General features: G+C 42.0%; 101 protein-coding genes, 2 tRNA genes and 3 pseudogenes. 50 read left to right on the top strand and 56 right to left on the bottom strand.

Annotated features, from left to right (window positions below; all coding sequences use genetic code 11):
- Positions 1-17: 17 nt before the first annotated feature.
- A complete protein-coding gene (locus ACE01T_RS00005) occupies positions 18-467 on the top strand; it encodes a hypothetical protein (RefSeq protein ID WP_395518508.1) in 450 nt (149 codons plus the stop codon).
- Here the strand turns inward: ACE01T_RS00005 and ACE01T_RS00010 are convergent.
- A pseudogene (locus ACE01T_RS00010) lies at positions 464-1,085 on the bottom strand (CatB-related O-acetyltransferase). The gene ACE01T_RS00005 and the pseudogene ACE01T_RS00010 sit on opposite strands and share 4 nt — an antisense overlap.
- A gap of 94 nt (positions 1,086-1,179) precedes the next feature.
- A complete protein-coding gene (locus ACE01T_RS00015) occupies positions 1,180-1,554 on the bottom strand; it encodes a RidA family protein (protein ID WP_395518509.1) in 375 nt (124 codons plus the stop codon).
- Between ACE01T_RS00015 and ACE01T_RS00020 the strand changes: the two are divergent.
- Positions 1,505-1,654: pseudogene (locus ACE01T_RS00020) on the top strand (TetR/AcrR family transcriptional regulator); the annotation flags it as partial. The gene ACE01T_RS00015 and the pseudogene ACE01T_RS00020 sit on opposite strands and share 50 nt — an antisense overlap.
- A gap of 89 nt (positions 1,655-1,743) precedes the next feature.
- On the opposite strand, the gene greA reads toward ACE01T_RS00020, so the two are convergent.
- From greA to carA, 3 genes are all read right to left on the bottom strand, one after another.
- Positions 1,744-2,220, bottom strand: a complete 477-nt coding sequence (gene greA / locus ACE01T_RS00025) for a transcription elongation factor GreA (protein WP_086196278.1) — start codon at positions 2,218-2,220, stop codon at positions 1,744-1,746.
- A gap of 95 nt (positions 2,221-2,315) precedes the next feature.
- Positions 2,316-5,546: a carbamoyl-phosphate synthase large subunit gene (gene carB / locus ACE01T_RS00030; RefSeq protein ID WP_395518510.1), complete on the bottom strand. Its 3,231-nt coding sequence runs from the start codon at positions 5,544-5,546 to the stop codon at positions 2,316-2,318.
- Positions 5,547-5,559: 13 nt separating this feature from the next.
- On the bottom strand, positions 5,560-6,699 hold the full coding sequence (gene carA / locus ACE01T_RS00035; protein WP_180082474.1) for a glutamine-hydrolyzing carbamoyl-phosphate synthase small subunit: 1,140 nt from the start codon (positions 6,697-6,699) through the stop codon (positions 5,560-5,562).
- Between the two features lie 310 nt (positions 6,700-7,009).
- On the opposite strand from carA, the gene ACE01T_RS00040 reads away from it, so the two are divergent.
- Positions 7,010-7,483 (top strand): hypothetical protein, encoded by a 474-nt coding sequence (locus ACE01T_RS00040; RefSeq protein WP_180082470.1) that lies wholly within the window; start codon positions 7,010-7,012, stop codon positions 7,481-7,483.
- Between the two features lie 134 nt (positions 7,484-7,617).
- Here the strand turns inward: ACE01T_RS00040 and ACE01T_RS00045 are convergent, their stop codons facing one another.
- Both ACE01T_RS00045 and yhbY read right to left on the bottom strand, forming a co-directional pair.
- Entirely contained in the window at positions 7,618-8,157 is a 540-nt protein-coding gene (locus ACE01T_RS00045) for a DOMON-like domain-containing protein (protein ID WP_180082469.1), read from the bottom strand.
- Positions 8,158-8,166: 9 nt separating this feature from the next.
- A complete protein-coding gene (gene yhbY, locus ACE01T_RS00050) occupies positions 8,167-8,490 on the bottom strand; it encodes a ribosome assembly RNA-binding protein YhbY (protein ID WP_086199214.1) in 324 nt (107 codons plus the stop codon).
- A 195-nt stretch (positions 8,491-8,685) separates the two neighbouring features.
- Here yhbY and rlmE point away from each other — a divergent pair, with 195 nt between their 5' ends.
- The 4 genes from rlmE to ACE01T_RS00070 all read left to right on the top strand — a co-directional run bounded on the left by rlmE (position 8,686) and on the right by ACE01T_RS00070 (position 12,859).
- Positions 8,686-9,336 (top strand): 23S rRNA (uridine(2552)-2'-O)-methyltransferase RlmE, encoded by a 651-nt coding sequence (gene rlmE, locus ACE01T_RS00055; RefSeq protein ID WP_086196272.1) that lies wholly within the window; start codon positions 8,686-8,688, stop codon positions 9,334-9,336.
- A 132-nt stretch (positions 9,337-9,468) separates the two neighbouring features.
- The gene (gene ftsH, locus ACE01T_RS00060) at positions 9,469-11,358 is read left to right on the top strand and encodes an ATP-dependent zinc metalloprotease FtsH (protein WP_180082467.1); all 1,890 of its coding nucleotides are present in this window, start codon (positions 9,469-9,471) and stop codon (positions 11,356-11,358) included.
- 133 nt (positions 11,359-11,491) lie between these two features.
- Entirely contained in the window at positions 11,492-12,349 is an 858-nt protein-coding gene (gene folP, locus ACE01T_RS00065; RefSeq protein ID WP_395518512.1) for a dihydropteroate synthase, read from the top strand.
- A 195-nt stretch (positions 12,350-12,544) separates the two neighbouring features.
- Complete coding sequence (locus ACE01T_RS00070; RefSeq protein ID WP_180043175.1) at positions 12,545-12,859, top strand: DUF5713 family protein; 315 nt, start codon at positions 12,545-12,547, stop codon at positions 12,857-12,859.
- 26 nt (positions 12,860-12,885) lie between these two features.
- On the opposite strand, the gene ACE01T_RS00075 is transcribed toward ACE01T_RS00070, so the two are convergent.
- The 3 genes from ACE01T_RS00075 to ACE01T_RS00085 all read right to left on the bottom strand — a co-directional run bounded on the left by ACE01T_RS00075 (position 12,886) and on the right by ACE01T_RS00085 (position 14,341).
- Positions 12,886-13,227, bottom strand: a complete 342-nt coding sequence (locus tag ACE01T_RS00075; protein WP_395518514.1) for a hypothetical protein — start codon at positions 13,225-13,227, stop codon at positions 12,886-12,888.
- Between the two features lie 157 nt (positions 13,228-13,384).
- A tRNA-Leu gene (locus ACE01T_RS00080) sits at positions 13,385-13,470 on the bottom strand.
- Between the two features lie 139 nt (positions 13,471-13,609).
- The gene (locus ACE01T_RS00085; protein WP_395518515.1) at positions 13,610-14,341 is read right to left on the bottom strand and encodes a hypothetical protein; all 732 of its coding nucleotides are present in this window, start codon (positions 14,339-14,341) and stop codon (positions 13,610-13,612) included.
- 299 nt (positions 14,342-14,640) lie between these two features.
- On the opposite strand from ACE01T_RS00085, the gene ACE01T_RS00090 reads away from it, so the two are divergent.
- A complete protein-coding gene (locus tag ACE01T_RS00090) occupies positions 14,641-15,147 on the top strand; it encodes a hypothetical protein (RefSeq protein ID WP_086196266.1) in 507 nt (168 codons plus the stop codon).
- A gap of 59 nt (positions 15,148-15,206) precedes the next feature.
- Here the strand turns inward: ACE01T_RS00090 and ACE01T_RS00095 are convergent, their stop codons facing one another.
- The 3 genes from ACE01T_RS00095 to ACE01T_RS00105 all read right to left on the bottom strand — a co-directional run bounded on the left by ACE01T_RS00095 (position 15,207) and on the right by ACE01T_RS00105 (position 17,984).
- Positions 15,207-15,482: a hypothetical protein gene (locus tag ACE01T_RS00095; protein WP_395518553.1), complete on the bottom strand. Its 276-nt coding sequence runs from the start codon at positions 15,480-15,482 to the stop codon at positions 15,207-15,209.
- Between the two features lie 56 nt (positions 15,483-15,538).
- Complete coding sequence (gene paeA / locus ACE01T_RS00100; RefSeq protein WP_200222935.1) at positions 15,539-16,867, bottom strand: polyamine export protein PaeA; 1,329 nt, start codon at positions 16,865-16,867, stop codon at positions 15,539-15,541.
- Between the two features lie 127 nt (positions 16,868-16,994).
- Positions 16,995-17,984 (bottom strand): LysR family transcriptional regulator, encoded by a 990-nt coding sequence (locus tag ACE01T_RS00105; protein WP_086196263.1) that lies wholly within the window; start codon positions 17,982-17,984, stop codon positions 16,995-16,997.
- A gap of 663 nt (positions 17,985-18,647) precedes the next feature.
- On the opposite strand from ACE01T_RS00105, the gene ACE01T_RS00110 reads away from it, so the two are divergent.
- Positions 18,648-20,252, top strand: coding sequence for an isocitrate lyase (locus ACE01T_RS00110; protein ID WP_086196262.1), 1,605 nt, complete (start codon positions 18,648-18,650; stop codon positions 20,250-20,252).
- 136 nt (positions 20,253-20,388) lie between these two features.
- On the opposite strand, the gene ACE01T_RS00115 is transcribed toward ACE01T_RS00110, so the two are convergent.
- Positions 20,389-20,763, bottom strand: a complete 375-nt coding sequence (locus tag ACE01T_RS00115; RefSeq protein WP_300042888.1) for a diacylglycerol kinase — start codon at positions 20,761-20,763, stop codon at positions 20,389-20,391.
- Positions 20,764-21,077: 314 nt separating this feature from the next.
- Here ACE01T_RS00115 and ACE01T_RS00120 point away from each other — a divergent pair, with 314 nt between their 5' ends.
- Together ACE01T_RS00120 and ACE01T_RS00125 are read left to right on the top strand one after the other, a co-directional pair.
- Complete coding sequence (locus ACE01T_RS00120; RefSeq protein WP_395518516.1) at positions 21,078-24,173, top strand: multidrug efflux RND transporter permease subunit; 3,096 nt, start codon at positions 21,078-21,080, stop codon at positions 24,171-24,173.
- Positions 24,174-24,409: 236 nt separating this feature from the next.
- On the top strand, positions 24,410-24,997 hold the full coding sequence (locus ACE01T_RS00125; RefSeq protein ID WP_395518518.1) for a DUF4112 domain-containing protein: 588 nt from the start codon (positions 24,410-24,412) through the stop codon (positions 24,995-24,997).
- Positions 24,998-25,164: 167 nt separating this feature from the next.
- Here the strand turns inward: ACE01T_RS00125 and htpX are convergent, their stop codons facing one another.
- Positions 25,165-26,070, bottom strand: a complete 906-nt coding sequence (gene htpX, locus ACE01T_RS00130; protein WP_086196259.1) for a protease HtpX — start codon at positions 26,068-26,070, stop codon at positions 25,165-25,167.
- Positions 26,071-26,205: 135 nt separating this feature from the next.
- Positions 26,206-27,072 (bottom strand): lytic transglycosylase domain-containing protein, encoded by an 867-nt coding sequence (locus ACE01T_RS00135; RefSeq protein WP_395518519.1) that lies wholly within the window; start codon positions 27,070-27,072, stop codon positions 26,206-26,208.
- 499 nt (positions 27,073-27,571) lie between these two features.
- Here ACE01T_RS00135 and ttcA point away from each other — a divergent pair, with 499 nt between their 5' ends.
- Together ttcA and ACE01T_RS00145 are read left to right on the top strand one after the other, a co-directional pair.
- The gene (ttcA, locus tag ACE01T_RS00140; protein ID WP_395518520.1) at positions 27,572-28,492 is read left to right on the top strand and encodes a tRNA 2-thiocytidine(32) synthetase TtcA; all 921 of its coding nucleotides are present in this window, start codon (positions 27,572-27,574) and stop codon (positions 28,490-28,492) included.
- 226 nt (positions 28,493-28,718) lie between these two features.
- Positions 28,719-29,102, top strand: coding sequence for an SCP2 sterol-binding domain-containing protein (locus tag ACE01T_RS00145; protein ID WP_092818690.1), 384 nt, complete (start codon positions 28,719-28,721; stop codon positions 29,100-29,102).
- Between the two features lie 96 nt (positions 29,103-29,198).
- Here the strand turns inward: ACE01T_RS00145 and ACE01T_RS00150 are convergent, their stop codons facing one another.
- Positions 29,199-30,308 (bottom strand): MltF family protein, encoded by a 1,110-nt coding sequence (locus ACE01T_RS00150; RefSeq protein WP_395518521.1) that lies wholly within the window; start codon positions 30,306-30,308, stop codon positions 29,199-29,201.
- A gap of 363 nt (positions 30,309-30,671) precedes the next feature.
- Here ACE01T_RS00150 and greB point away from each other — a divergent pair, with 363 nt between their 5' ends.
- From greB to epmA, 5 genes and pseudogenes are all read left to right on the top strand, one after another.
- Positions 30,672-31,166 (top strand): transcription elongation factor GreB, encoded by a 495-nt coding sequence (greB, locus tag ACE01T_RS00155; RefSeq protein WP_395518523.1) that lies wholly within the window; start codon positions 30,672-30,674, stop codon positions 31,164-31,166.
- 90 nt (positions 31,167-31,256) lie between these two features.
- A tRNA-Ser gene (locus ACE01T_RS00160) sits at positions 31,257-31,346 on the top strand.
- A gap of 275 nt (positions 31,347-31,621) precedes the next feature.
- Positions 31,622-32,248 (top strand): annotated as a pseudogene (locus ACE01T_RS00165) (CaiB/BaiF CoA transferase family protein); the annotation flags it as partial.
- A 212-nt stretch (positions 32,249-32,460) separates the two neighbouring features.
- Positions 32,461-33,528: a 4-phosphoerythronate dehydrogenase gene (locus tag ACE01T_RS00170; RefSeq protein WP_180081888.1), complete on the top strand. Its 1,068-nt coding sequence runs from the start codon at positions 32,461-32,463 to the stop codon at positions 33,526-33,528.
- On the top strand, positions 33,525-34,505 hold the full coding sequence (epmA, locus tag ACE01T_RS00175) for an EF-P lysine aminoacylase EpmA (RefSeq protein WP_180174892.1): 981 nt from the start codon (positions 33,525-33,527) through the stop codon (positions 34,503-34,505). The genes ACE01T_RS00170 and epmA overlap by 4 nt, the downstream gene beginning before the upstream one ends.
- Before the next feature lie 139 nt (positions 34,506-34,644).
- On the opposite strand, the gene ACE01T_RS00180 is transcribed toward epmA, so the two are convergent.
- The 6 genes from ACE01T_RS00180 to ahcY all read right to left on the bottom strand — a co-directional run bounded on the left by ACE01T_RS00180 (position 34,645) and on the right by ahcY (position 44,608).
- Entirely contained in the window at positions 34,645-35,877 is a 1,233-nt protein-coding gene (locus tag ACE01T_RS00180; RefSeq protein ID WP_180081892.1) for a multifunctional CCA addition/repair protein, read from the bottom strand.
- Positions 35,878-35,958: 81 nt separating this feature from the next.
- Positions 35,959-38,238: an NADP-dependent malic enzyme gene (locus tag ACE01T_RS00185; RefSeq protein ID WP_086196232.1), complete on the bottom strand. Its 2,280-nt coding sequence runs from the start codon at positions 38,236-38,238 to the stop codon at positions 35,959-35,961.
- Positions 38,239-38,383: 145 nt separating this feature from the next.
- Positions 38,384-41,245, bottom strand: coding sequence for a bifunctional diguanylate cyclase/phosphodiesterase (locus ACE01T_RS00190; RefSeq protein WP_395518525.1), 2,862 nt, complete (start codon positions 41,243-41,245; stop codon positions 38,384-38,386).
- Positions 41,246-41,416: 171 nt separating this feature from the next.
- Positions 41,417-42,133, bottom strand: a complete 717-nt coding sequence (locus ACE01T_RS00195) for a 16S rRNA (uracil(1498)-N(3))-methyltransferase (RefSeq protein WP_180174893.1) — start codon at positions 42,131-42,133, stop codon at positions 41,417-41,419.
- Positions 42,134-42,162: 29 nt separating this feature from the next.
- Complete coding sequence (gene metF, locus ACE01T_RS00200) at positions 42,163-42,999, bottom strand: methylenetetrahydrofolate reductase [NAD(P)H] (RefSeq protein WP_180043186.1); 837 nt, start codon at positions 42,997-42,999, stop codon at positions 42,163-42,165.
- Positions 43,000-43,225: 226 nt separating this feature from the next.
- Entirely contained in the window at positions 43,226-44,608 is a 1,383-nt protein-coding gene (gene ahcY, locus ACE01T_RS00205) for an adenosylhomocysteinase (RefSeq protein WP_166167372.1), read from the bottom strand.
- A gap of 221 nt (positions 44,609-44,829) precedes the next feature.
- On the opposite strand from ahcY, the gene ACE01T_RS00210 reads away from it, so the two are divergent.
- Positions 44,830-45,354, top strand: coding sequence for a cysteine peptidase family C39 domain-containing protein (locus tag ACE01T_RS00210; RefSeq protein WP_395518526.1), 525 nt, complete (start codon positions 44,830-44,832; stop codon positions 45,352-45,354).
- 57 nt (positions 45,355-45,411) lie between these two features.
- Here ACE01T_RS00210 and ACE01T_RS00215 read toward each other — a convergent pair whose 3' ends face one another.
- From ACE01T_RS00215 to radA, 3 genes are all read right to left on the bottom strand, one after another.
- Positions 45,412-45,927 (bottom strand): tetratricopeptide repeat protein, encoded by a 516-nt coding sequence (locus ACE01T_RS00215; protein ID WP_395518527.1) that lies wholly within the window; start codon positions 45,925-45,927, stop codon positions 45,412-45,414.
- Positions 45,928-46,065: 138 nt separating this feature from the next.
- Positions 46,066-47,028, bottom strand: a complete 963-nt coding sequence (locus ACE01T_RS00220) for a Tim44 domain-containing protein (protein ID WP_395518528.1) — start codon at positions 47,026-47,028, stop codon at positions 46,066-46,068.
- 113 nt (positions 47,029-47,141) lie between these two features.
- Positions 47,142-48,533, bottom strand: a complete 1,392-nt coding sequence (gene radA / locus ACE01T_RS00225) for a DNA repair protein RadA (RefSeq protein WP_166167359.1) — start codon at positions 48,531-48,533, stop codon at positions 47,142-47,144.
- 284 nt (positions 48,534-48,817) lie between these two features.
- Here radA and ACE01T_RS00230 point away from each other — a divergent pair, with 284 nt between their 5' ends.
- The 7 genes from ACE01T_RS00230 to ACE01T_RS00260 all read left to right on the top strand — a co-directional run bounded on the left by ACE01T_RS00230 (position 48,818) and on the right by ACE01T_RS00260 (position 55,033).
- A complete protein-coding gene (locus ACE01T_RS00230; protein WP_200222857.1) occupies positions 48,818-50,221 on the top strand; it encodes an amino acid permease in 1,404 nt (467 codons plus the stop codon).
- Between the two features lie 134 nt (positions 50,222-50,355).
- A complete protein-coding gene (gene lptM / locus ACE01T_RS00235) occupies positions 50,356-50,577 on the top strand; it encodes an LPS translocon maturation chaperone LptM (RefSeq protein ID WP_180043191.1) in 222 nt (73 codons plus the stop codon).
- Positions 50,578-50,615: 38 nt separating this feature from the next.
- Positions 50,616-51,860 (top strand): diaminopimelate decarboxylase, encoded by a 1,245-nt coding sequence (lysA, locus tag ACE01T_RS00240; protein WP_180043192.1) that lies wholly within the window; start codon positions 50,616-50,618, stop codon positions 51,858-51,860.
- A 14-nt stretch (positions 51,861-51,874) separates the two neighbouring features.
- Positions 51,875-52,717 carry a diaminopimelate epimerase gene (dapF, locus tag ACE01T_RS00245; protein WP_086196219.1) on the top strand — a complete coding sequence of 281 codons (843 nt, stop codon included), beginning with the start codon at positions 51,875-51,877 and terminating at the stop codon, positions 52,715-52,717.
- A 105-nt stretch (positions 52,718-52,822) separates the two neighbouring features.
- On the top strand, positions 52,823-53,446 hold the full coding sequence (locus ACE01T_RS00250; protein ID WP_180081911.1) for an alpha/beta fold hydrolase: 624 nt from the start codon (positions 52,823-52,825) through the stop codon (positions 53,444-53,446).
- Between the two features lie 35 nt (positions 53,447-53,481).
- The gene (xerA, locus tag ACE01T_RS00255) at positions 53,482-54,375 is read left to right on the top strand and encodes a site-specific tyrosine recombinase/integron integrase (protein ID WP_180081927.1); all 894 of its coding nucleotides are present in this window, start codon (positions 53,482-53,484) and stop codon (positions 54,373-54,375) included.
- A 271-nt stretch (positions 54,376-54,646) separates the two neighbouring features.
- A complete protein-coding gene (locus ACE01T_RS00260) occupies positions 54,647-55,033 on the top strand; it encodes a hypothetical protein (protein ID WP_180081913.1) in 387 nt (128 codons plus the stop codon).
- 196 nt (positions 55,034-55,229) lie between these two features.
- On the opposite strand, the gene ACE01T_RS00265 is transcribed toward ACE01T_RS00260, so the two are convergent.
- Positions 55,230-55,724, bottom strand: coding sequence for an Lrp/AsnC family transcriptional regulator (locus tag ACE01T_RS00265; protein WP_180081915.1), 495 nt, complete (start codon positions 55,722-55,724; stop codon positions 55,230-55,232).
- A 113-nt stretch (positions 55,725-55,837) separates the two neighbouring features.
- Between ACE01T_RS00265 and ACE01T_RS00270 the strand changes: the two genes are divergently transcribed.
- The 4 genes from ACE01T_RS00270 (at position 55,838) to gyrA (ending at position 62,191) form a co-directional block, all read left to right on the top strand.
- Entirely contained in the window at positions 55,838-56,443 is a 606-nt protein-coding gene (locus ACE01T_RS00270; RefSeq protein WP_300042832.1) for a LysE family translocator, read from the top strand.
- A 501-nt stretch (positions 56,444-56,944) separates the two neighbouring features.
- Positions 56,945-57,697, top strand: a complete 753-nt coding sequence (locus tag ACE01T_RS00275) for an electron transfer flavoprotein subunit beta/FixA family protein (protein WP_166167339.1) — start codon at positions 56,945-56,947, stop codon at positions 57,695-57,697.
- A gap of 18 nt (positions 57,698-57,715) precedes the next feature.
- Positions 57,716-58,648: an electron transfer flavoprotein subunit alpha/FixB family protein gene (locus ACE01T_RS00280; RefSeq protein ID WP_180081921.1), complete on the top strand. Its 933-nt coding sequence runs from the start codon at positions 57,716-57,718 to the stop codon at positions 58,646-58,648.
- A 537-nt stretch (positions 58,649-59,185) separates the two neighbouring features.
- Positions 59,186-62,191, top strand: coding sequence for a DNA gyrase subunit A (gene gyrA, locus ACE01T_RS00285; RefSeq protein ID WP_300042835.1), 3,006 nt, complete (start codon positions 59,186-59,188; stop codon positions 62,189-62,191).
- A 579-nt stretch (positions 62,192-62,770) separates the two neighbouring features.
- On the opposite strand, the gene gltP is transcribed toward gyrA, so the two are convergent.
- The 5 genes from gltP to ACE01T_RS00310 all read right to left on the bottom strand — a co-directional run bounded on the left by gltP (position 62,771) and on the right by ACE01T_RS00310 (position 69,258).
- A complete protein-coding gene (gltP, locus tag ACE01T_RS00290; RefSeq protein ID WP_395518529.1) occupies positions 62,771-64,066 on the bottom strand; it encodes a glutamate/aspartate:proton symporter GltP in 1,296 nt (431 codons plus the stop codon).
- Positions 64,067-64,334: 268 nt separating this feature from the next.
- The gene (locus ACE01T_RS00295; RefSeq protein ID WP_395518530.1) at positions 64,335-65,441 is read right to left on the bottom strand and encodes an ABC transporter permease; all 1,107 of its coding nucleotides are present in this window, start codon (positions 65,439-65,441) and stop codon (positions 64,335-64,337) included.
- A complete protein-coding gene (locus ACE01T_RS00300; RefSeq protein ID WP_180081511.1) occupies positions 65,438-66,568 on the bottom strand; it encodes an ABC transporter permease in 1,131 nt (376 codons plus the stop codon). Before ACE01T_RS00300 ends, ACE01T_RS00295 begins: the two co-directional genes overlap by 4 nt.
- 2 nt (positions 66,569-66,570) lie before the next feature.
- A complete protein-coding gene (locus tag ACE01T_RS00305; protein WP_395518531.1) occupies positions 66,571-67,749 on the bottom strand; it encodes an HlyD family secretion protein in 1,179 nt (392 codons plus the stop codon).
- 18 nt (positions 67,750-67,767) lie between these two features.
- Positions 67,768-69,258, bottom strand: coding sequence for a TolC family protein (locus tag ACE01T_RS00310; RefSeq protein WP_180081507.1), 1,491 nt, complete (start codon positions 69,256-69,258; stop codon positions 67,768-67,770).
- Positions 69,259-69,609: 351 nt separating this feature from the next.
- On the opposite strand from ACE01T_RS00310, the gene serC reads away from it, so the two are divergent.
- The gene (serC, locus tag ACE01T_RS00315; protein WP_086196205.1) at positions 69,610-70,689 is read left to right on the top strand and encodes a 3-phosphoserine/phosphohydroxythreonine transaminase; all 1,080 of its coding nucleotides are present in this window, start codon (positions 69,610-69,612) and stop codon (positions 70,687-70,689) included.
- 83 nt (positions 70,690-70,772) lie between these two features.
- Here the strand turns inward: serC and ACE01T_RS00320 are convergent, their stop codons facing one another.
- Together ACE01T_RS00320 and ACE01T_RS00325 are read right to left on the bottom strand one after the other, a co-directional pair.
- Complete coding sequence (locus ACE01T_RS00320) at positions 70,773-70,913, bottom strand: hypothetical protein (RefSeq protein ID WP_180081505.1); 141 nt, start codon at positions 70,911-70,913, stop codon at positions 70,773-70,775.
- Positions 70,914-71,409: 496 nt separating this feature from the next.
- Positions 71,410-72,339 (bottom strand): hypothetical protein, encoded by a 930-nt coding sequence (locus tag ACE01T_RS00325; RefSeq protein ID WP_395518532.1) that lies wholly within the window; start codon positions 72,337-72,339, stop codon positions 71,410-71,412.
- A gap of 270 nt (positions 72,340-72,609) precedes the next feature.
- Here ACE01T_RS00325 and ACE01T_RS00330 point away from each other — a divergent pair, with 270 nt between their 5' ends.
- Together ACE01T_RS00330 and ACE01T_RS00335 are read left to right on the top strand one after the other, a co-directional pair.
- Positions 72,610-73,080, top strand: a complete 471-nt coding sequence (locus tag ACE01T_RS00330) for a YaiI/YqxD family protein (protein ID WP_180042180.1) — start codon at positions 72,610-72,612, stop codon at positions 73,078-73,080.
- A 12-nt stretch (positions 73,081-73,092) separates the two neighbouring features.
- Positions 73,093-74,004, top strand: a complete 912-nt coding sequence (locus ACE01T_RS00335) for a DMT family transporter (protein ID WP_395518533.1) — start codon at positions 73,093-73,095, stop codon at positions 74,002-74,004.
- A 4-nt stretch (positions 74,005-74,008) separates the two neighbouring features.
- On the opposite strand, the gene ACE01T_RS00340 is transcribed toward ACE01T_RS00335, so the two are convergent.
- On the bottom strand, positions 74,009-74,578 hold the full coding sequence (locus ACE01T_RS00340) for a PilZ domain-containing protein (protein ID WP_395518534.1): 570 nt from the start codon (positions 74,576-74,578) through the stop codon (positions 74,009-74,011).
- Positions 74,579-74,601: 23 nt separating this feature from the next.
- On the opposite strand from ACE01T_RS00340, the gene ACE01T_RS00345 reads away from it, so the two are divergent.
- The 3 genes from ACE01T_RS00345 (at position 74,602) to ACE01T_RS00355 (ending at position 79,163) form a co-directional block, all read left to right on the top strand.
- Complete coding sequence (locus tag ACE01T_RS00345) at positions 74,602-75,837, top strand: lipoprotein-releasing ABC transporter permease subunit (RefSeq protein ID WP_086196200.1); 1,236 nt, start codon at positions 74,602-74,604, stop codon at positions 75,835-75,837.
- Positions 75,830-76,513 (top strand): lipoprotein-releasing ABC transporter ATP-binding protein LolD, encoded by a 684-nt coding sequence (gene lolD, locus ACE01T_RS00350; protein ID WP_086196199.1) that lies wholly within the window; start codon positions 75,830-75,832, stop codon positions 76,511-76,513. Before ACE01T_RS00345 ends, lolD begins: the two co-directional genes overlap by 8 nt.
- A 202-nt stretch (positions 76,514-76,715) precedes the next feature.
- Positions 76,716-79,163 (top strand): DNA internalization-related competence protein ComEC/Rec2, encoded by a 2,448-nt coding sequence (locus tag ACE01T_RS00355; protein WP_395518535.1) that lies wholly within the window; start codon positions 76,716-76,718, stop codon positions 79,161-79,163.
- 7 nt (positions 79,164-79,170) lie between these two features.
- Here ACE01T_RS00355 and ACE01T_RS00360 read toward each other — a convergent pair whose 3' ends face one another.
- Positions 79,171-80,154 (bottom strand): lysophospholipid acyltransferase family protein, encoded by a 984-nt coding sequence (locus ACE01T_RS00360; RefSeq protein ID WP_395518536.1) that lies wholly within the window; start codon positions 80,152-80,154, stop codon positions 79,171-79,173.
- Positions 80,155-80,285: 131 nt separating this feature from the next.
- Between ACE01T_RS00360 and sppA the strand changes: the two genes are divergently transcribed.
- Positions 80,286-81,311: a signal peptide peptidase SppA gene (gene sppA, locus ACE01T_RS00365; RefSeq protein WP_166167299.1), complete on the top strand. Its 1,026-nt coding sequence runs from the start codon at positions 80,286-80,288 to the stop codon at positions 81,309-81,311.
- Positions 81,308-82,111 carry an alpha/beta fold hydrolase gene (locus ACE01T_RS00370; RefSeq protein ID WP_180081495.1) on the top strand — a complete coding sequence of 268 codons (804 nt, stop codon included), beginning with the start codon at positions 81,308-81,310 and terminating at the stop codon, positions 82,109-82,111. Before sppA ends, ACE01T_RS00370 begins: the two co-directional genes overlap by 4 nt.
- A gap of 79 nt (positions 82,112-82,190) precedes the next feature.
- On the opposite strand, the gene purN is transcribed toward ACE01T_RS00370, so the two are convergent.
- Complete coding sequence (purN, locus tag ACE01T_RS00375) at positions 82,191-82,820, bottom strand: phosphoribosylglycinamide formyltransferase (RefSeq protein ID WP_086196194.1); 630 nt, start codon at positions 82,818-82,820, stop codon at positions 82,191-82,193.
- 9 nt (positions 82,821-82,829) lie between these two features.
- A complete protein-coding gene (gene purM / locus ACE01T_RS00380) occupies positions 82,830-83,897 on the bottom strand; it encodes a phosphoribosylformylglycinamidine cyclo-ligase (protein WP_086196193.1) in 1,068 nt (355 codons plus the stop codon).
- Positions 83,898-84,031: 134 nt separating this feature from the next.
- Here purM and cxpE point away from each other — a divergent pair, with 134 nt between their 5' ends.
- The 4 genes from cxpE (at position 84,032) to ACE01T_RS00400 (ending at position 90,328) form a co-directional block, all read left to right on the top strand.
- Positions 84,032-85,252, top strand: a complete 1,221-nt coding sequence (cxpE, locus tag ACE01T_RS00385) for a chloramphenicol efflux transporter CxpE (protein WP_395518537.1) — start codon at positions 84,032-84,034, stop codon at positions 85,250-85,252.
- 15 nt (positions 85,253-85,267) lie between these two features.
- Positions 85,268-85,972: a DnaA regulatory inactivator Hda gene (hda, locus tag ACE01T_RS00390; protein WP_086196191.1), complete on the top strand. Its 705-nt coding sequence runs from the start codon at positions 85,268-85,270 to the stop codon at positions 85,970-85,972.
- Between the two features lie 118 nt (positions 85,973-86,090).
- The gene (rbtA, locus tag ACE01T_RS00395) at positions 86,091-87,893 is read left to right on the top strand and encodes a rhombotarget A (protein ID WP_300042868.1); all 1,803 of its coding nucleotides are present in this window, start codon (positions 86,091-86,093) and stop codon (positions 87,891-87,893) included.
- A gap of 17 nt (positions 87,894-87,910) precedes the next feature.
- Positions 87,911-90,328: a CSLREA domain-containing protein gene (locus tag ACE01T_RS00400; protein ID WP_395518538.1), complete on the top strand. Its 2,418-nt coding sequence runs from the start codon at positions 87,911-87,913 to the stop codon at positions 90,326-90,328.
- Between the two features lie 61 nt (positions 90,329-90,389).
- On the opposite strand, the gene ACE01T_RS00405 is transcribed toward ACE01T_RS00400, so the two are convergent.
- The 5 genes from ACE01T_RS00405 to ACE01T_RS00425 all read right to left on the bottom strand — a co-directional run bounded on the left by ACE01T_RS00405 (position 90,390) and on the right by ACE01T_RS00425 (position 93,689).
- Positions 90,390-90,794 (bottom strand): DUF3106 domain-containing protein, encoded by a 405-nt coding sequence (locus tag ACE01T_RS00405; RefSeq protein WP_086196188.1) that lies wholly within the window; start codon positions 90,792-90,794, stop codon positions 90,390-90,392.
- Positions 90,784-91,104 (bottom strand): hypothetical protein, encoded by a 321-nt coding sequence (locus ACE01T_RS00410; RefSeq protein WP_086196187.1) that lies wholly within the window; start codon positions 91,102-91,104, stop codon positions 90,784-90,786. Before ACE01T_RS00410 ends, ACE01T_RS00405 begins: the two co-directional genes overlap by 11 nt.
- Positions 91,101-91,715, bottom strand: coding sequence for an RNA polymerase sigma factor (locus ACE01T_RS00415; RefSeq protein WP_086196186.1), 615 nt, complete (start codon positions 91,713-91,715; stop codon positions 91,101-91,103). The genes ACE01T_RS00410 and ACE01T_RS00415 overlap by 4 nt, the downstream gene beginning before the upstream one ends.
- A gap of 166 nt (positions 91,716-91,881) precedes the next feature.
- Positions 91,882-92,658 (bottom strand): TrmH family RNA methyltransferase, encoded by a 777-nt coding sequence (locus ACE01T_RS00420; protein ID WP_166167274.1) that lies wholly within the window; start codon positions 92,656-92,658, stop codon positions 91,882-91,884.
- 56 nt (positions 92,659-92,714) lie between these two features.
- On the bottom strand, positions 92,715-93,689 hold the full coding sequence (locus ACE01T_RS00425; RefSeq protein ID WP_166167271.1) for a class 1 fructose-bisphosphatase: 975 nt from the start codon (positions 93,687-93,689) through the stop codon (positions 92,715-92,717).
- 186 nt (positions 93,690-93,875) lie between these two features.
- Here ACE01T_RS00425 and ACE01T_RS00430 point away from each other — a divergent pair, with 186 nt between their 5' ends.
- Positions 93,876-94,070, top strand: a complete 195-nt coding sequence (locus ACE01T_RS00430; protein WP_086196183.1) for an NF038105 family protein — start codon at positions 93,876-93,878, stop codon at positions 94,068-94,070.
- A gap of 39 nt (positions 94,071-94,109) precedes the next feature.
- Here the strand turns inward: ACE01T_RS00430 and pal are convergent, their stop codons facing one another.
- The 7 genes from pal to ACE01T_RS00465 form a co-directional block, all read right to left on the bottom strand.
- Positions 94,110-94,679, bottom strand: coding sequence for a peptidoglycan-associated lipoprotein Pal (pal, locus tag ACE01T_RS00435; RefSeq protein ID WP_200222825.1), 570 nt, complete (start codon positions 94,677-94,679; stop codon positions 94,110-94,112).
- Positions 94,680-94,735: 56 nt separating this feature from the next.
- Positions 94,736-96,019: a Tol-Pal system beta propeller repeat protein TolB gene (gene tolB, locus ACE01T_RS00440; protein ID WP_180042297.1), complete on the bottom strand. Its 1,284-nt coding sequence runs from the start codon at positions 96,017-96,019 to the stop codon at positions 94,736-94,738.
- A gap of 206 nt (positions 96,020-96,225) precedes the next feature.
- Entirely contained in the window at positions 96,226-97,545 is a 1,320-nt protein-coding gene (gene tolA / locus ACE01T_RS00445; RefSeq protein ID WP_395518539.1) for a cell envelope integrity protein TolA, read from the bottom strand.
- Between the two features lie 3 nt (positions 97,546-97,548).
- On the bottom strand, positions 97,549-97,998 hold the full coding sequence (gene tolR, locus ACE01T_RS00450) for a protein TolR (protein ID WP_086196179.1): 450 nt from the start codon (positions 97,996-97,998) through the stop codon (positions 97,549-97,551).
- Positions 97,998-98,696 (bottom strand): protein TolQ, encoded by a 699-nt coding sequence (tolQ, locus tag ACE01T_RS00455; protein ID WP_300046101.1) that lies wholly within the window; start codon positions 98,694-98,696, stop codon positions 97,998-98,000. Before tolQ ends, tolR begins: the two co-directional genes overlap by 1 nt.
- Before the next feature lie 25 nt (positions 98,697-98,721).
- Positions 98,722-99,132 (bottom strand): tol-pal system-associated acyl-CoA thioesterase, encoded by a 411-nt coding sequence (gene ybgC, locus ACE01T_RS00460; protein WP_086196177.1) that lies wholly within the window; start codon positions 99,130-99,132, stop codon positions 98,722-98,724.
- Between the two features lie 240 nt (positions 99,133-99,372).
- The gene (locus ACE01T_RS00465; RefSeq protein ID WP_395518540.1) at positions 99,373-100,728 is read right to left on the bottom strand and encodes an amidohydrolase; all 1,356 of its coding nucleotides are present in this window, start codon (positions 100,726-100,728) and stop codon (positions 99,373-99,375) included.
- Between the two features lie 304 nt (positions 100,729-101,032).
- Between ACE01T_RS00465 and ACE01T_RS00470 the strand changes: the two genes are divergently transcribed.
- Positions 101,033-101,614 (top strand): hypothetical protein, encoded by a 582-nt coding sequence (locus tag ACE01T_RS00470; protein WP_180042209.1) that lies wholly within the window; start codon positions 101,033-101,035, stop codon positions 101,612-101,614.
- 352 nt (positions 101,615-101,966) lie between these two features.
- Complete coding sequence (locus tag ACE01T_RS00475) at positions 101,967-102,614, top strand: hypothetical protein (protein ID WP_166167256.1); 648 nt, start codon at positions 101,967-101,969, stop codon at positions 102,612-102,614.
- 11 nt (positions 102,615-102,625) lie between these two features.
- Here ACE01T_RS00475 and ruvB read toward each other — a convergent pair whose 3' ends face one another.
- The 3 genes from ruvB to ACE01T_RS00490 all read right to left on the bottom strand — a co-directional run bounded on the left by ruvB (position 102,626) and on the right by ACE01T_RS00490 (position 105,910).
- Positions 102,626-103,633 (bottom strand): Holliday junction branch migration DNA helicase RuvB, encoded by a 1,008-nt coding sequence (gene ruvB / locus ACE01T_RS00480; protein WP_086196174.1) that lies wholly within the window; start codon positions 103,631-103,633, stop codon positions 102,626-102,628.
- A gap of 215 nt (positions 103,634-103,848) precedes the next feature.
- On the bottom strand, positions 103,849-104,451 hold the full coding sequence (gene ruvA / locus ACE01T_RS00485; protein WP_180176247.1) for a Holliday junction branch migration protein RuvA: 603 nt from the start codon (positions 104,449-104,451) through the stop codon (positions 103,849-103,851).
- A gap of 121 nt (positions 104,452-104,572) precedes the next feature.
- Positions 104,573-105,910, bottom strand: coding sequence for a deoxyguanosinetriphosphate triphosphohydrolase (locus tag ACE01T_RS00490; protein WP_395518541.1), 1,338 nt, complete (start codon positions 105,908-105,910; stop codon positions 104,573-104,575).
- Positions 105,911-106,444: 534 nt separating this feature from the next.
- On the opposite strand from ACE01T_RS00490, the gene purL reads away from it, so the two are divergent.
- Together purL and ACE01T_RS00500 are read left to right on the top strand one after the other, a co-directional pair.
- A complete protein-coding gene (purL, locus tag ACE01T_RS00495; protein ID WP_300046110.1) occupies positions 106,445-110,281 on the top strand; it encodes a phosphoribosylformylglycinamidine synthase in 3,837 nt (1,278 codons plus the stop codon).
- A gap of 221 nt (positions 110,282-110,502) precedes the next feature.
- Positions 110,503-110,634, top strand: a complete 132-nt coding sequence (locus ACE01T_RS00500; RefSeq protein ID WP_251992217.1) for a KGW motif small protein — start codon at positions 110,503-110,505, stop codon at positions 110,632-110,634.
- Between the two features lie 221 nt (positions 110,635-110,855).
- Here the strand turns inward: ACE01T_RS00500 and ACE01T_RS00505 are convergent, their stop codons facing one another.
- Positions 110,856-111,470 (bottom strand): hypothetical protein, encoded by a 615-nt coding sequence (locus ACE01T_RS00505; protein WP_300046112.1) that lies wholly within the window; start codon positions 111,468-111,470, stop codon positions 110,856-110,858.
- A 369-nt stretch (positions 111,471-111,839) separates the two neighbouring features.
- Between ACE01T_RS00505 and ACE01T_RS00510 the strand changes: the two genes are divergently transcribed.
- Positions 111,840-112,157, top strand: coding sequence for a YqfO family protein (locus tag ACE01T_RS00510; RefSeq protein ID WP_300046114.1), 318 nt, complete (start codon positions 111,840-111,842; stop codon positions 112,155-112,157).
- 196 nt (positions 112,158-112,353) lie between these two features.
- On the opposite strand, the gene ACE01T_RS00515 is transcribed toward ACE01T_RS00510, so the two are convergent.
- Together ACE01T_RS00515 and ACE01T_RS00520 are read right to left on the bottom strand one after the other, a co-directional pair.
- Positions 112,354-113,115, bottom strand: coding sequence for a nitroreductase family protein (locus ACE01T_RS00515; RefSeq protein WP_395518542.1), 762 nt, complete (start codon positions 113,113-113,115; stop codon positions 112,354-112,356).
- A gap of 98 nt (positions 113,116-113,213) precedes the next feature.
- Positions 113,214-114,014, bottom strand: a complete 801-nt coding sequence (locus tag ACE01T_RS00520) for an enoyl-CoA hydratase-related protein (RefSeq protein WP_300046118.1) — start codon at positions 114,012-114,014, stop codon at positions 113,214-113,216.
- A 104-nt stretch (positions 114,015-114,118) separates the two neighbouring features.
- Between ACE01T_RS00520 and ACE01T_RS00525 the strand changes: the two genes are divergently transcribed.
- Both ACE01T_RS00525 and ACE01T_RS00530 read left to right on the top strand, forming a co-directional pair.
- Positions 114,119-114,706: a nicotinate-nicotinamide nucleotide adenylyltransferase gene (locus tag ACE01T_RS00525; protein WP_300046120.1), complete on the top strand. Its 588-nt coding sequence runs from the start codon at positions 114,119-114,121 to the stop codon at positions 114,704-114,706.
- A 39-nt stretch (positions 114,707-114,745) separates the two neighbouring features.
- Complete coding sequence (locus ACE01T_RS00530) at positions 114,746-115,315, top strand: YceI family protein (protein WP_395518543.1); 570 nt, start codon at positions 114,746-114,748, stop codon at positions 115,313-115,315.
- Positions 115,316-115,343 lie beyond the last annotated feature (28 nt).

Raw genomic sequence — 115,343 nt, forward strand, 5'->3', positions numbered from 1 at the left:
ATCGGTGAGAAGAGTACGTGCCATTGAAAAAATATAGAAATGAAAAGAGCTTAAAGGAGGATTTTAAGTATTTAAAACCAATTCTTCAAATGAGGACACGCCCTAATAAAAAACGTATAGATATGCTTAGAGATATGGAGGGAATAGCTGTAAAAATACAAAAAATGCAAAGTGGCTCCGAAAATTTAGCGGGAATAAATATGGCTCATTTTAATATTGATGAGTTTATAGAAATTATTGAACAAAAATTAAACGTTAAACCTTTATTAATTAATGATTACTTTAAGGAGCTGAGTCGTATTGAACAATTAAGAGTTAAATATAATAATGAAAGATATATGCTTGAGTTTAATGAATTTTTAAACAAGTATGCTCTACAACCGAAAATAGACATGGAATATCAAATATTTGTAATGCAATATCAAAATTATTTAAAAGATAATGTATGGTTAGATAGTGATAATTAAATAGAGTTTAAATATTTTGCTAAAAATAGAACATCATCAGTCTGCAACTGCTCGCGCATCTTTAAAAACTGCTTTTCATCTAAATTATAGAGTTTAAGTGAAAGCAGTTTTTCTATATCAGCTTCGGGAAAACGGTATTTAATAATTTTTGCAGGTACGCCACCAACTACTGCATAAGGCGGCACGTCTTTTGTGACCACTGCACCTGTTGCAACTACTGCACCTTCGCCCAGCTTTACGCCTTGCATAATCATGGCACGTGAGCCAATCCAGCAACCATCACCAATCACGGTGTCACCCGCAGGCACAAAACTACGGGTATCAAATGGAAATGCTGAAATCCAGTCAGTACGGTGTAATTGGTTGCCACCCATCATGATCACGCACTCTGCGCCAAAACAGACAAAGTTGCCGATATAAAGCTGATCGATAGGCTTCTCTGGCGTAGCGGGCTTGTCATGCAGGTAACGCACCACACAACGCTCAAATCCCTGATCCCAATTTTGAGTAATAGCTGTAATTGCCCTTGATATGAATGTTTGGATTCTTCACTGTTTTCGAGATGAATTCGAATTCGCACCAGTGATTCACAGGAGAATTAATTAACTTTTCAGACATACAAGAATCATGGGTTGAAAGGACAAGGAATTATACCCAATTGGACTGCAATCGGGCAGGGTTGTAGTCGTGTTAAAAGTCAGGAGATAAAAGCTTAGAGGTTAATTTTAATGGCTTGTGAAGGAATACGAGCGATCACTTTGATTTCGAAGTCAAAGCCAGCGAGCCAAGTCACGCCCACAGCTGTCCAGTTGGGATAAGGCTTTTGTGTAAAAATCTGGTGTTTAACTTTCATAATGGTTTCAAATTGCTGTTCAGGATCGGTATGAAAGGTGGTGACATCCACGATGTCATCGAAAGTACAACCTGCCGCTGCCAGTGTCTGGCTGAGATTGCTAAAAGCTAACTCTACCTGTTTTTCGAAATTAGGTTCAGGGCTGCCATTTTCGCGGCTACCGACTTGTCCAGAGACAAAGAATAAATCTTCCGATTTAATTGCAGCGGCAGTATTGCTTAATGGTGCTGCCATGAATGCGGCACTGTGGGTCGCCTCAAGTGAGCATCCTGAGAAGGTCCTGCATGAGGCTTTACATGCATTTCAGTTATTTGCATTGGGACTTTTAAAATAAACTGGAACTCAGCTTTCTGTAGCAGAAGGCTGAATATAAAAAACCCCTCATCAGAGGGGTTCTTACAGCCTAAAATATCTATTTAAAACTTAGATATATTCAACTTTCACAATTTCGTATTCAACTTCGCCTTGCGGAGTAACGATTTTCACTTCGTCGCCTTCGTTTTTACCCAACAGGCCACGTGCGATCGGAGAGTTTACTGAGATCTTGTTGATCTTAAAGTCCGCTTCGTCATCGCCAACAATTTTGTAAGTCTTCTGTTCTTCTGTGTCGATATTTTCAATCGTTACCGTTACACCAAAAACCACACGGCCATTTTGCTCAAGCGTTTTTACATCAATGACTTGGCACGCACCGAGTTTACCTTCGATGTCCTGAATACGACCTTCACAAAAGCCTTGCTGTTCACGCGCTGCGTGGTACTCTGCATTTTCTTTCAAGTCCCCATGTTCACGTGCTTCAGCAATCGCTGCAGTAATACGTGGACGGTCAATACTTTTTAGTTGGTGTAATTCTTTCTCTAGGGCAATTTTGCCTTCAGGAGTCATAGGATAACGTTGCATTGTTGTCCCTCTAAGTTAAATTAAAAAAATACAGCTGGTTTATAAATAAAAAAAAGCCCGCCACCGAGAGGTGGCGGGACTTCTCGGTAACTTAATTAACCTTTGGTAAGGTCTTGCAAGCGGTAAACATCCATCGGCAATTTAATTGCTAAAGCTTGACATACAGCATCTGCGCCATTCAAAGTTGTTGTGTGATACACCTTACCTTGAAGAGCAGAGCGGCGGATCGAGAATGAATCCTGCTGAGCTTGTTTGCCTTCAGTTGTATTGATAATGAGGTGAATCTCGCCATTTTTCAAGCGGTCCACAATATTTGGACGGCCTTCAGTTACTTTATTCACACGTTCACATTCAATACCTGCTGCTTTTATCACGTCATACGTGCCGCCAGTCGCAAGAATTTTGAAGCCGAAACCAGCTAGCTGCTTCGCAATACCAACAGCACGAGGCTTGTCAGAATCACGTACAGAGATGAATGCATGCTTCACTTCACCTTCGGTTGGAAGGCCAGGTAAGCGTTCATTCGCGCCTAGTACAGCTTTGTAGAATGCTTCGCCGAATGTTTTACCTACACCCATCACTTCGCCAGTCGATTTCATCTCAGGGCCAAGGATTGGGTCAACACCCGGGAATTTGTTGAATGGGAACACCGCTTCTTTTACAGAGAAGTGTTCAGGAATAATCTCTGAAGTGAATCCTTGAGATTCTAGAGATTGACCCGCCATACAACGTGCAGCAACTTTCGCTAAAGATTCACCGATACACTTAGAAACGAACGGTACAGTACGAGACGCACGTGGGTTCACTTCAAGAATGTAAACATCAGTGCCTTTAACCGCAAACTGAACGTTCATCAAACCGATTACGCCAAGCTCTTTCGCCATGGCAATCGTTTGACGACGCATTTCGTCCTGTACTTCTTGAGATAAAGAGTAAGGAGGAATCGAACATGCAGAGTCACCTGAGTGAATACCGGCTTGTTCAATGTGCTGCATGATACCGCCGATCACAACGTCTTTACCGTCAGATACGCAGTCCACGTCAACTTCGATGGCATCATCAAGGAAGTGGTCAAGAAGAACAGGCGCTTCGTTCGATGCCTGAACCGCATCACGTAGGTAGCGTTTCAATTCGTCATCATTGTAGACGATTTCCATCGCACGACCACCAAGAACGTAAGAAGGACGCACCACCAGTGGGTAGCCAACTTTCGCCGCTTCAGCCATACCTTCTTCAGCAGATTTTACGATGCTGTTGTTCGGCTGACGAAGTTGCAGACGTTGAATCATTTGCTGGAAACGTTCACGGTCTTCTGCACGGTCAATCGCATCAGGTGATGTACCAATAATTGGCGCACCAGCTTCTTCCAAAGCACGAGCCAATTTCAAAGGTGTTTGACCACCGTATTGTACGATAATGCCTTTAGGCTTCTCGACACGCACGATTTCAAGTACATCTTCCAACGTAATTGGTTCGAAGTACAAACGATCAGAAGTGTCGTAATCTGTAGAAACCGTTTCAGGGTTACAGTTCACCATGATGGTTTCATAACCGTCTTCACGCATGGCAAGGGCAGCGTGTACACAGCAGTAATCGAACTCGATACCTTGACCAATACGGTTAGGGCCGCCACCGATGACCATGATCTTGTCGCGAGTTGAAGGATTCGCTTCACATTCTTCATCGTAAGTTGAGTACATGTACGCTGTATCAGATTCGAATTCAGCGGCACAGGTATCTACACGTTTGTAAACTGGAGTCACACCCAGGTTCCAACGGTGTTTACGGAATTGTTTTTGTGAAATGCCCATCAAGCCAGCGATACGAAGATCTGACAAACCTTTACGTTTAAATGCACGGATATTGTCGGCATTTAAGTCACCAAAACCTAAAGTTTTGATTTGGTTTTCAGTTTTGATGATGTCTTCGATCTGGATCAAGAACCAGCGGTCAATATTTGTTGCAGCAAATACTTCGTCTAGGGTGAAACCGTGACGGAATGCATCGCCTACGTACCAGATACGCTCAGGACCTGGAACTTTAAGTTCTTGCAGGATCTTTTCTTTCGCGCCTTCAGTACCCACTTCGATTTTTTCATCAAAGCCGCAAGTACCCACTTCAAGACCACGAAGCGCTTTTTGCATAGACTCTTGGAAGTTACGACCAATCGCCATCACTTCACCTACAGATTTCATCTGCGTGGTTAAAGTTGCGTCCGCTTGTGGGAATTTCTCGAAGTTGAAACGAGGAATCTTGGTAACAACGTAGTCAATTGCAGGTTCGAATGATGCTGGTGTTGTACCGCCAGTGATGTCGTTTTTCAACTCATCAAGGGTGTAACCCACAGCCAGTTTCGCAGCAATTTTCGCAATCGGGAAACCAGTTGCTTTAGATGCCAATGCAGATGAACGAGAAACACGTGGGTTCATCTCGATGACAACCATACGGCCGTCTTTCGGGTTAATACCGAACTGAACGTTCGAACCACCAGTTTCAACACCAATTTCACGAAGTACAGCTAAAGAAGCATTACGCAGTAACTGGAATTCTTTGTCTGTAAGCGTTTGAGCAGGAGCAACAGTGATGGAGTCACCTGTGTGCACGCCCATTGGGTCAAAGTTTTCGATTGTACATACGATGATACAGTTGTCGTTTTTGTCACGAACAACTTCCATCTCGTACTCTTTCCAGCCAATGAGTGATTCATCAATCAATAACTGTTTAGTTGGAGAAAGATCGAAACCGCGTTCACAGATTTCAATGAATTCTTCACGGTTATACGCGATACCGCCACCAGAACCACCCATGGTGAATGATGGACGGATAATCACTGGGAAGCCGAAACGTGCTTGAATTTCAAGCGCGTGTTCCATTGATTCAGCAACGTCAGCTTTTGGACATTCAAGACCAATTTTACGCATTGCCTGGTCGAAGAGTTTACGGTCTTCAGCTTTTTCGATCGCTTCTTTGGTCGCACCGATCAATTCAACATTGTATTTTTCTAAAATGCCGTGCTCGTCTAGGGCAAGGGCACAGTTCAATGCAGTTTGACCGCCCATGGTTGGAAGAACTGCATCTGGGCGTTCTTTCTCAATGATGGCTGCAACAGTTTGCCAGGTGATTGGCTCGATGTAAGTTGCATCTGCCATAGCAGGGTCAGTCATGATGGTCGCTGGGTTAGAGTTGACCAAAATAACACGGTAGCCTTCTTCACGAAGTGCTTTACACGCTTGAGCACCTGAGTAGTCAAACTCACATGCCTGACCGATCACAATCGGACCTGCACCGATAATTAAGATGCTTTTAATGTCTGTACGTTTAGCCATGATGCTTCCTTAATTACTTCTTAGATGCTTCGATAAGTTCGATGAAATGATCGAACAATGGTGCGCAGTCATGTGGACCAGGGCTTGCTTCAGGGTGACCCTGGAAGCTGAACGCAGGTTTATCTGTGCGATGCATACCTTGCAAGGTTTGGTCGAACAGTGATTTGTGCGTTGCTTTCAAGTTAGCCGGTAGCGTATCTGTATCTACTGCGAAGCCGTGGTTTTGAGAAGTAATCATCACTGTACCATCTTCAAGATTTTGTACAGGATGGTTGGCACCGTGGTGACCGTGAGGCATTTTCACAGTTTTTGCACCTGAGGCAAGTGCAAGAATCTGGTGGCCTAAACAAATACCAAATACTGGAATTTCAGTCGTTTCTACAATTGTTTTTACAGCTTCAATTGCGTAGTCACATGCTGCTGGATCGCCGGGACCATTTGACAGGAACACGCCATCCGGATTCAAAGCAAGGACTTTTTCTGCAGGAGTTTCAGCAGGTACAACAGTCAATTTACAACCGCGATCCGCAAGCATACGTAAGATGTTGGTTTTGACACCGTAATCGTATGCAACAATATGGAATTTAAGTTCAGGTTGAGAGAACCCTTTGCCTAGAGTCCAAGAGCCTTCTGTCCATTCAAAACCTTCAGGGTCGCAGCATTCTTTAGCAAGGTCTAAACCATTTAAACCGCCAAAAGCACGGGCTTTAGCTAAAGCTTCTTCCTCTGTAGCGTTTTCGCCAGCAAGGATACAACCGTTTTGTGCACCTTTAGATCGCAGAATACGCGTTAGTTTACGCGTATCAATGTCTGCGATAGCCACAACGTTGTGTTGTTTAAGATAATCACCAAGTGATTGCTCAGCACGGAAGTTACTATGCAATAAAGGAAGGTCACGAATGATCAATCCGTTGGCCCAAACTTTATGAATTCGACCTGACTCAGCGTCTTCATCATTACAACCTGTATTACCAATATGAGGATAAGTCAGGGTGACAAGTTGTTGTGCATAACTAGGGTCAGTCAAAATTTCTTGATAGCCAGTCATGGCAGTGTTGAAAACGACTTCACCAGTCGTACTACCCGATGCGCCAATTGAAGTACCTTTAAAAATAGTACCATCGGCAAGGGCTAAAATTGCTGGGGTGCTCAAACCAAAGCTCCTGAAATTTAGGCTGTAAAAAAGCGAGTAGACGAAAAAAAAGGAAGGCTATTATAAAACCTATCCTCCTTGTCTGCTCGCTTGAACTTAACACGGCATTATACGCAGAAATAGCCTTTAAGTCCAACGGCTTTACAGTAAAAGTATGAGATAAATCCCTTGCTTTTTGGCTTAAAGTCTGTTTCTGCATCTATGTATGTAAAATGTAAGCAAATTAGAATTGTCTAACAAATCAAAACTTAAATTTTATCAAAACGGAATACGCTAGAGCTCTCATGTAATAACTATAGGAAAAAAGATCATGACCTTAGAACACAAGCCAACAAAAGCAAAAACTACCTTAAAGGAAGTGGTTGCAGAAGGTGCGGACAAGTTGGAACAGGCATCTAAAGAAGCACAGCAAAAAGTGACAGAAGCGGTGACAGAATCTACTGAGAATGTAAAAGCAGAAGCAAAGGAGGTACAGGCAAATGTTCAAGAGCAGATTCAAAGTTTAAAACAAGACCTTTTTCAGCGTATTGAAACCATTAAAAAGCAACTCAATTTTTCACAGAAAGATTTGGCAGAATTGAAAGAGTTCGTAAAAGCTGAATTTAATGCGGTGATTGAAGACTTATCGAAACTTGGCAAAGAGTTAAAAGACGATGTCGGCCAAATTTCAGTGAAACATAAAGATCATCTGGCTGAAACTTTAAAACGTTCTAAAGAACATACTTTAGATGTGTGGAAAAAGGTGTCAGTGAAGTCGGATGAGGAACCTACTTTAAAAAGCTGACATATAAGTAGACATGTCTACTTATACTGGCGAGGAAGGACCCTATGCTAGTTTTCTTCAGGTACACATTGAAGACATAAAAAAGTGAGGTATTTTGCCTCACTTTTTTACTGTTTGAATATTGCTGCTATGCTCTAGAACTGATGTAGCCAATCACGCTTGTTGTGAAAGTCCGCATTTGGACTGCTGTGTTGCATGGCATAATATTGTTCGCCTTGCGAGGTTTTGAGTACAGCGCTTAAGCCCAGAAACAAATCCGACCATTGCAATTTGTGCTTTAACATAAACTCGGTTAAATCAAGGCTCACATTTAAACCATAATGTGTGCGTTTAAGCTGGTTCAGTTCGATGTCATCGGCGGCTTGAGGCGGCATATCTTCCGGATAGCGATATTCCTCAAACTGATAGGCCTGCCACGCCTGGGAGGGCGACAGATTGATTTCACGATAGAAATCCTCACCCTGTACACCAATAAAAATTTCAAAACAGGTGTGTTCCCATAGGAAATCTTGACGAGGGTAGTCTTGAACCAGTTCAGGCCATTGTATGAGCTGGTTGGGGTCGCGTAACCAGTAGCCCACATTTAAGCTATATGGGCTTTGTTGTTCAATCGCAGCAACCAGGGAGATCGATTGAAAGCGACGATCAAAGGCGCTAAGTTCGTAACTTGCCATAAAATCTGCTTAGTTAGACAAATGAGCGTGACGAACCAAGTTGGATAATTTGGCATTCTGTTTTGCTGCTTTTTTATAAATCAGCGCAATTTTACCAATTTTTTGAACAACTTCAGCACCAGTTTGAGCTGAAAGATCTTCGATTAAAGATGCGCGTTCTTCACGATCTTCCGCTACGATTTTCACTTTAATCAATTCGTGATCGTTTAAAGCGCGGTTTAATTCTTCGACTACAGCTTCAGTCAAACCTTTATCGCCTAGCATAACCACCGGGTTTAATGCATGTCCGATTTGACGTAAACGTTTACGTTCCTGAATAGATAAAGCCGCCATAAAGATAACCTAATTTTAAAAACGGCTCAGTATAACAAATGCCAAGTTTAAACGCTTTATATTCTGTTGAAATAATCGATTTCAATTATTGAAAAAAACCTTTCAAAGATTGGATTTAGATACAGATGTATACTGCAAGGCCTATGTTTTTCACGTACAATCACCTATTAGAAGTTTTTTATTATTTAGAGAGTTATGGCGACACGCATTACCAACCAGAAGTTGTCAAAAAGTAGTCGAGAGTGGATGCGCGAGCATTTGGATGATCCTTTTGTAAAGAGAGCACAAAAGGAAGGTTATCGTGCGCGTGCTGCTTATAAGCTTCTTGAAATTCAAGAAAAATACAAAATTATTAAACCAGGCATGACTGTGGTTGACCTGGGTGCGGCACCCGGCAGTTGGTCACAAATTGCCGGTAAATTAGTCGGTGACAAAGGCTTGTTGATTGCCTCCGACATTTTACCTATGGATGCCTTGCCGGATGTGACCTTCCTGCAAGGTGACTTCCGTGAGGAAGAAGTTTTTGAAAAATTGTTAAATATTTTAAACGGAAGGACTGTAGACGTTGTAATTTCGGATATGGCCCCCAATACATCAGGTAATAAGGCTGTAGATCAACCGCGTCAAATTTACTTGTGTGAACTGGCTTTAGATTTTGCCAACAAGGTTTTAGGACCGAAAGGCCAATTTATCGTCAAGGTTTTCCAGGGCACCGGATTTGACGAATTCCGTAAACAAGTTGTAGATAGCTTTGATGTATTGAAGACGGCAAAACCTGCCGCTTCACGTGCCCGTTCTAAAGAAGTATTTTTAATCGGGCAAGGTCGTAAGAAGGCCTCTACATAAAGTTTACTTGCCAAGACGTTAAAAATTGTGCATTTTGTACATTTTTAAAATATTGCAAAGCTGATCTTCAGCTTAAATTAGGGTCACCCATTTTTGGGCATGATCAAATTAGATTGATATGGGAATAAAGCTTTGAGCGATCTCTTCAAGAATGCCGTATTGTGGCTGGTTATACTGGGTGTGCTGATTCTGATTTTCAGTAACATCAGTGACCGCAATCAACCGACTGCAATGAATTATTCAGAGTTTGTTTCAGCGGTGAATGCTGGTCAAATTAAGCAAGTCACCATTGATGGCGAAAGAATTCGTGGTGAAAAAACAAACGGTTCAGAGTTTGAAAGCATTCGTCCCGCGGTTCAAGACCCGGAACTGATGCCAAATCTCATTAAACATAATGTTGTTGTAGAAGGGACTGCACCGCAACGTCAAGGTTTGTTGATGCAACTTCTTATCGCTAGCTTCCCTGTACTTTTAATCATTTTGTTATTCATGTTCTTTATGCGCAACATGGGTGGTGGTGCAGGTGGCAAAAGCGGTCCGATGAGCTTTGGTAAATCGAAAGCCAAAATGCTGTCTGAAGACCAAATTAAAGTCACCTTTAGCGATGTTGCTGGCTGTGATGAAGCTAAACAAGAAGTTGTTGAAATTGTAGATTTCTTGAAAGATCCATCTAAATTTAAACGTCTGGGCGCAAGTATTCCTAAAGGCGTATTGATGGTTGGTCCTCCGGGTACCGGTAAAACCTTGCTTGCCAAAGCGATTGCAGGTGAAGCAAAAGTTCCGTTCTTCAGTATTTCAGGTTCTGACTTTGTCGAAATGTTCGTGGGTGTTGGTGCATCACGTGTACGTGACATGTTTGAACAGGCAAAACGCCATGCCCCATGCATTATCTTTATTGATGAGATTGATGCAGTCGGTCGTCACCGTGGTTCAGGTACTGGCGGTGGTCACGATGAACGTGAACAGACACTCAACCAGATGCTGGTAGAAATGGATGGTTTTGAAGGTAATGAAGGCATTATCGTCATTGCTGCAACCAACCGTGCCGATGTTCTTGATAAAGCACTCCTTCGTCCTGGTCGTTTTGACCGTCAGGTGATGGTAGGCCTTCCAGACATTAAAGGCCGTGAACAGATTCTGAATGTACACTTGAAAAAATTGCCTTCACACACGGGTGTGGATGTCAGAGTGCTGGCACGTGGTACTCCAGGTTTCTCTGGTGCACAATTGGCGAACCTTGTAAACGAAGCAGCGTTATTTGCTGCCCGTCGTAACAAGAACACAGTCGACATGCATGACTTTGAAGATGCTAAAGACAAGATCTATATGGGTCCTGAACGTAAATCGATGGTGATTCGTGAAGAAGAACGTCGTGCTACTGCTTACCATGAAGCCGGTCATGCGATTGTGGCTGAAATTTTGCCGGGTACTGACCCTGTACATAAAGTGACCATTATGCCGCGTGGTTGGGCTTTGGGTGTGACCTGGCAGTTGCCGGAACAAGATGCAATTAGTCATTACAAAGACAAAATGCTGAATGAAATTTCGATTTTGTTTGGTGGCCGTATTGCTGAAGAAGTCTTCATTAACCAAATGTCGACCGGTGCTTCAAATGACTTTGAACGTGCAACCAAAATGGCACGTGCAATGGTCACTAAATACGGTATGTCTGACAAGATGGGCGTGATGGTTTATGAAGATGAAAACCAAAACGGCTTCTTTGGAAATGTCGGTAGTCGTACCATTTCTGAAGCAACGCAACAGCAGGTAGATGCCGAAGTTCGCCGCATTCTGGATGAACAGTATAAAGTTGCTCGTGAGGTTCTGGAAAACCACAAAGAGATCGCGCATGCCATGGTGAAAGCTTTGATGGAATGGGAAACCATTGATCGTGACCAAATCCGTGACATCATGGAAGGTCGTGAACCACAACCACCTAAAGTATATGTTGCTGAAAATCCGGTGATTGATGTAACACCAACAGATGGTCCTGCAACTCCTCCACCATTACCAGCGAGCTAAGTTGGATGGTTAGAAAAAAGAGTCTCAAATGAGGCTCTTTTTTTTATGGATAAGGCAGTTGTGTCTGAAAAGATTTCAGACTGTAAAATTGTAGAGTTGTTAGAATAGCCGGATTGCTTGAAGGAGAAATATAATGCAATTGATGCCATTACCTAATCGAATGCTGCAATGTGGTCAAATGAAGTTGGACTTGTCTCAACCACATGTTATGGGAATTCTGAATGTGACTCCAGACTCTTTCAGTGATGGCGGAAAGCATAATGCCAAAGATCAGGCCATAGCGTATGCCTTGCAGATGATAGAGGGTGGTGCAAGCGTAATAGATGTTGGGGGCGAATCAACCCGTCCCGGAGCTTCTGTGGTAGAGGTGGATGAAGAAATACGCCGTGTGGTGCCTGTAGTTGAAGAATTGGCCAAGCATGATGTCATTATTTCAATTGATACCTCACAACCCGAAGTGATTAAAGCTGCCGTTCAAGCAGGGGCACATATCTGGAATGATGTGCGTGCATTAACCCGTCCTCATGCCTTGCTAACTGCTGCTGAGCTGAATATTCCTGTGATTATTATGCATATGCGTGGCGAACCCACCACCATGAATAATTTAGACCAGTATGATGATGTAACCACTGATGTGATTAAAGAGCTACAGCAGAGAGTAGATGATGCGATAGAGGCTGGGATAAAACCTGAAAATATTGTGATTGATCCGGGCTTTGGTTTTGCTAAAAATGCACAGCAAAATTTGAAGCTGTTAAATGAACTTTATAAATTAAATGATATGGGTTATCCAATTTTATCGGCACTTTCCCGGAAGCGTTTTATTGGTGAAGCTCTGGGTGGGGCTGATGCTCAAAATCGTGCGATGGGTTCTGTTGCTGCTCATTTATTTAGTATTCAACAGGGGGCCTGCATGGTACGAGCACATGACGTCAAGGCAATGAGTGATGCCATTAAAGTATGGCAGGCGATGAATAATCTGGGTGTATAACCTAGGTATATAAAAAAGCTCGATAAGGTATCGAGCTTTTTTAGTTTAAGGTGTAATTGTTGACTGATATTTAATTACTTCAAAGACATGTAAATAAAAATGGGGGGAAATCACCTTTTTTATTGTAGCGTTTGGTAATTTTGTTGCTTTGTGTTATACAAGCTCGCTTTAATGCATGTCTTTTTTGAGTGTTGTATGTTTGAAGATTTACTTCTCCCGATGTTTGATGATGAATATTATCCCGATATTCTTGTGGCTGAAGTCAAGCAGGCCATAAAACAGTTTGCAAAGAAGGTGGCTAAGCCTGATTTATCTGAAGTAGAAATTTATCATTTTGCTGCTGAAACTGTGGTTCTAATCAATAAGATGAAACCGCAATTTGAGGATTTGGATTCTTCCTTGGATGATACGGCAGCCGATTATATTGCTGAAGCCATGATGATGGTGGTGCAAGATAACGGTTATATGGATATTGAAATGGAAGAGCTGGTATCGAATAGAGAGTGGTAAGTCACTCTCTGTTTGTCCTTTTATATTTAAGGCTTAGCCGGAGGAGGAAAAAGATCGCTTAGATGGCAACTTGCCTGTATATGAATTTCTGCTATCTCGTCTACTATCAAATGAAATTTCTCGGTTTCACTATAGGCTCTTGTTCTGAGATTAAGCCAGAAGTACGGCTCTTGTCGCAGTAAGCTTCTAATCTGCTTTTCATCTTCCGGGTGATTAAAATGTAGGGGATAGGAATATTTAGCTAAAGTACAATCATTTAAAACAAGCTGTCCCTGATTTTCCTCAACGGTACCAAAAAATAAATCATAAACCTTTTGGCTCTGTGAGTTTTCAACCGCTACTATTGCGTGAGTCAAACTTGCGTTCATCAATATGAACAGGCTGATATACAGTAGGTAATACATTTTATTTCGCTTCATTTTTATTTTGTCTTTTTTATTGGTTTACGATAATTAAATTATTCAGGCATAAAAAAACCAGCTTATCGCTGGATCTTTTATCGCACCACTTTAATACATATTAAAATGGTGCCCGAGGCCAGACTCGAACTGGCACGCTTTGTGGGCGGGGGATTTTAAATCCCCTGTGTCTACCGATTTCACCACTCGGGCATGTGCGCCATAATAGTGGAGGAAATAAAACTTGGCAAGTGTCTTTCCATGTATTTGCTTTCTTTTCAATCAATTCATGTGCTTATCGCTATAAAATAGGGCTTTGACTAAACTTTTCCTCTTAAAATGGTTATGTCATCTACATCAAGCTATCCAGATAGGTTTCGACATCTATATGCTTGTGTGTTTTGCACAGTTCATTTTCATAACGAATCAGCTGTATATGCAAATCGATAAACTGTTTTTCTTGTTGTTGTAGTCTATGAAGGGCAGCTGAGTTTTTTCTCATGAATAGGCTTTTTAACTGAATCTTTAACACCTGCTTATAGGCCCAAAAACAAATGCGGCGGGTTTCTTGCAGATAAAAATATTGCTCGTTTTGTGTACTTTCACGGAACATATTTTCTTTATAAAAACGAACAAAACCAAAACTCAAGGCAAAGAAAAAAAGAATAATTTGTAAAACCGTACTTTCAATATAAGCGATATTGATGGCTTGTAGCACAATGAGTACCGCAAGTTTAACCGGAGTATGGCGAAGTTGCTGATATAAAGAAGTAGAGCTATGTTTGATCTGTTTGATGACCACGGGCGTATAAAGCATAAACAACAACATAATGGCTAACACAGCAATGCCTTGGGCACGAAAAGCATTCAATTGCGGAAATTGGCTAGCAATGAAATGACCCAAACTCATCGAAAGCGAGATAAAAATCATTGCGGCCAGAACCCAGGGAATTAGCTCCTTCAGTTCATCTAAAATTCCTTTAGTTTTGATCATGCTGTAAAACAAATAATTTCTTTTAAATGCTGCCGGGTACTGTTCCCGCAATTGATTTAAAAAAATTGCCGTTTGTTTATTACTGATCATAAGAATTAAAGAAACATAAAAATTAGAGCTAATATAAAGGATTTGAAAGCATTTAACAGAGTAAAATCAGAAAATTACAGATTCCTTATTTCAAGGCTAAGCTCTATTTATTTCACATGCAGGCATGAGTTTTTAGCATATTCATAATGGCTGAGATGTATTGCGCCAATTTACTTAATCTTAGGGTCATGTTTTAAACCGCTAAATGATGAATCGACTCGGGAGCTTAATTTTATTCCTGTATTCAGTGAGGAATTATGCGAAAATAGCCCTTTCTTATTTTTGTCCAAGGACAGTTCATGACTGATCAATCTCCTGAATCTTTAAGCGATATCGAAATTTTAGACATTTTACAGTCCATGAAAAGCGATGTGCTAAATACTGAAGCGAATGAGATGATCCGTAATGGGGGTAAAGCTGGTCGTCAAGAGGCACATAAAAATGCCCTAGTTGCTTTAAATGCCAGTTTTGAAAGCAAGTTTGTTGAAGCTGTCACTTTGGCCCTACATTTAAATGAAGCACAAAGTAAAAAAATTCGTTATAAAAAAGACCGTATTCGTATTTTAAAAGCGCACGGCATTGATTACTTAGCTATTGATGGGGCCGAAACAGCACAGGTTTTATCACAAATTGCACAGGCCATTACCCGTGAAGATGCGACTGTGACTCACGACTTGCATAATATTTTCCCGTTCTGGAAAGAAGGCTGGCCAATGGTGCAGTTCGACAATGCTTACAAGATTCTGGAAGATGACATTACTATTCACTATCAGGCTGTACTGGATGAACTGATCAGCAAGTACTAAGTATTTCGTTAAAAAAGCACCTTGTGGTGCTTTTTTGTGCATGAATAAGCAGAAAAAATTTATGTATAAAGCCAAGCCAGTAATATGCTGATGGGCCAAATAAAAAGTCGCCACCAGCTGATCAAGGGATACCAGAAAAACTCACCGATCCGCATGGTTGAATCATAATTTTTTCTTGAGCGTTCATAACTATAGGGCGTGATCCAGCACGCTAAAATAAGCAATACAATTGCTAAAATCAGAATCACAGGCTGGGTTTGCCGGGTGAAAAAATAATAAATCATATAAAGACCTGAATAGAAACTCAGGCAGGCGAGCAGGGCGGTCACTGAAATATTCATGGTTTTTATCTATCTAATTTTTATTTTAAGTTAAGGTGAGAAGAATCAGATTAATCTGATTCTTCTTTATTTTCATCGGTTTCGACCTGTTTTAAAAGACGCGTAACTAAGAGTTGGTCAATTTTAAAATGGTCAACATCCACTACTTCAAATTTATAGTTACCATAGATCACTGTATCGGCAGGGCGTGGAATCTTGCGTAGACGGTACATCATGAAACCGGCAAGTGTTTCATAATTTTCTTCATCCGGCATTTCATCAATTTCAAGGGCATGTTTCAGGTCCTCAATTGGCGTGCTACCATCAATCAGCCAGGAATTGTTATCGCGCTTGATAATTTGCTGATCAGCTTCAATTGGCGTGACCCAGTCGCCCATGACGGTAATCATAATATCAGACAAGGTAATTACGCCAACCACCAAGGCATATTCGTTAATTACCACCGCAAACTTTTCTTTGGTGGAACGGAAACGGTCCAGTAATTCAGATAAAGTCAAAGTATCTGGAATGGTCAATACATTACGAATGGTACTTTCATTGAGTTGCAGTAAAGACTGGTTATTCAGAATACGCACCAGAATATCTTTAGCATCAACATAACCAATCACATCATCAATATTTTCACTACACACCAGAAACTTGGAATAAGGATATTCAGCCAGTTTTTGCCGGATACTGGCTTCAGATTCTTTCAAAGTAAAATAGATGACATTTTCACGAGTTGTCATACTCGAAGGAACATTACGTTCTTCAAGCTCAAACACGTTTTCAATAAAGTGATGTTCCTGTTTCTGTAATACACCTGCCTGCGCACCTGCATCCATGACAGCAGAAATATCATCAAAGGTGATGTTGTCTTCACGGGTGGTATTGACCTTGAACAGGCGAAATAACAGATTGGCAATGGCATTAATGAACCAGGCCAGTGGACGACATACGCTAATAAAAATTTGAATCGGGTTGATCACAGACACAGCAATTTTTTCCGGTGCAATCATGGCCAGACGTTTTGGCATCAAGTCTGCAAACAGAATGAATAATGACGTGACTAAAGTAAAAGACAAGGCAAAACCGATCGTTTCAGCCCACGCACCCGTATAGAAACGTGAAACTAGCTCGAGAAAATAAGGACGGAAAGCACCTTCACCTAAAATACCGCCAAGAATAGCAACAGCATTTAAACCGATTTGTGAAGCTGCAAAAAAGTCTGCTGAATTTTCCTGTAAATCCAACACTTGCTGAGCACGTTCATCCCCTGATTCAGCCAGTATTTTTAGTTTAACTTTACGTGCACCCGCCAGGGCAATTTCGGTGAGCGATAAGAATCCCGCACCCGCAATGAGGATGATGATGATGACGATATTTTGAAAGAGGCTCACAAATCCACCTGTGGATCATCATTATTATGAATATTTTTAACATAAAAGAAGGTCAGGTAGTAATGAAATGACTACCCGACTAAATACAGTATAAGCTTAAAAAAGAAGAATTTAAGAAAAATTGTGCTTAATAATGTGAAAATTGCGAATTATTCATTAAAAATTCACGATTTTCTTCTTCGATCATTTGGCGAGCCACATATAGAATGAGCTGGCGCAACCAGCGATGTGCTGGGTGATGATGCAATAACGGACACCATGCCATCTTCAATTCAAACTCGGGAATATAGAAGGGTGGATCTTTCATCAGCAGGTTCTGGTTTTTAGCCTGTAAACGTGCAATGCGTGTTGGCAAAGTCGCAACGAGGTCAACATTGGCAGCCAATAATCCGGGCATTTGATAGTGACGGGTAAAGACCGAAATTTTACGCTTTTGACCAATACGTTCCAAAGCCTGATCAATCCAGCCCAAACCGGCCTGTTTTTCAGGATTGACCCCAAAGCCAACACCCATCCCTGTTTTAGAGACCCAAATATGCTGTGCATCTAAATAACTTTTAAGGTTTAAATTTCCTGCAGCAGGATGCTTGCTATTGAGCAAACAGGAAAAACTGTCTCGCCAGACCAGGACCTGGTGGAAACTTTGCGGAATTTCATTGAAACGGTTAATCGCCAGATCGACTTTGCCTTGTTCCATGTCACGGTAGGACACGTCACTGGGGGTTAAAAAGTCCAGTACCACATTGGGTGCTTCGGAGCGTAAGGCTTTAACCAAACGTGGTACTAAAGTCGCTTCAGCATAGTCCGAGGTCATAATGCGGAAAACACGATTCGATGTATAAGGACGGAACTCGGTACGCGGTTCCAGAATCATTGAAAGATCAGACAAGGCATCACGGATACGCGGCTGTAATTCCAAAGCACGTTCTGTGGGGGTCATTCCTTCAGAAGAACGAATTAACAGCGGATCATTAAATAAATTGCGTAAACGACGCAAAATGTTACTCATGGCAGGTTGGGTTACACCCAATTGTTCTGCAGCACGCGTGACATTTTTTTCGCGAAGCAGTACATCGAGATATATTAATAGATTGAGATCGACCCGCTCCAGATTCATACAAGAAATACCGAAAATAAGCTCATGAAATTATTTCGATTATGCCATAAGCGACAAGGCTTGTGTAGGAATATTGATGAAAAAAGAGACGGGATAATCGTGGAATTTTATATAGATAAAATGAATTAATGAATGAATTAACGAGGGTAAACGCCATGCTTATTGAAGTAAAGTTAAATGAATCAGAGAGAAAAATTCGCAGATTTTAATAGCAAATAAAGGCCTTTATTGAGTGAGCTATAAAAAGAAAATAGAAGAAATAAAATACAGTCATATTTTGATGATTTTGATGATTTTGATTAAAAATTTACATAAATGACTAAAAAAGTAGCTGGTCAAGCTTTTTCATTTCAAAGCACGACTTAAGTCTAATGAAGAAAAAAACGGCATTGTGAACACTTTGTAAGCAAAAAATGATTTTGAGTAATTAAAATAAAGTTAATTAAAACAATAATTTAAAATTTTGAAACATAAATATAATAAGACTTTGATCTACATATTTTTTAAATAAATACTGGGAATTAATCGAGAATATTGGATTAATTTTTTAACTCAATCTAATCTGTGTTCATCTTAACGAAGCGCTCTAAATCTGAACAAATAATATGAGTGTGATTTTAGCCTTCGCTTGATGAAATCCTAATATTATTACAGGAAAATATCATGACTACATACCAAACAGCGATTGATGCAATCCGCGAATTAAAAGCGAAATTCGGCAACACTTGGGCAGACATCAGTGCTGAAGACGCTGCACGTATGCAAATGCAAAACCGTTTCAAAACTGGTTTAGACATTGCTAAATATACAGCTGCGATTATGCGTCGTGATATGGCTGCTTATGATGCTGACTCTAGCAAATATACTCAATCATTAGGTTGCTGGCACGGTTTCATCGCACAACAAAAAATGATTGCGAACAAAAAATACTTCGGTACGACTGAACGCCGTTATATCTACCTTTCTGGCTGGATGGTTGCAGCTCTTCGTTCAGAATTCGGTCCACTTCCTGACCAATCTATGCACGAAAAAACTTCTGTTCCTGCATTGATCGAAGAAATCTATACATTCTTGCGTCAAGCTGATGCGAAAGAATTAAACGATTTGTTCCGCGCACTTAAAAAAGCTCAAGATGCTGGTGACACTGCTAAAGCTGCTGAAATCACTGCTCAAATCGACGGTTTCCAAACTCACGTTGTGCCAATTATTGCGGACATCGATGCTGGTTTCGGTAACGAAGAAGCGACTTACTTACTTGCTAAGAAAATGATCGAAGCGGGTGCTTGTGCACTACAAATCGAAAACCAGGTTTCTGATGCTAAACAATGTGGTCACCAAGCTGGTAAAGTAACAGTTCCACACGAAGACTTCATCGCGAAAATCCACGCACTTCGCTATGCATTCTTAGAAATGGGTCTTGACGACGGTATCATCGTTGCACGTACTGACTCTGAAGGCGCTGACTTGACTCAAAAAATCCCAGTGGTTAAAGAGCCAGGCGACATCGCTTCTCAATACATCAGCTACTTAGACACAACTGAAATTGACATTTCAGAAGCGCAAGAAGACGAAATCCTGATCAAACGTGATGGTAAACTTCACCGTCCTAAACGTTTAGCATCTGGTTTGTACCAGTTCCGCGAAGGCACTCAAATCGACCGCGTTGTACTTGACTGTGTAACTAGCCTACAAAACGGTGCTGACCTGCTTTGGATCGAAACTGCAACTCCAAACGTTGACGAAATCGCTCACATGGTGAACCGTGTTAAAGAAGTTGTTCCAAATGCGAAACTTGTTTATAACAACTCACCATCGTTCAACTGGACTTTAAACTTCCGTCAACAAGCTTACGACCGTTGGGTTGCTGAAGGTAAAGACGTTTCTGCTTACGACCGTGCTAAATTAATGAGCGCTGAGTACGATGCTACTGAATTAGCTGCTGAAGCTGACGAAAAAGTTCGTACATTCCAGGCAGATGCTTCTCGTGAAGCAGGTGTGTTCCACCACTTGATCACACTTCCGACTTACCACACAGCTGCTCTTTCTACTCACGAGCTTGCTCAAGGTTACTTCGGTTCTGAAGGTATGTTGGCTTATGTTGCTGGCGTACAACGTAAAGAAATCCGCGGTACCATCGCTTGTGTGAAACACCAAGCAATGGCGGGTTCTGACATCGGTGACGACCACAAAGAAATCTTCGCTGGTGACAATGCCCTTAAAGCTGGTGATGACTCTAAAAACACTATGAACCAATTCTCTGCTCACTAAGCACTGAACTGATTCAAAAAACCCGGCGCAAGCCGGGTTTTTTTATGTCTTAAAGAAAGTTTAGATTGAGATATAAAAAAAGCACCTGATAAAAGGTGCTTTTTGAAAATTGATAAAGATGAAAGCCGTAAAATGATTACTTGATTAAAATAATCAGCCAGACAAAGAAGATGATGCCAAGGGCTACAAACTGTGCAGCACTGCCCATGTCTTTGGCATTTTTTGAAAGTGGATGTTTGTCTAGGGAAATACGATCGACCACTGCTTCAATCGCTGAATTCAATAATTCCACAATCAAAGCCAGTAAGCAGACAGCAACCATGAGCGCTTGTTCAACCGCGCTCACATCAAGAAAAAAACTGCCCGGAATGAGTATGACATTGATCAGGACGATTTGACGAAAAGCGGCTTCATGGATAAATGCAGATTTAAAACCAGCAAGAGAATACTGGGTTGCATTCAATACACGCTTAACACCGGTTTTACCTTTAAAGGGGGAATAAGAGTTCATTGCACTTAAATATTCAATAATTTGCACCATCATATTTGGTTTTGCTTAAGCAAAAATTAATTACATTAACTTAATTAAAATATTGAAATGCAATAGTAAAAAATATGTCCTAAGCTTGCTTTAAAAGCCGTGGTAATTTAATAAAGAAAATTCCTTCACATTTTCTCCTTATTTAAGGCAAAGTCTTATTTTTCTGTTAAATATGATTGGCTTTTATAGTTTTGTCATTGATGATCAAGATCAGATCAATCATTTTAGTTATTCAATGATCGAGTTGAATTTTTTATCCCTTAGCACTTAAGTGACCAGGATATATGCTGTCTAGATTTTTTATTCATCGACCGATTTTTGCAGGTGTTTTAGCCATTATCCTGATGGCTTTTGGGGTTTTTGCAACGCTGAATTTACCGGTAGAGCGCTTTCCTGACATCGCCCCGCCACGGATTAGCGTCAGTGCCAGCTACAATGGTGCTTCAGCAGAAACGGTGGAAGAAAGTGTCACCCAGGTGCTGGAACAGCAAATAAAAGGCATTGATCATTTGCTGTATTTTAGTTCCAGCAGTGATTCATCCGGGCGCAGTCGCATTAACATCAGTTTTGAAAATGGCACTGATCCCGATACTGCACAAGTCCAGGTACAAAATGCAATTAATGGCGTGCTGAACCGTTTACCGGATGAAGTGCAACGTCAGGGAGTGAATGTATTCAAGTCACTGGGTGACACGCACATGGTCATTGGCCTATATGATGCTTCGGGAAAAAGTGACAGCATTGCCTTATCCGACTACATGCAGACCCACCTGGAAGAAGATCTGGCACGTATAGATGGTGTGGGGGAGGTTGATGTCTTTGGTTCGCAATATGCCATGCGCATCTGGCTAAACCCGTTAAAATTAAAACAATACAATTTAATGCCGAGTGATATCCGCGCCGCTATTGAAGCGCAAAATACCCAGGTTGCAGCAGGGGCGGTGGGTGATTTACCGACAGTAGCAGACCAGTATTTAAATGCCAAAGTCACTTCTGGTTCACGTTTAAAAACGGTGCCGGAATTTGAAAATATCATTGTCAAATCTGCGCGTGATGGCAGCTTTATTTATTTAAAAGATGTCGCCCGGGTTGAACTGGGTGCAGAAAATTATCAATCCATGAACACCATTAACGGCTTTTCTTCTGCCGGGATGGGGATTTCGCTGGCTTCAGGTGCCAATGCCTTGGCGACTTCAGCCCTGATTCAGGCTGAAGTGGACCAGATTTCAAAGCAGCTTCCTGAAGGCTATAAGCTGGTTTATCCGCGTGACAACACGCCATTTGTAAAAGAATCCATCAAGGAAGTGGTGAAAACCCTGGTGGAAGCCGTGTTGCTGGTGATTGTGGTAATGTTCCTGTTTTTGCAAAACTGGCGCGCAACCCTGATTCCTGCGGTTACTGTACCTGTAGTATTGCTGGGTACGATGGCAGTCTTGTATGTACTCGGATTGAGTATTAATACGTTGACCTTGTTTGCTTTGGTTCTGGCCATCGGCTTGCTGGTAGATGATGCCATTGTGGTGGTGGAAAATATTGAGCGGCTGATGCATGAGAAAAATTTGACGGCTCAAGAAGCATCACTTGAATCCATGCAGGAAATTAGCGGGGCATTGGTAGGTATTACCTTGGTACTCACAGCCGTGTTTATTCCCATGGCATTTTTTGGCGGTTCCACGGGTGTGATTTATCGCCAGTTTTCCATTACCCTGGTTGTTGCCATGGCTTTATCGCTGGCTGTTGCCCTGATTTTAACTCCAGCTTTATGTGCCCTGATTTTAAAGCCGAATCCACAGCCTGCCCGATGGGCGGTCTGGTTTAACCAAAAACTGGATGGCTTAAAACATGGTTATTTAAAATTATCCAATCTTAGCCTGCAGCATAAGGCAATTTGCCTCGTCATTTTTGCGGCACTGATCAGTGTTTTTGCGCTGTTCTATCGGGCTTTACCGACCAGTTTTATTCCCAGTGAAGATCAGGGCATTTTAAACGTGCAGTTTAAACTGGCAGATGGCGCGCCGATGTCGAAAAGTTCCGAAATTGGGGAGCAAATCAGACAGTATTTCCTGAAAAATGAAAAAGATAATGTCAATCTGGTGATGGTTCGTTATGGCCGTAATATGGCCGGAACGGGACAAAACTTAGGTCAGGGTTTTATTGCCTTAAAGCCTTGGGATGAACGCTCCGGCAAAGAAAATTCGGCTCAAGCCATTCGTGAGCGCGCCTTAAAGCATTTTAAAAACAATCCGAATGCACAAATTAATGTGACGATGCCCGCTTCAGTCAGTGGTTTAGGCCAAACTGACGGGCTGGATTTCTGGATTCGTGACATCAATGGCCAAGGTCGTGCCTATCTGGATAGCCAGTTAAAGCAATTGCAGCAGCAGGCAAAACAATACAGCAGTTTTGAAAATCTGGACAAGCGTTCAAATCCAGATAAAGCAGGCTTAAAGGTGAATATTGACCAGAAACTGGCGATGGCCAATGGTCTGTCGCAAGCAGCCATTAACAGTACCCTGGCAAGCGCCTGGGGCGGCAGCTATATCAATGATTTTATTGATCGTGGCCGGATTAAACGGGTGATGATGCAGGGCGATGCGGAATTTCGTTCCAAACCTGAAGACCTGCAATACTGGTATGTGCGCAATGACTTGAACCAGATGGTGTCCTTTAGCAATTTTGCCACGGTCAGCTGGAGTGGCGGGCCGGATGTGGTGAACCGTTATATGGGCTACACTGCATTGCAAATGGAAGCAGATACCGCCAAAGATGTCAGCTCGGGCGTGGCAATGCGTGATGTTGAACAGCTAGTTGCACAGCACCCGGGGATAGACGTGGCGTGGAGCGGTTTGTCCTATGAAGAAAAACGCTCGAGTAATCAGGCTATATTGCTGTATATATTGTCGATTGGCTTTATTTTTCTGTGTTTGGCTGCACTGTACGAAAGCTGGTCTATCCCTACGGCAGTATTAACTGCCATTCCTTTGGGGATTAGCGGCAATATCCTGTTCAGTTATTTTGCCGGTTTTCCAAATGACATTTATTTCCAGATTGCCTTACTCACCACCATTGGCCTGTCCTGTAAAAATGCCATTTTAATTGTCGAGTTTGCCGCACTTGCCGAGCAGCAAGGCCGCAGTGTGATTGAGGCTGCACTGGAAGGGGCCAGTCTGCGTTTACGCCCGATTCTGATGACTTCTCTGGCCTTTGGTGCAGGGGTAATTCCGCTGGTATTTGCCTTTGGTGCGGGTGCTGTCAGCCGTCAGGAAATTGGGGTGAGTGTGTTGGGTGGGGTAATTTTTGCCACCGTTTTGGTGCTGATTTTTATTCCCTTTATGTATGTGCTGATTCGTACGCTGTTGAAAACCAAACCGAAAACATAATCTGATTAGTTCTATCCTTCAATATTCCTTTAGCGAAAAGAGAATATTGAAGGATTTTCTTATTATATAAGACTGTTCAATAGTTAAGATATCTTTGTAAATGTCTCAGTCAAATTAGGCTGAGGTAGCTTGATTTCAGCCGGCTTTCACTACATTAATCATATCGATACACAGCATGTAGAAAAGACATGATGTAATCTCGATTATTTAGATCATTATTTTTTTGGAATGTGGCAATGCCAGAGCAACAACAAAAAAAATTGAGCCAACAGGAAGTCGTACGTTTGGAACGCGATTTAGCCAAGTTCGCGAATATGATGGATTCGGTGGTACGGATTCCATTCACCAAACAAGGTGTCGGGGCAGATGCTGCCTTAAGTACCATTCCTGTGGCTGGCGATGTTGCCGGTTTTGCATTGACCTGTTATGCCATCTATAAGGCCAAGCAAATTGGTGTACCGCAAAACAAGCTGACTCCAGTGCTGAGATTGGCCATGATGGATGCTGTGGTTGGTTTTATCTCTGTAGCGGGAACGATTTTTGACGTTTTTATTCGTCCTAGTCGCAAAGCCTTAACCATTGTTCATGATCATATTCGTGAGGAATATCAGATTCGCAGTGAGTCACATGTCACCCATCCCTTTTTGCATGAACGTCTGGAACAGAAGCAGCAGTCTTCTGCATTTTGGCGTAACCCTGTCGTGGCCTGGGTCTGGCTGCACCTTCCTGACTTATTGGGTGTTATTGTTATCATTTTATTGGCTATTGCCATGTGGCTGGGATTGAGCTGGTTATGGCAATGGTGGCAAACACTGAATATTTAAGGTTATGCAAGATCAATCAATTGATGATTTTCTCTCGATATCGTGTGTATGAGTGGTGTGCATAATTGATTTCAATGACCGTCTATTAGCGGATTTAGCCACAAAAAAGCCTCCATCGTGGAGGCTTTTTATATCCCGTCTATCTAAACAGATTCAGTCTAAACAGATTATGGGCAATTTAACTGTTGTAATGCAGCTACACGTTGTTCAATACTAGGGTGGGTCTGGAACAAGGCAGCCAAGCTGAAACCTTGTTCTTTGCCTTCTGCAATAGAGAAAGCTTTCATTTCTTTCGGCATTTGATCTGGCAATTCTGATTCTGCCTGTAAACGCAGTAAGGCGGAAATCATCGCCTGTTTACCGGCTAAACGTGCACCCGCTTCATCGGCACGGTATTCACGGTGACGCGAGAACCACATGACGATGGCTGAGGCCAGAATACCAAACACGATATCCAGTACCATGGTAATGGCAAAATAAGCCAGGCCTGGTGCTTCGCCATCTTCACGACCAAATACATTACGGTCAATAAAGTCACCGACCACACGTGCAAAGAACATGACAAAGGCGTTGACTACACCTTGAATCAGGGCAAGCGTGACCATATCACCATTGGCAACGTGACCAATTTCGTGCGCAAGCACCGCACGAAGTTCGTCTTTATTCATGCGTTCGAGCAAGCCTGTTGAAACGGCAACCAATGCATCGTTTTTATTCCAGCCTGTAGCGAAAGCATTCGACTGATAAGATGGGAAAATACCCACTTCTGGCATGTTAATGCCGGCACGTTGCGATAATTGCGCAATTTCTTGTAATAACCATGCTTCAGCCTGGTTACGAGGCGCATTGGGGTCAATTAACTCTGTCCCGGTAGATTTTTTTGCCATCCATTTCGACATAAACAACGAAATGAGAGAGCCAACCATACCAAAGACAAAACAGATCACTAGTAGGTTGCCTAGATTTAAGCCACCCGCGCCATGGTAACTACCGACACCGAAGAGTGACAAGATAATGCCAGCTACTACCAGTACCGCGAGGTTGGTTAGCAAGAACAAACCAATCCGCATCATTGAGAAAATCCTCTTATAATAAAAAAATAATCTGATTTATAAATCAAAAATCATCTTTCTAAATATGAGGTGTAAGTCTTAAAAATTCAAGGAAAAATTAAGAAAACTCGATAATGGCGCAGTTTCTAAAACAATTTAATTGTCAACAATTGAAATTCTTGCGGAAGCTGTCGCATGTGCCGTGGCATACGAGCCGGGGGCATCGGTGAAACTGCCATCGGATGCCATGATAATTTGACGTTGTGAACTATAACGACGGGCTGCATGTGATGAAGCGGATTTATCATTGTCGGACTGGGCAACAATTTTGCCGCTATCGGAAGCAGATTTTGTTGAGTTGGAACTATGCCTCAAGCCATTGGCATATAAGTTGCTGAAACGGCTGCTCACACGTCTGACATAGTCCTGGGTTTCTCTGAAAGGTGGAATGCCGCCGTATTTGGCGACATTGCCTTCACCTGCATTGTAACTAGCCAGAACCAGTGAGGTATTGCCGTTAAAGCGTTTCATTAACCAGGATAAATATTTTGCTCCACCCATAATATTTTGATAGGGATCAAAGGCATTTGAAACATTAAAACGTCTTGCCGTCGCAGGCATAAGCTGCATCAGGCCTTGGGCACCGACAGGTGAGCGCGCATTGACATTAAAGCCTGATTCAGTATGCATGACTGCTTTAATCAGACCTTCAGATATGCCATGTTGAGACGCGGCCTGTTTAATAATGGAATCGAAAGCATTTTTATTGCGGCTATAACTCGGCAGTACCGAAGCTTCGGATGAACCCCAGTTACTATAACTATGGATATTGCTGTCTGGGTAATACGTTTTTTTCTCGACTTTAAGATGGTTGTAACGATTTTTCTTATTGGTGAGCAAGGTCGTACCATTCGAATCTTTTAATTGATAAATGGTCTGGCCGGCATGACTGGTCGTTGCAACAGATTGAACTGCTACACACCCCAAAAAATAAAGTCCAATTTTTACAAAGTTATTTTTCATTTTTATAAATAGAAAACATGTGTTCCAAACAGTACAAGTGGAGTTTAACAAAAAAAAACAAGATGGAAAGTATTACTCCATTAATTTTACCAATAGTTTGTAAAAATCAAGTACCGTTTGTTGAGATAGTAATCAAAAAAAATATTAATTTTTTTTTAACCAGGATAACTTGACACATATAAATAATTGATTTTAATTAATATTTAAATTGATCAAAAAATGATCAATTTAAATAGAAGCCTTAAATAACAGGTCTGACACCTTGTCAAGTGTTTTAAAATCCACAAAGTTATCCACAGGTTTTGTGGACAACTGTGGAAAAGTACAAATGGCAAGCATTGTGGCTAAAAACTGAACTCGTCAGGTCAAAATAAACCTGAGAGTTTTAGATGAAAAGGGTAGTAATAAACAATTTGCAGAAATTACATTCTTTTGGTGCGTGTTCAGACTGAATCGGATAAAATTGCGCGGTATTTTTATTTATGGGTAAATCTCGTCTATGTACTCGCCAGTTGAGTCCGAACAAGGATTTAATTTCAAACCAGAACTGCCCACTAGTTCGGCATATTACCGTTTGTTGAAAAAGCTTCGCCGTCAAGTCGGTCATGCCATTCGTGATTTTAAAATGATCGAAGATGGCGACAAGGTAATGGTCTGTATTTCTGGGGGTAAAGACAGTTATACCTTGCTGGATATTTTGTTGCAGTTTAAACGGATTGCACCGATCAATTTTGATGTGGTGGCTGTGAACCTGGACCAAAAGCAGCCCGGTTTTCCGGAAGATGTCTTGCCGCGTTATTTAGAGGAAAATAAAATTCCTTATTATATTCTGGAAAAAGACACGTACAGCATTACCAAAAAACTGACGCCTGAAGGCAAAACCTACTGTGCAGTGTGTTCACGTTTACGTCGTGGTTCATTGTATGGCTTCGCGCAGGAAATTGGCGCGACCAAAGTCGCTTTAGGTCATCACCGTGATGACATTATGGCCACGTTCTTCCTGAACCTGTTTCATGGCGGTAGCCTGAAGGCCATGCCACCGAAACTGCTGTCATCCGACAAGAAAAATATCCTGATTCGTCCACTGGCTTATGTGGAAGAAAAAGACATCATCAAATATGCAGAAATGCGCCAGTTCCCGATTATTCCGTGTAACCTGTGCGGTTCACAGGAAAACTTACAGCGTGCCATGATTAATGACATGCTGCGTGAATGGGATAAACAGTATCCAAAACGCTTGCACAGTATTTTTGGTGCCATGCAGAATGTATCGCCTTCGCAATTGGCCGACCGTGAACTGTTTGACTTTGAAGCTTTAGACGCACAGCGTGAAATTGATTTTACGGGCAGCTGTTCAACGGAAGAAGAAGGGCAAAGCAAACGGATCAACATGGTCAACCTGGGTTTTGCAGCAGACTAAGATGAGATTCTAGACACCAATTTTAGGGTTGGTGTCTATTTTATATAACTTTATATATCTGATTTATCTAATAAATGTATTAAAAACATAAAAATTGAACGCATCGTACAAAAAACGTTAAGCAGAAAACAGTTTTACATGCTATAACAAGCTTCAAGCAAAATAGCTTCACAAAGATGTTGTCTGGATAGGCGACACAAATGAACAAATAAATTGAGGAAAGATCATGCCTGCCTTTTTAACTGATGATTGGTTTTCAACTGTAGAAACATTAACTGCGCAAGCGGGTGATTTGAACTTGCCACCGGCACTTGCAAATTTAGCAATCAACCTGGTGGTGTCTGATGCTCAGGGTAATACAGAATTATCTCTGGATGGTGGGGTAATCAAAAAAGGTCTATCCTCAAATGCGAAAACCACGTTGAACATGGATGGTGAAACTTTGCGTAAAGTGTTCCTGGAATTCGATATGGCTGCTGCAATGCAGGCATTCATGACCGGTAAAATCAAGGTTCAAGGCGATATGTCACAATTGATGGCTTTACAGACAGCCAAGCCAAGCCAAGAGCAAAAAGATTTATTCAAAAAAGTACTTGAGCAAACAGCTTAAGGTTTTTTTCTTAAGAACAATCGCTTAAGTCATTTTAAGCAAAAAAAAGCTTACCCTGGGGTAAGCTTTTTCGTATCTGGAGAATATTAAGAGAGATTAAATATTCACTAGCTCTGAAGTTTTAATATGCTCTAAATAGGCACGAATACGGGTGACATACTGTACCGCTTGGCGGTAACGGCCATTGCTGGCCTTGTTACGCTCTAGATAACTATACAGGTTAACCCAGTTGTTCGGATTTTTACCTTGGGCACGAATACGCTTTTGAATCTGATCGACTGCACCCGGTCCCATATTATAAGCCACCAGCGCATACCAGTTACGGTCTGGGAAAGGAACATCTGAAAATCGAGTTAACATCTGGTCGTAATATTTCGCGCCACCTTCAATACTTTGGGTCGGATCGGTTCGGTTACTGACCCCCATGGCTTTGGCTGTGCTGTTGGTCAGCATCATTAAACCGCGAACACCGGTAGGGGAAACAGAATTCGGTTTTAAATACGATTCCTGATAGCCGATTGCTGCCAGTAAATGCCAATCTAAATCATATTTAGCGGCGGTATTTTTAAAGCTGGCTTTATAAATCGGCATACGTTGATTTAAATCACGCTGGATACTATCCCATGAATGTTCTTGCACCACATTTTGATTATAGAACGATGCCAACTGGCGAATTGCACCCGACTGTTTGCCCTGACAGACAAAGCCACTTGCAGTTTGGGCAAGTGGATCATTTGCATGTTTAAAGACCCAGTTCAGGCTGGTATTTAGACCATTCTGTTGCAGGCTGCTTATATCGCCACAGGTTGCTGAAAAAGAAGTCAGGCGCTTTTGTTCAATTTCACTGAGATTGGCAGTGGTCATGGCAAAGTTGGCTTTACCTTGCGAAACCCATTTCAGTGCCGTAGCGTTATCAGGTACGGTTTTAAACACCAGTTTGACATTTAAGCTGTTGGCATAGTTACGCGCCAGGTCATAACCGAAACCATGCTGGTGCGAACCATCTTTAAAAATAGTCGTAGGATTTTCTACCGAAACGACGGTGAGCTGTTTGCCATTGACCACAGCATCGTACTGGAATGATTTACTTGCATTGATACTATGGAACGGAAATAACACTGTGCTAAATGCAAGAATTTTTAACGAGAGAGAAGAAGTTAAAGGTTTAAGGCAAAGCCTCGCCCCAGAAGTTGAACTACTGTGCATGTTGTCTCCGCTACAAGTAATTTATGCCCTAAAAGCAAAGGCAAACAGGCCTCAGACTTTTACAAGTTTGATAAATTCAATAAGGGTTGGGCAGTCATGACGTCATTCAAAATGACATAGGATTAAAAGGAGAATCATGTAGAATTTCTACATAGATTAAAAAGCAAGCAAACTAAAAACATGGGCGCATAATAAGGCTGAAAAATATACTTGTCAAATTTTGTACGAAAATTTTTGGAAAAATGTAGCATAACAAATTAATTTTATTGAAGAATTAATTTTATAAACTTTAGTTGTGTGTAAATACGGGATAGAATAGCCGATTCTTGTAAGTAAAATGTAAACATAACTGCAAAAATCATCATGAAATCTAACTTAATTACACGTGCTGGACATGACAAATTAGTCGCAGAATTACAACACTTGTGGCACGAAGAACGACCGGAAATTACCCGGAAAGTGAACTGGGCAGCCAGTCTCGGCGATCGATCGGAAAACGCTGATTACCAATACAACAAGCAAATTTTACGCAAGATTGACCGCCGTGTCCGTTATCTGGGTAAACGCCTGGAAGAGCTGCGCATCATTGATTTTTCCCCGGAGCAAGAAGGCAAAGTATATTTTGGTGCCTGGGTGGATATTGAAAATGATGAGGGTGAGAAAAAAACCTTGCGTATTGTCGGGGTAGATGAAATTTATGATCATCATCCACAGCATATTTCCATTGATTCACCTATGGCACGAGCGTTACTAGGCAAGCAGATCGATGATGAAGTTGAGGTACTGACACCATCAGGTAAAAAACTGTGGTACGTGAATGAAATTCGTTATGAAAAGCCTGAAAATTCAGCAAATTAATGCATTTTGTTTTTATTTTAAGCGGTTGACAAGAAAAACATGGAAAAGTATTTGCCAAGATAGAATTTTATTTATATTATAGCCGCCATTGGAAGCGTGGCAGAGCGGTTTAATGCACCGGTCTTGAAAACCGACGAGGGTGTGAGTCCTCCGTGAGTTCGAATCTCACCGCTTCCGCCAAATATCTAAATAAGCCCTTGTTTTTATAAGGGCTTATTTTTTATCTGTAATTTTACCCCTCAACCTACCCCACATCAAAATTTGGATTGAATTGGCTTCATTAAGTTGTATTCGGAAGATAAAGGAATACAGTTTAAAAAACGCTGTCTAAAGCAAACTATATTTATAATGTTACTACAAGGGGAATTGGGCCGTTTAAGATGGCATGATTTAAATCGTGTGTACTTAAAGACTGGCGTACGGATTGTTCTCGCATAATATTCTCGCTTTATAAACGGGGGCAGTATATCGATATGTCTTTACTGGATGTACAAGTTGCCACGTTGGCCAATCAGGGTATGAACTATTTAAGCACTGGAATTTCGCCAAAACGGATGGGCAATAGTCATCGCAATATTGTGCCATATCAAACCTTTAAGGCCAAAGATAAGGAATTTATTATTGCCTATTGTAATGACAAAAAATTTAAAGATCTATGTCTTGCGATTGGACTTCCTGAATTATTGCAAGAAGTGAAATTCCAGCATAATCAGGATCGGGTCAAGCATCGTGATGAGCTGATTGCCTTACTGTCTGAATATTTCCTTGGTAAAAATGCTAAAGATTGGGTTGATGCCATTCACGCCATGAAAGTGCCGGTGGGGGTGATCAATTCAGTGGAAGATGCCTTGGCTGAACCGCAAATTCAGCATCGAGACATGGTGGTGAACATTCCACATGCCTTGAATGAAAATTTCAAAGTGATTGCTTCGCCAATCAAACTTTCAGATACGCCGGTAGAATATCGCAATGCACCACCGCAGTTGGGTGAACATACCAGGCAGATTCTGTCACGTCTTAAAACGGCAGATGAGCTGCATGCCTTAAAATTGCAAGGCATTATTGATGGAGAGGTAGCTTAAGCAGCATTCTTGTGATGCATATTGGTTTTGCCTCTGTTTGACCGGAATGTTAAAGCATTCGGTCCTTTTTTCTGCCAGGAAAGATGACATCCATTTTATGCATCACGGTGTTTGTGAAATTATCCAATGCAAGAAAGCGATACCTACAAGGTGCTTGGTCAGATGCCGTGCTAAGCGTTATCATAATCAGCATAAGATCATTGGATTGCATTATGAAAATTGTCGCAGATGAAAATCTGGCATTTACTGAATATTTCTTTGCCGATTTTGGAGAAATTCAGCAGGTTGCAGGACGAACCTTAACCCATGCGGATGTGAAAGATGCAGAAGCGTTACTGGTGCGTTCTGTGACCCAAGTCAATGCCGGGCTGGTTCAGGACACAAGATTAAAATTTGTCGGCAGTGCGACCATTGGCACCGATCATCTGGATATAGTTGCTTTAGAACAATGCAACATTGCCTGGTCGAATGCTGCAGGCTGTAATGCGCAGGCCGTTGCGGAATATGTGATTACCGCTTTACTGCATTTAAAACCTGAACTGATCGATGCCAATGACAGCTTTACTTTGGGTATTATCGGTCTGGGCAATGTCGGTTCACGTCTAGCTATTATGGCCAAATTTCTGGGCTGGAAGGTGATTGGTCATGATCCCTTCGTACAGCGTGAACAAATTGAGCAAGTAGATTTAAATACCCTATTAAAAACAGCCGATGCGATTTCCACCCATGTGCCTTTAACCAAAACAGGCAATCATCCAACTTACCATCTCATCAACGCTGAAGCTTTAGCACAGATGAAGCCTGCAGCGATTTTAATTAATTCGGCACGTGGCCCAGTAATAGAAGAATCGGCTTTAATTGTCGATATTCAACAGAACCAGCGTCCAGTAGTTCTCGATGTATTTGAACATGAACCTGAAATATCAGAACAGCTGTTAAATTTAATTCGTTTGGTTACACCGCATATTGCCGGGTATAGCTTGGAAGGAAAGGCACGTGGTACACAAATGATCTACGATGCATTCTGCAGTACCTTTCATTACCCAGCGACAAAGCAATTTGAAACGCAATTGCCTGTCTGTGAACCATATTTTAAAGAGCGTGATTTAAAGGCTGTGTTAAAGCAATATTTAACCCAAATCTATGATATTGCCCGTGATGATGCCAACTTAAGGGCCTGCCTGAAAGATGGCAAGGTTGAGCAAAAAGCCTTTGATTATTTGCGTAAAACCTATCCCTTGCGCCGTGAATGGGCAGCACATGGAGGCCCGAAGGCATGAGTCAATCTATTGCTTATCAGCCGACTTGTGACTTAAAGGCCATGCAGGCACGTGCCAAAATGTATGCACAGATCCGCCAGTTTTTTGCCGGACGGGATGTACTGGAAGTTGAAACGCCAGTCTTGTCGCAGGCCGGAGTGACCGATGTACATCTGGCCTCTATACAGGCACAGCGTCATTTACAAGGTAAATTACACACCCACTATTTGCAAACCTCGCCCGAATTTGCCATGAAACGCTTGCTGGCCAGTGGCAGTGGTCCAATCTATCAAATCTGCAAAGTCTTTCGTGATGATGAACATGGGCGTAAACACAATAGCGAGTTCACCATGCTGGAGTGGTATCGTCCCGGATTTAGCTTGAAAGATTTGATGTTTGAAGTAACCGATTTGCTCAATGTGACTTTAAAACAGCGTTTTGGTGATGTTCGTCCAACGATCCTCAGCTATAAACACGCTTTTATGGATCGTCTGAATATCAATCCATTGCAAGCCAGTTTAAAAGAGCTGAAAGACTGCTGTAACCGGGTCGGCTTGAATCTGGACCTAGGTGATGATCGCCTGGGTTATATCGATTTGCTTTTTTCGCACTTTGTCGAACCGAGCCTGGGTTTTGATACGCCAGTATTTTTAACCGATTTTCCCGCTGAACTGGCCTCCTTGGCCAAAACCCGAATCGATGAGGATGGGGAACTGGTGGCTGCCCGCTTCGAGCTGTATATCGAAGGTCTGGAATTGGCCAATGCTTATGATGAATTGATTGATGCCGATGTACTGCGTTCCCGCTTTGAAGCAGATAATGCCGAACGTGCAAAACTGGGCTTACATGTCATGCCGATTGATGAATATCTGCTTGCTGCATTGCCGCACATGACAGAGTGTTCCGGTATTGCTTTAGGCATTGACCGGTTATTGATGGTCGCTACAGAGCAAATGAAACTTGAAAAAGTAGTTACTTTTCCGGCGGATATTTCCTGATTTCAGCTATTGCTCATATTTGTTGATCAGCCAAAATTCGTCCTGACTCCCTTGGTGAAAATGGAGAAGTTCCTTTTTGGGAAAAGAGGGATTTAGGGAGATTGTTAAAGATTTAAAAGCCCCACTCGGGGCTTTTTATTTATGCAATTTCAGCATATTGATGCTTAAGTTCAGCAAGTGCTTCGATTCGTTTTTGAATCAACATCTCACCAATTTCTTGACCTTTCACATCGGCAGGTAAGTCTTGCGCTTTAATATTGCGGACCACTTCCATTGCCTTAAGTATATAAGCAGCCTGAGGATACTCACGATCTTCTAGCCCTAAACGACCACGGGAGTCGCATTCACAGGCCTGTATAAACGCCTCCACTCGTTCAGGGCGACGTAACACATCCAGACGTTGCAACAAACGCCATAAAGTACCCGGTTTCAGGCTTAAGGCCTGATGGCATTTTAAATGTTCTTTACAGACTGCAATGGCCAGCTGTTTGGTATTGGTTGGGACTTTCAGACGGTCACAGAGTTCAGTCACCGGTTTGACCCCGCGTTCTTCGTGCATGATATGGCGCGGTAATTCATTTGCTGGTGTCAAGGCCTTGCCCAAGTCGTGAACCAGCACTGCGAAGCGGACATCTAAAGAATAGTCGGCTTTACAGGCCTGTTGTAATGACATCATGGTATGAATGCCACTGTCAATTTCCGGATGATATTCAGGGCGCTGTGGAATACCGTATAAAGCATCCAGCTCCGGGAACAGGACTTTTAACGCACCACAGGTACGTAAAACGGTAAAATATTCATCGGCATAATCTTCCATCAGCGCACGGGAAGTTTCTTTCCAGACACGTTCCTTAATTAGCGCATTGAGTTCACCTGATTCCACCAATTGTTTCATTAAGGTGAGGGTTTCTTCTGCCACGCTAAAGCCTAAACTTTTATAACGTGCAGCAAAGCGCGCAATGCGCAGAACACGTAGCGGATCTTCAACAAAGGCATCGGATACATGGCGTAAAATGCGTTGTTCCAAGTCCTGCTGACCCGCATAAGGATCATAAATATTGCCTTCGTTATCCATGGCCATGGCATTGATGGTCAGGTCACGACGAATCAGATCATCTTCAAGACTAACGCTCGGATCGGTATAAAATTCAAAGCCATGATAGCCACGACCTGATTTACGTTCAGTGCGTGCCAGTGCATATTCTTCTTTTGTTTCTGGATGTAAAAAAACAGGGAAATCCTTACCCACAGGCTGATAGCCCTGAGCAAGAAGTTGTTCCGGTGTTGCACCGACCACAACATAATCTTTCTCGTGATAGGGGTGCCCGAGCAAGTGATCTCGAACCGCACCGCCTACTAAATAAACTTGCATGAAAAAACCTCTATTCTTCAAGCAATCATGCTACAGAATAGAGGTTTTCTCAAGTCACAAAATGTGATCTAGCTGACTAAATCAAAGTGCTAATTTTTCATTTTCCTGAATTTCAGCAACGGTTAATGCAGTCATGTTCACCAAGCGACGTGTAGTCGTAGTTGGTGTCAGGATGTGGACAGGTTTAGATACACCTAACAGGATAGGACCAATGGTAACGTTATTCCCTGAAGTCGATTTCAACAGGTTAAACGAAATGTTGGCTGCATCCAGGTTTGGCATAATCAGCAAGTTTGCAGAACCTTTGAAACGTGAGTTCGGGAAAGCAAAGTGACGGATGTTTTCGTCAAGTGCCGCATCACCGTGCATTTCACCTTCAACTTCCAGTTCAGGCGCAGTTTCAGACAAGATGTCATACACTTTACGCATTTTTTGCGCGCTTAAGTCATCTTGGTCGCTACCGAAGCTTGAGTGAGAAAGAAGTGCGATACGTGGTGTTACACCAAAACGACGTACTTCTTCAGCAGCCAAAATGGTCATTTCAGCAAGCTGTTCAGCTGTCGGGTTACGGTTAATGTATGTATCCGCGATGAACAGGTTACGGTCTTCAAGCATTAATGCATTGAGCGTAAAGAATGTGTTATGACCTTCTTTCTTACCAATGATGTTGCTTACGAAGTCCAGATGAATGTCATAACTTGAGTAGGTACCACACAGCATACCATCTGCAAGACCGTGTTTCACCAGCATAGATGCAATTAAGGTAGAACGGCGACGTGCTTCACGTTGCGCATACTCAGGTGTCACACCTTTACGTTGCATGATGCTGTAGTAGTCATCAGCAAACATTTCGTAATGTGGGTTCTTTTCTTGATCGATAATGGTGATGTTCACTCCATCTTCAAGACGTAGACCTAATTTCTTGATATTTGCTTCAATCACTGCAGGGCGACCGACAAGGATTGGTTTAGCCAGACCTTCATCGACTGCAATTTGTACTGCACGAAGTACACGCAGGTCTTCACCTTCAGCATAGGCAATACGCTTAGGATCAGTTTTCGCCTGGGCGAAAATTGGTTTCATCATGAATGCAGAGTTGTAAACAAACTCAGACAGACGTTGACGGTAAGCAGAGAAGTCCTGAATCGGGCGAGTGGCTACGCCAGAGTCCATCGCTGCCTGTGCAATTGCCGGGGCAATTTCAAGAATCAAACGCTGATCGAGTGGACGCGGAATTAAATAGTCACGGCCAAATGATGCTGATTTTTCACCATACGATGCTGCATCTGCTTCAACATGTGCCATGCGCGCAATGGCATGTACACAGGCAATCTTCATTTCTTCATTGATGGTGGTTGCGCCAACGTCAAGCGCGCCACGGAAGATATACGGGAAGCACAGTGCATTATTTACCTGGTTTGGATAGTCTGAACGACCAGTTGCCATGATCACGTCATCACGAACTTCATGTGCATGTTCAGGCAGAATTTCTGGATCCGGGTTTGCCAAGGCAAAGATAATCGGATTTGCAGCCATGGTTTTCACCATTTCTTTGGTGAGAATACCGGCAGCTGACAGACCCAGGAACATATCAGCACCTTCAAGTACTTCACCGAGCTGAGTAGCGGTGATGTCTTGTACGTATGCTTTTTTAGATTCATCCAGACCTTCACGCTGAGTGGTTAATAGACCACGTGAATCGGCAACGATAATATTCTCTTTCTTAGCACCCAGGGCACAAAGAAGATTTAAGCAAGACAGTGCTGCTGCACCTGCACCTGAAGCGACAATCTTGATTTCTTCAATTTTTTTGCCGTTGAATTGCAATGCATTCAGAAGAGCTGCACCCACAATAATAGAGGTACCGTGCTGGTCATCGTGGAACACAGGAATGTTCATGCGTTCACGAAGTTTTTGCTCGATATAGAAACATTCTGGTGCCTTGATATCCTCAAGGTTAATCCCACCAAAAGTAGGTTCTAGCGCGGCCACGATGTCGACAATTTTGTCAGGGTCGTTTTCATCAATTTCAATATCGAATACATCGACACCGGCAAATTTTTTGAACAGTACGCCTTTACCTTCCATTACCGGTTTAGATGCCAAAGGACCGATATTTCCTAAACCCAGTACTGCAGTACCATTACTCACCACTGCTACAAGGTTACCGCGTGCAGTATAAAGGGCAGCAGTTGAAGGGTCACGTTCAATCTCAAGACATGGTGCAGCAACACCTGGTGAGTAGGCAAGCGCTAAGTCACGTTGATTGACCAGTTGCTTGCTAGGCGTGACGCTGATTTTTCCTGGTGTTGGGAATTCGTGATAATACAATGCCTGTTGTTTTAAAGATTGATCTTCCATCTGTATCTCGTTTGTTACTGGAGTAATTCAGCAAAGCTGCTGGTTTTCTGCTTGGTTGCATCGAATATAACATTTGTTGCGACCTTATCACAGTCGCGTATGTGTCTTTTTCAGGCAAAGTTGGGGGATGAAAGGTTGACTTATATCAAGAAGGTATAAGTCGATGTTGTTCTAGGTATGTGGTGGCTTCTTTTTCAGGAAGAGGCTTGGAAAAAAAGAAACCTTGAGCAATATCGCATTCCAGATCTTGCAGGTACTGTAGCTGTTGCTTGGTTTCAATACCTTCTGCAACCACCATCATTCCCATGGCTTTGCCCATGGCGATCATAGCACTGACAATTGCTTCCTGCTTATTTTTTCCGATTTTAGATATAAAACTGCGATCTATTTTAAGTATATCAATCGGGAAATCGGCAAGATAAGACAGGGACGAGTAGCCTGTGCCAAAATCATCGAGCGAGATATGAATTTTCCGTTTTTTAATTTCATTCAACAGGTTTTTCACCGTGACTGAATTTTCCAGTAACGATGATTCGGTAATTTCAAGTTCCAGGCTGGAACCACAAATGTTATAGGTCTGGATGGCATGATCCAGATCTTCCAGCAATTGTCCGCGTTGTAATTGCTGGGCCACCACATTGACGGATATGCAAATATTGTCAAACCCGATATTGTTCCAGTAGCGGATCTGTTTGGCTGTTTGTTGAATCACAATCCGGCCAATATCCGAGATCAGGCTGGTTTGTTCTGCCAAGGGAATAAACAGGTTGGGTGGAATAATGCCCTTGCTTGGATGATTCCAGCGCACCAGTGCTTCAAAACCGTAAATATTCTGATCACTGAAATTTATTTTCGGCTGATAGTAAACAATGAGCTCGTTATTATTGATGGCATGGCGCAAATCGCGTTCCAGATAAATGCCTTGTTCAAGTAAAGCGCTACTGTTATTGGAGTAGAAACGACAGGCATTGCCGCCTAGGTTTTTTGCTTCAGTCAAGGCCTGCTCAGCGCAATTATTCAGATAATCCAGCTGACGTCCATTTTCCGGATAGAATGCAACGCCCATGGACAGGGTGATAATATGGTCCTGATCGAAAATGTTAAAGGGTAAGGAAAAAGCTTTACTTATACGTTCACAATGATGTTGAATTGACGGGTGAGTAGGTGAAATCTCATACACAATTGCAAAATCATCGCCATTCAGATGCGCTACAAATAATGCTTCGGTATTGGTCAGTCGCAGTCTTTGTGCAACTTGGCGTAACAGTTCGTCACCACCACTATTACTTAAAAATTCATTTAAAGGCCTGAAACGATCGATATTTAAACGAATAACGGCCAGCTGTTTAATGGAATCTTTTTGACTAATTAAATATTGATGTAACTGGTAGTTGTAATAAAAACGGTTCGGCAAATCGGTTAAAGGATCGTAATTTTCTAAATAAGACAACCGTTGTTCTTGCAGTTTACGTTCAGTTAAATCGGAGACGATACCGATATAGTGAGTGACACGGTTCTGCTCATCGCTAATGGCATTAATGCGCATCCAGATGGTTGCTTCTTCACCTGAAAGGAATGTTTCCTGCAGTTCACCATCAAACTCACCGATTTTTCCCAGCTGCTGAAGAATCGAGTAGTGGCTGTTTCTTTGTTGTGACTGATAATTTTCCGTAATATCAAATAAATTTTTGCCAATAATATGTCGGTGAGTAAAACCGGTGAGTTGTTCATAAAATGGATTGACATCAATGTAGCATAGCTTATCATCGAGAATAAAAATGCCTTCAGTTGCTTGCTGAAGTACACTGGCAGCTAATTTTAAGCGTTCCTGATCGGTACGTTCCTGATGAATGTCACGACGGATACCCACCATGCGCAGGGGCTTTTTATTGACCGGATCACGAGCAATGACCCGACCAATATCATGGACCCATTTCCACTTGCCATTGCTGTTCTGAATTCGATAGCTGGCTTCATAAAGTGGTGACTGACCACGTAAATGTTGTTTCATTGCATGCTTGAACTGCTCAATATCATCCAGATGAATAATATTTTGCAGTTGATGATGATGCAGTTTAGAGGGCTTCAGGGTTTTTTGCTGTTTTGCGTCCGTCACCAGAATTTCACGATCTTTGATATTCCAGTCCCAGGGGCGTAGTCCGGCAATTTCATGTGCCAAAACCAGATTCTGTTGCTGATTTTCCAGATCAGCATTCATTTTGGCAATATCAACAGTTCGTTCTTTAACTTTTTGCTCCAGCAGCTGATTGTTTAATTGTAATTGCAGCTCTATATCTTTTGATTTATTAATTTCAGCTTGTAACTGTTTGCATAATTCATCGGTCCATAAAACCTGTTGTTTGGTATTTTTAACTAAACGGTTGTTTTTTGAGTACAGTACAGAAATACGCTGATGAATACGCGATGTGATATTGGCGCATAATAAAATGACAATCAGTGCAAAATTAATGGTGAGATGGAATAAAGGATCTGATGTTTCTGTGCTGATAAATTGTGAAGCCAGATAAGGAAAAATAGCAGGTATAAATGCCAGACAGAAATAAGTTAAGCGCTGGGTTAAAAAGGTCAGGGCAAATGCCTGACTCACAATCAGTAATAATGCTGACAAAATTAAGGCATGAACATGACTAAAGGCAGGGTTGTATTGAGGTAAATAGTAGTAAACCAGGCCCATACCTAAGGCAATACAGCTACCAATCACTAAACTTTGAATTTGTAGCCAACGATGCGCATGAGCTAAGGCAAATTGGTCGGGTTTAAAATAAACACTGTTAATTAGCAAACACAGGCAACACAAGAGTTCGGTGCCTATAAACCAAAAATTGAAATAAAAAGAAGGTTTTATAAAATAAAATTGGTAAATGCCATAAACATATGCCGATACAATCACAATACTGACTATAAAGAAGCGGCTAAGTCGAATTGTATTGCTAATTTGTGCAGCATTCACATGCTGTTTAATATACTCGTCTTGAAGATCTGACATACAGGCAAAAACCTTAATTATTATTTTGCAATAAATTTACTTTCTAAATATTGATTGAGTTAAAAAAATAAACTGTATTTTAAATATACATTTGTATCTTTAATTCAAGAGTAATAATGTTGTTGAAAAAAATCAATCACATCACAAGTTATTCATCCAAATTTTGATGAACTATACAGTTAAGTTATAATTTAAAATAGATAAAGCAACAATCGGCGCCGTTTCTGTTCGTAATACACGATTGCCGATGCACCAGTTTATAAAGCCTGCTTGGTTGGATAATTGTATTTCCGTTTCACTTAGACCACCTTCAGGTCCAATTAATAGCGCAATGTCTTGTGTCGCATTTTCCAGCACATTCACTTGATCTTTATTCGGAGCAAGCACCAGTTTTGTGGTCGGGAGTTCTGTCTCTAACCAGTCTTGTAAAGATACAGGTGCTAACACTTCAGGAACTTTGTTCATGCCGCATTGCTCACAAGCAGCGATGGCAATGCCTTGCCAGTGATCTATTTTCTTTTGGTCACGATCATATTTAAGGCGCATTTCACAGCGTTCAGAAGTCAGCAACTGGATTTTGGATACGCCAAGTTCTGTGGCTTTTTGAATGACATAATCCATTCGATCCCCTTTACTCATTACCTGTCCAAGCAAGGTACTAAAAGCTGGAGTACGGTCATCAGGATTGAAGGAATCGACAGAAACATGGGCTGATTTTTTTGCGACTTCAATAAGCGTAACTTCATATTCACCACCCCGTCCATTGAACAAGGTGGCTTTTTCACCGACTTGTGCACGTAATACTTTGACCCAGTGATGAAAAACCGTTTCAGTTAATTCAGCATTCATATCCACTGCTAAGTCAGCTTCAATATAAAAACGTGGCATTTAAGTATTACTCACAAATCAGATATAAATTAAGCTAGACCAAGATCAGTCACGAGTTGACGTGTTGGATCTGTCGTGTTCATAGTGTAGAAGTGCAAGCTCGGTGCACCGCCTGCAAGCAGACGTTCACACAATTTCACCACAACTTCATGACCAAAGGCCTTGATACTTGCCGTGTCATCGCCATAAGTCGCCAATTGCTTGCGAATCCAGCGCGGGATTTCTGCACCGGTACCATCTGCGAAGCGAATCAGATTGCTGGCATTGGTAATTGGCATAATACCCGGAGCCACCGGAATGTTCACACCTTCTTTCTGAATGCGATCTACAAAATAGAAGTAGGCATCCGGATTAAAGAAGAACTGGGTTAGAGCGGCATTGGCACCGGCATTGGCTTTTTCGACAAAGTGTTGAATGTCTTTATCAAAGTTTTCTGCCTGTGGGTGCATTTCCGGGTAAGCGGCCACTTCAATGTGGAAGTGATCGCCTGAATGTTCGCGGATAAAACGAACCAGATCCTGCGCATAAGGTAATTCACCCAGGCCAACCTGACCTGAAGGCAAGTCACCACGAAGCGCCACAATACGGTCGATGCCTTGTGATTTGTATAGATCAAGCAATTCTGCGATACGCGCTTTGTCATCACCGATACAAGACAGGTGAGGGGCAACAGGCGTGCCTTTGCCATTAAAGTCATTGATTGCAGCAAGTGTACGTTCACGAGTGGAACCACCGGCACCATAAGTCACTGAAAAGAACTCAGGATTTAACAGTTGTAATTCTTTATGCACAACACGAAGTTTTTCCGCCCCGGCATCAGTTTTGGTCGGGAAAAACTCAAAAGAAATTGGAACACGTTTGGTCATTTTTCAAATCCTTTTTATAAGTACTGTTTTAATTTTTCACCCTCTCCCTGACCTCTCCCAAAGGGAGAGGAGAATTCATTACTGAATTATGCAGGGTTTAAGCCATATTTATTCATATGATGAAATTAAACATCCATCGGAAATAAATCTGGTGCTCACCCTCTCTTGCACTTGTTTTAAAGCAATGCTTAAAACAAGCTCAGGGAGAGGGATGGGGTGAGGGGTATTAGTATTTATAAGTCTCAGATTTGAATGGACCTTCAACTTGTACGCCAAGGTAATCAGCCTGTTCTTGAGTCAATTGAGTCAAGACACCGCCGAAACCGGCAACCATTGCCGCAGCAACTTCTTCGTCCAGTTTCTTAGGAAGCAGTTCTACACGAATCGCAGCCTGTTTTTGCTCTTCAGGAAGATCAGCAAATTTTTCGGCAAACAAGTGCATTTGAGCCAATACCTGATTGGCAAATGAACCGTCCATCACACGTGATGGGTGACCAGTCGCATTACCCAGATTCACTAAACGACCTTCAGAAAGAAGGATTAAATAATCGTTTTCATTTTCTGAACGATACACTTGGTGTACTTGAGGTTTAACTTCAACCCATTTGTAGCCACGTAGGTAGTTGGTATCGATTTCAGTATCGAAGTGACCGATGTTACACACCACTGCACCTGCTTTTAATGTATCTAACATTGCAGCGTCACATACGTGGTAGTTACCTGTAGTCGTTACGATCAAGTCAGTGTTTTGAAGAAGATCCGCATTTACGTCTTCTTTTTTACCTGTTTGCACGCCGTTTTTGTATGGAGATACAACTTCGTAACCGTCCATACATGCTTGCATCGCACAGATTGGATCGATTTCGGTTACGCGAACAATCATACCTTCTTGACGAAGTGATTGAGCAGAACCTTTACCTACGTCACCGTAACCAATCACCAATGCACGACGACCAGACATCAACATGTCAGTACCGCGTTTGATCGCATCGTTTAGAGAATGGCGGCAACCGTATTTGTTGTCGTTTTTAGACTTGGTTACTGAGTCATTTACGTTGATTGCAGGAACTTTTAAAGTGCCGTCACGTAACATTTCATAAAGACGTTGCACACCCGTGGTGGTTTCTTCAGTCACACCATGGATTTTCGCTAACACTTCAGGATATTTTTCGTGAACAAGAGCAGTCAAGTCACCGCCATCGTCCAGAATCATGTTGGCATCCCAAGGCTTGCCATTAACATTGATTTGCTGTTCAAGACACCACATGTATTCTTCTTCAGTTTCACCTTTCCAGGCAAAAACAGGAATACCGCGTGCAGCGATTGCAGCAGCAGCGTGGTCTTGAGTAGAGAAGATGTTGCAAGAAGTCCAACGAACTTCAGCGCCCAATTCAACTAAAGTTTCAATTAAAACTGCAGTTTGAATGGTCATGTGAATACAGCCGAGAATTTTCGCGCCTGCAAGTGGTTTTGCTGCTGAGTAGCGTTTACGTAAGCCGATCAGCGCTGGCATTTCTGCTTCAGCAAGTTTGATTTCTTTACGGCCGTAGTCAGCTAGGGAAATATCGGCAACTTTATAATCTGTAAATGAAGCATTAACCGCGTTCATCACGATCTCCTTATAAAAACAAAAATTGATCATTCAGTTCGCGGATGCCGTTGTTGGTTCATCTGAGCAGATGACCGATCGTCGAGCCTGGCGCTTTTACATTTTGTACCTGTAAAACGTCGCAGCATCCCTCGACTAGCGAAGTATTGTACTTGGAAATTGATTTTGTTCCAATCTGAAATTGATTATTATCAACACAATTATATTTTTGAGCTTTTATTATGGCTTTAGAAATGCCTGAAGAATTAGCCCGTCTGGAAGCAAATGGCGGAATTTTTGCAGTTTGGATGCTGCTGCAACATTTAGGTATTGATGCCGATATTCAGCAGCTGGTAGAGGTCTGTGGATATGATGGTGAAAATGGTACGACGACCATCGGCTTAGCTGTTGGTCTGAAAAAGTTTGGTTTTCATGTCCAGTTTTATACTGATCCTGACCCTGATCTTCAGGAGAGTGAAAAGCTTAGTTATCAGGAAGCTGAGCAACTGAATTTACCTATTCTTCCTGCATTAAATTATCAGCAAATTCAACAGGCATTTGAGCAAAATAAATTTGTGATTGCCTATTACGACACTTTAGAAGGCGTGGGTAATCACTCCCTTGTTTATGATGTTAATGAAAATGAAATCTGTTTCTTTGACAGTTTTGATGCGATGCCTGCGACTATATTTGAACAACAACGAAATGCAGAAGGGATTTGCAGACAAGTGATTGTGGTCGATATTAATGATGATATCGAGCGTTAATATTTAAAATTGTATAAAACAAAAGCCCCTTATTTGAGAGGCTTTTTCATCTTTAATTTATTTTTCAGCAGCCTTTGCTTTTTCAGTCCAGTAATTTGCTTGTTCTTCATCTGTTTCTATGCCTAGACCATTTTCATAGATAAAAGCCAAATCACGTATGGCTTGAACTTCACCCCATTCAGCAGCCTGTTTGACTAAAGACACAGATTTGGCGACATCTTTTTCAATCACATCGCCACGACGGAAATAACCCGCCAATTCTAAAGTCGCAGCAGGGTGTTTCTGTATATTGGCTTTGCTCAGCCAGTAATAGCCGAGTTCAAAATGTGCTTTGGATTCTTCCGGGTCTTCTTCAGCCAAGTCTTTGGCATAAACGGTATAACCTTCACCCAGCCAGTACATCGCTTCGACATTGCCATTTTCTGCGGCTTTCAGCGCCCATTCTTCGGCAAGAATAATGTCATCATCATGCGCGCTTTGCATATACAACTCAGCCAGTTCAAATTGCGCTTTTGCATTTCCTGTAATGGCTAAATTCATCAGCGAGGCAGGAGGAGAAATTCGGTTAGACATACCTATATCCAGAAACTTTTGCTATAGCCTAAAAGGAATGAAATAAAAAAGCCAATCCGAAGATTGGCTTTTACCGTATCGTGACTAAAAACATCAACTCATGTCAGTGCTTTTAACCGAGAGGGTGTTCACAAACACTCAGTGTTCTTGCTGAATACCGGCAACCAACCAGTCCTGATTAGAACCGGCAGGTTTTACAAAGTGCCAGATTTCAGTAAACGGTTGTGGCAAGCTGTTCAAATCTTCACTTACTGTACCTGTGAAACGTATGCTCACCACATATTGACCATTTTCAGTTGCAGAATCGACCACCATTGCATTCAGGTTAGAGAATTCAGCAACGTCCTGATCCTGATTCGCCATAATGTCGTTATACATCGACTGATACAGGTCAGGGGTTAAATAACGTTGAATTTCAGCAATGTTGCTTGCTGTATTCATAGACTGAATATGGTTGAAGCGTTGACGCGCTACGCGCAGGAATGCAGCAGGCTCAGTTCCATCTGGCAGCTGGTTGCCGCTTTGTGTTGAAGCAGCACCAAAAGGCGCTTGAGTTGCTGCACCTGCAGAACCACCTACAGACTGACCAAAAATGTTGGTGCTGTCATTTGAACTACGTGGTGCTGCACTTTGCTGACCAAACGGTGCTGTATTTCCAGCATTGTTTGGTGCATACGGATTATTAGCTGCTAATTTTTTTTTTGCTCCGAATTTACGGAACAAGAAGAAAGCGACTGCTGCTGCCAGAAGAATCCAGATCCAGCCTGGAATTCCGCCTTTTTCTTCCTCTTGCTGCGTTTGTGCTTCACTTCCGGCTTTGTCATCTGCTAAAGCATTCGCTGCAACTGCACCAACTGCAGCACCAGCAACACCAGCAGCAACCATTTTACCTACACCTGAACCCGATTTTTGTTGGGCAGGGGCAACAGGTTGTTGAACAGGAGTAGCTTGACGCGGTTGTTGGTAAGACTGGGTTGGAGCAGCAGAACGGCTCATGCCATGGCTTTTACCGCCACCTGCACGTTTTGCTTCGGCCATTGGTGCAACCACCATAGCTGCCATTAAAATACCGGCCATCAAACCACGCTGTCGAACTTCCATCGATTTTTCCTAAATAAAAAAGTAAATTAGAGCTTTATAGTTATGCAGTCATTTGCACCGAATTTCAATATCAAATTGGTGATTTTTTTACATAACCTTTCATATGTTTAAGCTTAAGCCAACTCTTCACTTAAGTTCATCGCCTCCGTCAAGGCCTCATGCAAACGTGCTACTGAAATGATCTGTACATTCGGAATCGGTTTTTGTGGCGCATTGCCACGTGGTAAAATAATGTATTTAAAACCATGCTTAATGGCTTCTTTTAAACGTTCCTGACCATTTGGCACCGGACGGATTTCACCGGACAGTCCGACTTCACCAAATACCGCCAGTTGTTGTGGTAAGGCTTTGCCACGCAAGCTTGAAGCACAAGCCAAAAGGACGGCCAGATCCGAACCGGTTTCGGTAATCTTTAAACCGCCAACAACATTGACATACACATCCTGTCCAGAGGTTTGCACCCCGCCGTGACGGTGCATGACAGCCAGCAGCATGTTCAGGCGGTTTTGTTCCAGACCGAGTGCCACACGACGAGGTTGGCCATGCGCATCATCCACCAAAGCTTGTACTTCAACCAACAGGGGACGGGTGCCTTCACGGCTGATCATCACAATCGAACCGGGAATCGCTTCATCATAACGGCTTAAGAAAATGGCAGAAGGATTGGAGACTTCACGTAAGCCTTTATCAGTCATGCCAAACACGCCCAGTTCATTGACCGCCCCGAAACGGTTTTTTACCGCGCGAATCATCCGGTAACGTGAGTCGGATTGTCCTTCAAAATACAGGACACAATCGACCATGTGTTCCAGTACACGGGGTCCCGCCAATGCGCCTTCTTTGGTCACATGACCCACAATGAACAGCGCTGTGCCACTATTTTTGGCAAAACGGGTCAGTAAAGCCGCCGATTCACGAATTTGCGAAACACCACCCGGTGCTGACTGTAATGTTTCGGTATATAAGGTTTGAATCGAATCCAGAATGGCAACAGCAGGGCGTTCTTGCGCAAGCACCTCGCAGATTCGTTCCACGCAGGTTTCTGCCATGACTTTAAGATGCTCAGTCGGCAATTCCAGACGATGGGCACGCAAAGCGACTTGCGACAGCGACTCTTCACCAGTCACATAGAGTGCAGAACTCTGCGCAGCTGCCATATGGGTCGCCGTTTGTAAAAGAATGGTGGATTTACCAATTCCGGGATCACCGCCAATCAGCACCACAGAACCGGTGACTAGACCACCGCCCAGAACGCGGTCAAATTCACCTATCCCTGTAGCCAAGCGTGTTTCATGTGAAACAGAAACTTTATTCAGAGTGGTGATGTTGGCAGCCTGACCGGCATAGCCACCGCCCATTTTCGGCTGGGCACGGTGTGTTGTTGCGGGTGCAAGAGTGACTTCGAGCAGGCTGTTCCATTCACCACATTCTGAACATTGTCCCGCCCATTTCGGATGGTCCGTTCCACATTGTTCGCAACGGTAAACAGTTTTGACTTTGCTCATTTGAGTGGTATCTATATAAATCAGAAGACGGATGAAGAATGTAGCAATAGCTGTATGGAAATACAATTTTTTGCATAAATTCTCGCCAAACTTTATCTTGGCACGTAAACTGCTAACTTGAAGGGAAATACAGAAAAGGAATACAAAATGGACCAAAATTGCGTGAAAAAGCGACAAAAACACAGTCAAGCTTGAAAAATATTTAACAAACGCTCAAAAAACTTTATTTATTTTTTTTAATTTGAGCTACTTTTATCACACGAAATTGAGAGACGAAAATAACAATGTCAAATGAGAATCATAGTTCACCGAATGAAGGTGGTGAACTGCAGCGGAGTCTGTCGAATCGGCATTTGCAGCTTATTGCGATTGGCGGGGCTATTGGTACAGGTTTGTTCATGGGGTCGGGTAAAACCATCAGCCTGGCCGGGCCATCCATTCTGATCATTTATATGATTATTGGTTTTATGGTTTTTTTGGTCATGCGTGCGCTTGGCGAACTGTTACTGTCTAACCTGAAATACAAGTCTTTTATTGATTTTTCAACCGATTTGATTGGTCCATGGGCGGGTTATTTTGTCGGCTGGACCTATTGGCTGTGCTGGATCACCATTGGTATTGCTGACTTGTCGGCCATTATTTATTACCTGCAGTTCTTTAACGGAGGGCTGCCGTTTACGCCTGGTGAAGGGGTTATGATCAGTGTTGCCGCCATTGTGTTTATTATGGGGCTGAATCTGGTTACCGTTAAATTGTTCGGTGAATTAGAGTTTTGGTTTGCTTTAATCAAGATTATTGCCATTGTCGTATTGATTGCTGTGGGTCTGTGGATGATCTTTACCGGGTTTTCTTCTACCGCAGGTGAAGTCGCTTCCTTTACTCATCTCTGGTCACATGGCGGTTTATTTCCAACAGGCGTAACGGGTTTCTTGGCCGGTTTCCAGATTGCCATCTTTGCCTTCGTCGGTGTGGAACTGGTGGGTACCACAGCAGCTGAAACCAAAGATCCTGAACAGAACTTGCCTAAAGCAGTCAACTCGATCCCTATTCGTATTATCATTTTCTATGTGCTGGCACTGGTCATTGTCATGTCAGTTACGCCATGGAACAAGATTGATCCGAACATCAGTCCATTCGTCAACCTGTTTAGCCAGGCCGGTATTGCTGCTGCAGCGATTATCATGAATTTGGTGGTGTTATCTTCGGTGATGTCATCCATGAACAGTGGGGTGTTCTCGACCAGCCGTATGCTGTTTGGTCTGTCACGTGAAGAGCAGGGTCCTAAAGCCTTCGGTCATTTAAATAAACGTGCTGTGCCTGCCAATGCACTGTATTTCTCGGCAATCTGTTTGTTACTCGGTGCTGCACTTCAGTACTTTGTACCGAATACGGTTGAAGCGTTTACTCTTGCAACCACACTTTCAACCATCCTGTTTATCTGTGTCTGGCTGATGATTATCTGGAGCTATATCGTGTATTACAAAACACGTCCAGAACTGCATGCCAAATCAACCTTTAAACTTCCTGGTGGATTGTTTACCTGCTGGTTGGTAATCATCTTCTTTATTGGCATGATTTATGTGTTGTCTTTAGAAGCAGACACCATGAAAGCGCTGATGGTCAGCCCAATCTGGTTCATTATTTTGATTATTGGTTACTTTGGTTTCTACAAACCGAAACATAAATAATCAGGCTAGAAAATGAAAACGCCAGTTTGAAACTGGCGTTTTTTTTTATCTCACTATAATCTCTAGCGTTTAGGGCTTTGGTCATGTCCCATGATCAGGTTATACTTCTTCGAAAATATCAAATAGGTGGTCAGATGCGTCTTGTCATTTGCTGCATCAGTTTATTGGCGACAGGTTTTGCTTTAGTCGGTTGTGGTCAGTCTGGAGCTTTGCAGCTACCGAGTGATCCGAATTACAACAAACGTGCAAAATATTTGTTATATCCCAATGTAGATTCAAAACAGCAATCCTCAAATAAGCAAGAAGCCGCTCCAGTAGCACCAGAGCTTCCTGCTTCATCTGCTGCAACGAATTAATTTTTAATATCTAAACGCGTCATCGAAAGGATACATTCATGAGTTTTACCCGCATCAATGGGGTTTTGCATGCCGAGCAATGTTCTCTACAACAGCTTGCGCAGCAATTTGGCACGCCACTTTATGTTTATTCAAAAGCGACTTTTGAAAAGCATTATTTAGATATGGATCGTGCTTTTAGCTTTATCGATCATCAAATTTGTTTTGCGGTAAAGTCAAACTCTAACCTTGCGGTGTTGAATGTACTGGCCAAGCGTGGCGCGGGCTTTGATATTGTTACTGGTGGTGAACTGGCGCGTGTGCTTAAGGCGGGTGGTGATGCTTCTAAAATTGTATTCTCGGGTTTAGGTAAATCTGAAGCGGATATCCAAAAAGCGCTAGAAGTAGGCATTGCATGTTTTAATGTCGAGTCTTATGCTGAGCTGGACCGTATTCAAAAAGTGGCAGCAAGCTTAGGTAAAAAAGCCCCAATTTCCTTGCGTGTCAATCCGGATGTCGATGCCAAAACTCATCCCTACATTTCAACCGGTTTAAAAGAAAACAAATTCGGTATTCCTTCCGATACGGTATTTGAAACCTATCAATATGCTGCATCGTTGCCAAACCTGGATGTTGTGGGAATTGACTGTCATATCGGTTCACAATTGACTGAAACCCAGCCTTTTGTTGATGCGCTGGATCGTGTGATTGTGATGATTGAGAAACTTAAAGAATTAGGTATCAATCTAAAACACATTGATATCGGTGGCGGTTTGGGCGTGACCTATAAAGATGAAACGCCTCCATCTGTAGAAGAATATGCCAATGCATTACGTCCAGCTTTGGAAAAGCTGGGTCTAAAAGTGTATATGGAACCGGGTCGCAGTATTTCTGCCAATGCCGGTGTGTTACTGACTAAAGTCGATTTGCTCAAACCGACCAATCACCGTAACTTTGCCATTATTGATGCCGCGATGAACGACCTGATTCGTCCTGCTTTGTATGAAGCATGGATGGATATTCAGGAAGTGATTCCACGTACTGACGTTGAAGCGAAAGAGTGGGATGTCGTCGGGGCGATTTGTGAAACCGGTGATTTCCTGGGTAAAGAGCGTCAGCTGGCAATCAAAGAAAATGATGTACTGGCTGTGTTGGGTGCGGGTGCTTACGGTTTCGTGATGAGCTCGAACTATAACAGTCGCGGACGTGCTGCTGAAGTGATGGTGGATGGTGATCAGGCACATCTGATTCGTGAGCGCGAAAGCATTGAATCTTTGTGGGAACGTGAACGCTTATTGCCATAATGGAGATGTCTGAGATGTTTTTAGAATTTACCAAAATGCATGGTCTGGGCAATGACTTCATGGTGGTTGATCTGATCAGCCAGCGTGCCTACCTGGATACTGTCACTATTCAACGTTTGGCAGATCGCCACTTTGGCATTGGTTTCGACCAGTTGCTAATTGTTGAGCCACCTGATTTACCCAATGTCGATTTTAAATATCGTATTTTCAATGCCGACGGTTCTGAAGTGGAGCAATGCGGAAACGGTGTGCGCTGTTTTGCACGTTTTGTGCATGAGCGTCAGCTCACCACCAAAACCAAAATTAAAGTGCAGACCAAAGCCGGTATTGTAGAGCCTGAGCTGGGTGTGAATGGCTGGGTTCGTGTGAACATGGGTTATCCTAAATTCTTGCCAAGTGAAATTCCATTTTTGGCAGATGAACCGGAAAATTTGTATGACATTGAGCTGGCCAACAATGAAAAGCTGACTATTGATGTCGTAAATATGGGCAATCCGCATGCAGTGACCATTGTTCCCGATGTGATTACCGCAGATGTCGCACGTATTGGACCACAAGTAGAATCACATGAGCGTTTCCCGCAACGTGTCAATGCCGGTTTTATGCAAATTATTGATGAAAAACATGCCCGTCTGCGTGTATTTGAACGTGGTGTAGGTGAAACTTTAGCCTGTGGTACAGGCGCCTGTGCCGCTGCGGTTTCCGGTATGCGCCGTGGTCTGTTGGCTAATAATGTTGAAATTGAACTGGCTGGTGGCAAGCTGCAAATTGAATGGAAAGAAGGTGATGTGGTGTGGATGACCGGTCCAACAGCAAACGTCTATCAGGGTCGTATCGATTTGAGTTATTACCAATAGTAAACTCATGTTTTGATGAAAAAAGCACTGTCCCTATGATGGTGCTTTTTTATGCTTGTAAATGCGTTATGCTGTACGAATTATTGCTTTTAGTCTAGAGCTTAAATGACGCATTTGATTTTTCTTCCAGGAGCATCTGGAAGTACTGAATTTTGGCAGCCACTGATTGAACTGCTGTCAGCAGATTATACAGTGCAAGTGATTGCCTATCCTGGGTTCGGTCAAGAACCAGCGCAGAATGAAGTATATGATTTTAATAGTCTGAGTGATTATGTGCTGGACCAGATTCAGCAAGATTCGGTACTGGTTGCACAGTCGATGGGCGGAATTTTTGCCATACAGGCTGCATTGAAAAAATCTAATTTAATTAAAGCTATGGTACTGATTGCGACATCAGGCGGGATTGATTTAAGTCCATTTGAAGTCGAGGATTGGCGCACGGCCTATAAAAACCAGTTCCTGAATTACCCGGACTGGTTTTCTACTGTACAGTTGGATTATTCCTCTCAACTTTCAGCCATTCAGCAAAAAACATTACTGCTATGGGGAGATGCCGATCCCATCAGCCCTGTGGCTGTTGGGCAGTATTTACATCAGACATTAAAAGACTCATCGTTTCAGGTTATTCAGGGTGGAGATCATTTATTTGCTGCGCAGCACGCTACAGAGACAGCAGCGTGGGTCTCTGATTTTTTAAATTCACTGGAAAGCAGAGCAAGGGATAGTTAATGTCATTACAAACAAACACAACTGAACTGCTCGCAATGTGGCTCAAAGAACGTGAAATTCAAAATCAGTCCAGACATACCTTGCAGGCTTATGAACGCGACGTTTCCGATTTTTTAAACTTTTGTGAAGCTAAAAAACTGGATCTGGCCAATATCGAAACTACAGATCTGCGTGAATATTTGGCCCATAAAGTGGAACAGCAAGGCTTAAGTTCCAGCAGTTTACAGCGGATGCTCTCATCCATACGCCAATTTATGAAATGGGCCGAGCAGGGGCAGTATCTGGCGTTTAATCCGGCGGATGATTTTCAGTTAAAACGTATTCCCAGACCGCTTCCGGGCATGGTCGATATTGAAACCGTGAACCAGATTCTGGATCAGCCAGCACCTGAAACCGAAGCACAGCAACAAATGTGGCTACGGGATAAAGCCATTTTAGAACTATTGTATTCCAGTGGTTTACGTCTGGCTGAAGTGCAAGGTTTGCGGATTAAAGATATCGATTTTAACCGTCAGCTGTTACGTATTACCGGTAAAGGCAATAAAACCCGGGTGGTGCCTTTTGGCAGTAAGGCTCGAGATGCAGTAATGAAGTGGCTGCAAGTCTATCCATTATGGCACGGTGATTTTGTCCCGGATGCTCATGTGTTTATTACCCAAAAGGGCAATCCGCTGGGTGCGCGGCAAATTGAAAACCGGGTGAAACTGCAAGCCCTGCGTGCCGGGGTAAATGTTGATTTGCATCCACATTTGTTACGTCATTGCTTTGCCAGTCATATGCTATCCAACAGCCGGGATTTACGTGCGGTACAGGAAATGCTGGGACATAGCAATTTGACTACTACACAAATTTATACCCATGTTGATTTTGATCATTTGGCTCAGGTGTATGATCAGGCACATCCGCGAGCGCAAGTTAAAAAGTCGTAACAATATTAAATAATGTTAAAATTTGAATCAATCTGGTCCGGACTTTGCTTAATTATTTTAGCAGCAGTCACCGGAGTTCATTAAAGTTAAATAAGCGTATGAAAAAATATCAGGGCATAAAGATGACATTTTGAACTATTGTCGGATAATAAAAAGTCAATTTATAAGGTATAAGAATCACCTCTAACCATACAGTGAATCGCATGAATCATGTATAGCGATGAAATTATGTATGCTTTCACTACTGGTCAGTTAAATATTGGAAAGGAAAATGATAGGCGAAACAATGATTGCAGATATTTTAGAGAAATATGACCAGTTAACGGCTGCGCAAAAAGAAATTTTTGCAGGTTATGGCCTTCGTCAAGTTAAACATTTTGTCGAAATAAGTTTGCCTAATATCGAACCGGTTTTACCTGCAGGTGCGCATGTCCAGGGCATCAATGCAGAAGGTAAGGTACAAGCCATTAATGATGTGACCCAACAAACCTATCTGTGGATTTCAGACCTGCAATGGCAGGAACGTCCCATTGCAACATCAAATGTAGATTTAAAAGAAGACTTTTTAGCAGTCTGGAAAATATTTAATCTTCAGGCTTATGATTTAATTGATTTAAGCCACATCCATCGTGACTTTTTACAAAGTCAGCCTGTATAAGCAGCCTTTTAATTTGCAGACTTGATCAAGGGCTACCTGATTTCATGCGATATCATTGATGTAGCCCTAAAGTTTTATAAGGTTATCAAGCTCAAAGCTAAGTAAGTTCTTGTTGCTGCACTTCAATTTTCAATCTAAGCAATAACAGATTTATTTGCACGGCAATTTTTAACATACTGAAAAATTATGAACGTGCCTAAAGATTATCGAGCGGTAACTGGAAACTCTGTTTAATAATTTGACTGGGTAAATCCGTTTTTACACTGGTTATGCCGTTTTTCTTGGTGAGATGCGCCGACTGAAATTTACGGTAACTTTCCAGATCGGGCACGACCACTTTCAGCATGGCATCGCATTCCCCTAAAATGATATAGCATTCCATCACTTGAGGAAGCTCTTTCATGGCTTCAATGAAGGTATCGATGGTTTCAGCATCCTGTCCGGTTAACCAAATTCGTGAAAATAATATCAGCTGCAAGCCAATTTTTTGCGGGTCTACCACTGTGGTGTAATTTTGAATTACGCCTGCTTCTTCCAGTAATTTCACCCGACGCAGACACGATGATGGCGACAGTCCAATTTCGCGGGCCAGATCGTTATTTTGCATACGGCCATTATTCTGCAAGGCACGAATGATATTTTTATCAATACGATCTAGTTTTACTGAAACAGATTTAGAAGATAGTTTCATAAATTAGAATATAATTCGGAGGATAATCATAATTATAGAATATTTGAAATCCTATTTTGTACTATTTGTTCGATACTGATTTTCACTTTCAAGACATGGAAAGGGAAAAGAAAATGTCTGTATTTGTACTGTTTGCCTTAACGGTTATTCCGCTTATTTTCACCCCTGGACCAGATATGCTGTTTATCCTGTCTCAAGTAATGGGAAAAGATGCAAAAGCAGGCATGCTGGCAACTATAGGGATTTGCCTGGGCTATTTGGTCCATTCTGTTTTGATGGCTTTGGGCATTACAGCCCTTATAGTCTCGTTCCCGGTGTTATTTGAAAGCATTCGCTGGCTCGGGATCGCTTATCTATTGTTCTTGGCTACGAGTTTGATTAAGTCGGTGTTCAGTGACAATAAATTCATCATCGAGAGAAAATCATCATCCAGTCCCATTAAAAAAGGTTTCTTTACTGCGCTATTGAACCCCAAAGGTATGCTGATCTATTTTGCAATTTTACCGCAATTTATTGATAAAGCTGGGAATATGGTGAATCAGGGTTTAATCCTGTCCTTGATCTTTATTGGACTCATCTTTGTGGTATATGGCAGTTTGAGTGTGATTTTTGCCAAAGTGACCCAAAAAACCCATATTGATGAACGTAAACAGAAATGGATTGATGGCGCTTCAGGTGGCTTGTTAATGCTGGCTGCAACCTGGCTGATCATGAACTGATAAATGTCAAGCAAGTATGCTGTTATGGCGTGCTTGCCTGTATGGAAGGGTGTTGAGCCGAAAAGGTAATTTGTTACATATTTAACTTAAAAAATAGCTCAATTTTAGGGCAAACAGACTGAAAAATTTAGCGGAATCTGTCTTAAATGACAATTCATTACTTTGGCTGTTCTGTCGGCTATGTGTGCCAGACTCGCCAGAAACTGATCGAAAACAAGCATTAAATCAGAACTTTTGATGAAGTTAATCAGATAAAAAAATACTAAAAATCAATGCTTAAAAAATAAATAAATATTCAGGAATTTCATCTTAATAAAAGTGTGTGAAAAAAATATGAACGCCAAGTTCAAGGAAAATGATGCTTTTTTACAGCTGTTTCGATAATTGTGACTTGACCCAAATGCCGTACACATTGCAAGATAGGGCACCTAAAAAAATTTAAGTGAAGAGTTATTATAACTTTTCTCAATATTTACATTTGCTAAAACAGCCGAGGATTACATGAAGGCTCTTGTTGCTGTAAAACGTGTGGTTGATGCCAACGTTAAAGTTCGCGTTAAACCGGACAACAGTGGTGTTGACTTAACAAACGTTAAAATGTCAATTAACCCATTCTGTGAAATCGCAGTGGAAGAAGCGGTTCGTTTAAAAGAAAAAGGAACTGTTTCAGAAATCGTTGTTGTTGCTATCGGTCCTAAAGAAGCGCAAGAACAAATCCGTTCTTCAATGGCACTTGGTGCTGACCGCGGTATCCTGGTTGAAGCTGATGACAGCCAGCTCGGTGCTTTGGAAGTGGCTAAAATCCTGAAAGGTGTTGTTGACGCTGAACAACCACAATTAATCCTTCTTGGTAAACAGGCCATTGATGACGACTCTAACCAGGTGGGTCAGATGCTTGGTGCTCTACTTGGCGCAGGTCAAGGTACATTCGCTTCTGAAGTGAAAGTTGAAGGCGACAAAGTACAAGTCACTCGTGAAATCGACGGTGGTTTGCAAACTGTTGAACTTGCACTTCCAGCAATTATCACCACTGACTTACGTTTGAACGAGCCACGTTATGCAGCTCTGCCAAACATCATGAAAGCGCGTAAAAAACCGCTTGATACCAAGTCTCCTGCAGATTTCGGTGTAACTGCGACAACTAAACTGAAAACAGTGAAAGTTGAAGCTCCTGCTGAACGTAAAGCGGGCGTACAAGTGAAGTCTGTAGACGAGCTTGTAGAAAAATTGAAAAATGAAGCGAAAGTGATCTAATACAGAAGGATAAAAATCATGAGTATTTTAGTTATCGCTGAGCACGACAACAAAGCATTAAACGCTGCTACTTTAAACGTTGTTGCTGCGGCGCAAAAAATCGGTGGTGATATCACTGTATTGGTAGCTGGCTCGAACGCGCAAGCTGTTGCTGACCAGGCAGCTAAAGTTGCAGGTGTAAGCAAAGTATTACTTGCTGACGACGCTGCTTATGCAAACCAGTTGGCTGAAAATGTGGCTAAACTTGTTGCTGAATTGGGCAAAGGCTATACCCATATCCTTGCTGCTTCTACCACAACGGGTAAAAACATTCTGCCACGTGCAGCTGCGCTTCTTGATGTGAGCATGATCACTGATATTATCGCTGTTGAAGGTCCTAAAACTTTCAAACGTCCAATCTATGCAGGTAACGCAATTGCAACCGTAGAGTCTGGTGAGTCTGTTGTTGTTGCTACCGTTCGTGGTACAGCATTTGATGCTGTAGCAAGCGATGGTGGTGCGGCTAGCGTTGAAGCTGCTGCGTCTACTGGCGATGCGGGTCTTTCTAAATTCATCTCAGAAGAAATTGTGAAATCTGAACGTCCAGAATTAACCGCTGCACGCATCGTGGTTTCTGGTGGTCGTGGTGTGGGTTCAGGTGAAAACTATCACAAAATCCTGGATCCATTAGCGGATAAACTTGGCGCTGCTCAAGGTGCTTCACGTGCTGCAGTTGATGCCGGCTTCGTTCCTAACGACATGCAAGTCGGTCAAACGGGTAAAATCGTTGCGCCTGAGCTATACATCGCTGTTGGTATTTCTGGTGCAATCCAGCACTTGGCGGGTATGAAAGAGTCTAAAGTGATTGTTGCGATCAACAAAGATGAAGAAGCGCCAATTAACGCAGTAGCTGACTACTGGTTAGTGGGTGACTTGAACACTGTAGTTCCGGAATTGGTTTCTAAAATCTAATTCAGCACTACATGCTTCAAAAAACGCTCCGCAAGGAGCGTTTTTTTATGCCTAGATGTTCGTAGCTTATCTATTTCTAGGGGGAGAATGTGGCTATTCTGACTCAATAGATAGCATTGCAGGGGCAGCAAACGAATGTACATCTTTTATGGTGGTACAAGGTGATACAGGTTTAATGTATTTGTGTAGCTAGGGGAGAGCCTGTATTTAATCGATTTATATTTTTTTAAAGGTGAAAAGACTATTTTAACTGAATAAACCGCCCGAACATTGAGCGCTAAAATTTGCAGCTAGACACTGAATAAAATGAACGAATTCACATAAAATCCCGACAAATGAAAGTGCCTAAAAAATAAACGATAAATTATAGAAAATTAACAAGATTAAGATAAGAGATATGGCACAAAAACAACAGAATTTATGCTATAATTTACGGCTGTATTTAGATTTTAACTCAGCTTATTTTGAGTTAATTTTTTGCTAGATTGATTATATAAAACGAACAGTCTGAACGGTTGTTTGTAATAAGGAGTATGCATGAGCGTATCGGAAATCCGACCGATTGCCATTGAGGATGAACTCAAAAGCTCATATCTCGACTATGCCATGAGTGTTATTGTTTCTCGTGCATTACCTGACGTGAGAGATGGCTTAAAGCCTGTTCATCGTCGTGTGCTTTTCGCTATGCACGAATTGGGCAATGACTACAATAAAGCATACAAAAAGTCAGCCCGTGTCGTCGGTGATGTGATCGGTAAATATCACCCACATGGTGACTCTGCTGTTTATGAAACCATTGTTCGTATGGCGCAAGACTTTAGCCTGCGTTATCAACTGGTAGATGGTCAAGGTAACTTCGGTTCTGTTGATGGCGATAGTGCAGCAGCAATGCGTTATACCGAAGTGCGTATGCGTAAGCTGACCCATGAGCTTTTGGCCGATCTGGAAAAAGACACAGTCGAGTGGGAAGACAACTACGACGGTTCTGAACGCATTCCACAAGTCATGCCTACACGTGTTCCTAACTTGCTGATTAACGGTGTAACTGGTATTGCAGTAGGTATGGCGACCAATATGGCGCCACACAACATGACAGAAGTGATCAATGCATGTTTGGCCTATGCGGAAAACCCGAATATTTCCATTGAAGGCTTGATGGAACATATCTCTGGCCCAGATTTCCCTACAGGCGGTATCATTTACGGTAAATCAGGCATTGTCGATGCTTACCGTACCGGTAAAGGTCGTCTTCATATTCGTGGTAAATATCACATTGAAGAAGACCAGAAGACTGGCCGTAACACCATCGTATTCACTGAAATTCCTTATCAAGTCAATAAAGCAAAAACCATTGAACGTATTGCTGAATTGGTGAAAGAGAAGAAACTGGAAGGGATTTCTGAGCTTCGTGATGAATCCGATAAAGAAGGGATGCGTATTGCCATTGACCTGAAGCGTGGTGAAAACGCCGAAGTGATTGTCAATAACCTGTTCCTGAATACCCAGTTAGAAAATTCATTCAGCATCAACATGGTCTGCCTGGACAACGGCCAGCCGAAGTTGATGAACCTGAAAGACATCATTGCTGCGTTCATCCGTCACCGCCAGGAAGTGGTGACTCGCCGTACCATGTTCGAACTGCGTAAAGCGCGTGAACGTGGCCATATCCTGGAAGGCTTGACCGTTGCACTCGCAAACATCGATGCGATTATTGAAACCATCAAGACCTCTGCCAACCCGGGCGAAGCGCGCGAGCGTTTACAGGCGGGTGAATGGGCTGCGGGTGGCGTAGTTGCATTACTGGAAAAAGCGGGTTCGGTTTCTGTACGTCCTGACGAGATTGAAGGTGAAGATCCAAACCGTCGATTCGGTTTAGATGGTAATGTTTACCGTTTATCTCCAGCACAGGTTGGTGCAATTCTTGAACTACGTTTACACCGCTTAACTGGTCTGGAACAAGACAAGTTACATGCTGAATATTCTGAAATTTTGGGTCAAATTGCTGAATTAACTGCAATTCTGAACGATTTCAATTTATTGATGGCAGTGATTAAAGAAGAATTGGCGTTAATCCTGCAACAATATGGCGATGCACGTCGTACCGCGATTGTTGAATCACGTATTGATTTCTCTCGCGAAGATTTGATTCCTGAAGAGCAAGTAGTATTGACCGTTTCTAAAACCGGTTATGCGAAAACTCAACCACTTTCTGATTACGCTGCACAGCGTCGTGGTGGTCGTGGTAAGTCTGCGACTTCAATGAAAGAAGATGACTACATTCAGCATCTGATTGTGACCTCGAACCATGCAACGGTACTTTGCTTTACCGATGTCGGTAAGGTCTATCGTCTGAAAGTATTTGAAGTGCCGCAAGCGTCGCGTGGTGCCAAAGGTCGCCCAATGGTGAACCTGTTACCGCTTGATGCCAACGAAACCATTACTGCAATTCTTCCGGTGATTGATGCACCGAAGAAATTTAAAGAACGTTTGGCAGACTTCAAGGCATTTGTAAAAACCAATGCTGCGAAACTGCAAGAAAATGAAATCATCAATTCACATTATGCTGAACTGGAAGCGGCACTTGCTGAACTTGAAGATGGTGCAGATGACTTGTCTGATGCATTACGTGTTCAATTGAAGCAATTGGGTGTTGAGCTTTCAGCAAGCGATCTGGATGATGAAATCATTGCTGACTTTGCGCAGCAAGCCGAAGCGGTACGTAAAAACTTCTATGTATTTATGGCGACCGAATACGGTACGATCAAGCGTGTAGAACTTGAACAGTTCAGTAATGTCCGTTCAAACGGTTTGCGTGCCATTGAACTCACTGGCGATGATACCTTGATTGGTGTTGCAATTACCGATGGCGAACAGCAAATCATGTTATTCTCGAATGAAGGTAAAGCAATCCGTTTTGCTGAAACCGATGTGCGTTCAATGGGACGTTCAGCCAAAGGTGTACGCGGTATGCGTGTGACCATTGGTGCAGCGCAAGTTGAAGATGCCGAAGATGCCGATATCGAGTCTGATGATGAAGATAGTTCAGATTCAGCCTTAATCAGCCGTATCGTTTCATTGGTGGTTGTCCCTGAAACAGGTGAAGTGCTGTGTGCTTCTGAAAACGGTTACGGTAAACGTACCCCGGTAGATGACTTCCCAACCAAGAAACGTGGCGGTAAGGGCGTGATTGCGATCAAGACCTCTGAACGTAACGGTCAGTTGGTGGGTGCAGTTGCGATTGATGCCTCTAAAGAACTGATGTTGATTTCTGATGGTGGCACTTTGGTACGTACCCGTGCTTCTGAAGTTGCTCAAACTGGTCGTAACGCACAAGGTGTACGTTTGATCCGTTTAGGTAATGACGAGTTACTTGTAGGCGTAGTTTCGGTTGAAGCTGTAGAAGAAGATGAGTTTATTGAAGCAGTGGAAGGCGAAGAAGTTGTTGCCTCTACAGCTTTAATTGATTCTGAAACTTTGGTGGATGATGAAACTATCGCTGATGAAGCTGATACTGAATCAGATTTAAGAGATTCTGACGACTAAGTTTTGATATTGAAAAGAAGGGCGCTTAGGCGCTCTTCTTTTATGCTTATGATTTGTTAGCAGGATGTTTTCCTTACCACTAATAATTATTACTTAGAATAAGAATGTTTAGATTTTTAAAAAATTAATTTCTGAATAGGTGATTTTAATGGTTTTAGGAGAGCATGATTCATTATTCTTAAAAACAATAATAAAAGCCAATAGCTAGGATTTACATAAGCTATTTGATTCAATGAGTCAAAATTAGATTAATTGATATTCTTAAAGGTAAGTCGCAGGATTAAAAGACTTCTTTCATTATTGGAGTCATGAGTGTGGCATGGATGCCACACGTTTCCCATCATGACAAGGATGTCATGTATGGGAAACAAAAGGTTTTTGTCTACTTTTGACCTTTCAAAAGTAGAGGTAATGCCTACGCAAAGGCATAAAAATTGAATCAATCAAATGAGGCAATGCTGATTTTTAAAAGAGCCTATAAATAATTTTTTGACTTATGCAAGTTATCTAAAGAATTAGATTTAAAAGATATTTAAGAAATAAAAAAGGAAGCCGAAGCTTCCTTTTTTGATTTATAAATTATGCAGCTTCTTTTAATTCAACAGCATAATTTTTTTGCTTTTCAGCATCGAACTGACCTTCCCATTTACTGATCACAAGAACAGCCAACGAGTTACCAATCACATTCAATACAGTACGAGCCATATCCAGAATACGGTCAATACCGGCAATAAATGCCAAGCCTTCAAGCGGAATACCCACACTACCCAAGGTTGCCAACAATACAACGAAAGATACGCCAGGCACACCGGCAATACCTTTAGAAGTAATCATCAAGGTTAACACCAGAATGATTTGCTGGGTCATGCTTAAATCAATACCGTAAAGCTGCGCAATAAAGATGGCTGCAATACTTTGATATAAGGTCGAACCATCCAGGTTAAATGAATAACCGATTGGAATCACAAAACTGGTAATAGATTTTGGCGCACCATAGGCTTCCATTTTCTCCATCAGGCGCGGTAATACTGTCTCGGAACTTGCAGTTGAATAAGACAGAATCAGCTCATCTTTTAGAATTTTAATAATTTCCCAAATACTGAAACCACAGAATTTGGCAACAAGTCCTAAAATCACAAAGATGAAGAAGAAAATAGCACCGTAAACCAATAATGCTAATTTGACTAACGGAAGCAGTGAGCTAAAGCCGAAGTTCGCAACAGTCGCCGCAATCAGGCCAAATACACCGAAAGGTGCAAAAAGCATGATCATATGGGTGACTTTGAACATGGTTTCAGCAACCGCATGCAACACATCAATTAGCGGTTTCTTGGTTTCTTTCGCTAAAGATCCCAAACCAATACCGAAGATCACAGAGAAGAAGATGATTGGCAACATATGCCCATCGGTCAGTGATCCAAAAATATTAGACGGGATTAAAGATAAAATGGTATTGACCAGACCATGCGAGTGACTACTCACTTCCTGGGTGGTTTGCTGATATTTAGAGATATCGGTTTGGGTCAAACTCGACATGTCAATACCGGCACCTGGCTGGAATACGTTTGCAGCAACCAGTCCGACAATAATCGCAACCGTGGTAATAATTTCAAAATAAACAATAGTCTTGAAACCCAGTTTACCCAAGTTTTGACCATGACTTGCATTGGCAATACCTAAAATCAGCATTGAAAGTACAAGTGGAATGACAATCATCTTAATCAAATTAATAAAGATTGCGCCCAAAGGGCTCAGCAGATTATTAATCAGAGTTTCACGATATTCGGGAGAATAGTGTAGAAAAGAGCCTACAAGCACACCTAAAATGAGCGCAATGACGATTTGCCAAGCAAGACTAATCTTAATCTTTTTCATGCTAAGCCCTTAAAATCAAATTTCAATAAAAAAGCTGCTATAACACTGTCGATCTCACATCGGCATGTTACGGGGAGCGTGGGAATGAATAATATAAAAAAAATTCATGAAATATGAACAGGGGGCTATTTTGCATCGATTAGTATATTCAATCTAACTTTTTTCTTCATAATTGATTCAAAAGATCAAAAAAAGATCAATTTTGGTGTTAAAAACAACCAAATGGTAAAGTTTTATTTAATAATCTTATGAGTTCATAGCTAAAAGCTTACTTTTGACCAGATCGGATCAGGCGAAAATATGCCCAAACCAGACAAATGCCGGCAAAGGTTGCCAGATAAATCATTTTTGGAATGACCAGCTGGGTAGGCACTCCCATCTGGTTCAATTGAATAAACATCTGTATGCCTTGAGTAGAAGGCAGCGCTTGGCCTAGCCACTGCATCCATTTCGGCATTGCGGCATGCGGCCACGCCGTACCTGAAAGTAAGAACAGCGGAATAGAGCTAAATACAATCACGTGACCTGCACGTTCCGGCATATCCAGAAAAGAGGCAATCAGCATGCTGAGGCCAATCACGCAGCTCACAAAGATAGGGACCGCAATGAGCATGCCCCAGAAGTTACCACCCCTTGGATAGTCATTCAGCCAAAAAGTAAATCCAAATAAATATAAACAGCCCAGAAAACCAATGGTCAAAATGGCACTGAATAATGCCCAGAATTCGGTTCGACTCGGTATCCAGTGCTTTTTACGATAAGTCGCAATTAACATGCACAAACCCAGCAAAATGGTTTGATGGATAATCAGTGGGGCAACGGCCGGAAAAATATAACTGCCGTAGCCAGACAGGGTATTGAACAAGGGAATTTGATGGATCGACAGCGCTGGAGCAAATTCAGAAATATGCTGGAATTTTTCTGCTTGTTCAACCAGCGCATGTTCAACCGATGCTGCCAGTCCCAAACCGATCTTCTGGGTTTTTAAGAAATTGGCGGCACTTAAATATAAACCGATGCCACCCACTTCACCTCGACGCAGACTGCTAGATAAATTGTTCGGCAACAGTAAAATCCCATCTGCCTGTTGCAGCTTGATCATCTGCTCTGCTTCAGCAAAATTGCCAGTCACTGCACGGATTTCAACATTGGGGCTTTTAGCCACTTCGCCAATAATGCGGGACGTTACCGGGCTTTGTTCTTCAACGACAATAATAATCGGTAAGGATTCGGCATGTTCTGCCTGATAGGCAGCCGGGTAGAAGAAACTGTATAAAAATACCGAGAGTACCAACGTGGTCAAGATTGAGCTATTTGAAGCAATATCTTTAAAGGTTTTTAAATAAAAGTGCAGAAAGTTTCTGACTGTTTTCATGCCTGAACTCCCTTTAGATATTTTTTAAGGAAGAAGTAGGCAGTGCCCAGATAAATCAGGCAATATACGGCTAAAATTGCAAGTGGTAACAGTGAAATGGATACAGGACTGCCGATGACCCATTGTTCTGTTTGTAATTTGGCATAAGGGGTGTAGGGAATAATGTTTGACCAGAACTGGGTGAATAAGGGCGCATTATTTAGCGGTAAAGTCACGCCAGCAAAACTTAAAGAAGATCCGCCATACACGGCAATAAAACCAAAACTTTTCGCCAGATCACGGGTGGCTAGAACAACGCTACTACTGATCAAGGCATAAGCACTATAGAGAAGAAATTGTCCCAATAGAATAGGCCAGAGCTGTCCCTGTATAAACCAGCCGCGAATTTCAATCAGCCAGAACATCCATAACCAGGTCCAAAAGCTGAAAATCAGCACATAAGTCATATTTTTGCCCAGCAGGGCAAGCAAGACATTTTGCTGTGCTAGCCACTGCTTTGTGGTATTAAATTTCAGTTCCTGTCCGACTGAAAATGCCACACAGCAGCAGAGCAATAAATGCAAAATCGCCGGGATCATGTACGGTTCTAAATAAAATTCATAACTTAGCCCGGGATTAAACAGCGGCGAAATTTTGACATTCGGCGTGGGGGCATTCAGATCAGGAATCTGGTTTTGCAAATAACTGTGTCCAGTAAAGTCGGCCAGTGCCTGCAAAGTGCTGATCAGCATGGCCGATGAAATGCTATTGCCGACACTAAAATAGCTTTGATTATAGGCAATACTGATCTGGGCATCCTTGGCTTGTACCAAGCGTTCTTCGGCACCTTCTGGAATAGTGATATAACCCCAGATTTTATTTTGGTTGAGTAGCTGTTCAACCTGGTCCTGACTGCTGGAAATGGTACTGATGCTCAGGGTGTTGTTCTGACGGACAGAATGTTCAATATTACGGCTCAGTTCACTCTGGTCCTGGTCAATAATTGCAATCGGCAGATGGCTGGGTTTACCTTGAGCAAACATACTGGTGAACAGCACAATCACAAAGGCAGGTGCCAGGGTGACCAGACACAGGTCCCATTTATGCCGAAGCAAATAGCCGAGTTCACGCAGTATGCCATGCAGCATAATTAGGACTCTTGCACTTTAAACAGTATGCTCATGCCGACTTTTAAATCCTGAATCGGCTGGACAGGGGTGAGCTGCATCTTGAAATTGCGAATATCATAGCCACCGGTTTGGCGTGTGGTTTTAATGGTGGCGAATTCTCCCTCGGCATCAATCTTTTTGATCTTGAACAGAGCTTTTTTGTTTAATGCAGGAATAAAGCCTTCAATCGATTTGGCCTGATAGACCTGTGCATATTGATCTTCACGAATATTCAGGCTGACCCAGAGCTCATCATCCTGAATAATACTGACGACTGGCACGCCCATAGCCACCAGTTCAGACACCTTGCCATAAGTTTTGGAGATGGTGCCATTGATCGGGGAAACCAGCTTGGTTTCAGCTTCCAGCGCATTGGCCTCCGCAACAGCCGCTTTGGCAATTTCCACCTGGGCATCGGCGGAGGATTTCTGTTCTGGCGTGCTGCCGCGTTTGGCACGTGCATATTGCTGATAAGCCGCTTCGGTCATTTGTGCGGCAGATCGTGCGGCAGCTTGCATTTCGTCACGGCGTTGGCGTGAAATGACGCCTTCTTTAAACAGGTTAGCGCCACGCTGATAGGTGGTTTGGGCCAGCTCTTGCTGGGCTTTCATGGCTTGCCAGTTGGCATATAAACTGTCGATATTTTCCTGTTGTGAACCGCGATTAGCTGTGGATTGCAAGGCTAAAGCAGATTGCAGGCTGGCCAGAGCCTGCTGCTTTTTAGCTTCAACTTCCGGACTAAACAAGCGGACCAGTGACTGACCTTTAAGTACTTTTTGTCCATCATGAATATATATTTCTTCAATGCGGCTCGGTACCTTAGTGCTGATATGGATGGTTTCGGCTTCAACCCGCCCTTGTAGCTCCACTTCCTTGGGCTGATAACTTTTCCATAACCCAAAGCCAATGAGGCCTAGAAGCAAGATCAGTATGATGATGCCAACCACTTTAATGACAGCTGAAGATTTTGAATCTGTATTTTCAGTGGTCGGCGCTTGCGCTTGTTCTGAATAACTGAAAAATCCATCATCTATCTTGCTGTGCTGTTCAGAGGCCGTTTGAGTGTCTTGTTGATGGCTTGGAGCTGAAGTAGGGGTAGAAGTTCCTTTTGATGAGGTATTTTCTACATCTTGATCAGGCCTGTTTTGATCTTGAGTCATGTGGTTCCCCATCAAAAATTAACGAATATAACTGGTATTGCTTTGACTGACATAGTTTTGAAACTGTTCAATCGAGCCATGGCTTTGCAGCAAAGTGGCCAAGGACATCACATATTTATAAGCATTCAGTGCCATCTCGCTTTTTAAAGCATTCAGGCTATTTTGTGCATCAATCACCTGGGTGGCCGTTCCCATATCTTCTTTAAAAGATAAAGTTTGAATACGCAAATTTTCCTGGGCAGCTTGGACATTCTGTTGCAGTAGTTGATGACTTTGCTGGGCTGAGGTCATTTCATTGTAAGAGCTATAAATAATGTTTTCGACTTCCTGCTTGGTGCGTTCGGTCATCAGTTCAGAAGCATAACGTTGCAATTCTGCGGCCTGAACATTTTTGTTGTTATTCACGCCTGAAAACAGGTTATAACGTGCTGCTATACCGACAATCCAGTTTTGCTTTTCATCCAGACTATATTCGCCAAAGGCGAACAAATTAGGTTTTTTCGCAGCACTTTGTACCTTGACGTTGGCATTGGCCAGCTGAGTGTCCATCTGCATTTTCTGGATCAGTACAGATTGTTCCGGATAGCTTTTTAACAGCGTATTCAGGTTTTGATTTTGGCTAGAATTAACAAATAGGGGCGTGCTCAGTTCGGTAATCTGGCTGCGCTGTAACAGGTTATTAAGCTGAAACAGGCTGGATCTTAAATTGGCCGTTGCATTTTGCACATTACGCTCGGCATTATTCTTTGCCACTTCAAACTGCATACGTTGCCCTTTGCTGATAAAACCCTGATGTTCCAGCTTTAAGGCATTGCTGTAGTGGGTCTGCATGGCGTTGAAATTGGACTGGCTAGAGGCTAAAAGCTGCTTTTGCAGTTGGGCATTAAAATAGGCCTGAATTAGTTCAAAGCGTTGTACATCTTGCTGTTGTTTGGTATTCAATTGACTACGTTGTGCCCTGAGATGAGCTATTTCCTTGGTGCTGGAGGTCAGACCGCCGGTATATAAAGGCATTAACACTGAAACGGTAGGGCGGATCACTTGATCTTCCAGAATCACGTTGGCCGAGTCAGGGAATAGCCCAATACCGCTATGAATGGTTTGATTCAGACCTTGCTTTAAAGGATCAGAAATAGTGGATGGAAGGTTTTCTTGATTAATACGATCGTTGATGCCTTGAGAAAGTGTCTGTTCCAGATTGTTTTTAAAAGAATCAAGTGGCAGGTCGACTTCATTATGGAAAGCATAGGCACGCACATTTAAATCCACCCGGGGCAGACCTAAACCCTTGACCGCTTCAGCTTGTAATTGTGCAGCTTGTTGCAAAGCCTGATTGGCCTGCGTACTGTAGGAATCCTTTAAAATCGACTGTTCAGCCTGTGCATAACTGATGCTTTCGGCAAAGGCTGGACAAGCAAAAAGCAGACTAGCCGTATAAAGGCCAACACGAAAATTTTGTTGTATGAGGAGTGCAATTTTTTTTGGTTGTGCATGTAAACGCAATAACATCACTCAAACTCTCAATTTCTTTGTAACAATTATATGGCATAGATTGAATTGTATGTCTAATCAATAAGTTGTTGTCTTGTTTAATATGCATGTGTATAGCAATCACGTGATTAGATGGCTCATGCGAAGATATTACAGCAGAATTTGAAAAGAGAAGTAATAAGATGCAGTTGCACTTTTAAACTACGTCCCAAGTCGTGAAAAAGGAGTTGCTAAAATCAATCTTTATTGAGATTTTGACTTTAAATGTCCGACAGCATTGAAATATTTTCAGGATAATTTACTGCAAGCAACGCCTATCTGTGGTTAAATGCCATCATTTTATTGTGTTTCACTTTGAAAGGAAAAATCATGCGCGCGTACAACTTCTGTGCTGGTCCTGCTGCATTACCTACTGCCGTTTTAGAAAAAGCTCAGGCTGAATTGCTTGATTGGCATGGCAAAGGCCTTTCGATCATGGAAATGAGTCACCGTAGCAGTGACTATGTAGCTGTGGCAGAAAAAGCAGAAGCAGATTTGCGCAAACTGATGAACATTCCTGAGAACTATAAAGTATTGTTCTTGCAAGGTGGTGCTTCGCTGCAATTCTCTGCTATTCCTTTAAACTTGTTGGGTAAAAACAACAAGGCTGATTATATTCATACCGGAATCTGGTCAGAAAAAGCGCTGAAAGAAGCAAAACGCTACGGCGACATTAATGTTGTAGAAGCCGGTACCAGTATTAACGGTAAATTGGCTATTTCAGAGCAAAGCAGCTGGAACTTGTCTGACGATGCGGCTTATGTACATTATGCCGACAACGAAACCATTGGCGGCCTTCAGTTTGCGGGTATTCCTGAAACAGATAAACCACTGGTATGTGACTTTTCATCGAGCATTTTATCTGCGCCACTAGATGTATCCAAGTTTGGTTTAATCTACGCAGGTGCGCAAAAGAATATTGGTCCTGCCGGCTTAACTTTAGTCATTATTCGTGAAGATTTACTTGATCAGGCCAAACCTGAAATTCCAAGCATTTTGAAATATTCAGATCAGGCGAAAAACGGTTCTATGGTCAACACACCATCTACCTATGCTTGGTACCTATCTGGTCTGGTATTTGAATGGCTGCTTGAAAATGGCGGAGTCGATGCCATGCATCAGGTCAACCTTGAAAAAGCCAAATTACTGTATGGTTATATCGATGCCAGTGATTTCTATGCCAACCCGATTGCAGAAGCCAACCGTTCTATCATGAATGTACCATTTACCTTGGCAAAAGCTGAGCTTGAGAAGCAATTTTTGAAAGAAGCTGAAGCGAATCATCTGCTTAACCTGGCAGGTCACCGTTCAGTGGGTGGTATGCGTGCAAGTATTTACAATGCTGTACCATTAGAAGGCGTACAGGCTCTGGTTAACTTTATGGATGACTTTGCCAAACGCAATGCTTAATTCCTAAAGCTAAAAAGCCCATCACATGATGGGCTTTTTATTGGCTGAAATAAGCATGGTAAAAATAAGTAGTTAAAATAAGCTTAAAAAATAAAGTGATGCAAAATATAGGCAGACATAAACATACCCAAGACAAAAAATAGGGATGAAATGCCGTCTAACTGGAAGCGTTTAGTCAGTTGATGGCCAACTGTTTGTATATTTTCTTCTTGCACGATTTTCATGGAAACTCTATTCCGATTTATTTATCGTTAATTTATATTGCTTGTTTTTATTTTTATCATAAAAAATTGATTAAATAAAGTACTAAATAAAAATATGTAATTAAAATATTTATTTTATTGGCCAGAAGATCAGCTGGCTTGTCAGATAATTGCCACTACAGGGCTGTGCTGGATAGCAGGCATAAAAGTAAGGGCTAAAAATATAATAGCTGTGCTGTTTATTTAAAATAAAATTTTGAATTTAAAACTGTGGATAAGTTATTTTAATTTAAATTCAAAACCACCCATATAATGCTGGTTTGTGGATAAATTTTAATCACACTGTAGATAGAGATAATAAAACTTAGACTTCTTTCATAAATTCCTTTTATTTCTCCCAGAGGGAGAAAAATAAAGAGGGGATGAATAATCATGAAAGAAGAGTATTAAAAAAATAAAAAGCAGCACCATAACCTGAGAGGATAATCCTGTTGTGGTGCTGCTCTTGTTAGAAGATTTATTTTTTAGCGTAAATATTCACTTGAATCCATAAATTGCCACGAATGAATTGACCAATTGCAAAGTCTTTATAAGCCGGATTCTTGGTGGCAATACGAATCAGGGTGGCTGCCTGATTTTCATCATGAATCAGGGCGACATCATAAAGCGTATAGTCCTGATCCATAAATGACATCGAGGTTTTTCCGACAATATTGCCCTGAAACCAGGCTTCATCTTCCTGTCCCATATTTTCGCCATACAGATAGGCCACCATTTTGGAAAAATCGACAGTCACCGGCTGTTTGTCATCTTCCGATTTGGGCTCCCAAGCATCAATCTGTTCCTGCAAATTGGCAGGTGCCACGCCGTTATTGGCAGCCAGAATATCATTTAATGCACGGTGATGTTTGATGGAGGCCGGATCATCCACTACCAGCTGTTCATGATCTGAAACGGCTTCCAGTTCATAGGCCCAAGCATTGAGCTGCGCAAGATAGGGTTGATCTTTTTCATACTGATCATGATTGACGCTATACAGCGTGTCAAAGGCATAGACAATGGTATTCGCCCCCAAATTCAAACGTAGTACCGCCTGAGTGTTGGATTTACAGGTGATAATCCGTTCAATGGTGGCATTTACTTTGTAGGGACTTTCAAAACTTGGAAAGGCTGTTTTGACCGCTTGGGGCTTGTTGTTTTCAACAGCAATGACTTGGGTCATTTGCACGGTTGCCTGTTTAGGTCCTTGAATAAGCCAGGCTGACGCATCCATATCCGCTTCTTCTTTACATAAACCCATTGGCATCACTGGTGCATCAAGTGCCAGGCCTAACCACTTGGGCACATCGGTACATGGGTGATCTGTAAGCAGATTCCAATGTTCGACATGACTGCCAAAGTTCTGGTCTTCAATGGTGATCAGTTCTGGTCTATTTTGATTTTTCATATTCACAATTGATGTTGGGCTGTATTTATCTATTAAATCGAGGGTTATTGTTAAATTTCAAGTCAAGGGACTAAATTTAACCATTAAAGTCGTTAAAATAAACTCAAACTCCTGTATCTGGATGCGATGAAGCCTGCAAGTGTGCCATGGAAAGCATGACCATGTGAGTTAAATCTAAAAACAGCAAATGAGCTGAATCAATTTAGCCATCCTCCTGTCGTATGGAATTTGCTAAACTACAGGCTATTCTTTTTTGACTATGGATGTGGTGTGCTGCCATTTAAACTTTGGGTCGATGCCGATGCATTGCCTAAAATTCTGCGTGATGTAATTATTCGCGCTTCTGACCGCTATCAGCTGGAAGTGACTTTTGTCGCGAATCAAAATGTGGGGATTACCCCGTCAGTACGGATTAATTCCATTCAGGTGATGAGTGGCGCAGATGCTGCAGATAAAGAAATTATCGAGCGCATGAAAGAGCATGATATCGTCATGACCCAGGATATTCCATTGGCTGCTCAAGTGATTGAAAAAGGTGGAATTGCTATTCATCCTCGCGGCGAGATTTATACCTCTGCCAACGTAAAAGCGCGTCTGCATCTACGTGATTTTATGGATTCATTACGTGGAGCAGGTGTTAATACGGGTGGTCCGCCACCAATTTCTGAACGGGACAAGCGCGAATTTTCCAGTGCACTGGATCAAACCATTCAGAAACAGAAACGTAAAACAGCAGCCTAACTTGAGCTCCTCATGCCATCAAAAACCAATATCATGTCCACCTATGCCTTATTGGTATTTATCTGGGCAACCACGCCACTGGCAATTGTCTGGAGTGTTTCGGACTTGCATAGTTTGTGGGCGTTGGCACTGCGCTTTTTTATTGCACTGCCTTTAGCATTGGGCTTGCTGGTCATCCTTAAAGTCAGATTACCTTTGAATGGAATCTCCCTGCATAGTTATATTGCCGGTGCCTGCAGTTTTATTGGTTCACAAATTTTTACCTATTTAGCCACAGCCTATTTAAGTTCAGGCATTATTGCCTTGATGTTCGGTCTAGCTCCGATTATGACCGGATTGATTGGCCGTTTTGCTTTTAACGTTCATTTGCATCGCTTGCAGTGGCTGGGGATGTGCATTGCAGTATTGGGGCTGGGGATTATCTGTCTGGGTGGCAGTGACCATCACGTTCAGCCAATAGGCATAGGACTGATGTTGTTCAGTGTTTTTGTATATTGCGCATCCATTTTCTGGGTCAAAAAAGTCAATGCACCGCTGAAACCCATGGCTCAAGCAACGGGTTCCATTCTGGTCTCCAGCCTGTTTGCACTGTGCATGTTGCCGTTGATCTGGCAGCATGCGCCAGATCATATTCCGAATACCAAGGCATTGATCGGTTTGTTTTATGCGGTGATTATGGCATCACTGTTGGCGATGTTCTGTTATTTTAAACTGGTACAGAACATTAAGGCGACGACCTTATCATTGACTACTGTGCTGACACCCATGTTGGCCATGTTGTTTGGAGCGATGCTGAATAATGAAAAATTATCGGTGATGGTTTTTGTTGGCGCTTTTATTTTATTGTTTGGCCTGTTTGTTTATTTTTATCGTGATCTTAAGGCGAGCCAGAATCTCGCCATCAAGATCAAGTCCAGCAGTTAAATCTCTAATCTTTATTTTTGCTGAGGTTGACACACTCGGCAAGTTTTACCCGGTCTTGTGGATGCAATGTAATGAAATAAGCACCAGTACGGAACTTGCCATTATCTTCTGTACGGTTATAGACGACTTGGGCCGTTGCTGCAATATGGAAGAAATTTTCAGGGTGGCTCAAGGTCACATGCACATAAGTGCCTTCCTGAATAGGGTGCTCGCTAAAAAAACTGAAACCAGTTTCGGAAAAATTGACATGTTCCGGGATTGGTAACATGGATTGTACAATTGCATCGTATAAAGAGCCGGTAATAAGGTTTAATTTTTGGTTGAATAAGGATAATATTCTAGCAATTTGTTGATCTTTTTCATTTAATTGTTCTAATTCGTAGTTTACAGCATGATCAAATTGATCTAATTCTGCGAGTAGTAGAAAATAGCGGGGCAGCACAAAGTTAGGATCATAAGGGTCATTAAGTGCGACATCATCAGAGATAATCTGATAATTAATTCGCAAAGCAGCATCGATACGAGACATAACGCGGCGTTCCATATTGCCGCTTTGATGCTGTAAATTTTCCATAATTATTCCTCGGACTAAATGGTATGTTTAAACCAATCTCGCTGTACATCGGGTTGAGATATACTCGTGCACGGCGTAGCAACCACTTTATTTCTTTTATTGCTTTGGTGTCTATGATCGGTCTCACCTTAGGTGTGGCCGTGTTAATTACAGTCTTGTCTGTAATGAATGGCTTTGACCGCGAGCTGAAAAACCGTGTATTGGGAATGATACCTCAAGCTACTGTTTCTTCAACACAAATATTAACAAATTGGCCAGAACTTGCAAAGAAAGTTGAACAGCATGAGCATGTCAAAGGTGTAGCGCCATTTACCCAGTTACAGGGCATGCTGACAGCACAGGGGCAAGTGGCCGGAATTATGGTCACGGGCATCGAACCTGAATATGAAAAGAAAGTGTCAATTATCCAGAATCACATGATTGCGGGGAGTATTGATAGCCTGAAAAAAGGTGAATTTGGCATTGTTTTGGGTAAACAAATGACCGATTCACTGGGCTTGGGATTAAACGACAATATTACTTTAGTCCTTCCAGAAGCTACACCGTCGCCTGCAGGGGTGGTGCCTCGTTTCAAGCGTTTCAAGATTGTCGGTATTTTCAGTATTGGGGCAGAAGTGGATTCCATGATGGGCTATATCGCCCTGAATGATGCTTCAACTTTATTGCGTTTGCCGGACGGTGCTCAAGGTGTGCGTTTAAAACTGGATGATATTTTTCTTGCCCCAGAAGTGGCGGATGATATTGTCAAAGATCTGCCAAACAATTTCTATGCATCGAACTGGACCTTTACCCACGGTAATTTGTTTAGCGCCATTCAGATGGAAAAAGCCATGGTCAGCTTGCTACTGTTCCTGATTGTACTGGTGGCAGTATTTAATATTGTGTCCTCACTGGTGATGGTCGTCACCGACAAGAAATCTGATATTGCCATTTTGCGTACATTGGGAGCTTCACCTGCAACCATCACGCGGATTTTTATGGTACAGGGTACTATTATTGGTGTGATCGGGACTGTTTCCGGTGCCATTCTCGGGATTATCTTTGCTTCAAGTATCAGTGGCTTTATCGGCTGGTTGAATACCGCATTTGGTTTGAACCTGTTTGATGCCTATTTTATTAATTACTTGCCGTCTTATTTGCGTTGGCAAGATGTCGTGGTGATTGTGAGCCTGTCACTTATTTTAAGTTTCCTTGCCACGATTTATCCGGCACTGCGTGCTGCAAAAACCCAACCGGCAGAGGCTTTACGTTATGAGTAATCTTGTCCTCGAAGCGAAAAATATCTCGAAAAGTTTTACCGATGGCAAAACCACAGTTGAAGTGATTAAAAACTTGTCCCTGCAGGTCAAAAAAGGCGAGTTTGTGTCGATTGTCGGTTCCAGTGGTTCCGGTAAAAGTACCTTGTTACATGTGTTGGGGGGGCTGGACTGTCCAACAGAAGGACAGGTGTTTTTAAATGGCAAGCGCTTTGATAATTTAGGTGAAGCTGAACGGGGCTATTTACGTAACCAGCATTTGGGCTTTGTCTATCAGTTCCATCATCTGTTGCCTGAATTTACTGCATTGGAAAATGTCGCCATGCCGCTGATGCTGCGTGCAGGAACGACGTATAAACAGTCTAAAGAACAGGCTGAATACTTGCTCAATCGGGTTGGACTGTCACATCGCATGACGCATAAACCGGGTGAGCTGTCTGGTGGTGAACGTCAGCGTGTAGCCTTGGCACGTGCACTGGTGGCAAAGCCGGAACTGATGCTGGCGGATGAACCGACGGGGAATTTGGACCGTAAAACGGCAGTAAAAATTTTTGAACTGCTCAGTGAGTTACGTGATGAGTTCAATATGGCGATGCTGATTGTGACGCATGATGAACAGTTGGCCCAGACTGCCGATTCGATTTTGCATATGCAAGACGGTGTCTGGATTGATGATTAAGGGTTGGTTGATATTTCATAAAAGGTCTGCGTTGTAAGCTGCAATTAAACAATGAGATGTAAACAGCGTAAAAAATACTCCTTGTCGCAAACATAGACGAAGTATCAATCCACCCTAGACACTGATCGACAAATTTAAAAAACAATTGAAGCTCACTGCGGTGGGCTTTAATATTGCCTAAAATAAAAAAATTATAATCACAATGATTCAAATAATCTGTATCGGCTGGGTGCTGGGTATTGCAATAATGGGAAAAACTCTTCCAATCTTGCAGTCTTTACTCCTTCCGTGTAGCACTCTTTTCATCCTGACTCTTCTTTTAAAACTGACTGTTTTCAAACAGGCCAATTGCTTAGGATTTAAATTTTTACAGCTTTCTGTAGGGCTAAGTCTGGGGATCACACTTGGCTATAGTTATGCCAATCATCAATTAAATGAGCGTTTGCTGTTTCGGGAACAACAGCCTGAAGCAGTGGAGGTGATTGCTTATATTAAACACATCAATGAATTAGGCGATCAGACCATCCAGCAAAAAATTCAGGTACTGAACCGCCATACAGAAGTGGTGCAATGGCAGGCATTTTTAAAAAATGAAATGCATTCTGGTTCCAAATCTGTACTTGAGTTAGGTCAATATTACCGTTTGCAGGGACAAATCCTGCCTGCGCATAGCTATGCCACTGAGGGTGCCTTTGATCAGGAGCAATGGTATATCCAGCAAAATATCATGTCTGGATTTAAAGTTTCATCAATACACAAGCTGACAGAACAAGAGGTTTATGCTTTAGGGCATGGACAATACCTAAAACAACAAGCTTCTGTTTCCAGTCAGATGCAACTCTGGGTTGAGCAGCAGCGTTTGGCATTACGCAATTTTATTCATCAGCAGCCCGTGCAGCATGAAGGTTTGATGCTGGCTTTATTGACCGGGGATAAAAGTTTACTGGATACAGAAACCGAGCAACTATTTCAGCGCTTTGGTATGAGTCATTTGCTGGCCATATCGGGTCCACATGTGCTGATTTTTGCTGTACTGCTGTGTTGGGGGCTGCATCAGCTCATTCGTCATGATCGACCACAACTCTATTTGAAATGGCCAAAGCAATATCTGCTGATCTGGCCTTTTTGCGCGAGCGTAGTACTGTATTGTGCATTTGTCGGCTTTGAAATTCCGGCATTGAGAACGCTGTTGAGCTGCTTGTTGATCAGTGCATTTATCTTATTCAAGCAAAAGGTCCGGCCATTTAATATTTTGCTTTCTAGTGCCTCTATTCTATTAATTTTTGATCCTTTTAGTATTTTATCGGCTGCGTTCTGGTTGTCCTATGGTGCATGCTTTGTGTTGCTACGCATTTACCAGACCTTGCAGCAAAGGGGGGCGGATCAGCTAAAGACCAAAACTCAATATATAAAAATACAATTAAAACTTTTAATCGAATCGCAGTGGAAAATATTTCTGGCTTTATTTCCACTGATGATGCTGTTTTTTAAACAGATTGCATGGATTACGCCGTTGAGCAATTTATTCGCTATTCCATGGATTGGTCTGGTGATTGTGCCCTTAGATGTGATCGCAGCGTTGTGCTATTTCATTGCTGAACCTTTGGGTAGCCTGGTTTTTCAAATCAACGATCTGTGTCTTGCAGCTTTGCTGTGGTTGCTGCAACTTTTAGATGGGCTGTTTGCCCCGACATTACAGCCGATTGCGATGACATTTGCCGTGTGGCTGAGTTTATGTCTAGGCTTGATAATCCTGTTTTTACCGCGTGCTGTGTTACCTAAAACCTGGTCCATATTGTGTTTTATTCCTTTAATTGGTCTCGATGTCAGTAAAAATCAGTTCGAATTAAACGTACTGGATGTTGGACAAGGACAGGCAATTTTTATCCGCGATCAAGACCGGACCATGATGATTGATACTGGTGGAAATTATGATGAAGCTAAATTCAGTATCGGCAAACAAATTATTTTGCCCTTTTTATCGGTGAAGGGTGTGGATCAATTGGATCAGCTGATTTTGACACATTTAGATCAGGATCATAGCGGGGCGTATGCATCGATTAAACAGGATTTACCCATTAAGCATGTTTATTCAAATGAGCAAGTTCCCATTCCCGATAGTAGCCAGTTTGATTATTGTCATCAAGGGCAGCAATGGTCGTGGAATGATGGGATGAACATAACCGTGTTATCACCCAAAGCAGAGAATTTGGCAAATGCCAAAACTGATCAAAACGAAATGTCCTGCGTGGTTTATGTACAGGTGAAAAATGCCCAACCCTATCAAAATTTTTTGCTGATGGGAGATGCCGGTTGGCGAACGGAATATCAAATTCTGCAGGATTATCCAGACTTAAAAGTTGATGTGCTGGTTTTGGGGCATCATGGTAGTCGGCACAGTTCGGCCTATGCTTTTTTAAAGCAATTAAAACCGAAAATCGTGATCGCTTCGGCTGGCTTTAACAATCGTTATGGACATCCAAGTGATATGGTTCGGTTACGCTTAAAGGAATTGAAAATTCCTTTGCTGAGTACAGTACAGCAGGGCAGCATTCAATTTAGCAGACAGGCCAATGGACAAATGCAATTACATTATGCACGTGAACAAAAGCTATGGTTAAAACGTGCAGCAGTAAAGCTTAAATCATAAGGCCTGATTATATGACCTGATCATTTTCTACTGGAAACATTGTATTTTGGGCTGCAGTCTCAGCACGGACTTTTTCGACCAGTGCTAAGGCCTCTGTTTTATTGAGATAATACAGTCCATCCAATTCAGGATTGGCTTTAAAGCGTTTATAGCTCCAATGATAATGTTCAGGATAACGACGGATCAGGTTCTCAATGGCTTGAAAAATAATGCTTGTGCCTTGATTGGTATCAACCGAATAAATGCGTTCATCAATTGCTTCAAAATGTAGATCAAAGCCCTGATCATCATTACGCAGTGCATACAAAAACAATGTTTTGGCTTTGGTTTTTTGAATCAGTTTGGCACTTAAATTACTGGTGGCCAAAGGCAGTCCAAAATAAGGAATCATTTCACCGCCAACATTGGGTGTATGGTCTGGCAAAATTACCGTTGTTCCGCCTTGCTTTAAGGCCTTGAAAATCTGGCGAACTCCGGATTCATCGGTAGGTACCAATGTTGCCTGTTCGCGACTGCGAGCCTTACGAACGAACTGATCGGCCGCTTCATTTTTGACTGGCTTGTACATGATGGTCATTTTGGTAAATTGGGCAATATAGGCATTCATGATTTCCCAGGTACCAAAATGCGGAACAATTAAAACCACACCTTTGTTTGCTGCGAGTACATCCAGCAGCAGCTGCTTACCATGCACTTTATGAATGCGCGCCAGATTGGCCTCATTGCTTGAACCCCAGATACTGAAAAATTCAAAATAAGAGATCAGCTCATTACGGATGGCTTGAGCCGTAATTTTTTCCCGCTCCGTATCGCTCAGTTCAGGCAGCGCAATATTTAAATTCAATTGAATGGTTTCTGAGGTTTTGGAAATTTTAAGAGTATTGACCAGACCAGCTAAACCACGCGCTATAAATCGAGAAATTTGAATAGGTTGTCGGCTAATAAATTGCAAAAGACGATAAGTTGTATTCTGGGAGCTTCGATCGGTCATTGTTATATTGTCAATTGCATCAGGAATGGAAGAGATAAATTTATTATAAGGGAAAACAGATAATTTAGACAGATTTAACCCGATCAGTGTATATAATGACTCTAATTTAACTTAACAGTGGATCGTTTTCCATGTCCGATTGGCCACCAAAACCAGAAAATGAAATTCAAAATACACAACATAATTCGCAAAATATAACTGGCAAAGAATGGCATATTTTAGAAAAAGCCGTTTTAGCCTCTGTAGAAGAACAGCGCCGTGCGCGCCGTTGGGGAATCTTTTTTAAATTTCTCACCTTTGCTTATATTCTTTTTATTTTGGTGTTACTGGCTAAAAGCTGCAGCACATCCACGGCAGATCCAACGGCGACCACCAGCTCACATATTGCCGTGGTCGACATTATTGGTACCATTGCTGCAGACAAGCAAAGCGTGAATAGTAATGATACAATCAAAGCACTCAAAAAAGCCTTTGAAAATAAACAAAGTAAAGCTGTGGTTTTAAATATTAATTCGCCAGGCGGGTCACCTGTGCAATCGGATGAAATCTGGCAAGAAATTCAATATTTGAAAAAAGCCCATGCAGACAAAAAACTGTATGCCATTATTGGTGATACTGGTGCCTCAGGTGCTTACTATATTGCTTCAGCAGCAGATGAGATCATTGTCAATCCATCCAGTCTGGTGGGTTCTATTGGTGTGATTATGCCGAACTATGGCGTGAATGGTTTGATGCAAAAGTTAGGTGTTGAAGACCGTACCATGACATCTGGTGAGAACAAGGCACTTTTATCAATGACTCAGCCAGTAGATCCTGCGCAAAAGGCTCATGTACAAGGAGTGCTGGATAATGTGCACGACCATTTTATCAATGCCGTAAAACAAGGCCGTGGTAAAAAATTGAAATCGACTGATCCTGCAATCTTCTCAGGTTTGTTCTGGACAGGTGAACAGGCAGTGAAATTGGGCATTGCAGACCGTACCGGCAGTTTAAATAGTTTGAAACGAGAACTGAAACTGGAAAAAGCAGTAAATTATACCATTGAATATAATCCTTTCGATTCAGTACTAGGACGTATGGGAAGTTCAATTGGACAGGGTTTTGCCAGCTCGATTTCACAGCAAGTCCAATCTGAACAAACGACAAAACTGCAATGAAACCAGTAATCCACTTTGCGCACGCCAATGGCGTGCCATCGAAAGTTTATCAAAAGCTGTTTGATGGACTGAAAGATGAATATGACATTATTTATGTCCCCTTGCTTGGTCCGGACAAGCGTTATCCCATAGACAATCACTGGCACAGTCTGACCAATCAAGTGGTTGACAGTATTGTGCGCCAGGCTAATGGCAGCAAAGTCATTGGCCTTGGTCATTCTTTGGGGGCAGTGCTGACTTTTCAGGCAGCCTTAAAACGTCCTGAACTGTTTGAGCAGGTCATTATGATTGATCCGCCTTTAATTATGGGGAAAGACGCCTTTGCTTTGCACGTGGCCAAAACTTTAAAGCTGAAAGCCGTAGATAAAATGTCGCCGGCTTCTTTGTCCTTACGTCGCAGAGATCATTGGGACAGTCGTGAACAAGCAGCTGAATTGCTTCGTCCCAAAGGCTTTTATCAACATTTTGATGAAAGCTGTTTCCAGGCCTATATCGATCATGCTTTAACGGAAGATAAGGTGCGAGGCGGGGTGGAGTTGACCATTTCCAAAATGGATGAGGTGAATATTTTTAGAACCAATCCATCATTATGGTGGCTGCCACAGCCAAAACCTCAAGTGCCTGTCCAGCTGCTGATGGCGGAACAAGGGCCATTTATTGAGCGGGGCTTTCCGCAAATTGCGAAAAAGAAGTTTGGAATTCCCTATACGGTTGTTCCGGGAAGTCATATGTTTCCGCTGGAAAAACCGCTAGAGACTGTAGAATTAATTAAACAATTGATTCAACCGCAGCCGGTATAATTTCTGTGTCAGCTCATAAATAAAAAAACAAGCCATAAAAAACGCATCCCCGGATGCGTTTTTTATACGTTAATATTCTTTAAAACTTGCAGAATTGCACCGGCTCTTTCATTGTCTGACCTCGATACAATACACCCTGTTCAGTATGCTGAATGGTTCCATTACAGATCCATTCCACCACTTGCGGGTAAATGACATGTTCAAGTACATGCACACGGTTGGCAAGACTGCTAACGTTGTCATGCAGATTCACTTTCAACACACCTTGAGCCAAAGCCTGACCTGCATCCAGTTCGGCAGTGACATAGTGAACCGTACAGCCATGCAGTACATCACCGGTGTTAAGTACACGTTGATGGGTATGCATACCTTTGTAGTACGGCAGCAGGGAAGGGTGAATGTTGAGCATTTTCCCTTCCCAGGCTTTGACAAATTTGGCACTCAAAATGCGCATAAAGCCTGCAAGTATCACCAAATCAACATCCCAATCCAGCAATTGCTGATGCATGACATCATCAAAGGCTTCACGGTTAGGATATTGCTTGTGTTCAATAACGGTAGTTTGAATGCCCGCTTTTGCAGCACGTTCTAAAGCATATGCTTCAGGTTTGTTGGAAATGACCCCGACAATTTGACCTGAGAGATTGGCATCAATCAGGGCTTGCAGGTTACTTCCACTCCCTGAAACAAGGACAGCAATTTTAATCATGCGAAGTACTTATGCAAAAACTACACGAATTTTTTCGTCTGCACCTTCAACAGATTCAGCATTGTCGACGATATGACCCATGGTCCATGCTTTTTCGCCAAGCTGGTTTAGCAACTCAACAGTTTTGTCAGCATCTGCTGCATCAACAGCAAGTACCATACCTACGCCACAGTTGAATGTGCGGTACATCTCAAATTGTTCAACACCACCTTCTTTTTGAAGAAGTTTGAACAGTTCAGGCCATTGCCAAGAAGATTCATTAATCACTGCTTGAGCACCGTTTGGAAGTACGCGAGGTAAGTTACCTGGCAAACCGCCACCCGTGATGTGTGCCATCGCGTGAACATCAACTTGTTTAAGCAATTCAAGAATTGGCTTCACATAAATACGTGTTGGTTCCATTGCAGCATCTGCAAGTGGACGACCGTCAACAATTTGAGTGAGGTCAACGTTTTTCACGTCAAGAATTTTACGAAGAAGAGAGTAACCATTTGAATGTGCACCTGAAGATGCAACACCCACTAAAACGTCACCCGCTTTAACTTTAGAGCCATCAATAATTTTGCTTTGCTCAACTACACCTACGCAGAAACCTGCAAGGTCATAGTCTTCGCCTTCATACATGCCTGGCATTTCGGCAGTTTCACCGCCTACAAGTGCACAGCCTGCAAGCTCACAACCCGCACCAATACCTGTTACTACATTTGCTGCAACATCAACATTCAAGTGACCTGTTGCATAGTAGTCGAGGAAGAATAATGGTTCTGCACCACATACAAGAAGATCGTTGACACACATTGCCACCAGGTCCTGACCAATTGTGTCATGACGGTTCAAATTCAATGCCAAACGTAATTTTGTACCAACACCATCTGTGCCAGATACGAGAACAGGTTCTTCATAACCTTTAGGGATTTTACAAAGTGCGCCAAAGCCGCCTAGTCCGCCCATGACTTCAGGGCGAGAAGTACGTTTTGCGACAGATTTGATACGATCGACGAGTAAGTCGCCCGCTTCAATGTCGACACCCGCATCTTTATAGCTTAAACCAGTGTTAGGGGAAGTTGAGTTGCTCATAATGAAGTCTCCGCATTCGCGCCGCGATTATACCCGAATATACGAAACTCTTATGTTATTTATGCGCTAAAATGCTATCTTTATTAAAATATTTTACTGTCTAGAACAAATAAACCGAAAAAAGGCGAGTTTCTATGGTCGATCGCACTTCACGACGCATTTTTATACTTGCAGCAATCGCATTTATCCTTTGGGTTCTGTATCTGCTTAAACCGGTAGTATTACCTTTCATCGGGGCATTTTTAATTGCCTATCTGTTTAGTCCTTTAGTAGATAAGTTACATCGTATCGGTTTGCCGCGCTGGGTGTCGATTAGTGTGGTGTTTATAGGGATTGGGGTCGTATTGACTTGGGCAATGTGGTATCTGGTTCCACTGGTCTGGAAACAGCTAATGTATGCCAAAACCAGTATTCCTGCAGGTATGCACTGGGTGAACTATACTTTCCTGCCGTGGTTGTCGCATACATTTAATCTGGTGCCGATGGAAATAGACACCGAGCAGATGTCCTCGGCCATTATGGATTACATTCAAACCAATTACAGTGCAGACAGTATTCAGGCAGTCGTGCTGAAGGTTGCCCAGTCTGGTCTGAATTTTATTCAAATTGGTGGAACAATAATATTAATTCCAATTATTGCCTTCTATTTCCTGCTGGATTGGGAGCGCATGCTGGACAGTTTCCGTAGATTGATTCCGCGTCCTTATGAAAAGGCAACTTTGAAGATTGTCAGTGAATGTCACAGTGTTTTAGGTGCTTTTGTTAAAGGTCAATTTTTGGTGATGTTTTTGCTGGGCGTGGTCTATGCAGTGGGTTTGCAAATGATTGGGCTTGAAGTCGGTCTGATTATCGGCATGATTGCAGGTCTGTCCAGTATTATTCCTTATCTGGGTTTTGCGGTGGGAATCATTGCCGCTGTAATCGCCACACTATTTCAATTTGGTCTGGACTGGACCCATCTTGCCTTGGTGGTTGTGGTTTTCATGGTGGGGCAGATGGTAGAAGGTTATATTCTGCAACCTTTCCTGTTAGGTGATAAAATTGGTTTATCACCAGTTGCTGTAGTGTTTGCAGTATTGGCAGGTGCCCAGCTTGCAGGTTTCTTGGGAATGCTGATTGCCTTGCCTGTAGCCGCCGTCATTGTCGTACTGCTACGTCATGCACGAGAGTATTATGAAAAGAGCCGTGTTTACGGGCACCCTCAAGTGGTGATAGAGAACACTGATATAGGATCGGTTTCAATTGAAAGCGAACAGATTGATATTGATATTGAAGTCAGAAATCATCCTGCAAAAAATCTGCAAGAGACTGAAAAATCGAGTAAGATTGAATCGATAGATAATAAAGAACCTTAAGGTTAAAACCCATATATGCGTCAACTGCAACTCGATATTGAACCTCAACTGGACGCCAGAATTAGCGATTTTTCTGGGCCGGGATGGGGGCATGTGATCGATGCAGTTCGACAACTCCATGCCGGTTTAATGAACCGCTTTTATGTCTATGGTGGTGCAGGATCCGGCAAGAGTCATTTGCTTTCTGCTATTTGTGATTCCTATCTGGAAATAGGCAAGTCTGCAATTCAGGTTTCACTGCTGGAATTGCTGGATGCACCTACTGAAGCGATTAGCTCATTAGATCAATATGATCTGGTTGCACTGGATGATATCGAAGCGATCAGCGGTGTTCCACATTGGCAAAAAGCAGTTTTTCATTTAATTAATTACAATAATGAAGGTGGTGGACAGCTGGTTTTTTCTTCCCGTATGGCCCCGATTGAATTGAAACTTGAACTTCCGGATTTACAGTCCCGCCTGACTCAGGCAGTCAGTGTCAAGGTACCCTCAGGGAGTTTATATGCTGACCGTTATGCATTGGTGAACTCGGTGTTATCGCGTCGGGGAATTCATATTGACCAGCAGATTATTGATTATTTATTGGCTCATGGGCCTCATCAGACTTCGGTTTTACTGCAAACTTTGGAACAGCTTATTCAGCTATTAAAAGGTGAGAAAACTAAGATTAGTCATGCGAATTTAAGACAAATTTATGCCTTGATCGATGAATATCGGTAAAAAATAAAAAATCTTGAGTAATTACTCAAGCTGTGACAAAGTACAGCAAAATAGTTCGATGTTGCAGGGATGTTGCAACTAAAGAATAAAAAAAATTAAAGAATATAAGGAGAGTAATATGCTCAAACGGAGCATAGGTATAGGGATGTTATGCTTTGCAGGACATGCTTATAGTGCAGATATTATCGTAAATACGACTGAAGATACTAAAAAAGATGACAAGGAATGCTCATTACGTGAAGCAATAGAATACGTTAATTTGGGGTTGCCAAAAGAAGGTTTTTATGGCTGTGGAGGAGAAAACTCAACTTCAACTATTCTGTTAGATAAATTAAAAGTCTATACGCTGACAAGTAAAATTAATATTACATCAGCACTTAATTTGAAAACTTATTATGAAACTAATGTTAGTGACACAGCTGTTGCCGGTTTAAATAACGCCATTATTCGTATGACAGGCCAAGATCAGGTTTTTAATATTGATGATAATGCCAAAGAACGCGTTATAGTAAATATACAAGAAGTCAGTTTTGAAGGTTGTCAAAAGAGTGTCTGTGCCGATCGCGGCGGTATTTTATATAATAATGAAAACTTGGTCTTAAAATATGTAAAACTCACGGGAGGAATAGCGCGTTTAGGAGGAGCTATTTATAATGTAGGTGAGAATACCGATGCCGATGTATATAGTAGCCGTGTATCGATTAGCAACAGTCTGATTGAAAAGAACGAAGCAATGAGTGGTGGTATTTTATACAGTCAACGTCCAAATTTCACCATCACGAATGTTGTTTTTAAAAATAATAAAACCACTTCGGGCACTGCCAACATTTTTAGTGAAAAGAACATTCTAGACCTCTCTAAACTGACCTTTCCTTCTAAGATAAATATGATTACCAACAGTACCTTTGTGAATAACACAGGCTATGTTGTTAATATTCGGGATGGAATAGGCTTAAATAATCTGACTATTGTTGCGAATACTGCAGGTGTGCAGTTTGAAGCACCAAATGCTCAAGGCTATATCGCTAACAGTATTGTGATTGGTAATCCAAATGGAACAAATAATAATTGCCAATTTAGTAGTGATGATAAAAGTATTTTGCAAAATAACTTGGTTACTTCTGAATGTAGAAGCGGTGATGCCAATTATCCGAATGAATTTTGGACTGGCAATAAACTTTTCGCAGGAGACAGTAGCGAGGGCAGTTGTAAATCACTCATTGCAGACCAAGAAGCCTTACTTTGTCCTTATGCAACAGCAAAAGATACCTTTTTAGGATATATACGGCCACGTATTTTACTTAGTGCAAATAACATGTTTGACACGCTCATTTTAAATAAAGGGCGAGTTGATTCAGATACTGAGCATGTTCAGGTGATCTGTGAGGGATTAGATCAGCGCGATAAGAGCAGAACCACTGATAACAGCTGGTGTGACCGCGGTGCTATTGAGATTATTGTACCCACGACCATTGCACGTATTGGTCAGGACTTAAAAGTAGGTGAAATAGCGAAAATCAATATCTTGCAATACTTGGGTGACAGTGACTTATATCCGAAAGAAAAATGTGAAGCGCTATTGGGCAAACATCCCAATGGTGAACAATGGCAAGATGGTTGTGTATATGTTGATCAAACCTTAACGGAGAGCAAAGGTTCACTGACTTTAGATATTGATGGTAATTTGGTTTACACGCCAAATGGTAGTTGGCGCGGTGCAGATATTTTTGAACTGCGTGTCGTTACATCTTCTACGCGTTTTAATGAAAATAAAAAATATCTGGTGCTTAGTGCAAATATGGTGCAAGAGCAAAGTAATGCTATGGATAGCAAGAGCGTCAAAACATCAGGTGGTGCATTTGGGCTGTTGAATTTATTGGCTTTATTAGGTCTGATTGGTCTGCGTCATTATAAGAAATAAAAAGTAGGAAAAAAGTAATGCACAATTATAAAAAAGGATTGCTCTGCATTATGGTTTTATCTGCTATGTCATTAATGGCAGCGGAGGATAAAACCATTAAGGTCACGACGTTTGCAGACGAAAATGGTGAAAACAGTAATGCATGTTCATTGCGTGAAGCAATCATTACTGCGAAAAAAAATATAGGTTATGGGGGGTGTACAGCTGGAAATACGCTTAATGGTGTAGCAGATAAAATTCAATTAGAAGCCGGTACATATAAATTAAGTTCAGAACTCGTGCCGGAATCGGCTTTGGTGATTAGTGGCGTTTCACGTTTTAACTATGATGAAAAAGATAAACTGACACAAAAATATCCTGCATTTGAACAGATAAAAACTATTATTAGTGGTGAAAATCGTTCAAGAATTTTTAATACCAGTATTAGTGAAACCAGTCTAACGCTAAATGATATTCAACTTGAAAAAGGTTATGCTGAAAATGGTCGGGGCGGGGCATTATTACTCGGTGGAGCTTTAAGCTTCAATAAGGGTGCAATTCTAAACTCGAAGGCGGATATTGCAGGGGGGGCAATTTATAATATTGCGCAAGATATTGAAAAAGAAGTCAAGATAAGTAACAGCTTAATTCAAGGGAATCAGGCCAATAAAGGCAGTGTTATTGCAATGGACTGTTACGGCAATCTGGGAGATACCAAACCTGCGGTGACCATTGCTCAAAGCAGTATTATTCAGAATGGTTCGATCGCCAGTGCGAGTGCATTAGATTTTTGTGGTGTTGCAAAGGTAAACTTATCTGCGAATACGATTGCACAAAATATAGCAAACTCAAGTAGCGGTAGTATTTTACGGGCAGTGAGTGACGGTTTAGATCGTTTTAGTCCTTATTCAACTTTAACCGCCATTAGTAATACGATCGTAGAAAATTCAGCATACAGCACCTTTTTATATGATCAATCGGGCAGCAAAGTTTTCGCATTCAATATTCTGGCTTTTAATAATTCGGATAAATCCTGTCGTTATAACTCGGTTAATGGTGTTCCGAGTGAAAAAATGATTTTTGTTGCAAGCAATAATGCCTTGAACTTGGCATCAGGAACAGATCAATGTGTGTTACCTAAAATTACTTTAGAGTCCACGGTTGAAAGTTCGAAAAATTTAGATGTCTCTAGCACCAGTTTTTCTAGCTTACTGTCTAAGATGACGGAATCATCAGCATATAATATGTTCTTGCCTTTATATTATCCAAGAGATAATCAAAGTGCGGCAGATTTAATTGATGTCAATCGTTCAGGTTGTAGTGATTATGATCAACGCGGTTTAAGCCGTTTTTTAGATACAGTTTTACAACTTGAACCAAGCAAAAAGAATAGTTGCGATATCGGTTCGGTTGAACGTATGAATTTATCCGCTATAGATATTACAGATTTAAAAAATAGCTCGATTATTAGTTTACTGGAATTTTATCAGTCCAATATTGATGAACTTAAGGCATTAATTGACGAAGGAGTTAAAAACTCAACCGGAATCAATGATTTCAAAGAGGAATTAGCTCAATACGAAAATCTGTTGAAATATACCAAGCAGCACCAAAAATACCGTGCTATTTATTTTGACCCATTTGTACTGGCGATTCCAGCAGAAGAGCGGGTAAGTGATACATCAGGTGAAGATTATCGCATCAAGAGTTTAAATGCCGATAACTATACTGTTGAGGTTGAGCCTTATGGCATTGGTACACTCACCGTAACCGATGGTAATGCTGTGCTAAAAGGTGAACTAGATGACTTAAAATGCGAATGGAATGCAGATTTCAAACAGATCATGATCTATCGTACAAGTGGTGAATTGCTTAATACTGCTGATTATGCCTATTGTAAATACACGCTTAAAGAAAAGGGTGGTGAAGCCAAGCAGTCTTCAGGTATTTTACAGGCAAGCTTTGTAAATATTACTCCTGTTGCAAAGGATGATATTTATTCTATTAGTTCAAGCTCTAATTTAGAAGTAACGGTTAATCCTCTAGAAAATGACCATGATGATGGTGATGGTCTAACCTCTACTTTACCTGTAGCAAAACCAGCATTTTATCAAAATAAACAAGGTCAAGAGATTCCAATTCAAATTGAGAAGTTACCAGCTGGGTTGACTATGACGGCAGAACGCCAGGGTCCTTGTCCGGGTACTGATGCCAGTAATATATGTTATGGTGGAAAATTGCATTTTGCAGTTAAGAATAATCTCAGTCAATTCGATTATCCGGTGACTTATAAAATATATGATGCTGAGGGATTGGGATCAAATACTGCCACTATTTATCTGAACAACACTGCCCAAAATACCAATTCATCATCGAGTGGTGGTGGGTCATTTGGAGTATATGGTGTATTTGCTATTCTAGGTTTAACTTTATATCGACGTTATCGAATGAAATAATAAAAAAGCCGCTGACTTCAGCGGCTTTTTTGATTTTAATTTTTTAAATATAATCAAATAATTAATGATTTTTAGTCGTTTGTGGGAAATATTTACTGATATATTCTTCGCGAATGAGCGGGCGCTCTTCAGGTGTCGCTTTTTGCATACGAATACCCAATTCTTTACGTTCTTGGCTGCTCATTTTCTGCCAGGTTTCACGCATTTTCTGTTTTTCTTGTTCTGGAAGTTGAGTAAACCAATCCATACGCTGCTGTAAAGTAGTGCCTTGTGCTTCGGGTAATTCTTTGAGCGATTGGTAACGTTGAATGAGTGCACGTTGTTCACTATCGGATAATGTTTCCCAGGTTTCTGCAACTTGTGTATCAGCATCTTTGGAAAAAATCCAAAAACGTTCGAAACCAGCAAAACTGGTTTGTAAAAATCCGAGTGCACAAAAAGCAAAGGCTAATTTTTTAGCTGCCATGTGGAACCTTATCCTCACCTAAAACCATTAACATTTCCAAATCTTCAACCATTTGAGGAGATAGTTTTGGGGTCACTACCACTTGATTTTGCGGTTTTTCTGACATTTCAAAGGAGTTTGGCAATACCACGAATCCTGCAATTGCGGCGGCAAGAGCAAAACCTGACATTTTCCAAAGCCCATAACGGGATGTTTCTCGTGCTTGAATTTCTTCAATGACATGATTCATCACCACGGGTTTGGCTTTGTGATGTTGTGCGAGCCCATCGAGTTTGGAAGTAACTTGTTTTAAGAAATCATCTTGTTTCATTCGGATGACCCTCCACGATATGGATTCAAATGTGCTAAAGAAGCTTTGAGGCCTTGAATAGCACGGTGATAATGGGTTTTTACACTCCCTTCACTGCACTGCATGATTTGTGCAGTTGTGTGTGTATCAAAACCTTCCCAAGCACGAAGCATAAAAGCTTGCTGCTGGCGAACAGGAAGCTGAGCGATGGCTTCTTTGATTTCTTCGGCAGTCACAGCTTGATTAAGAAAATCGAATGGACTAGGAGTAGTCTCATCGACAATATCATTTAACTCAAGATCGTCATCATCCAGGCTGACTTTCTTGAAAAAAGAAAAAGGTTGCACCCGACGAGCTTCTTTTCTGCGCCAGTCTTGCAGTTTATGGTTTAAGATGGTGTAAAACAGGGGATACCATTCATCAGTCGATTTATCAGCATAAGCTTTGTGCAAGGAAATAAATGCTTCCTGTACCAAATCCATCGCGATACCTTGTTGACCTTGAGTCGCACTTTCCATCATGACCAAGGCACGTCCAGTCACATCCTGCATAAAAGTCTTCAGGCGTTGTTCAGCCGTACTCTTCAGAGTACTTAAATTTTCTGACTGAGACTGTTTTGGTGCTGAATCCATAGAGATGGAAAATCCTGTCATTGGATACCCACCATTATTTCCAATTTCATAGTTATATAACGTTGAAAATAATGGTTTGGTTGACAAAAATAATATTATTTTTCTAGTGTAGTCTATTTTTTAACATCCATCAGTGATGTTTAAAATAAAGTAACGAAAGATCAGTTTATAAACGCTGACGAACCATTTCGAAGAAACAGACTGAACCCGCAATAGCAACATTCAGGGATTCTTGTCCGCCGGGCTGGGGTATGGAAACGGCTTGTGCATGTGCAAGGGCGTACTCAGAAACCCCTTGACCTTCGTTGCCTAAAATCCAGACACAGGATTGGGTCAAATCTTTCGTATACAAGCTTTCTGATTCATGTGAACTGGTTACATATACCGGAATCTTGAATTGAGACAAAATATCTTCCAGTGTCACATTTTCATAAGTATGCAAGGAGAAATGTGCACCCATTCCGGCACGCAGTACTCGTGGTGACCAAAGCGAAGCTGAACCTTTGGTGCAGACAATTTGTCGAATACCGGCAGCAGCAGCGGAGCGGAGTAAAGTACCGACATTGCCAGGGTCCTGAATATTTTCCAGAATTAAGGTGTCTGCCGTGAAATCTAAAGCATGACGGGAAGTGGGTAAATCGACGATGGCAAGACAAGCCAGTGTGGTGCCCAGCGTACTTAAATCTTTATACAGGGATTCACCAATGACAAAGACTGCACCTTGGTATTGCTCGGCAATACGGTCAAAATCAGGATGGCTTAAAGCCTGTTCGGTGGTAAAAATAGATTTGATTTTTCTATCTTCAGCTAACCAGGCCAGACACAAATGGGTGCCTTCAAGTACGGTTTGACCTTGTTTTTTGCGATATGAATTCTGCTCAATTAAGCCACGCAAGTGTTTAATTTTGGGATTATCTTTTGATTCTAGAAAAATAGTCGGCATGGGAGAATAAATCCACGGAAGCAAGTTATGAGGACTTACTTCCGCTATAAGAAAAATTAATTATGATAGCCAGTTACGAGGTCAACTTCATTTTTAGAACCAATCACTACAGGTACACGTTGGTGAAGTTCAGTCGGCTGGATGTCCAGAATACGTACACGACCAGTGGTAGATGCACCACCTGCCTGTTCCATCAGCATACTCATTGGGTTTGCTTCATACATTAAACGTAGACGACCGGCTTTTTTCGGATCTTTAGTGTCATATGGATACATAAAAATACCGCTACGGCAAAGAATACGGTGAATATCACCCACCATACACGCCACCCAACGCATGTTAAAGTCTTTTTCACGCGGGCCTGTTTTGCCTGCAAGCAATTCATCAATATAACGTTTTACCGGTGCTTCCCAGTGACGTTGATTCGATGCGTTGATGGCATATTCTTTGGTATCGGCAGCAACCTGAATATTTTCAGAAGTCATTAAAAATTCTTTGCTTTCAGGGTCGAAAGTAAAGAATACCACCCCGGCACCTACAGTTAGCGCCATCATGGTGGATGGGCCATAAAGCACGTAACCTGCAGCAGCCTGGTTTGTGCCGGCTTGCATAAAGTCCTCAGCTTTAGTCACTGCATTTTTAGCAGGCAAAATAGAGAAAATGGTCCCGACACACATGTTGATATCGATATTGCTGGAACCATCCAATGGGTCAAACAATACCAGATACTTGCCGTTTTCTTGTGCAGGAGTGAATTCGTCTAATTCTTCAGAAGCTAGGCCACCCACATGTGGATGAACTTTTAAAGCATTAATTAAATAATCATTTGAAATTACATCAAGTTTCTTTTGTTCTTCACCCTGAACGTTTTCGTGTTGTGCACTCCCTAAAACACCAGCCAAAGCACCTTTTTGCAATAATTGATCGATGTCTTTACATGTATTGCCAATTGTTTCAATAACTTGAGCCAATTCAGGTGTAAGATTCCCGTTTTGTTGTTGTAAATATTGGGAAAGGGTGAGGTATGACATGACAGGAAAGCTCCAATTAGAAAATGATAAAAAATTATCAAATGAATATGGGCAGCTATTTTAGATGAGAACGTGGCAAAAGAACAATTAAACTCTGCTATTTGTCGCGATTTTACTCTTGTAAGTTCTGTGGAAAATGCTATGTTGAGTTCTATAGGTTATGGAAAACGTGATAGGAGCATAATTATGACAACGCAAAAGTTTGATGCGACTCCAACGCCAAATGAAGCTATGAGTTTAGATGATATTTCTGCCGAAAAAGTGAAAGAGGCGTGGAAAGCATATGAAGCTAAACCTGAATACAAAAAATTCAACAAGCATGATCTGATTGAATCCATGCAGCATCCGCAAGAAGCATCTCAGGCATCTGAGAAAGCTTAAAAAAAGCGCTCAAATTGAGCGCTTTTTTTATGGTAACCCTTATTTTAATAAAGGCGGAACGGCTTCGTAGTTGATTTCTACGCGGCGGTTTTCTTTCCATGCATTTTCGTCATGACCTGGATTAACCGGCATTTCCTTGCCATAGCTTACGGCTTCCAACTGGGTTGCAGCTACACCGTTAGTCAGCAAGAAACTTTCTACTGCCTTGGCACGACGTTCACCCAAGGCCATGTTGTATTCACGGGTACCACGTTCATCGGTATGACCGGTCAAAGCAACTTTTGAGTTGGCATTGGCTACAAGAAACTGGGCATGTGCCTGAAGGGTTTGATAGTCCTCATTTGAAAGTTCACTGCTGTCATAGTCAAAGTGAACCACACGCTTGGCTAGGAATGCTTTGTTCGCAGCAGTCACACCTTTAGATGACGCACCTGCCAGGTTTTGTGCATTTAAGGCTGCATCTTCACTTAAACCTTCAGTACTGACGGTAGTGGCCCCGCTCGGATTTTGTCCTGCCTGAATTTCAGCAGCAGGCTTGCGGCTGGCACAACCTGTCATCACCAATGCTGTAGCCAGAACAGGAAGTACCAATAATTGAACTACTTTCATCTTTATCTCCATGATTATCATTGCTTTAGATTAATAAAATTAATTCGCTTGTATTGTTATTTAGGGGCCCAAGCTGGTTCGCGTACTTCACCTTGTTCACTTGGCAGGTTCATGCGGAAACGACCATCCAGTGACATGATAGACAATAAACCACGGTTTCCTTCACGGGTTGCATAGACCACCATTTGACCATTTGGAGAGAAACTTGGTGACTCATCCAGACTGGTCGGGGTAAGAATGTTAGTAATACCGGTGTTGATGTCCTGGATGGCCACTTTATAGTTGCTACCACTTGGACGATGAACCAGAGCAATTTTTTTGCCATCTGCACTTAAGGTACCACGGGCATTAAATGCGCCACGGAAGGTCAGACGCTTACTTGTGCTATTGGCAAAATTATAGCTATAAATCTGTGCTGAACCACCGCGGTCAGAGGTGAAAATAAAAGATTTACCGTCTGGAGCATAACGTGCTTCGGTATCAATGGCACTGTCATTGGTCATGCGCTGTAGTTCACGTGTATCCAGGTTCATTTGATAGATTTCAGGATTGCCATGCATGGAAGCTGTAAATAGCATGCTCTTGCCATCCGGTGAGAAACTTGGCGCACCATTCAGTCCACGGAAGCTGGCCAGTTTTTCACGGTTTCCTGTAGCCAAGTCCTGTACATAAATGGCCGGACGTTTGGTTTCAAATGAAACGTAAGCAATTTTTTTTGCGTCTGGGGTCCAGGCCGGTGACAGGATAGGATCACGGGAAGTCAGAATGGTTCTCGGCTGCTCACCATCGGTATCGGCAATTTGTAGGGTATAGCGTTGTTCCGGTGTTGCTGGGTTACGCAGTACATAGGCGATACGACCGCTGAAATCACCTGGAATACCGGTCAATGCCTGGTAAATGGCATCACTGATCATATGACCAGCTTGACGGATACGCGAAGCCGGTACAGTCAATAATTCATTTAACAGGTATTGCTGTTTTTCTATGTCATAGAGCTGATAATGAACTTCAAAACTGCCATTATCAGTAGTTTTTACCGTACCGGTTACCACATAAGGCACACCGGCAGCTTTCCATGCTTCTGTATTCGGATTATTCATGCTTGCAGTGGCAGGAAGATTTTTGGAAGCGCTGGAAAATTTACCGGAACGGTTCAGGTCATTTTCGACGATTGGGTAAATACTTTGATCATTATTAAATGGAATAATGGCAATTTTTGGCGCTTCTTCAGGTGCCTTGGCAATCTCCAGATGTAATTGAGCATAGGATTGCGTGGCTAATACCGGGCTTAAAGCGGCCAAAATGGTTAGGCAAAGTAGATGTTTACGCGTCATTTCCATCATCTGCTACGTACTCTAAAAAATATAAATTATTGTGAATCTGCTTGTGTCACATAATGGCATGATTTTGAGTGATTGAAAGCCCATCATAATGACTAAACTGTTATAAGACTGTGAAAAGTGAATAAAATTTTGGCTGTTTTATCGACTATCCAGTTTAAATGCCAAAAAAAGCCACATCAACCAGAATTTGATGTGGCTTCTAGTTATCTCGCCGTAAAGCTTGAAGTAAAGGTTCTTGCTTCACGTCGTGCATCGGGGTCTGAAGGCATTGGATAAGGTGCAGCTGCTCGAACAGCAGCTTCTACACTGGCTTTCATGTCAGGGTCGCTCGAGTTGACAATCACGGACTGAACCGAACCGCTATCACTTAAAGTGACTCTGGCAGTGGCTTTTTGACCTGATGAGCCACTTGGGATGTCCCATGCACGTTTGATTTTATTTTCAAAATCACGTTTTGCTGTTGAGGCAATTTTCTTGGCTTCAGCCTTTTTGGTTGCAGCTTCTTCCGCTGCCTGTTTGGCGGCTGATGCCTTGGCTTCTTCCGCGGCACGTTCACGTGCTTCCGCATCCGCTTTAGCTTTTGCAGCGGCATTAGCCTTGGCTTTATTTGCAGCATCGGCTTTAGCTTTTGCTGCAGCATCGGCCTTGGCTTTATTTGCAGCATCGGCTTTTGCTTTTGCAGAGGCATCTGCTTTGGCTTTATTCGCTGCATCAGCTTTAGCCTTTACAGCGGCATCAGCCTTGGCTTTATTTGCAGCATCGGCTTTAGCTTTTGCTGCGGCATCGGCTTTGGCTTTATTTGCAGCATCGACTTTTGCTTTTGTAGCGGCATCGGCCTTGGCTTTATTCGCAGCATCAGTTTTGGCTTTTGCAGCAGCTTCAGCATGTTGTTTATCCGCCTCTGCTTTTCTTAATGCATCCGCTTTTACTTTTTCTGCTTTTGCACGTTCAGCCTGATCTAATTTACGTTTGGCATCTGCTTCCACTTTTGCAGCGGCATCAGCCTTGGCTTTATTTGCAGCATCAGCTTTAGCCTTTACAGCTGCATCGGCTTTGGCTTTCTCGGCAGCATTCGCCTGAGCTTTTGCAGCAGCCTCAGCTTGGACTTTTAATTTATTCGCTTCAGTGACTTTTGCATTTTCAGCAGCCTGCTGTTCAGCCTTTTGCATCGCTTCGGCAGCAGCCTTCGCTTGCTGTGCAGCTTTATTGCTATCAGGTTTTGCTTGCGCTGGAGTAGGTGATGTAACTGGAATCACAGGAGCAGCTTCAACACTTGGTTCAGCTGTTTGGGTGATTTGTTCAGCGACATTTTTGTCTGCTGTTTCATCAAACTCTGTGACTTCAGCTGTGACAGGTTTTAAATCTTCAGGTTTAACTAAAATGGTAGTGATCTTTTTGGGAGGCTCAGGTGGTTGACTCATGCCCAGATAAAGCAAGCCAACCACTGCAATAACATGCACCCCAAGGGTGAAGCCAATCGCAACTGCATTTTGTTTAAAAGGCGGCTTTTTAAAATCTTTCATAAATTATTTTAATGGCTCAGTCAGTAAACCCACTTGAGTTAATCCTGCATCCTGTAAGGCAGACATGAGTTTCATGACTTCACCATAAGGACGAGATTCACTGCCGTTAATCAGTACACTCATTTGTTTTTTCTGTGCTGACGCTTCACGTTGTGACTCAGTCAGTACAGCTTTTAATTCATCGAGTGTGAGTACATCATTATTATGTGATTTATCTTCAAGTTTAATGGTGCCATCTGTTTCAAGCGTGACAATGGCAGGGCGGTCTTCGGCCTGCATGGGTGCACCATTTGCTTGAGGCAAATCAACTTTTACACCAGTCGTAATCATGGGTGCAGTGACCATAAAAATCACCAACAGCACCAGCATCACGTCGATATAAGGGACAACATTCATGTCACTTTTTAATGGTTTTTTAATACGCTCAAAGCGTCCGGAACGTTGAATTGCCATCAGTCATTTTCCTGTGTAGAACCCACAGTTTGACGTTGTAACAGCGCCACCATTTCTTCAGCAAATAAAGCGCGGTCTGAATAAACCGCTTCACCTTTTGCGGTGTAATGGTTAAAGGCCAAAACAGCAGGAATGGCTGCAAACAGACCAATTGCAGTGGCGATTAATGCTTCGGCAATACCTGGAGCTACGGTTGCCAGTGTAACCTGATCGACCTCTGCCAGACCAATAAAGGCATTCATGATGCCCCAAACCGTACCAAACAGTCCGACATAAGGCGCAACTGAGCCAATGCTTGCCAGCGCACCCAAACCTTGTTCAAGGTGTCCCTGATCACGGCTAAGACCCACACGCAGGATACGTTCAGTACTTTCAATACTTTGCTGGGCAGGCGCATTGCGTTTTTTAAGTTTAAAAAATTCACCCAAGCCATGATAGAAAATATCTTCCAGACCGACACGTTTGGAATTGAGTTGGGCATTGTTATACAGGGTATTTAATTCAGCCCCCGACCAGAAGATTTTTTGAAAGTGTTGATCTTCGGTCTGGGCCTTTTTATAACTCATATGTAACTTGGCAATCAGATACCAACTATATAATGATGCCAGAAGTAGCAGCAGCATTACCAATTGAACCACAGGACTTGCTTGTAAAATAAGATCTGATACGTGTAGCGAAGATTCTAGTTGTGTTGCCATAGTTACAATGTGCCAATAAATTTTTTTAGTCTTGTCCTAACTCTTTCAGAATTAGTGTACGGATTTCCTCAGGAAGCCGGGTTGGACGCATACCATCTACGCTGATACATGCCAATTCGACTTCACCAGAAGCAAGCATGATTTCACCACGATAAATATTCTGTTGCAATACAAATGATGTCGCTTTACACGAAACTACACTCGCGGTAACAGTAATCAGGTCATCCATCAGGATAGGGCGTGAATATTTCACGTTAATTTTATGAACGACAAAGTTGTAATCTTTTTGGTGCCAGTAGTGATCTACGCCTGAAGCACGTAGCCATTCGGTACGGGTACGTTCCATAAAACGAATATGGTTTGCATGATAGACAATGCCACCGGCATCGGTGTCTTCAATATATACACGAATGTTGAATTCGAATTTATTCGCCATGATTGTGTCCCATTTTTCAATTCAGTTTTATGGTTTTAGCTGTGCTTTTAGCGGTTTTAAAAAAACTGTGAAAATGACGGTTTTTTTGCCAAGAGTCAAGCTGTGTAACGCGTGGCAGTTTATCATTATGAGAATTGAGTCCAATGGCACAAGGTTTCAAATGAAATTTATTCTGTATTGAATTCGCAAAACCTGTAAATACGAAAAGTGAGCAAAGGATGCTCACTTTTTTAAATGTACTTATTTTTTTGTGGTTTGTCTCTTTTTCCAGTCAGTCTGTACCTGTTCGGCAACTTTTGGATAATCCAGAATAAAACGCACATGGCTTTCTACCCCGGTTTTTAAAGTCTTATTATCGACAATAAATAACTGGTTATGGTTAGGTGCGGCTTTGGTCATGTCCTGATCGGCAGGAGTTGCACCCACAAAGACAAACAAGGATGGCATCAGCTGACCATAATAAGCAAAATCTTCGCTGGCACTGGCGTTGTTGTCCAGCACATGCAGTTTATCTTCGCCACTCACCTGAGCCAGCGTAGGTTGCATCAATTTGGTTAATGTTTTGTCATTGGTCGTAACAGGCGCGTAGGGTGCAATTTCCACTTTTGCTGTGACCTGATTGGCAGCGGCATTATGTTCTAGCATGTTGGGTAAAGTTTTTAAAATGTTCTGGCGAACATCTTCACTGTTAGAACGAATGGTACCCACCATATTCACCTGATCGGGAATGACATTACCCGTTGTTCCCCCGTGAATACTACCAATGCTGACTACGCCCATGCCTTTGGTCAAATCTGTGTTACGGCTGATCAAACTTTGCATGTTGTTGATCATTTGTGAAGAAGCATAGATTGGATCGCGACCCAGCCAGGGCATGGAACCATGTACCTGCTTGCCGTTGACCTGAATGCGTAAATGATCCGCACTGTTCAGAATGGCACCATCTTTATAGGAGATATTACCGCTTGGCATACCTGCCATTACGTGCATACCAAAAATAACTTCCGGTTTGGGATTGTTCAATGCACCATCGGCAATCATTTTACGTGAACCGATCAAATGACCTTGAGTAAAATTATCAATATCAGCACCGCCTTCTTCAGCCGGTTGGAAAACAAATACCACAGTACCTGCAATTTTATCTTTATTGGCTGCTAAGGCCTTGGCTGCACCCAGTAACATCGCGGTATGGGCATCATGACCACAGCCGTGCATGACATCGGTTTCTTTGCCCTGATAAATGGCTTTGACTTTACTGGCATAAGGCAGTCCAGTTTTTTCTTCAATCGGAAGAGCATCCATGTCGGCACGTAAAGCCATCACTGGACCCGGCTTAGCCCCTTTAAGTACTCCGATGACACCGGTTTTGGCATAGCCTTTACGCACTTCTATTCCATAAGATTTTAACTCTTTTTGTACCAGCTCGGAGGTTTTGAATTCCATATTGCCCAGTTCTGGATTTTGATGAATATGCTGTCGAAGCTGAATGGTGTGGGCTTCTACATTTTTAACGGAATCATCAATCCAGTCTGCAAGGCTCAACTGGCTGCAAAGAAAAAGTGGAAGACAAAGGGAGATCTGCTTATATATGTCCATATATTAACGAGTCCTTAAAGGTTGAGATCATTTTCAGTGAGTCTATAGCATTGCATAATGAAGGAAATTTAGACAAAACTATTTGAGTGCCCTTAATATACTTTTAAGGTATATTTGTTGTTAGTTGCTGGAATACAAAGGTTTTATATGGACTTTGAGACTATAAATACTTTGCGATTTATGTGAAATTAGCTTTTATCAATTTTATTTATCCCTCTTAATTTTCGGATCTGTGACACAACAATTTTATTTGATTCAATCCATTATTAGGGCATTACAATACTGCATGACATTCGAGTTTAAAATGAGTCGCTTTTTGAAATATATAATTATTTTTGCCTTGGGGTTTGCACTGTGGAATTACTGGCTGAAACCGGATAAAGGGATTTCAGAGGCTGCTGATTATCAGTCTGCTCAAGGAATTCATCAGTTTGATGGCTATAGGATGAAAAATCTGGAAGCGTATGCTGGCGAGTTTCGGGTTTTATCCAGAGAAGACTATAGTTTTGGACGAGAGGCGGAACTTAGTCCAGTTGATTTTGCTTTGGGATGGGGCAGCATGACCAATCCTGCTGTTTATAAACAGTTATCGATCAGTCAGAGTAATCGCTGGTATTACTGGCGTTATGAAAATGCACCGCCCATTCCGGTCAATGAAATTTCAACGCACAGTGCCAATACACACTTGATCCCTGCATCGAAACAGATTGCAAAGCAGCTCAAAGCTATTGATCAAGATGATTTGATTTATTTAAAAGGACAGCTGGTTGAGGTCACGGCTGCTGATGGCTGGACTTGGCGTAGTTCACTTAGCCGTGAAGATACCGGGAATGGTGCGTGCGAGTTGATGCTGGTGGAAGAGGTGAGGGTGATTTCTAGGTCTTAGGGCTTTTATTTTTAGTGGTGCTAGTTTGTTAATCAAACAGCAGCATGCTTTGATTTTGTGCTTATAAGAAGTTTTAGAATTCGCGTAGATAAATTATAAGATTTCACTGCCACAATTTTTCAATAAAATTGAAATATATTTGTGTAGGCAAAGTCTTACTTTTGAGAGGCCAAAAGTAAACAAAATCCCTTTGTTGGATTGAGGGTATGTCCATATACCCCAATCCAACGGGCGACATCCATGTCGCCTGTCAATTGATTTTTTAAAAGTGATGAATCTAAAAATAAAAATATAAGTTGATGAGTTGTAATAAAATATTTTAGGTAATATTTTGATTTTTAAGGGGTAGGAATTGGCGAACCAACAAGAAAGCATGCAGGCAGTAGTTTTACAGCAGCCGAATGGGCAGAAATTATTTTTAGATATTCAACACTCCACAGATTGGGTTGTAGCAGCATCAATTATTTGTTCTGTTTTTATAAGTTTTATTGGTTTTTTGATTACAATTTATGTGGTGAGAAAGTCTACAGAAAGCCAAATAAAGTCGAATCAAGAACTAATTCAAAGCCAAGAGAAACAGAATAAAATTGAAACAGCTATTCATTTAAGCAAGGAAAAAATTGATGCAATTCGTTTAGCAAGTGCTGATTTTATTTCATTATATGAAAATTTATTATATGAGTCGAAAAACTTACAAAATAACTTAGATATAGATTATCCAATTGAATATGTAGTCGATTTAACTAAAAAAAGAGATCTAATGGAAAGTTTAGGTACTAAACTAGAACTATATATAGGTAATTCGACCCCTGAAGAAAAGTTAATTAGAGCTGATATTATTTTATTCAAGCGAAGGACTATTTCTAATATTACTCCAAGTTTTAGAAAGGAAAAAATAGAAATTAATCTATCAGACTTAAAAGAAGAGGTACGATTATTTAAGGAAAAGATATTCAATTTTTTAAATAGTGAACTAACCAAGGTAAAGGAGGGAGTCTAAACTCCCTTTTCTCATTTGTCCTTCGGCTCAGGTGGCGTCATGCCAAACTGCAAATATGCCATATTAGTGGCAATACGGCCACGTGCAGTACGCATGGTATAGCCTTGCTGAATCAGATAAGGCTCAATCACATCTTCTAGCGTGCCTGAATCTTCTGCCATGGCAGCAGCCAAAGCTTCCACACCGGCAGGGCCACCATCAAAACGTTCTAACAACATGCTTAAATAACGACGGTCTAAAGTATCCAAGCCATCTTTATCGACATTCAGCATATCCAGTGCACGTTGTGCCATTTCCTGAGTCACTTCGCCTGTACCTTTGACTTGAGCATAGTCACGTACACGACGCAGCAAACGGTTGGCAATACGTGGTGTGCCACGGGCACGACGGGCAATTTCTTGTGCACCATCAGCAGTCATGGGAACATCCATTAAACTGGCAGAACGCGACACAATATGAGTCAGGTCGGCAACTGAATAGAATTCCAGACGCTGCACAATACCAAAACGGTCACGTAGCGGAGAGGTGAGCAAGCCTGCACGTGTGGTTGCAGCAACTAAGGTAAATGGGGGTAAGTCGAGTTTAATTGAACGTGCACCCGGTCCTTCACCAATCATGATATCCAGCTGGTAATCTTCCATCGCTGGATACAGAATTTCTTCAATCACAGGTGAAAGACGGTGAATTTCATCAATAAAGAGCACATCGCCTTCTTCCAGATTGGTCAGCATGGCAGCCAGATCGCCTGCACGTTCCAGTACCGGACCAGAAGTGGATTTTAAATTACCGCCCATTTCGCGTGCGATAATATTGGCCAGTGTGGTTTTACCTAAACCCGGTGGGCCAAAAATCAGGGTATGGTCGAGAGCTTCGCCACGGCCACGGGCTGCGCCAATAAAGATTTCCATTTGCTCGCGGACCACGGGCTGACCGATGTAGTCATCGAGGGAAGTGGGGCGAATGGCACGATCAAAATGATCTTCAGGTTTTTCAGAACCACTGATGAGACGGTCTTGCATATGTGTTTAATCTATCTCTTTACGGTCATTTGAGGTGGATTAATTCACAGCCTCAAAAATCTTTTAGGTTTTATATGCCTTTAGTGTAGGCAATTGTCACTTTTGACTGGGCAAAAGTGACAAAACCCATTTGTTAAACTGATGCTACATCCTTGTAGCACAGTTTAACGGCGACATCCATGTCGCCTGCGTGTATCCAAGATTGTTGGACATTTTTATTTATTCATCGATTTTAATGCAGCGCGAATAATGTCGCTGGCTTCAGTATAGTCAGCTTTAACGGCATTAATCAGTTTTTGTGTTTCAGCAGGTTTGTAGCCTAAAGACTGTAAAGCTGCTTCGGCTTCTGCGACGGCAGAATTACCCGTAAACTGAATTTGTGGTGTTGTTGAATTGGTCGGAACATTGCCAGCAGACATGGCTTTGAAGCGGTCACGCAGTTCAATCATCAAGCGTTCAGCGGTTTTCTTGCCGACACCCGGTACTTTAACTAGCGTATTCACATCTTCATGTTCAACAGTATGAATTAGCATGTCGACGCTGAGAGTAGAAAGAATACCCAAAGCCATTTTAGGCCCCACACCGTTGACTTTAAGCAGGGTACGGAAAATGGTTTTCTCTTGCGCATTTAAAAAACCATAGAGTAATTGAGCATCTTCACGAACGGCGAGATGCGTCCATAAGGTAACTTTCTGGCCTTTTTGTAATTGGCAAAATGTGGAAAGCGGGGTATCGATTTCATAGCCCACGCCATTTACATTTAATAATACTGTTGGTGCTTCTAGAGCCAACACCTCGCCAATAAGACATCCAATCATGTTTATTTATTCACTTATCTATCGTTGGTTGCATAGTAGTGAGCATTTGTACGAAAGGCAAAATGCTCAGGTATAATTTTTAAATCTGATGAAAATTTTAGCCAGCATATCTGCAACATTTTTACATCAAGCCGGCTTTATTGCCCTGTAACTCTTGCGACAGGTTATAGGCCTGATGGTCTGAGAATTTCGAAATAATATCCAGCACCTGCATAATATTTTCATAGTGATTACTTTGAAAATTGACTCCGGCGCGTTGTAACATAGACATCAAGCGCTGCTCTTTAAAGCTTAAAGTCTTATGAGGTGTAGTCAGCGGAATAAAGGCATCCAGAATATTTTGCAGACTTTGATGGGTAATAATCTCTAAACCAGCCTTTTGCGGATGTTCAAAAATCTTGTCACGCGCCAGATTTTTTGCCCGTTCAATGCCGCGTTCAATATCTTCGGAACAATATTGCAATAAACTGCCTTTGAGTTGTCCCGATAAAATCTCAAAGTGATGTTTGGCAAATGCCGTGGTCACTTCATCTACCAGCCGTTTCATCACCCGGCCGCGTAAAGCAGCAATTTTTTGCTGCCAGGTGGTTGGCATGGATAATTCTTCAGGCCTGCCATAATCTGCAATCAGGTCGAGGAAAACCGGTTCGACTTCTTCATAAGACAGCATATTTAAAATAATGCCATCTTCCAGATCAATCAGGGCATAACAGATGTCATCGGCGGCTTCCAGTAAATAGGTCAGCGGATGACGGCAATACTGATAGTCACCAAGCTGAATTAAACCGAGCTGCTCTGCAATTTGCTTGAGAGTCTCTTTTTCAGACTGGTAACAGCCAAATTTTGCTCGCTGATTGGCAGGGCGGTCGCCTTGTGATGCAATGGTTTTCGACAGCCACGGATATTTTAAATAAGCGCCTAAAGTGGCGTAAGTCAGACGCATGCCGCCATCATTGGGATGATAGTCAATTTTGGTTAGTAAACGTAAACCTTGGGCATTGCCCTCAAACTGGCGTACATCGGCCTGTTCTTCCGGTGTCAATTTTTCCAGAAAATTGCCATGAGATACATCATCAAACCATTCACGAATGGCGTATTCACCAGCATGTCCAAAGGGTGGATTGCCAATATCGTGTGCCAGACATGCGGCCTGAATAATGGCACCGACATCGGCAGGGGAAATCCACACAGGGAGTTGATCTTTAATTTTTTCCGCTGCCAGCATGCCCAGTGAACGGCCAATACACGACACTTCCAGCGAATGGGTCAAACGGGTGTGAATGCCATCGTGCTGAGTTAACGGATGCACCTGGGTTTTACGGTTTAACTGGCGAAAACTTTGTGAAAAGATAATACGGTCATAATCTTTGTGAAATGGGCTACGTGCCTGTTCTGAACTTTGTTTTTTGCTACCAATACGAACTGTCGAAAGCAGTTCCAACCAACGCATTTGTTCCATTTATCGTTATTCAGTAAAGAGCTGAATTCATCATGCCAAAAAAAAGGCTCACCGACTAGAGTAGGGCGACATGATTTGTCTTTCTGATAATGCTCTGAACTGTGTGCTAGTGTTTGAGCTCAATCATTTATTCAAGAGATCTCTTTCATGAATCCAATACCTGCTAAAATCTATTTTTTCTTTTAACTTTAAGAATAGTTTATGGTTGTTGAAAAATGATTTATGAAAGAACGCTAAGACATCAAGAATGAAAAGATGCAGAATTATGTAACACTGGCTAAAAGATACGGAATTGAGCATAAGCCGCAGTATTGAAATAATATTTAGAAACAAGATAGTGCAGGCTTAAATTTATATAAGATTCAAAATTTTTATCTGAAAAATAAAATATTCTTCTATGTTCTTGAGTGAATAGATGGCACATTCGTGAATTTCTATCTAGCTGATTTTGCCAATACACAGTAGAATATGCGCTCTCTCTAAGTCACATTGGCGGTAGGGTCCAATAGACCTGCCCGTGGAGCCAAAATCAGCATGTTTATCGTGGCCGGTGCACCAGCACACTCTTCTTTTAAGAAAACTCAACTCTTAAACCGTCTCGCGTCAATGAGTTCTGTTCAATCAATTGAAAGTCAATGGATTTATCTGTTTGATCAAGCGCTCAACGAGCAGCAGCATCAATCTGCATTACAACTATTAAACGATGGTGCTTCTTTTGAAGTTCGTCAGGCAGCAAGTGATGAAATTCAAATTCTTGTTACGCCGCGTTTAGGCACGATTTCTCCGTGGTCTTCTAAAGCGACTGATATTTTTGCCAACTGTAATACCCCGATACACCGCCTAGAACGCGGTGTTTTGTTTACTTTAAAAGGTATTTCTGAAGTATCCAATGAAGTTAAACAGGTTTTACATGACCGTATGACTGAAAGCGTGTTCAATCATATTGATGACGCTGCGGCTTTATTTGTCGAAACTGCACCAAAACCTTTAAATAGCATTGATATTTTGGGTCAGGGTAAAGAAGCGCTGGTGAAAGCCAACTCTGAATTTGGTTTTGCCTTGTCAGATGAAGAAATTGATTATTTAACCTCAGCATTTAACAAACTGGGTCGTAATCCGCACGACATCGAATTGATGATGTTTGCTCAAGCCAACTCTGAGCATTGCCGTCACAAAATCTTTGGTTCTGAATGGACAATTGATGGTGAAAAACAGCCATTGTCATTGTTCCAAATGATCAAGAACACTTATAAAGAATCTCCAACAGACGTATTGTCCGCTTATAAAGACAATGCTTCTGTCATCGTGGGCTTTGACACACAGCGTTTCTATCCGAAAAAAGATAACGAAACAGGTCACCACGTTTATAAATACAAGAGCCAAGCTGCTCACATCCTGATGAAAGTGGAAACCCACAACCATCCAACAGCGATTGCACCATTTGCCGGTGCTGCGACAGGTTCAGGCGGTGAAATCCGTGATGAAGGCGCAACGGGTCGTGGTGGTAAACCGAAAGCAGGTTTAACCGGTTTCACGGTGTCTAACCTGAACATTCCAGGCTTTGAACAACCTTGGGAAGAAAACTACGGCAAACCATCGCGTATGGCATCTCCACTTCAAATCATGATTGAAGGCCCATTGGGCGGTGCTGCGTTTAACAACGAATTTGGTCGTCCTGCGTTAAACGGTTACTTCCGTACTTTCGAACAAAACGTCAATGGTGAAGTGAAAGGTTTCCACAAGCCAATCATGATCGCTGGTGGTTACGGTAACATCCGTCCTGACCATGTGGAAAAAGATGCCATCCAGCCGGGCGACTTGTTAATCGTTCTTGGTGGTCCTGCAATGCTGATTGGCCTTGGTGGCGGTGCAGCATCTTCTGTAGACAGCGGTAAATTGGGTGAAAACCTGGATTTCGCTTCTGTACAGCGTGAAAACCCGGAAATGGAACGCCGTTGTCAGGAAGTGATTGATGCCTGCTGGCGCATGGAAGATTTCAACCCGATCGTGTCTGTACATGATGTCGGTGCGGGCGGTATCTCAAATGCAATGCCTGAGTTGGTCAATGACCATGAATTGGGTGCAGTGCTTGATCTTCGTAAGATTCCATCACTTGAGCCAGGCATGTCTCCAATGGAAATCTGGTCGAACGAAGCACAAGAACGTTATGTCTTGGCGATTCGTCCAAGTTCTTTAAGCCTGTTTGAATCATTGTGTGCACGTGAGCGTTGTCCGTTTGCGGTGCTGGGTGAAGCGACTGAAGCACGTCACTTAACTGTTGAAGATCCATTGTTTGAAAACAAAGCCGTGGATATGCCAATGCAGGTGATGCTTGGTGGTACACCACGCATGAGCCGCTCTTACGAGACGATTGAACGCAAAGGTGATGACTTTGATGCATCTAAAGTCACTGATTTGAAAGATGCGATTTTCCGCGTTCTGAAAAACCCGACCGTTGCTTCTAAATCGTTCCTGATTACGATCGGTGACCGTTCAATTACCGGTATGGTTGCGCGTGACCAGATGGTGGGTCCTTGGCAAGTTCCTGTAGCAGATGCTGCGGTGACCACTACAAGTTTAGTCGGCTTCACTGGTGAAGCGATGGCGATGGGTGAACGTCCACCAGTTGCGCTTTTAAACCCTGCGGCATCTGCACGTTTATCAGTTGCAGAGTCGATCTCGAACATCATGTCTGCAAAAATCGAGCAGATTAGCGACATTAAATTGTCTGCAAACTGGATGGCGGCTGCAGGTCAACCGGGTGAAGACCAAGCGTTATTTGAAGGTGTGAAAGCCATCGGTATGGAAATGTGTCCTGCGCTGGGTGTTGCAATTCCTGTTGGTAAAGACTCACTGTCTATGCGTACCACCTGGAATGATGAAGGTGAAGACAAGTCTGTAACATCTCCAATGTCTGGTGTAATTACTGCATTTGCACCGGTGACTGATGTACGTCAAACATTGACTCCTGAATTGAAAAACCTGGATTCAGTACTGGTACGTATCGACTTGTCTAAAGGTCAGTTCCGTTTGGGTGGTTCGATCCTGGCTCAGGTGTATAAAGCCATTGGTTCAGTAACACCTGACGTTGATAGCTTCGAAGATTTCAAAGCATTCTTTGCATTGGTACAAGACTGGAACAACCGTGGCCTGATCAAGGCTTACCATGACATCGGTGATGGTGGCTTACTCGCGACTGTTGCAGAAATGATGTTTGCTTCACGTCTGGGTGTAGCACTGGAAGATCAATCGACTGCAAGCCTGTTTGCTGAAGAAATTGGTGCAGTACTGCAAATTGCTACTGCTGATTGGGAAGCATTACAGGCAGAAATCGCTGAATCTTCACTTAAAGATGCTATCTCTGTAGTAGGTAAAGTGAACAATACTGACCAATTGACTATCAACGGTCTGGTACTTGAACGTGCTGATTTGCAAGTAGCTTGGACTGAAGTATCACATCAAATTCAACGTTTGCGTGACAACTCTGAAACTGCGGATTCTGAGTTTGCTTTAATCACTGACAAGAACCACAAAGGTATCATCGCACAGCCGACATTCGACCTGAATGAACCTGTTGAAGCGCCGTATATCAATTCACGTCGTCCAAACATGGTGATCTTGCGTGAACAGGGCGTAAACGGTCATGTGGAAATGGCTGCGGCATTCGATAAAGTCGGCTTCAACACTGTTGACGTACACATGAGCGACTTGCTTGCTGGCCGTATCAGTCTGGATGACTTTGAAGGTATTGTGGCTTGTGGCGGTTTCTCTTACGGTGACGTAATGGGCGCAGGCGGTGGCTGGGCGAAATCAGTATTGTTTAACCCTAAACTGCGTGACCAGTTCGAGAAATTCTTCCATCGTCAAGAAACCTTCTCTTTGGGTATCTGTAACGGTTGTCAAATGTTGTCGCAATTGGCTCCACTGATTCCGGGTGCGGAAAACTGGCCTCGTTTCCACCGTAACACTTCAGAAGTATTTGAAGCGCGTGCAGTGAACGTTCGTGTTGAAAAATCTCACTCTATTTTGTTAGACGGTATGGAAGGTTCGATTCTTCCAATCGCGGTAGCACATGGTGAAGGCCGTGTAGTTGCAACTGAAGACAAAATTGCTGCATTAAATGCAGGCAATCAAGTCAGCTTACGTTATGTAGACAGCTTGGGTAATGCTACACAGCAATATCCATTGAACCCGAACGGTTCACCAGAAGCGATTACTGGTGTGACATCTACTGACGGTCGTGCAACGATTATGATGCCGCATCCTGAACGTAACTTCCGTGCTGTTCAGCATTCTTGGAAACCTGAAGAATGGACTGAAGATGGTGCATGGTTACGCATGTTCCGCAATGCACGTAAGTTCATTGGTTAATTCTGAAGTGTTTTGAAAAAAGCCACCTTCGGGTGGCTTTTTTATTTTGTATCTATTTTTTATTTTATTTTTATTTCTCCCGCTGGACTTGGTTTGAATTTTGCTTTTATATTGGAGTGAAAGGGTATTTGTGTGTTTTATGCACAATCACGATGCAATATGGAAGAAAGATGGTTCACTAAATACAAGTTCAGGATTGAATCTCTAAGCGAGGTGACACAATGCCAAAAACTGCAATCTATACAAATGTTGATAAGGCGACTTTACGTAAGAAAGGGTGGATGTTTTTTATGGCAGTCGTAGGGTTACAAATGTTGTTCTTGATCGGTAGTTATTTGCTGCAAAGTTCTTAATTTTTAGATTGAAAAAGCCAACGTGAGGTGGTTTTTTTTGTGTTGGATATTTTAATAAAGTCACAGCTTCGCTGATTGTGCGAAATTTTAATCAATAACGCGTAAGCAATGTTTTACTTTTGATGCAGCAAAAGTAACAAAACTGCTTTGTTTGGTAGAGGATACGTCCTTGTATCCCTACCAAACGAGCGACATCCATGTCACAAGTCATGTGGTTAAGTTTAGTCTTTGAAGATATTTTCATAAAAATGATAAAACTCATCTGTTCTTTTATAGCGAGCAATTTTTGTTTTACCATCCAATACTAGGGGAGATTCAACTTCTCTTAAGAATTGAAAACTAACCAATTCCATATTGGGATTAGAAATATCAAACTCAAATTCTGGATTTTCGTTATTAGTTTTTAGAAAATAAAGTTCCTGTAAAAGGTTTATAAGATGATTATTTAGCTTAGTAATAATATAAGTGTATTGATTAAAAGTTTTGTCATCTATTTCTTTTTTAGTAAGATATTTAAATGATTTGGCTAACAGTTGAGCTTGTTTTTCAAGAATAGTACTTTCAAGAATTTTGAATATTTCTAAACCCAATCTTTGGTGATTCGGGTTCTTCTGCATAAATTGAGAAACCTCATCCTCATCTAAATCTAATGTTTCTAAAAATGTTTTGACTTGAAGGTAATATAAAGCTTCATTATTTAATTTTGACTGAGCATATATTTTTTGAGTGGTATTCTTTAATGCTTCGGGTATTCCGAGCAATGCACTATTACTTGTTTCATATAAAAGTTCTTGGGCATAAGATCCCACATAATTAAGTAATGGATATTTTTTCATAAATTTTATAAATGATCAGAATGTGATCATGATACTTGAAAATAAGATAATTTTTATTCTAAAAATCATTTTTTGAGTCATAAAAACGGCCTCAATCAGCCGTTTTTATTGCTGAAATTCTAAGGTGATAATGGTGACCGAGATGAAAAGAAAAAATCGAAGTCGAAGGGTTAGAACTAAACATAGATCGTTTTTTTGAGCAATGTAAAATATTGAACTGTCAGAGAAATGTCAAGAAAGGTAATAGGTAATTGTATTTAAAATGATTTTAATTTTTGATGTTCTGATAAGGTCTCAATGAAATCTGATAGAGATTAATTCAGGTTTAAGCGCTAAGATAATCCTATCTTTATTCCGTTTATTGATAGCATGTTTAAACTGATTTATTACGTTCCTGAATCTCATCTTGAATCAACCAAAAACGCCGTGTTTCAAGCAGGGGCAGGTGGCATTGGCAACTATGAGCATTGTGCCTGGCAGGTGTTGGGTACGGGACAATTTAAACCAGTAAAAGGGGCGAATCCCTTTATTGGTGGACTGGATAGCCTAGAACAGGTAGCAGAATGGCGGGTAGAAACCATTGTGCCTGAAAATCAAGCATCTAATGTGGCAAAAGCACTTAAGGCCAGCCATCCGTATGAAGAGCCTGCATTTGAGTTTGTTCAGATAGTAGATATAAATTATTGACGATATTTGATTTGGGAAAGGGTGACATGGATGTCACCCGCTAGCCAGAGGTTCAGGGATGAACCTTCTGGCTAGCAAAGGGTTTTGGTTACCTTACGGAATATATTCCTCACCTTTCAAAGTAACGCGTAAACGCCTACACAAATTAAAAGTGAGTTATGACAGCTTACGGGGCTGTGCCGATTTGCAATTAAAATCAAACCTTCTGAACAAACAGCTCACGATCAAAGCGATACTGCGGGAAGAACACGCCATCCGCTGCACGTTCACCGGCAGCAATCACCATGACTGGATATTGCTGATCATTCAGATTTAACATTTTATTGACCATCGGTTCATCAAAGCCTTCCATCATACAACTGTCAAAACCATAAGCACGTAAAGCTAAAACCAGGTTTTCACATGCCAAAGCCGTGGTTTTGCTTGCCCAAAGTTTTGCATCTGCCGGGTTAAAAGCAGTCACAGGCAATTGCTTGTCGAGTGTACGTACAACTTTGAAAGCCACTTTCTTAAAGTTACCTATTGCATTGAAGTAACCAGTTTTATAATTGTAGGGAATAAACTTGTAATACTTCTGCACAGCAGCAGGCACTTCCGGAAATGGAAACTCACTGATATTTTTCTTTGCCATCTCTTCAATACGGTCGGTCCTTGCCACGCAGACAATCAGTTCAGCCGCAGTCTTTGCAGCCAATTGACCTAAACATGCTTTTACCAATTGCTTTTTCTTGGTCGGGTTTTGAACCATATAGAATGTCCAAGGCTGTAAATTGGATGAGTTCGGTGCAAGTAAAGCCAGATCTAAACATTCATCTAGTACTTCAGCAGGAATTGCTTTGTCAGTAAATTTTCGTACTGAACGACGGCTTTTTATGACTTTCTTAAAGTTTTCGACATCAATATCTTGTGGGGCTGGTTCAAAGTAGCGTTTGTTTTCAGTCTTGGCTTGGCTGGTCATGGTGTATTCCGTAACAATTTTTATTTGATGTGGGGGTAGAAATGAAAAAAACCACCAAGCAATGTAAATTACCCAGTGGTTTTTTATGTATTTTTCAATTAATTAAATTGAGCGAAATCCGGTTTACGCTTTTGCATAAATGCTGCAACAGCTTCTGCCATTTCCGGTGAGGTTACACGCTTCATAAAAATCTCGGCTTCGTTATCAATACAGTCAATAATTTCCTGCAGATTATGTTTCATTAAGGCTTTGGTTTGCTTGATTGAAGCGAGCGGTAGTGCTGCTAAAGTCTGTGCCTGTTTCAGTGCAGTTGCATATACATCATCTTCAATGCTATTCACAATACCAGCACTTAAGGCTTTGTCGCTATTGAACTTTTGTGCAGTAAACAGCAGCTCAGCCGCTTTATGATATCCCGCTTGCTGGATCAGCAATTTGCTCGAAGCGCCTTCAGGCGATAGACCTAAGCTCACAAATGGAATCTGGAACAGGGCAGTGTTATCACTATACACCAGGTCAGCGTGCAGCAAAATCGTTACTCCAATGCCAATCGCCACACCACGAACAGCAGCAATTAACGGTTTGGAAAATTTTGCCGCAGATTTTAAAACCACAAATGGAGGCGCATCTCCCGCTTTGCCTGCCAGTGGAGTTTGAATAAACTTCATGAAATCCTGCATATCGTTACCGGCACTGAAGTCGGCATCCTCACCACGTAAAATCGCCACGCGAACGTCTTTATCCTGATCGGCTTCATCCAGTGCCTGGGCAATTTTTAGATATAACTCACCGTATAACGCATTTTTAGCTTCGGGACGATGAATGGCTAAGGTCAGTACGCCATTGTCTAAATTCGCATTTAAATGTTGATGTGGTTGTTGAATACAGCTCAGTGTCATCGTACTATCCTTGCTTTAAAATTTAATTTGATTTTATGGCAGTTATTATGTCGCATATTTATTTTAGCGGCACAACTCACGAGTCATAAAAAACTTGATCTGTTATGAACTATACATTCGATTATCTGGTTTTCATTGGTCGCTTTCAGCCTTTTCATCTGGCACATATGCAAACGATTAAAATTTCATTGCAGCAAAGCCAAAAGGTGATTTTGGCCTTAGGTTCAGCACAAAATGAACGCAATATTAAAAATCCGTTTAGTGCTGCTGAACGTGAACAGATGATCTTGTCCAATTTTTCAGAAGTGGACCAGAAGCGGATCAAGTTTGTGCATGTGATTGATGTTTATGATGACCAAAAATGGCAACAACTGGTTAAATCTCTAGTAAAAGAAGTTGCTGAACCAGAAGCCAAAGTCGGCTTGATCGGTCACTTTAAAGATGAATCTTCTTATTATCTGAAGCTGTTTCCGGAATGGGAGATGGTGGAACTTGCCAGCTTGGTCGGGGCAATTTCAGCAACGCCGCTGCGTGAAGCATATTATCGTGGTGAAATTATCGAATCTGCTTTGCCGCTCGGCACCAGTGAGTTTTTACACAAATTTCAGAAAACTGCCATTTATCAACAATTGCAGCACAAATACCTGACCCAAGATAAAACCAATCTGGAACAATCTTCAGTAAGCTTTTAGGTCGAGGCACAGCATTGCCAAGACCCAGGAGTGGATAAAATGAATATCCAAACCAGCTTACAAAGTGTCCTGATTGTCGGTGTAATCCATCTAGGTATCGTTGCACAGGTCAATGCACAGGAATGGACACTGACTCCACAAAGCTATGCGGGCTTTGAGGTGAAGTCGATGGGCTTTTCAACCATAAAAGGCAAGTTTGAACAGGTTCAGTCCAGTATGAGCTTTGATCCTGCAGCACCTCAGAATGCCTCGGCACGGTTTGTGATGCAAGTAAATAGCCTAAGATTGAGCAAGCCCTCACTAAAAAATATGATTTTAGGTGAAGATTTATTTTATGCAGAGAAGTACCCAACAGCGACTTTTAACAGTCATGAATTTCTCGCTTTGGGGAATTATCAATACAAGATCAAAGGTGATCTGACCCTGCGCGGTATTACCCAGCCGGTGATCCTTGATGCGTCCCTAGAAGTCAATCCATTTGATCCACAACTTATGAATGTAGAAGCTAAAACTATGGTTAAGCGTAGTGATTTTGGCATGAAAAAGGCATTTGGCGGCATCGGAGAGAAAGTCAATATTGACGTATCTGGGCAATGGCAACGCAAATAAGCAGTAGGATTTGCTACAAAATATCTGC

Origin of the sequence: Acinetobacter uliginosus, from assembly GCF_044130295.1 — a bacterium.
Classification (GTDB): domain Bacteria; phylum Pseudomonadota; class Gammaproteobacteria; order Pseudomonadales; family Moraxellaceae; genus Acinetobacter.

Bases quoted from the DNA above. Each gene is read 5' to 3' on its own strand.
- ACE01T_RS00500 (WP_251992217.1), top strand. From the start codon at position 110,503: ATGCCAAAAACTGCAATCTATACAAATGTTGATAAGGCGACTTTACGT.
- ACE01T_RS00305 (WP_395518531.1), bottom strand. From the start codon at position 67,749: ATGACTCAAGATCAAAACAGGCCTGATCAAGATGTAGAAAATACCTCA.
- folP (WP_395518512.1), top strand. From the start codon at position 11,492: ATGCAATTGATGCCATTACCTAATCGAATGCTGCAATGTGGTCAAATG.
- xerA (WP_180081927.1), top strand. From the start codon at position 53,482: ATGTGGCTCAAAGAACGTGAAATTCAAAATCAGTCCAGACATACCTTG.
- rbtA (WP_300042868.1), top strand. From the start codon at position 86,091: ATGCTCAAACGGAGCATAGGTATAGGGATGTTATGCTTTGCAGGACAT.
- ACE01T_RS00075 (WP_395518514.1), bottom strand. From the start codon at position 13,227: ATGAACGCAAGTTTGACTCACGCAATAGTAGCGGTTGAAAACTCACAG.
- ACE01T_RS00270 (WP_300042832.1), top strand. From the start codon at position 55,838: ATGTCTGTATTTGTACTGTTTGCCTTAACGGTTATTCCGCTTATTTTC.
- gyrA (WP_300042835.1), top strand. From the start codon at position 59,186: ATGAGCGTATCGGAAATCCGACCGATTGCCATTGAGGATGAACTCAAA.
- cxpE (WP_395518537.1), top strand. From the start codon at position 84,032: ATGGTCGATCGCACTTCACGACGCATTTTTATACTTGCAGCAATCGCA.
- ACE01T_RS00505 (WP_300046112.1), bottom strand. From the start codon at position 111,470: ATGAAAAAATATCCATTACTTAATTATGTGGGATCTTATGCCCAAGAA.
- ACE01T_RS00250 (WP_180081911.1), top strand. From the start codon at position 52,823: ATGACGCATTTGATTTTTCTTCCAGGAGCATCTGGAAGTACTGAATTT.
- ttcA (WP_395518520.1), top strand. From the start codon at position 27,572: ATGTACTCGCCAGTTGAGTCCGAACAAGGATTTAATTTCAAACCAGAA.
- radA (WP_166167359.1), bottom strand. From the start codon at position 48,533: ATGAGCAAAGTCAAAACTGTTTACCGTTGCGAACAATGTGGAACGGAC.
- ACE01T_RS00420 (WP_166167274.1), bottom strand. From the start codon at position 92,658: ATGCCGACTATTTTTCTAGAATCAAAAGATAATCCCAAAATTAAACAC.
- ACE01T_RS00530 (WP_395518543.1), top strand. From the start codon at position 114,746: ATGAATATCCAAACCAGCTTACAAAGTGTCCTGATTGTCGGTGTAATC.
- ACE01T_RS00045 (WP_180082469.1), bottom strand. From the start codon at position 8,157: ATGGCAAGTTACGAACTTAGCGCCTTTGATCGTCGCTTTCAATCGATC.
- ybgC (WP_086196177.1), bottom strand. From the start codon at position 99,132: ATGGCGAATAAATTCGAATTCAACATTCGTGTATATATTGAAGACACC.
- htpX (WP_086196259.1), bottom strand. From the start codon at position 26,070: ATGATGCGGATTGGTTTGTTCTTGCTAACCAACCTCGCGGTACTGGTA.
- ahcY (WP_166167372.1), bottom strand. From the start codon at position 44,608: ATGAACGCGGTTAATGCTTCATTTACAGATTATAAAGTTGCCGATATT.
- ACE01T_RS00040 (WP_180082470.1), top strand. From the start codon at position 7,010: ATGACCTTAGAACACAAGCCAACAAAAGCAAAAACTACCTTAAAGGAA.
- hda (WP_086196191.1), top strand. From the start codon at position 85,268: ATGCGTCAACTGCAACTCGATATTGAACCTCAACTGGACGCCAGAATT.
- ACE01T_RS00280 (WP_180081921.1), top strand. From the start codon at position 57,716: ATGAGTATTTTAGTTATCGCTGAGCACGACAACAAAGCATTAAACGCT.
- ACE01T_RS00370 (WP_180081495.1), top strand. From the start codon at position 81,308: ATGAAACCAGTAATCCACTTTGCGCACGCCAATGGCGTGCCATCGAAA.
- ACE01T_RS00360 (WP_395518536.1), bottom strand. From the start codon at position 80,154: ATGACCGATCGAAGCTCCCAGAATACAACTTATCGTCTTTTGCAATTT.
- serC (WP_086196205.1), top strand. From the start codon at position 69,610: ATGCGCGCGTACAACTTCTGTGCTGGTCCTGCTGCATTACCTACTGCC.
- ACE01T_RS00090 (WP_086196266.1), top strand. From the start codon at position 14,641: ATGACTGATCAATCTCCTGAATCTTTAAGCGATATCGAAATTTTAGAC.
- ACE01T_RS00170 (WP_180081888.1), top strand. From the start codon at position 32,461: ATGAAAATTGTCGCAGATGAAAATCTGGCATTTACTGAATATTTCTTT.
- ACE01T_RS00470 (WP_180042209.1), top strand. From the start codon at position 101,033: ATGAGTCGCTTTTTGAAATATATAATTATTTTTGCCTTGGGGTTTGCA.
- gltP (WP_395518529.1), bottom strand. From the start codon at position 64,066: ATGAAAAAGATTAAGATTAGTCTTGCTTGGCAAATCGTCATTGCGCTC.
- ACE01T_RS00260 (WP_180081913.1), top strand. From the start codon at position 54,647: ATGATAGGCGAAACAATGATTGCAGATATTTTAGAGAAATATGACCAG.
- ACE01T_RS00425 (WP_166167271.1), bottom strand. From the start codon at position 93,689: ATGTCATACCTCACCCTTTCCCAATATTTACAACAACAAAACGGGAAT.
- ACE01T_RS00125 (WP_395518518.1), top strand. From the start codon at position 24,410: ATGCCAGAGCAACAACAAAAAAAATTGAGCCAACAGGAAGTCGTACGT.
- ACE01T_RS00015 (WP_395518509.1), bottom strand. From the start codon at position 1,554: ATGGCAGCACCATTAAGCAATACTGCCGCTGCAATTAAATCGGAAGAT.
- purL (WP_300046110.1), top strand. From the start codon at position 106,445: ATGTTTATCGTGGCCGGTGCACCAGCACACTCTTCTTTTAAGAAAACT.
- ACE01T_RS00085 (WP_395518515.1), bottom strand. From the start codon at position 14,341: ATGATCAGTAATAAACAAACGGCAATTTTTTTAAATCAATTGCGGGAA.
- ACE01T_RS00525 (WP_300046120.1), top strand. From the start codon at position 114,119: ATGAACTATACATTCGATTATCTGGTTTTCATTGGTCGCTTTCAGCCT.
- ACE01T_RS00210 (WP_395518526.1), top strand. From the start codon at position 44,830: ATGGCTTTAGAAATGCCTGAAGAATTAGCCCGTCTGGAAGCAAATGGC.
- ACE01T_RS00410 (WP_086196187.1), bottom strand. From the start codon at position 91,104: ATGAAACAAGATGATTTCTTAAAACAAGTTACTTCCAAACTCGATGGG.
- ACE01T_RS00070 (WP_180043175.1), top strand. From the start codon at position 12,545: ATGTTTGAAGATTTACTTCTCCCGATGTTTGATGATGAATATTATCCC.
- ACE01T_RS00105 (WP_086196263.1), bottom strand. From the start codon at position 17,984: ATGAATCTGGAGCGGGTCGATCTCAATCTATTAATATATCTCGATGTA.
- ACE01T_RS00180 (WP_180081892.1), bottom strand. From the start codon at position 35,877: ATGCAAGTTTATTTAGTAGGCGGTGCGGTTCGAGATCACTTGCTCGGG.
- carB (WP_395518510.1), bottom strand. From the start codon at position 5,546: ATGGCTAAACGTACAGACATTAAAAGCATCTTAATTATCGGTGCAGGT.
- ACE01T_RS00490 (WP_395518541.1), bottom strand. From the start codon at position 105,910: ATGGAACAAATGCGTTGGTTGGAACTGCTTTCGACAGTTCGTATTGGT.
- ACE01T_RS00295 (WP_395518530.1), bottom strand. From the start codon at position 65,441: ATGAAAACAGTCAGAAACTTTCTGCACTTTTATTTAAAAACCTTTAAA.
- purM (WP_086196193.1), bottom strand. From the start codon at position 83,897: ATGAGCAACTCAACTTCCCCTAACACTGGTTTAAGCTATAAAGATGCG.
- ACE01T_RS00320 (WP_180081505.1), bottom strand. From the start codon at position 70,913: ATGAAAATCGTGCAAGAAGAAAATATACAAACAGTTGGCCATCAACTG.
- ruvA (WP_180176247.1), bottom strand. From the start codon at position 104,451: ATGATTGGATGTCTTATTGGCGAGGTGTTGGCTCTAGAAGCACCAACA.
- tolA (WP_395518539.1), bottom strand. From the start codon at position 97,545: ATGAAAGATTTTAAAAAGCCGCCTTTTAAACAAAATGCAGTTGCGATT.
- ACE01T_RS00515 (WP_395518542.1), bottom strand. From the start codon at position 113,115: ATGACCAGCCAAGCCAAGACTGAAAACAAACGCTACTTTGAACCAGCC.
- ACE01T_RS00145 (WP_092818690.1), top strand. From the start codon at position 28,719: ATGCCTGCCTTTTTAACTGATGATTGGTTTTCAACTGTAGAAACATTA.
- metF (WP_180043186.1), bottom strand. From the start codon at position 42,999: ATGACCAAACGTGTTCCAATTTCTTTTGAGTTTTTCCCGACCAAAACT.
- ACE01T_RS00135 (WP_395518519.1), bottom strand. From the start codon at position 27,072: ATGAAAAATAACTTTGTAAAAATTGGACTTTATTTTTTGGGGTGTGTA.
- purN (WP_086196194.1), bottom strand. From the start codon at position 82,820: ATGATTAAAATTGCTGTCCTTGTTTCAGGGAGTGGAAGTAACCTGCAA.
- rlmE (WP_086196272.1), top strand. From the start codon at position 8,686: ATGGCGACACGCATTACCAACCAGAAGTTGTCAAAAAGTAGTCGAGAG.
- ACE01T_RS00120 (WP_395518516.1), top strand. From the start codon at position 21,078: ATGCTGTCTAGATTTTTTATTCATCGACCGATTTTTGCAGGTGTTTTA.
- ACE01T_RS00415 (WP_086196186.1), bottom strand. From the start codon at position 91,715: ATGGATTCAGCACCAAAACAGTCTCAGTCAGAAAATTTAAGTACTCTG.
- ACE01T_RS00230 (WP_200222857.1), top strand. From the start codon at position 48,818: ATGTCAAATGAGAATCATAGTTCACCGAATGAAGGTGGTGAACTGCAG.
- ACE01T_RS00310 (WP_180081507.1), bottom strand. From the start codon at position 69,258: ATGTTATTGCGTTTACATGCACAACCAAAAAAAATTGCACTCCTCATA.
- ACE01T_RS00345 (WP_086196200.1), top strand. From the start codon at position 74,602: ATGTTTAAACCAATCTCGCTGTACATCGGGTTGAGATATACTCGTGCA.
- ACE01T_RS00325 (WP_395518532.1), bottom strand. From the start codon at position 72,339: ATGAAAAATCAAAATAGACCAGAACTGATCACCATTGAAGACCAGAAC.
- ACE01T_RS00220 (WP_395518528.1), bottom strand. From the start codon at position 47,028: ATGGAAGTTCGACAGCGTGGTTTGATGGCCGGTATTTTAATGGCAGCT.
- ACE01T_RS00430 (WP_086196183.1), top strand. From the start codon at position 93,876: ATGACAACGCAAAAGTTTGATGCGACTCCAACGCCAAATGAAGCTATG.
- ACE01T_RS00195 (WP_180174893.1), bottom strand. From the start codon at position 42,133: ATGCCACGTTTTTATATTGAAGCTGACTTAGCAGTGGATATGAATGCT.
- ACE01T_RS00405 (WP_086196188.1), bottom strand. From the start codon at position 90,794: ATGGCAGCTAAAAAATTAGCCTTTGCTTTTTGTGCACTCGGATTTTTA.
- ACE01T_RS00215 (WP_395518527.1), bottom strand. From the start codon at position 45,927: ATGTCTAACCGAATTTCTCCTCCTGCCTCGCTGATGAATTTAGCCATT.
- lptM (WP_180043191.1), top strand. From the start codon at position 50,356: ATGCGTCTTGTCATTTGCTGCATCAGTTTATTGGCGACAGGTTTTGCT.
- tolQ (WP_300046101.1), bottom strand. From the start codon at position 98,696: ATGGCAACACAACTAGAATCTTCGCTACACGTATCAGATCTTATTTTA.
- ACE01T_RS00355 (WP_395518535.1), top strand. From the start codon at position 76,716: ATGATTCAAATAATCTGTATCGGCTGGGTGCTGGGTATTGCAATAATG.
- tolR (WP_086196179.1), bottom strand. From the start codon at position 97,998: ATGGCAATTCAACGTTCCGGACGCTTTGAGCGTATTAAAAAACCATTA.
- ACE01T_RS00520 (WP_300046118.1), bottom strand. From the start codon at position 114,014: ATGACACTGAGCTGTATTCAACAACCACATCAACATTTAAATGCGAAT.
- ACE01T_RS00510 (WP_300046114.1), top strand. From the start codon at position 111,840: ATGTTTAAACTGATTTATTACGTTCCTGAATCTCATCTTGAATCAACC.
- ruvB (WP_086196174.1), bottom strand. From the start codon at position 103,633: ATGCAAGACCGTCTCATCAGTGGTTCTGAAAAACCTGAAGATCATTTT.
- lolD (WP_086196199.1), top strand. From the start codon at position 75,830: ATGAGTAATCTTGTCCTCGAAGCGAAAAATATCTCGAAAAGTTTTACC.
- ACE01T_RS00300 (WP_180081511.1), bottom strand. From the start codon at position 66,568: ATGCTGCATGGCATACTGCGTGAACTCGGCTATTTGCTTCGGCATAAA.
- ACE01T_RS00115 (WP_300042888.1), bottom strand. From the start codon at position 20,763: ATGAACTCTTATTCCCCCTTTAAAGGTAAAACCGGTGTTAAGCGTGTA.
- ACE01T_RS00335 (WP_395518533.1), top strand. From the start codon at position 73,093: ATGCCATCAAAAACCAATATCATGTCCACCTATGCCTTATTGGTATTT.
- ACE01T_RS00265 (WP_180081915.1), bottom strand. From the start codon at position 55,724: ATGAAACTATCTTCTAAATCTGTTTCAGTAAAACTAGATCGTATTGAT.
- ACE01T_RS00400 (WP_395518538.1), top strand. From the start codon at position 87,911: ATGCACAATTATAAAAAAGGATTGCTCTGCATTATGGTTTTATCTGCT.
- ACE01T_RS00150 (WP_395518521.1), bottom strand. From the start codon at position 30,308: ATGCACAGTAGTTCAACTTCTGGGGCGAGGCTTTGCCTTAAACCTTTA.
- tolB (WP_180042297.1), bottom strand. From the start codon at position 96,019: ATGGAAATGACGCGTAAACATCTACTTTGCCTAACCATTTTGGCCGCT.
- ACE01T_RS00465 (WP_395518540.1), bottom strand. From the start codon at position 100,728: ATGGACATATATAAGCAGATCTCCCTTTGTCTTCCACTTTTTCTTTGC.
- pal (WP_200222825.1), bottom strand. From the start codon at position 94,679: ATGAAAGTAGTTCAATTATTGGTACTTCCTGTTCTGGCTACAGCATTG.
- sppA (WP_166167299.1), top strand. From the start codon at position 80,286: ATGTCCGATTGGCCACCAAAACCAGAAAATGAAATTCAAAATACACAA.
- ACE01T_RS00275 (WP_166167339.1), top strand. From the start codon at position 56,945: ATGAAGGCTCTTGTTGCTGTAAAACGTGTGGTTGATGCCAACGTTAAA.
- dapF (WP_086196219.1), top strand. From the start codon at position 51,875: ATGTTTTTAGAATTTACCAAAATGCATGGTCTGGGCAATGACTTCATG.
- yhbY (WP_086199214.1), bottom strand. From the start codon at position 8,490: ATGGCGGCTTTATCTATTCAGGAACGTAAACGTTTACGTCAAATCGGA.
- ACE01T_RS00110 (WP_086196262.1), top strand. From the start codon at position 18,648: ATGACTACATACCAAACAGCGATTGATGCAATCCGCGAATTAAAAGCG.
- greA (WP_086196278.1), bottom strand. From the start codon at position 2,220: ATGCAACGTTATCCTATGACTCCTGAAGGCAAAATTGCCCTAGAGAAA.
- ACE01T_RS00340 (WP_395518534.1), bottom strand. From the start codon at position 74,578: ATGGAAAATTTACAGCATCAAAGCGGCAATATGGAACGCCGCGTTATG.
- epmA (WP_180174892.1), top strand. From the start codon at position 33,525: ATGAGTCAATCTATTGCTTATCAGCCGACTTGTGACTTAAAGGCCATG.
- ACE01T_RS00190 (WP_395518525.1), bottom strand. From the start codon at position 41,245: ATGTCAGATCTTCAAGACGAGTATATTAAACAGCATGTGAATGCTGCA.
- greB (WP_395518523.1), top strand. From the start codon at position 30,672: ATGAAATCTAACTTAATTACACGTGCTGGACATGACAAATTAGTCGCA.
- ACE01T_RS00185 (WP_086196232.1), bottom strand. From the start codon at position 38,238: ATGGAAGATCAATCTTTAAAACAACAGGCATTGTATTATCACGAATTC.
- lysA (WP_180043192.1), top strand. From the start codon at position 50,616: ATGAGTTTTACCCGCATCAATGGGGTTTTGCATGCCGAGCAATGTTCT.